This is a genomic window from Chloroflexota bacterium, from assembly GCA_016887485.1.
Taxonomy (GTDB): Bacteria; Chloroflexota; Anaerolineae; order Anaerolineales; family Anaerolineaceae; genus Brevifilum.
The window spans coordinates 1,095,758-1,211,100 of record CP069394.1 but is presented as its reverse complement, the minus strand read 5'-3'; the positions used below and the strand labels follow the sequence as shown (position 1 = coordinate 1,211,100).

Here is a 115,343-nt window from a genome sequence, read left to right as displayed (position 1 = left end):
ACTTCCAGCTGCCGGATCACCGGCGCGGGGAGGTGGTACATAGGGATCATCGGGCGGAGTCCGGTTGAATCGCCAAAGCGGAGGGCGCGGTTGGCATACAGCTCGAATAGATTATTCAGCGCCAGATGAAATGTCACTGGCTCGGGATAATCGGCCATCAGGGCTTCGACCTGAAATCGCAACCGGGTTGGATTAACTGCGGGCATAATCTCTCAACTTGCGTGATTGTGAAACAACAGCCCTCTGGCGGCTATTCACTACGCGGCCAGAGGGCTGGATTAATTCGATTTAGTAAGCTCTGGCAAAATAAGCTTTTTCCGTTGCTTCTTCACCACTGTAAATGCATTTACCTTTACCACCGGGCTGGTCCAAAGGGATGCAGCGGAGGGTGGCTTTGGTATCTTCTTTAATTGCGGCTTCATTCTCTACGCTGGGCTTCCACCAGACATAGCACCAGCCGCCTTTTTCGATGATCTCTTTGAACTCATCGTAATCCTTGGGTTCAAAGATGTTCTCGTCGCGGAATTTGGTGGCTTTTGCCAGCAGATTGGCCTGAATGGTATCAAGCATCTCACGGACCGTATCGCCGATACCGTCCTGGGAGACGAAGGACTTGCCATCACGCCCGGGGATATCCCGCCGGGCAAGGGCAACGCTGTTCTTGGCGACATCTTTCGGACCGATCTCAATCCGCAGCGGCACACCCCGAAGTTCCCATTCGTTGAACTTGAAACCGGGGGTCACTTCCATACGGTCATCGACCTTCACCCTTAAATCGGCCAGTTCAGATTGGACTTTTTCGACAGCAGCCATTACGGCTTCTTTTTCCTCATCCTTGCGGAAGATCGGCACAATCACGACCTGGATGGGGGCCAGCCTTGGCGGCAGGACCAGGCCCTGGTCGTCGCCGTGGGTCATGATGATAGCGCCGACGAAGCGGGTGGAGAGACCCCAGGAGGTGGTCCAACAATATTGAAGGGTGTTGTTCTCATCGAGGTATTGGATCTCGAAGGCTTTGGCGAAATTCTGCCCGAGGTTGTGGCTCGTGCCGGCTTGCAGGGCTTTGGTATCACCCATCATTGCCTCGATGGTATAGGAGCGGACAGCGCCGGCGAACTTCTCGGTTTCGCTCTTGCGGCCGGGGATCACGGGGACAGCTGCTTCATTGACGGCGAAATCGGTGTAGATATCTAACATCTGGCGGGTCTCGATTTCACCCTCTTCGGCTGTGGCATGAGCGGTGTGCCCTTCCTGCCAATAGAATTCCAGAGTCCGCAGGAACATCCGGGTGCGCATTTCCCAGCGGACCACGTTGCCCCACTGGTTAATCAGTACGGGCAGATCACGGTAGGATTGGATCCACTTGGAATACATATAACCGATGATGGTTTCTGAGGTGGGCCGGACGATCAGGGGCTCTTCCAGCTCCGTGCCGCCGCCAATGGTCACCACGGCCAGCTCGGGGGAGAAGCCTTCCACATGTTCCTTTTCTTTTTCAAGGAAGGACATGGGGATGAAGAGGGGAAAGGCCGCGTTGACATGCCCGGTGGCCTTGAAGCGGGAATTGAGAGCATCCTGGATGTTCTCCCACAATGACCAACCATAGGGACGGACCACCATGCAGCCGCGCACGGGGGCATAATCCGCCAATTCGGCGCGGAGGACGAGTTGGTTGTACCACTCGGAGTAATTTTCAGCTCGGGGAGTAAGTTTTTTATCGCTCATGGTTAAATATCTTTCTATATTCTAGATAATGGCGTACATTCGTAAAAAATCAATGGCTGTTTCGGGATTTGGCGCAAAGCTGACATATTCACGGCTCTTAATGCTAATGTACTCATTTAGGCTGGTGAAAAAGGTCTCCATGATGTGATGCCAGCCCTCGCCAACCAGAATCAGCGGCTTGGGGTCAATTGTTTGCAGAATCAGGTGGTTCCAGGTTAGGCTGATCTCAACCATGGTGCCCACACCACCAGGCAGGGCGATCGCTGCATCGCATTCCTCGACCAACCGGTCGAGGCGCTCTTTAAAGGAAGTAACACGCCACTCCTCGGTGATCCAGGCATTGGGAGAGATTGGGCGATAGGACTCGATGTCATCACAGGTCACGCCGATGACTTTTGTGCCTGTCTCATTGGCACCCTTGGAAGCAGCTTCCATCGTGCCGATGTATCCGCCGGTCATCACAGCCAGACCAGCTTCGCCCAGCAGTTTTCCCAGATGGTACGCTTCGAGGTAGGCAGGAGAGCCGACCTGAGGGTTTGCTCCACCGAATACACTAATCTTCTTCATGGTTGTCATCTTGTTTGTCTTCCAAACTTTGATCCCAGGTGCGGGTATAGTTGACGGCTAATTTATCCAAAACAGCTTTTTCAAGGTCAATTCCGGAGACGCTGGCAAGCTGGAGCAGGTAGAGGGTGACATCTGCCAACTCACTTGCCAGCCCATGAGGGTCTGGGGCGGTGTCAGCCCACTGATAAAGTTCCAGAACTTCAGCAGCTTCGATGTTAAGGGAGATCGCCAGGTTTTTTGGCGTCTGGGGCCGGGGACTTTTTGGGTCATACCAGCCTTTTTCCTGCACGAAGCGGTGCATTTTTTCGGTAAGTGTCTTAATATCCATAACTTCAAAATTATACATGATATGGAGGTCTTGATGGGAGTGATAGCAGAAAGAAAGTCTCTGGTTTAGTTCACCTAATCCATGACCAATTCTGACCCCCGCCACTTCGTTTCGGGGGCTGCGATGCTCCGCATCTTGGGGGAAGGGATGGGAATGGGGTCTCTTATTCCTACGAATAAATTAACTTCTTTACTGTATAAAGTTACCAACCCATCTTCTGTGCCAGGACACCAAAGGCCTGGTCACGAGGGGAGACGGTGAAACCTGCTTTGCGCAGCCGGTTCACCACGCCGCGTCCGGTGGTGGCCCCATAGCGGCTTTCCGGGTTGCCAATGTAATGGAAGAGCTTACCGTTCGACTTCAATATCCGGTGGAAAGTGGCATATAGGCTGCCGGAATAGAGGTGCCCGGCCAGGTTAAAGGTCGGCGGGTCATGGACAATGGCGTTGAAGGTGTCATCAGCAAAGGTTGGCGCCAGGTCACCGCTGTCGCCAATTAACTGCTGGATCCTGGGGTTGGAGAACAATTCCTGAGACCAGGGGTTGGCTCGGCAGACCTCAATGACGGTGGGGTCAAATTCGATAGTGATAACTTGTTTGGCGGTCTGGGCGGCCAGGATGGCGGTATAGCCCAGGCCGGTGGTTGTATCCAACACCAATCCATTGGCTCGGCCCAATGCCTTGAGCTTTTGGCGGGTATCTTCCATGGGGTTGGTGCCTTTGATACGATGCATTGGGATGCCGGAGATCAGCATGGTGGGGGCGGATTCGGTGGGCATCAGGCTGTAATAGCGATTGGTGAAGGCTGAGAAGAACTCTACCTTGCGGAGTTTGTTATCTTCAAGGATAAAGCAGCCGTTCTCATCTTCATTGATTTTGAGCACCTGTTCATCGGTGAGCAGTTGGCCGTCGGGCAGTAGATAGCCTTCATTCACCCGCTGCAGGGTGATTTGGCTCATACCCAGATCGAGGGACCCCTGAAATGGCCCGAGTTCTTCAGGTCTGGCAAGCAGACGCGTCTGAAAATGAGAAAAGATCGGTTTTATGGACATGGGGGGTTAATCACCAAAGAAGAGTTCTTGCCAGATTTCCCAGTATTCCACCTTCTCTTCCCCTGCTGTGGATGGAGCCGGGGTGGGTGCCACCCCACCCGCAGGGGGAATCAGGACGATGGGAATATCGCCATTCTGGATCATACCGGCTTCTTCTCGGGCCCATTTTTCGACGACTTCGTCAGAATCAGCGCCGGCAACCTGGGTTTCCAGGGCGAATTTGGTTCCTTCCAGATCGGCATATTCAAGCGTGAGCGTTTTTTCCTGTCCGCGCAGCCGTGACAGCAAAATCATCCGCTGGTTGAAGTTCATAAATAACAGCACCAGGATGGCTATGGCAGCAACAACGATCACACGTCTATCTGTCAGGATTTTTTTCATAGCAGGTCAAATTCCAAGTAGAAATCTGTTTTTCAGGTTACAACTATTGTACCATTTCCGATTCACAAGGAGAAAACAAAAACCCCCCAACAAGGTGGGGGGTTATGCCGAAGGAGGGATTTGAACCCTCATGAGCCCAAAGCTCACTACGCCCTGAACGTAGCGCGTCTGCCAGTTCCGCCACTTCGGCGCAGGAATCTATTTTATCCGAAAATATCATATTGTCAACCTTTGAAACGAATTTAATAACGTTCACTAGCCAAATCCAGGGAGTTTCAACCGATGGCCCCCCTTGATTAATACGTTACAATTAAGCTATGATCGAAATTGCCTATTCCACTTCGTAATCTAAAAAAGGAGAAAAACTTGAAGAAGAGATTCCAAACCATATTTTGGCTTGCCATCTATTTTCTGCTTGTATTCCTCCCCATAGCACTCCTGATGATCCTTCCCCGCCCGCAGGGACGTGAATTTCTGCGTGAGGTGTCGGTCGCATTAGGTTTTATGGGTATGGCCTTGTTGGGACTTCAGACCATCCCAACTTCAAGGCTGAAATTCTTTGTCCTGCATTTCCCAATGGATACGCTCTATCAATTTCATCACAGCCTGTCAATCTTCACCTTCCTCGTTCTGCTGGTGCATCCCATATTGCTTTTCATTAATAATCCGGGAACCCTGCAGTTGTTGAACCTGTTGACGGCTCCCTGGCGGGCCAGAGCCGCGGTGCTCTCGATCCTGGCGATGTTGGTTTTGGTAGTCACGTCTGTCTGGCGGGAGGTAATGAAGCTTAAGTACGACATCTGGCGCTGGATCCACGATGGCTTGGCCTATCTGGCAATTGGCCTGGGGCTTTATCATATGTTCAAGGTCAATTACTATATGTCGTTGACCTATCAAAAAGTGCTCTGGCTGGGACTGACAGGAATTTGGGTATTAATATTAATCGCCATTCGGATTGTACGGCCAATTCGAATGAAACAGACGCCCTATGAGGTCGCCGAAGTGATTCAAGAACGCGGCGAGAGCTGGTCGTTAAATCTCAAGCCTATTGGACACAAAGGCATGCAATTTCAGTCAGGGCAGTTCGCCTGGATCACGGCTGAGTCGCCATTTATTTTCCGCGAGAACCCATTTTCCTTCTCAACGAGTTCGGAAAGGGATGACGGCACCTTCGGCTTTACGATCAAAGAGCTGGGTGATTTCACAGCCAAGGTTAAGGACTTTAAGCCAGGCGATGTGATCTATGTGGATGGCCCCTATGGCAATTTCAGCATTGACGAACATCAGTGTAACAATTTGGTGTTCATTGCCGGTGGAATCGGTGCAGCACCCGTGATGAGCATGCTGCGAACCCTGGCTGACCGCAAGGCTGAGAACAACGTGACCTTTTTCTTTGGCAATCCCACCTGGGATTCGGTGATCTACCGTGAAGAGCTGGAAAGCCTGACTGAGAAAATCAACTTGAATCTGGTGCATGTATTGGAGCGGCCGGATGAGAGCTGGCAGGGTGAAAAGGGGTTTATCACTGTGGATGTGCTCCGCCGTAACCTGCCTGAGGATTATAAGGATTGTACTTATTTCCTTTGCGGCCCCTTGCCTATGATTGATGCTGTTGAAAAGGCTTTGGATGCGCTGGAGATTTCTCCGATGAATGTCCATTCAGAGCAGTATGAGATGGCCTGAGAGGAGATAGATCATGGATATACAACATTTGATCGAACGTTGGTTCGTTGTGATCATAATTACTCTATGTATTGTGCTGGCCTTGGTCTTCGCTTTTATTCAGACTGGTGCGTAATAAAAGAATCACGATCAAGAATATAAAACAGGCTGCCAGCAGTCCGGCAGCCTGTTTCGCATTCAGGTTGGAAAATTTATTCGGGCCGGATCAACCCGGAAGTATCCAGGCTAATCACAGTGGCTAGATCTGAGATGCTGTCGTACATGATCTGGATCAAGTAGGGGGCGTTATGCATGAAGCCGCCTGGGTCCTTCACGACCAAGTGGTAGTTATAGGCGGCCTTGAGCAATCGGGGGGACCAGCTGTGATAACTGTTGCCGTAGGTCAATTCATCTTCGTTGCCTTCACCATCGCTATTGGTATCCACAAACCAGTAGGGATAGGTGGCGCTGCTGTAAACGATTGGCGCATCCAATACCTCGTTGGCATACTGCTGGATAGCTGCATAGAGCAGGTCATGCATGGTGTTTATTTCACCACTCACGCCTTCCTCAGTATCGCCATCGCCATCATAATCGGGGGTTTCCGTGCGGATATCATAGATATCTGCATACCCACTGACCTCTGAGTGACAGACGGCACATTCCTGGGGATCGATTTGCAGTGAGTGGGGGTCATGGCAGTCGGTGCATTGCTGGTAATTGTCGGCATGTTCAAAGAACCCAGCATAGGACTGGCCGGGGTACTCGTAACCAACCAACACATCAGCACCATAACGGACAGCGCCGCCGACTTTGTAATGCACATTGATGAAGCTGAGCTCGGTATTGATCTCATTCTCAGGTAGGTCGGTCACGGCGCTCTCAACATTCACCCCGGACCGCGTTCCCTGGTGACATTCTACACAGTTGGCAGACTGTACGACCACATTCATCTCGATCCCTGAGGGGAACAAGGCGGATTCCTTATCCTGTGATGCTGGGTTGTGACAGGTGTAGCAACTGACGACGGATCCGATCTTCGCGGCACTATCTACCACGTTGACCGTTGTGCCATCCTGGCCCAGGTAGTCCAGATAACCATGGGCGCTGTGGCACTTTGCACAATTAGCGGGCACTTCAGGGGGAACCTCTTCATCCCAGTGGGTGAAGGGCTCAGCAGTGAATTCTGAATGTCCTGAATCGAACCAGTTGGAGCTGATCTTCGTTATTGTTTCTGTTCGGGGTTCAGGGGGCAGGGCAACCTCTCGGATTAAAATGGTAGCCAGACCGCCCAAAATAAAGAATATCACTAGCAGGGGCCATACAACTTTCTTCATAATTGAACTCCTTTTACGCTGGTGATCATTCAACCTCACTTAATAGTCTACAATAAAATCCATGGTTTGTCATGAAAAATAGATACGAAATGATGTTTTCGGTATAATCAATATGATTTGTTGTCAACACAATGGGATATGATGAAATACTCAAAAATATTATTATTACTGCTTTTATTACTGATATCAGCCTGCTCCGAGCATCCGGAAGCCATGGTGGCAGAGACGCAGACTGCTGAGGCTCTGCTCGCGGCAACGGAGACAGTGGCGGTAACACTCACTGCCACGCCAACGGTCACAGCGACCGCCACTCAAACGCCGACTGCAACAGAGATTCCCCCGACACCCACAATCACCCCCACGCCCTGGGCGCTTTCCGCTCCTTCTGCTTCGGGCCTATTGGCTGGTGTGACGCCGATGGAATATATCGAAAATCCCTGTACCTATTTGGAAAATAAGTGGGGCGAGGGCAAAGCGGAACCTGGCACGATTGTTGTACCCATTATGTTTCACAGTATCCTCGAACCTGGGAAGACACCTTCCAAGGCAGAGGAAATTACGACAGAGTACTTTGAGTTTTTTATGGATTACGCCAGACAATTAGGTTTCGAAACGATCACCACAACGGAATTGGTTGATTTTCTTGAAAATAACGCCGCCATTCCGAAATATTCGATGATCCTGATCCTCGATGACCGGCGGCCAGATACGCCTGAACTGTTCATGCCCTATCTGGAAGCCAATGATTGGACCTTGACTCTGGCTTTCCCGACCACGGATACCTCTTCGGATGAACTGTGGGAGAAAATTGAAGCTTATGTAGCAACCGGTTATGTGGAAGTGCAGTCCCATGGGCATAACCATGTTTATCTGCAGGATTACACAGCTACGGATGTGATGGAAGAAGAGATCTATAAACCCATAGAGGTGATCAAAGAACATTTTGGCACCATCGCTCAGGCTTTGATCTGGCCCGGTGGCAATTTCACGGTGGACGCGGTGCAGATGGCCCGTGAGGCAGGTTTTGAGATTGGCTTCACTGTTTATTCCAGGGGACCTCTGATGTTCAATTGGATTCCTCTGGGTGCACCTGAACAGGGGATGGATGACCCCTTGATGGTTCTGCCTCGGGCCTGGTCTTCTGCTGCGGATGTGGCCCTGAATAAAGCGCTACAGATCAGCCAGCATAATGAAGCGCTGGCGGTGGATGCGATGGAACTTGAACTGCTCTATTACGATCTCTATTGCAGCGATACGACAGAGAATTAGCAGCCACAATGAAAAAAGTCTTAGGCATATTCCTACTGATGGCGGTTTTTTTGACCGGCTGTTACCGGCCCGGACCGGGTGCCAAGGTTTGGCAGGCTTCCAGTTCGGAGGGTAGCACTTCGACAGAGGGAATGTTTATCTACGCGACGGAGACTCCCAGCCCGACTGAAATGGCTGCAACCAGCAACGCATATGCCACACCAACCTCAAATAACCCGATCACCCTACCCACCTTGCGCAGTGAAGTGGCCTATTACACCGTTCAGGCAGGAGATACCCTGGCGAAAATTGCCGGTCGTTACCAGGTCTCTGTGAATCAGATTCTGCGGGAGAACACCATAGCCAACCCGGATATTATTGAAGTTGGGATCAATCTGCTCATTCCGATTCCATCCTTTGATCTGCTGGCTTCACCGTTCAAGATCATCCCGGATTCGGAATTGGTCTATAGCCCGGGAAACGCTGCTTTTGATGTGGATGCTTTTGTTTCCAGCCGGAATGGGTATTTGGCTTCGTATTACCAAACCCTGGATGGAGTGGTGACCTCCGGTGCAGGGGTAGTGAGCCGGGTGGCTACGGAATATTCGGTGAATCCCCGTTTATTGCTCGCTGTTTTGGAGTATCAGAGCGGCTGGGTGACCGAAGCAACCCCTGCCAGCGAGACGATGGTCTATCCCATGCGGGTTTATGAGGAATATCGAGAAGGGCTTTATAGCCAGCTCAGTCTGGCAGCCAGTCTTTTAAATGAAGGCTTTTACAAGTGGGGGATTGAAACAATCAGCATTTGGACGCTCACGGATTCCACTGTCGTTGAGGTGGATCCCACGATCAATGCCGGAACCGCTGGCGTACTCAATTTGATGAGCAATTTGACCACAGCAGCGACCTGGGACCAGGCGACCTCTGAGGCAGGTATTTACCAAACCTACGTGTCACTCTTTGGTAACCCATTTTCCTATGCCGTCGATCCGCTGCTGCCGGAAAACCTGACACAACCGACTTTACAACTGCCATTTGAGGTTGGCGATGTCTGGGCCTATACCAGCGGCCCTCATTCCGGCTGGGATGCCGGATCGGCCTGGGCTGCGCTTGATTTTGCACCGCCGGATGATGTGGGCTGCTATGCCAGTGCATTTTGGGTGGCGGCTGTGGCTCCTGGTGAGGTGGTGTATACCGGCAATGGCGTTGTCGTTCAGGAGCTGGCTGGCGATGGCATCTGGCAGGATGGTTGGTCGATCCTCTATATGCATGTCAGCAGCTGGGAACGGGTGGAAGTTGGGACTTATTTGGAGGCCGGAGACCGGGTGGGACATGCCTCGTGCGAGGGCGGGGTTTCCACCGGTGCGCATTTACACATCGCCCGGCGTTATAATGGAGTATGGATTGCCGCAGATGGTGACCTACCATTTGTGATGGATGGTTGGGTGTCTGCAGGGTATGGTGTCGAATACAATGGCTCCCTGATCAAGGGAGCCCGGATTGTGGAGGCTTGGGATGGGCGGTCGGCGTTCAACGCCATCCAGCGCTAGAGAACGTTATTATCGAAGACGGGTCAAGCGGACCGGTGTGATCCTGGGATCAGCGCTGGTTTTGGCTTTGGCCGTCTGCGGTGTGATAGTGTATCCTGCCTTGGCGCCGGTTGTTGAGGTTGAGACCGACCAAATCGCAATCCCGACCCAAACACCAGCTGTGAGCCAGGTTACTGAAACACTCATGACGGAAGTGGCTGTAACCGAAGCACCAGAAGAAACACCGATTGCCGCCATTCCCACTCAAGGACAACTTGTCCCCCCCAGTGATGACCCCCAGATTTTGTATTACACGACGGCCGGTGACAGTCTGGCGGTGGTGAGCGCTCACTTTGGCGTGGGGATGGATGAAATCCTGCCAAACACGCTCAACAGAGAGGGATTCTTGGCCCCCGGCACCTTGTTGATTATTCCCAACGAACTAAATGTCACCAGTTCCTCCAGCAAGCTCCTGCCGGACAGCGAAGTGACTTTCTCTCCTTCCACCGTAGATTTTGATATTGAAGCCTTTATCAATGAAGCGGGGGGATATCTCTCAACCTATCGGGATGACAGCCATTCGATTGTGGTGATGACTGGCGCGCAGATCATCGAACGGATCGCGCTGGAATACTCGATCAATCCCCGATTGGTGCTGGCTTTCTTGGAATATGAATCCGGCTGGGTCTTCGGTCAACCCCAGACGTCCAATGAAGTGAGATATCCGATGGGATATATCAACTCTGCGGAGGAGGGCCTTTATGCCCAGGCGGCCTGGTTCGCCAGCAATGTGATGGATGGTTATTACGGTTGGTGGGAGGGGCGGACCCTGGTGGTGCTTTTTGACGAAGGCGATGTCGTCCGGATTGCCCCCGACCTGAATTCCGGCACGGTGGGCCTGATGCACGCCTTTGCAGCGCTCTATACTTATGAAGATTGGTCCCAGGCGCTCTATGGTGAGCAGAATTTCCTGGACTTTTATGATTCGATGATGGGCAACCCCTGGATCAGGGCTCAGGAAGTGGAACCGCTGATTCCTGTGGATACCGAGCAGCCCGAAATGATCCTGCCTTTTGAGATTGGCCGGCTTTGGGCGTTTACGGGCGGCCCGCATGCTGCCTGGTCGGTGGCGGATATCCGCGCGGCGCTTGATTTTGCGCCTGCCAGTGCAGAATCCGGCTGTGTAGAATCCAATGCCTGGGTCGTGGCATCCATTCAGGGATTGATTACACGCTCAGAAAACGGTGTGGTGGTGATTGATATGGATGGGGATGGCTATGAGCAAACCGGTTGGACCATGCTCTACCTGCATGTGGCCACCAAAGACCGGATTGCGGTGGGTACCTGGGTGGAAGTCGGTGACCGGCTTGGACATCCATCCTGCGAGGGCGGCCGCGCTACCGGTACGCATATTCACATCGCCCGACGTTATAACGGAGAGTGGATTCCTGCTGATGGCCCATTGTCCTTTGTGCTCAGTGGATGGCAGGCGAAGGCGGCCACCCAGTCCTATGAAGGTTGGCTTATCCGGGGCGATGAGGTGATCTATTCCAACACCGCCAGCACGTATGAAAGCCAAATTACCCGGGAGCAATAGCGCTTAACTGGACTTTTTCCTTTAGAGCGAGTATCCTTCTTTCTTGAAAATCCAACGTGGAATTCAAACCTGTGGTCCGAGTGGGTATGGGCCTCGGTTTTTGATAACATAACCCCTTAATGATATGACTCGAAAAATTTTACTGATCTCAATATTTCTGGTTCTTTTTTTGTCTGCCTGCACCTCAAGCATGGCACCGACTTTCATCCTGCCTGCGGCCGATGAAAACCTTATTGAGACAGCTGTTCCCGCAATGACGCCTTTTCCAACCCGGCCCGCTTATGAACCCGGCCAGTTGGTGGAATATATCGCCCAGCCGGGGGATAACCTGCCCGCACTGGCAACTCGGTTCAACACCACTGTGGCGGAGATTCGGGCCGTTAATCCCAATATCCCGAGTGATGCCACGACCATGCCGACTGGCATGCCCATGTCGATCCCGATCTATTATCGGGCGTTGTGGGGCACGCCGTATCAAATCATTCCGGATACCGTGTATGTCAATGGCCCGGATGCTTCTTCATTCAATACAGCGCAGTTTGTCAATCAGCAGGGGGGCTGGCTTTATAAATATGCCGCTTGGGCTTTCAGTGGAACCCGTTCGGCTGCTGAGATTGTGGATTACGTGGCTGCTAGTTATTCCGTCAGCCCCAAGGTGCTGCTGGCGGTGCTGGAGTATCAGACCGGTGCATTTTCAATGGATGTGCCCCCTGAGGATGTGGATGAGAACGTCCTGGGGCTGGAATCGCCCTATTGGCTCACGCTCTACTTGCAGCTCTTGCACGCCGCTGACACGCTGAATGACGGCTATTATCGCTGGCGTGAAGGCGATCTGATCGAATTTGAATTGGACGATGGCACCATCACCCGGCCGGATCCCTGGCAGAATGCCGCGACCGTTGCCCTGCAATATTATTTTGCGCAGGTTCTGGATGTGAATGCTTATCAGGCTGCCATAGGGCCGGATGGCTTTGCAGCAACCTACCAACGGCTGTTTGGCGATCCCTGGGGCGTGGAAGCGCATATTCCAGGCTCGCTTACCCAGCCGGAATTATCTTTGCCCTATGTCAACGATGTCTCCTGGGCTTTCACGGGCGGCCCGCACAGCGGATGGGGCAGTCTGATGCCCTGGAGCGCTTTGGATTTCGCTCCGCCGTCTGACCGGACCGGCTGCTTCATTTCGAATGTTCCTGCAACAGCAGTTGGTGCTGGCGTTGTTGTCCGCGATGGCGATGGATATCTTGTCCTAGACCTGGATGGGGATGGGGATGAACACACCGGTTGGAATATTACCTATCTTCATATTTCCAATGAGGGACGCGTGCCGGTGGGCACTGAGGTCGAGATGGGTGACTTCCTGGGCTATCCCTCCTGTGAGGGCGGCCACTCCACCGGGACGCATATTCACATCGCTCGTAAATATAATGGTGAGTGGATGAGAGCCAGCGGGGTGATCCCGTTTGTGCTCTCCGGATGGCGGCCTTTAGAGGGGGATCAGGCTTATTCAGGATATTTGGTCAAAGGGGATGTTTATATCCTTGCTAACACGAACCCTGATAACCGCAGCGCTATCCCGGTGGATTCGACAGAACAATAAGCGTTAACCAATAATTTCAGGCAACAAAAAAGCCGCCCGTTTGGGCGGCTTTTGATTTGATATATTGGGTTTGTCTATTGCAGGTAGGACCAGGGGTTCACCGCGGCACCGCCCTGACGCATTTCGAAGTGCAGGTGAGGGCCGGTAGAATTGCCGGTGCTGCCCATGTAGGCGATTAGTTCGCCCTTGACCACGTTAGCGCCGCAGCCGACCAGCAGGCCGCCATCCATAATGTGACCATAATAGGTCTGCCAGCCGCCATCGTGGTCGATCACGATCAAGTTGCCGTAACCACGGTCGGACCAACCGGAATAGATGACCACGCCGGAGTCGGCGGCATAAAGCGGGCTGCCCAGGTCACCATCAAAGTCCAGACCGTTATGCACCGGTGGGGTGTAATCATAGCCGGAGAGCCAGTGATTATCGGTCGGCCAGGTGAAAGTGCCGGTGCCGATATTGCCATAAAGGATGCCGCTGCAAGCGCCAGGGCCAAGATAGGCATTGCCGGATAATTCTTCACCCCGAGCCGGAACCCAGGATACATTGGGCCGGGTGCCGCCCGGCACAAAGAGCATTGTCCCAGCTGCGATGTTTGGAAGAGACCAATCACCGATAGAATCGGGGTCCAGATTGTTGAGGGGGTAGTTTATGATGTCCTCAGGGGTAACGCCGAAATAACTTGAGACACCATTCAGTCCGTCGCCATCATACCATTTATACATAGCGCCGTTAGTTGGGGGAATAATCACTTCATTGCCGGGATAGATGGCATCCGGCATTTCACCCAGGACGTACCAGTTGGTCCAGAGGATGGTTTCTGCTGCCAGGCCGTATCTATCCGCGATATCAAAGATGGTATCGCCTTCCTGGACGATGTAGATTTCGTAGTCAGTTCGGTCTTTAACTTCGACGGTAGTTACTGCTTCCACTGTAGTCTGTACTTCCGGTTCCCGAACAACGCCATCCTGCTCATTTTCAGTCGTGAAATTGGGTGCCGCCAGATTTTCCGGTGTGGGAACGAAGGTGGCGGTGGGAATAGCTGTCGGTTCCAAGGGTTCCGCAGTGGCATGAACGATCAGGGAGCCAATGCCCCAGATGCCAAGCAGTCCTACAATCAGGATAATCGTCCAGAAGCCAATCCAGAGGGTCTTTTGGTTTTTCATAAAGCCCAATGCGGTTGATCCTTCACTGGTTGGGGGTTCTTTGTCCTCCGGGAGGATCACTTCGATATCCAGAGGCTCGTTTATTTTATCATTTTTGGAGTTTTTGTTTTCATTAGCCATAAATTTTCTCCTGAGGCATCATAGCATTAAATGACTGAATGTCAAGCGCGACAAATCTTCTTCTCTAATTGGCAAAAGTGTCGTTAATCTGAGCTAATGGGTTGAGTTAGGTTAATGGTGTCCCGAAATATTCGTCATGGAGTCTGGTCAAATCCAGGTCTGTGTAGGATTGCAGGAAAGTCCAGAATTCTCTGGTTGTGACGATGGTGTACTGATAGGTTCGGACGTAATCGTGCAGGAAGGCGAAAAATGTATCTTCTCCCAGGGTTTCTCGAAGGGCCTGGAGGAAACGAGCGCCTCTAAGGTAGACGATCTTTCGATATTCAGAATCATCTCCACCAAAATAAATGGAAATATCTACATCGCCTTGCGCATTATAGGCGAGGACATAGTTATCCCACATCCAGGCGGCGTCATCCGGATAGAAGCGGTCATAGAATAGCTTCTGGGCGTAGGTGGCAAAGGCCTCATCCAGCCAGGGTTCCATCGCCTGGTCATTGCCAACCATTGCGAAGAACCACTGGTGGGCAATTTCATGGGCGGTGTAAACATAGATGTTCGATCGAGGGCTGCCGGGATAGAGGTTATAGAATGCCGGACTGAGAAAAACCAGACCATCAAATTCCATACCGATGGTGGCATTGAACTCTACAATTGAAAGCACATCCCGGTTGTATTCGCCAAATAGTTCCGTAAAGAGGTCAATAGATTGGACTGCCACATCGGCGACATCTTCCCCAACCCAGGCATGTTCATTTAAGGTATAAGCGAGGATTTTAACCCCCTGAGCTTCCCGTTCCGTTATGGTATATTGATCACTGATCGAAAAGGTCAGGGTACGCGCCAAATCCACCTGGTAATGAATGACACCATCAGCCTCCTGGGGCAGGGCCGGGGCGGCAATGGTGAAATTATCTCGGCGGTCAGCGAATTGAATGTTCACACTGAAATCCGAGGGTTCCAGAACGATGAATTCGCCAACAATCTTGCTGTTGACGACCTGAGCATCGTTCATGACCCAGCCGCCATCTGGATTGAAATAGGGGATCATTGGGATGAAATAGGAAAGGTTCAGCTCTTTGCCGTTATAACTGAAGATGCCCTCACGGGTCGGCATGTTCAGTTCGAAATCAAAGGAGACCGCAACCTGTTCCCCGGGCTGTAATGGCGCGCTCAATGGGATCACGAGGTAGAGCGCATCCCAGTCGTAATCTGTGATCGTTGTTTCGTTCACCCGAATGGATTTGATGTAGATCGCTTGGAATCTGGCAGGATAGACGATGAAGACCATTTCGTGGATCAAAAGATCGGTTTTATTGGTATAAAGGGCCCGGCTGCTGCCAGAGATGTATTGATTGTAGTAATCGATGGTCAAATCGATGTCGTATTGGGTTTCCTGCCCATTCAAGGGGAGAGGCGTGGGGCTGGGGGTTGGGTTGGGTGTTGCAGTGAGCGCTTCAGTTTCTGTGACCACACTCTCAGTATTTGCAGAGGGCACCTGTTCTGTGGCCAGAGGATTGGCGGTACAGGCTGATAGCAGGATGACGACCAGCGTCAGAATCAGGGTGATTTTCCGTGTATGGATTTTCATCGGTTTTTTTCTCAGAATTGGATACATTTTTGGATTCTACCAGATTTATTTCAAGCTGTCTCTAAGGGAAAAAAGGGGTTCAGGTTCAAAAATAACCAATTCTGGAGCCCGGTTCGCATCGCAATCAATGGTATACTGTGTATCTGCTTGGGGTCTTGGGGCTTATTGAAGAGGCACTTTCTTGCCTAAGAAAGACAAGTGCCCAGCCATAGAATTGCATTGAGATAATTGATGAGAGAGACTGGAAAATCATCCAACTTAAATGAAAAGCGTCCAAAAAATCTGACTGCTTTCATAATCATCTGGCTGGGGCAGTTTGTTTCCGTCGCCGGATCGTTTATGACGAGTTTTGCCTTGGGCATTTGGGCCTGGGAAAAGACCGGGTCCGCTCAGGCATTGGCACTAGTGGGTGTATTTACTTATGCACCATTAATTATTGTCACCCCTTTGGTTGGGGTATTGGTGGATCGTTGGAATCGGAAACTGGTGATGATGCTCAGCGATCTGGGCGCAGTCCTGGCTTCGGTGGTTGTTTTCCTGCTCTTCATTTCCGGTCGGCTGGAAATTTGGCATATTTATGCTACGACAGCGTTTGCCAGCACCTTCCAGGCCTTCCAGTGGCCGGCTTATTCCGCCACAGTGACGCTGATGGTACCGAAGAAGCACTACAGCCGCGCCAGCGGAATGATCAGTATGGTGGAAAGCGCCTCGAACATCATCGGCCCGGTTTTGGCAGGCTCTCTGATCGGCGTGATCGGCATTCGCGGCATTCTGTTGGTTGATATTATGACCTTTTTTGTGGCGATCATCACTTTGTTAATCGTTATCGTCCCTCAACCGGTTGTCGAAAAGACCAAGATAACATTTAAGAAATTTATCAAGGATATGACCTTCGGGTTTAAATATATCTTTGAACGACGTGGTCTGTTGGAACTCCAATTGGTATTCTTCGCCGCCAACTTCATGACGGTGATTGGTTGGGCGGTTCTTAATCCGATGGTGCTTGCCAGAACGGGAGATGCTCAGATTTTAGGCTTTGTGCAATCCTTTTCCGCTGTTGGGGCCTTGGTTGGGGGAGTGTTCCTGGCGATCTGGGGCGGTCCCAAACAAATGGCTGCCGGGATATTACTTGGCTGGATTTTGAATGGCATTCTAGGCCGATTCTTGATGGGGATAAGTGAACAACCCTGGATCTGGATGGCGTCGGTTTTCCTGCTGGCATTCTTTATGCCCACCATCAATGGCTGCAATCAGGCCATTTGGCAAAAGAAAGTTCCACCGGACCAGCAGGGGCGGGTCTTTGCCGTGCGGCGTTTCATCGCGCAAATTACCATTCCCATTTCAATGGCCTTATCCGGTTGGCTGGCAGATGCTGTCTTTGAACCGGCTTTTCTAACGTCAGATGGGTGGGGGACGCGTTTATTTCGCGGCCTGGTTGGCAGCGGCCCTGGCGCAGGCATGTCTTTGATGATTGCGATGAGCGGTATTTTAGTGGCTGCAGTGGGGATCACAGGCACATTCTTTAAGTCGATTCGGGACGTGGAAATAGATTTACCGGATTATGACGCTGAGGAACAGGCCTAATCCGGTAATATAGTTTCCAAGCTGGAATGATAATTTAATCTTCTTGTGTGATTGTGATTTTATATGTAATTTCTGCAGTTTCGCGCAGCATAGCCTGGGCACCGCAATATTTTGTTTCTGAGAGTTCCACCGCGTGCTCAATGGCCTGCGGGTCCAGATTTTTCCCCGAAAACTTATATTCCAATACGATCTTTGTGAACACTTTGGGGTGTTCTGCGGCTCGTTCAACTTCCGCGTTCACCTCGAATTGGGTGACTTCCTGGCGTTTCTTTTTGAGAATAGAGATCACGTCCATCCCGGTGCAGCCGGCCAAACCGATTGCCAATAGTTCCAAAGGGCGGAATCCCATATCATGACCGCCGACCTGTTTCTTTGCGTCCATTGGGACCAGGAAACCATCCTGATTGGCGCCGGTGAATCCCATATCCCCATTCCAAACTGCTTTTGCGTACATATTGATTTCCTTTCTGGCCTCACACGGAGGCCGCTTCAGTATTATCAGGTGCAGGCACCGACTTCTTTCAAGCCGCAATTGGGACAAACCAATTGCAGAAGGCCGTCATAGTCGATCACAGCTTGCCCACAACGCGGGCATATCATCCCTGCCTGGAGGCTTATACTGGACTGAATGGCACAGCTGGCGGCAGAATCGGTTGTTGAGGTGTTTTCACTGGTGTGGGTTGAAGGGTTACTCTTTGCGTTCAACATCTTCATCCAGGTCCAGGGCCTTGAAAAGTCGGTGACGGGCATCCAATGGCAAAGTGACGCTTTCACCATCATCCTGGTAGAGCTGGATGGTTTTCTTTAAGGTGTTTACCACCACCTTGCAGTTTGGGCAGGATTCGATATGGGCTTCAATTTTCCCGCAAAGGGTATCATCCAATTCACCATCAATGTAATCATTGAGGTGGTGGATCAAATCTTCGCATTCAAGCCCGTGTTGGTGGGTCATAGGTCTTCCTCTGCCATTCGATGGGCAAAATATTCACTCAATTCTTCTCGAAGCTGCATTCTGGCCCGCATCAGCCTGACTTTCAAAGCTGATTCACTGATATCCAGAGCGGCTGCGGCATCCTGGGTAGACAGGCCCTCGACATCCCGTAGGAGGAAGGCTGCCCGGTTGGCATCGGAGAGCTGCATAGCCGCTTTCTTGAGCATCTGCCGGGACTCATCACTCATGATCTCTCTTTCCGGCAGACAGCACCAGTCAACAATCTGGATGGGCATGGTTTCGCCCTCATCGGTTTCTATGCCTTCATCAATATGGGTGATCCCATCCTTGCGCTTGCGGAGCATCATCAGCGCCTCATTGGTGGCGATCCGATAAAGCCAGGTGGAGACCTTTGAGCGGCCTTCGAATTTGTCGAGATTCTTATAGGCTTTGATAAAGGTTTCCTGGACCACGTCTTCGGCATCCTGAGTGTTCCCCGTCAGCCGGAGGGCAAGCCGGTAGATGTGGTCGGAGTTTTGATCGACCAGCAGGGCAAAAGCTCGTTTGTCCTTTTTGCGAAGCGCTTCGAGATTGAGCGTCTCTTGATTGTTTGTTTCACTCATTGGATGACTTTCAGCGGCCATTCGTTACATTAGGTCAGGGCTGGCTAGGAGAGCGGCCAGGTCGGGAGGACATCGAAATTGAGCGGGGTGAAATCGTTTTGGATGTAATGGTAGTAGCCCGCGCCGGCGATCATGGCTGCATTATCGGTGCAGAGAGAGAGCGGGGGAATGTGAACGGGGTGTTTGCTCTCCGCCAACATCCTTTCGCGCAAGCGCTTGTTGGCGGAAACGCCACCGGCTACGATAATCTCGTTGACATCAAATTCTTCCGCCGCCATCAGGGTTTTTTCTACCAGAACATCCACCACCGCGGCCTGGAAGCTGGCTGCCAGATCTTCAATGGGCAGGGAGCGTCCCTGTTCCTGCAGTGTTTCCGTCATCCGCAGCACTGAGGTCTTGACCCCGCTAAAGGAGAAATCCCAGGTGTCTTCAAGCATGGCCCGCGGGAAAGCGAAGGCTGTGGTGCTGCCGGTGTGGCTGGCCTTTTGGATGGAGGGACCTCCAGGGTATGAGAGCCCCAATAGCCGGGCAACTTTATCAAAAGCCTCACCGGCTGCATCATCAAGGGTACCGCCCAGGCGCTGATATTGGAGGTGATCCTTGATTAAAACCAGCTCGCTGTGACCGCCGGAGACCAATAACGCCAACAGGGGGAAGCGCGGCGCCTGGTGGGGGGAGGTGTTCGCCAGGTAGAGCCAGGCGGAATAGATGTGCCCTTCGAGGTGATTGACGCCGATGATGGGTTTCTGGGCCGCCAGAGCCAGGCTTTTGGCCATATTCACGCCCACCACCAATGACCCGGCCAGGCCGGGGCCGCGGGTGACGGCGATAGCGTCAATATCTTTGATGTCCAGATGCGCCTGCTGGAGGGCCTGTTCCACGATGGCATAAATTGCCTTGACGTGTTCGCGCGAGGCCAGCTCCGGGAACACCCCGCCATATTGAGCGTGCAGGTCAATCTGGCTGGCAACAACACTGGATTGGATCACGCGGCCATCGGTGACGATGGCTGCTGCGGTCTCATCACAGGAGGATTCAATGCCGAGGATTCGTGCACTGGGAAGAGTCATATTTTTCACTACCTTTCTGCCATTGGCAGAACAAGCTGCTTGGGATAGTCCACAAAGCATTCAAACCTGCCATCCGGTGTGACATAGTAGGTGTCTTCCAGCCGGACGCCCATCCCCTTTTCGGGATAGTAGAGCCCGGGTTCAACGGTGAATACCGAACCGGGGACCAAAGCGTTGGTTGGGTCATCCGGGCGGCTGAACCACGGTTTCTCATGGATGTTCAGCCCTACGCCGTGGCCCAAAGAATGGACATAGCCGCTTTCGGTGGCCGGATTCTGGCGGATGGTGGGATGTCCCTGTTCTTCAAACAGGTCACAGGTCCGGCTTTGGAAATGGGCGGCATTCACGCCAGCCTTCAGTTCCGAGACGACCTGGTTATAAACCGATTTGACCTGGTCATATACTGCCTGGGTTTCTGCGGGAGCATAACCGAGGCACCAGGTTCGGGTGAAGTCATAGAAATATCCGCCGCCTTTTTCGCATGGGAAAATATCAAAGACAATGGTCTTGCCAAGTTGGATCGGGTCACTGGGGGTGCCATTGCTGTGGGGGATGCCCGCATCGCGCCCAATGGCGAAGATGGTGTCTTCGGGGTTTTCAGCACCCAGTTCAGCCAGCCAGAGGTTGATCAACCCTTTGACCTCACCAATGGTGAGCGGAGAGCCGTCTTCTTTGACCAGGGTTTCATCTTCGACCTGGTGATGGGTGAGAAATTCCGCCACCCTTGAGACCACTGTGCGTACGACCACAGCCATAGCTCGGATTCGTTCAATCTCGGCTGTGTCTTTGGTCGCCATAGCCTGCAGCAGGACTGCGTCCTCCAGGTCACCCTTGAAGGTCAGACCGGGGAGCAATTCCTGAAGCTTGCTGACGAGAGTGTAGTGCTTGCCAACCTCGGAGCGGCCGTAGAGCAGCACAGTGCCCTCCGTGAGGCCGACCTGTTCAAAAATGGCTTTATAGAGCAGCGCTTGAGCTAAAATTCGGTCGCCCTTGGCGGCTTCCAGCCGTTCCTTGAGCGGGAATTGAGTGTAGTTAACGGTCTGCAGCCCGGTACGGGCGGCTTCTTCACGTTCCATGGGGGCATGACACAGCACCATCGGTTTGCCGACCGGTTTGATCACATCTGCCATGGTCATATGGCCGCCGCCTGTCAGGTAGACCATCGCGGGGTTATGCTGTGCGGGCCCGGTCACCCAAAGGCCGGCTGCTTTATTATCGATGAGGAGTTGGTCGATCTTAGATTTCATGTGATAGGTTCCAATTCATGATAGTTTATGGCCTGGTGTTGTCCCAGATTTGTTTTAGATTTTGCAGGAAGGTCTTTTCCTGTTCGACGAGTACTGTGCGTGGGTCAAAAAGCACCTGGTCGTTCTCGATCCGGGCGATGATCGGTGGCTGCACATCACGCAAGGCACGCAGGAAAACATCCGGTTTGGCGGGGGTGAGAGTCAGCGTGTAGGTTGGCATTTCCTCAGTGGGGAGGCTGCCGCCGCCCACGGTGGACTTGCCGGGCCGCACTTCACCAAAGCCCAGTGTTTTTTGCCATTGCTCCGCTCGAGCCTGAATGATGCTGAGCGGCATGGCGACCATTTGCCAGATCGGCACTTCACTCAACGCTTCGTTCTTGAGATAATGCAGCAAATTGGCACTGACACCCGTGAGGGTCAGCTTGCCCGCCCGCAAAGCCCGGGCAAAGGGATGGGTCTTGACCGGGGCGAGCAGTTCCTGCTTGCCGATGATGATGCCAGCTTGCGGACCGCCTATTAATTTATCACCGGAGAAGCAGACCAGGTCACAGCCCGCCGCCAGCGATTCCTGTACGGTGGGCTCATGGGCCAGCCCGAATTCGGCGGTATCCAGCAGTGCGCCCGATCCGATATCGTGCACCACGGGGACGCCATGCTGGTGGGCAACTTCCACAATTTCAGCCAGTTCCGGCTCGCTGTGGAAGCCGATAAGTTTGAAGTTGGAGTGGTGGGCAATCAGGATCAGGGCAATATTGCCCTCATTCAGGGATTGCTCGAAATCTCGCAGGTGAACCCGGTTAGTTGTACCGATTTCCACCAGATTCGCGCCGGATTGGCGCATCACATCAGGGATGCGGAAACCGCCGCCAATTTCCACTAATTGGGTGCGTGAAACAAGCACGTTCTTCCCGTTTGCCAGAGCCGCGAGCGTCAGCAGGACGGCACCAGCGTTGTTATTGACCACGAAACCGTCTTCCGCACCGGTGAGCAGGCTCAGGATGCGCCCGGCATGGACGGACCGCTTGCCGCGTTTGCCGGTGGTCAGATTGAATTCAAGGTTGGAATAACCGGTCCCGATATCTGAGATGGCCTGCCGGGTGGCCTGGCTGAGCGGCGCTCGACCCAGGTTGGTATGTAGGATAACGCCGCTGGCGTTGATCACCGGGACCAGGGTGGGCGCGATCCAGTCTTCCAGCTGCTCACGGATCAGATCGAGAATTTCGGGGTTGGTGGGAATGGGCTGCTCTTCATTAATCGCCGCTTGACGCAGCTCTTCCAGCACCGTGCGAACGCTGGTCAGCGTGAGCGGACGGCCAAAGGACTGGATGATTTCCAGAACTTCAGGCTGACGTAGAAGACGATCAATCGAAGGTAATTGGCTCAGATCGGGCATATCGGTGTTTTTGGACTTGATTTATTTTGTTAGTTAGCGGCTCGGGTTCCAGCGGCTGCGCTCAAAGAGGCGGAGCAGGAACTCGATCAGGACGAAAACCCCCGCCAGGATCAAGGCCATGCCGGTGGTCAGCACCCGTCCCAACTGGAGCCAGGCAACCGTGCTGCCAAAGACACCGACCCAAAGCGACTGGCGCAGGATGACCATATCATCCACCGGGGGATCGGCAGGGAAACGTTTATGAAGAAAATAAACGATCGGGATGGCCGGACCGGTCAGCGCGAGCACGCCGAGGAAAAAGAAAGCCCAGCGTGGTCCCAAAGTGGGGACGGTGCCGCGGATGACGAGCAGGAGCCCAAGCCAGCCGATGACGGTCAGGATGATCGAGAGAGGTAAGAAGCTGCGGAGGAATTTGAATAAGCCGTTTTTCATATTGTTTTCCTTAATTTCTAATTGTAACGCATTAATCTCTCCAAATAAACTGTAACAGTTCGTATATCCGATTAATTTAAGCGTAAAGAAGGGTGATGAGGTAAAATCGTTCAAATAACGGAAATAATGGAGAAATTAATGACGGATATGATCCTGGCAGCAGACATCGGCATGACTAATATTGACCTGGCCCACCAAACCGCATCAGGGGTGACGCATAAAATGCTGGCAAACCCCCGATTGGACGCAGAGGGGCAGCTTAGGCTAGCGATTCAAGAGGCTGGTGAGCTGGCTGCGGGAACGCGAATTGGCGTGACAGGTGGGCGCTATCGTGACTTGCCTGAGAGCCTGGATGGATTCGCCATTCATAAGGTGGATGAGATGCTGGCTGTAGGGCTGGGTGGGCTGGCATTGGCCGGTCGCAAGCAGGGATTGGTGGTCAGTGCGGGTACCGGCACAGCGATGGTAGCAGCCCGCGGACGAGAAGTGCACCATGTCACTGGTTCGGCTGTCGGGGGTGGAACACTTTTGGGCTTATCCAAATTATTGCTGGGAACGGATGCCCCCCGCGAGATTGACGAGTTGGCACTGGCAGGAGATGCGGCCGCCGTGGATATTATGCTGCGGGAAGCTGTCGGCGGTCAGGTGGGGCGGCTGCCGGAAGAGGCCAATGCGGTGAACCTGGGCAAGCTGGACCGCGAAGAGACCATCACGCGAGAAAATCTGGCGGCCGGGCTGGTACGCCTGGTGGCGCAAGTGATTGCTGTGATCGCGATCAACGCTGCTAATGCGGAAGGGTTGGATGAAATCATCCTGATCGGACACCTGATGGATCTTGAAGCAATTCGGCATGAGATCGCTCTGGTGGGGACCTTTTATGATAAGGAATTTATCGTTCCTGAGAACCCGGGTTTCGGCACCGTGACCGGTGTGCTGGAAGCGGTCGGCAGAGAGTAATCATCAATTAATCAAAATAATGAGCTAATTCCAACACCTATTCTCATTGCCGATTCTTGCCAAATTGACTTTCGTATCCTATTGTGATAGACTTTGTCTGATTGAAAACTCATCCAGAGAGGTGGAGGGACCGGCCCGTTGAAGCCTCGGCAACCAGGATCTGGGATCACAGGTGCCAATTCCGGCAGCCCCCGAAGAGGGTGGATCTGGAAGATGAGGTGTATGAACCATTTGTTCATTTCCGCCTCTCATCTTGTTTTGAGAGGCGATTGATTTAATTTTGAAAGCTGCATGGCGCAGGCTGGGAGGATTGAAGCATGACCTCAGAAAATAATAAGAGATTCACCAACCGACGTTACCTTGATGCCATCGACCGGGGTGTTGTTCTTTTTGATGGCGCTATGGGCACCAACCTGGACCGGCAGCACCTGACCGTTGAAGATTTTGGCGGAGAACGCACCGCCGGTTGTAACGATTATCTGGTCATTACCAAACCGAGGGCCGTTGAAACGGTGCACCGCAGCTTCATGGAAGCCGGTTCGGATGTGATCGAGACGGATTCCTTCCGCTCCAATCGCCTGACCCTGGCGGAATTTGGCCTGGGTGACCGCGTTAATGAGATTAACCGCGCGGCAGCCAGTCTGGCGCGAAGGGTGGCGGATGAATTTAGCACACTGGATAAACCCCGCTTTGTGGCCGGTTCAATGGGCCCCAGCGGTAAATTGATCTCCACTGAAGACCCCGAAATGTCGAATATCAGCTTTGAGGAACTGGCGGATGTCTTCCGCGAGCAGGCTGTGGGCTTGATTGAGGGCGGGGTGGACCTGCTCTTGATCGAAACTTCGCAGGATATCCTCGAAGTCAAGGCTGTGATCCAGGGGATTCACGCGGCTTTTGAAGAGACAGGTGAAGTTCTGCCCATTCAGGCGCAGGTGACACTGGATACCACCGGCCGGATGCTGCTGGGCACGGACATCGCCGCTGCCCGGGCTATCCTGGAAGAGATGGGCATTGATGTGATCGGTCTTAACTGCTCGACCGGCCCGGATTATATGCGGGAACCGATCCGTTTCCTGACCGAAAATTCCCGGCTGCCGGTTTCCTGTATTCCCAATGCCGGCTTGCCTTTGAACGTGGACGGCGAAGCCGTTTACCCGATGAAACCCCAGCCTTTTGCTGACCTGATGCTCGAATTCGTCAATGATTATGGCGTTCGGGTGGTGGGGGGCTGCTGCGGTACCAGTGAAGATCATATTGGCCGGCTCAATGAAGGGCTGGACCGCGGACACGCCAAACCGCCCGCACTACCGGCGGAGCCGATGCTGGCTTCCCCAGTGCAGGCCGTGCCGATGCACCAGGAACCTGCACCTTTCCTGATCGGTGAGCGGCTTAATTCGCAGGGCTCCCGCAAGTTCAAACGGCTGATCATGGAAGAGGATTATGACGGCATCGTGGAAATGGCCCGTGCCCAGGTGGATAAGGGCGCGCATGGTCTGGATGTCTGTGTGGCGCTGACGGAACGCTCCGACGAGGATCAATTGATGCGCAAGGTGGTCAAACGGCTGGCGAATGCCGTGCCGGTGCCGCTGGTGATTGACACAACTGAGGTTGATGTGCTCGAAGCAGCCCTGGAATCCAACCCCGGGCGCAGTTTGATCAACTCCACGCATCTCGAATCCGGCCCGGAGAAAGCCGGTAAGATCTTCACCCTCGCCAAACGGTTCAATGCGGCTGTGATCGTGCTCACGATTGATGAGGACGGCATGGCGAAAAGCGCTGACCGTAAGGTTGAAGTGGCGGAGCGGATTTATAACCTGGCGGTGAATGAATACGGCTTGCAAGCCGAAGATCTGGTCTATGATGACCTGACCTTTACGCTGGCGACCGGTGATCCCGAACTGCGAGATTCGGCCATCCAGACGTTGGAAGGCATCCGTCGGATCAAGGAAGCTTTCCCCGGCGTGCTGACCTCGCTGGGTGTGAGCAATGTCTCTTTTGGCCTTTCACGACCAGCGCGTGCGGTGTTGAACAGTGTGATGCTCTATCACTGTGTGGTGGCTGGCCTGGATATGGCCATTGTGAACCCGGCTCATATCAAGCCCTATGCGGAAATCGCTGAGGATGAACGCAAGCTGGCTGAAGATTTGATCTTCAACCGGGATGACCAGGCGTTGGCCCGGCTGATCACTTATTTCGAATCGGTGGAAGACAGCGGCGAACAGGACAGCGGCGATTCCGATCTTGCTGAAATGACGCCTGAGGAACGGCTGCACTGGCGGATCTTGCGCCGGCATAAGGCAAATGTTGAAACGGATATTGATATCCTCCTGAACCGCGACCCTGACCGCCCCAAGGGTGAAACAGCCGTGGAAATCCTCAACACGGTGCTGTTACCCGCTATGAAAGATGTCGGCGATAAATTTGGTGCAGGTGAATTGATTCTGCCTTTCGTGCTGCAAAGCGCGGAAGTCATGAAGGTGGCTGTTAATTATTTGGAGAACTTCCTCGATAAGCAGGAAGGCACGACCAAAGGCAAGATGGTGTTGGCAACGGTTTATGGCGATGTTCATGACATCGGCAAGAACCTGGTCAAGACGATCCTCTCCAATAACGGCTACACCGTGGTGGACCTGGGTAAACAGGTGCCCGCGGAGACGATCATTTCCCAGGCTGTTGAAGAAAAAGCCGATGCGATTGGATTGAGCGCATTGTTAGTTTCTACCAGCAAGCAGATGCCCCTGATCATTAATGAGCTTGACCGGCGCGGGTTGAACTTCCCGGTGCTGGTTGGCGGTGCAGCGATTAACCCTCGCTTTGGAAAACGAATTCTGTTGACTGAAGCCGGTCATTACTATGAGCCGGGCGTGTTCTACTGCAAGGATGCCTTTGAAGGGCTATCCACCATGGATGCGCTGATGACCCCGGATAAACGGGAAGTGCTGGTGGATGAAATTCAAAAATCCGCCGATTACGAATTAGGCAAGGATCTGCACAGCACACGAAGTGTGCCTCGTTCCGTGCGCAAGAACGTTGTCACGGTTCTAGATAAACTGCCTGAGCCACCATATTGGGGGGCAAGGGTAGTCCGTGATATGCCCTTGGAAATCGTTGGCGAGCATCTTTCATTAAATGAACTCTACCGCCTTTCCTGGGGTGCCAAGAACGCCCACGGTGCGGAATGGAAGAGCCTCAAGGCTGAGTTTGAAGAGCGCCTGGTGCGGATGCGCAAGGCCGCGGAAAAAGAAGGCTGGCTGCAGCCGCAGGCAGTCTATGGCTATTGGCCCTGTCAATCGGTGGGCGATGAGCTGCTGGTTTACGATCCAGACACACTGCAGGAGGCTGAGCCGGTCGTGATTGAGCGCTTTGCCTTCCCACGACAGGAGGGCGGCGAAGGGCTGAGCCTGGCGGATTATTTCGCTTCAAAGAAATCGGGTAAGATGGACGTGGTCGCTTTCCAGGTAGTCACGGTGGGAAAGAATGCCACGAAACGCTTTGAGGAATTGGAAGCCGCTGGTGAGTATGCTGAGGGCTATTACCTGCACGGGTTGGCCGTCCAGATGGCGGAAGCCACAGCAAATTATATGCATGAACATATCCGCCGGGAGCTGGGCCTGGAGCCCAACCGGGGCAAGCGATATTCCTGGGGCTACCCTGCGATTCCCGAACTGGAAGACCATGTCAAGGTCTTTGAATTGCTTCCCGCCGAGTCGGCTCTGGGAATGACCCTGACGGCGGCCTATCAATTGGTCCCTGAACAATCCACCGCTGCGATTATTGTCCACCATCCGGATGCCAAATATTTCAATGTTGGCACCAGCCGGGTGGAACAATTGCTGGGTGATTAATCCAAATTGAAGGTTATTATGAAAAAAGAAGAGAGAAAATTTATCCGACGTTTGACCCAATCTGACAAGCCGATCATTTTTGATGGCGCAATGGGGACGCTTCTGCATGAACACGGCGTGGATATTGATGAGTGCTTTGACGAACTAAACCTGCTAGACCCGGCTGCGGTAGGTGAAATCCACCGTAATTATATTGCTGCAGGTGCCGAAGTGATCAAGACCAACACCTTTGGCGCAAACCGGACCAAGCTCGAGCGGCATGGCATGGATGACCAGGTGGATGTGGTGAACACCGCCGGGGTCAAGCTGGCCCGCAGGGTGGTGGAGGCCTCCTTCAAGGACGTGATGATCGCCGGGGATATTGGCCCTTTGGGACTGCCCCTGGCGCCCTTTGGACACATCCAACCGGAAGATGCTTTTGAGATCTATCAGGAACAGGCCCGAGCCTTGATTGAGGCTGGTGTGGATGTGATCCTGATTGAAACGATGGTGGACCTTTACGCGGTACGTGAAGCAGTGCGGGCAGTGCATTCCATAGATGAGACAATGCCGGTGATCGGATCGATGACCTTCACCCGTGACCGGCGAACTCTCCTGGGTGACACCCCGCAGGAAGTGGCTGAACAAATGGACAGCTTCGGCGTGGACGTGATTGGCGTGAACTGCTCCGGCGGCCCTGCTCAACTGCTGCGGATTTTAAAACAGATGAAAGGCGCAGTGCCGGATGGACGTTTCTGCGTGATGCCTAACGCTGGCTTCCCGGAACGGGTTGGCGGCCGGATCATGTATCCTGCCGGGCCGGATTATTTTAAGGATTATGCCCTGGCCTTTTGGCAGGCCGGCGCGAATGTGATCGGCGGCTGCTGCGGCACCACGCCGGCGCATGTCAAGGTGATTGCTGAAGCGATCTCCGGGGCACCGGAGGACTTTGCCGTGGTGCAGCTGGCTGAGCTGGAAGGTGTGCGGTCCACCGAGATGGAACCGGCTGAGGGACCTTCCGGATTGGCGCAGAAGCTGACAAAGGGTGAATTTGTGATAGCTGTGGAAATGGACCCACCTCGAGGACTATCCACTCATAAGCTGATCGCCGGTGCTTCTTTGCTGGCGGATGCAGGCGCGGATGTGATTGATGTGGCCGATAGTCCGCGTGCCCGGATGCGGATGAGCCCCTGGGCGGTCTGTAACCTGATTCAGAAACAATTCGGCATTGAAACCACCCTCCACTTTCCCACCCGTGGGCGCAATTTATTGCGGGTGCAGGGTGACCTTCTGGCGGCGCATGCGATCAATATTCGCAATGTGTTCGTGGTGATGGGTGACCCAACAGCGATTGGCGATTATCCCGATGCGAACGATTCCTATGACATGGTACCGACCGGCCTGATCCGGCTGATCAAAGAAGGTTTCAACACCGGAGTGGACCATGCCGGTGGTGAGATTGGTCAGCCGACGAACTTCTTTGTGGGCGCCGCGCTGAACCTCTGCCCCAGTGACCCTGACCGGGAAATTCGGATCCTGCGGAAGAAGCTGGCTGCCGGTGCGGATTTCTTCCTGACCCAGCCGGTCTTTGAAGTGGATAAAGCCCGCGAATTCCTGGCTTATTATGCTGAGCGCCATGGTGAACTGACCACACCGCTGCTGGCGGGTGTGCTGCCATTGGTGACAGACCGCCACGCGCGCTTCCTGCATAACGAGGTGCCAGGGATTGTGATTCCCCAGGAGATTCAGGACCGGATGGCCAATGCGGGCGAGGATATGATTGGAGAAGGGAAGCGGATCGCCGTGGAATTGATCCAGGAGATCCGGAAGACCTTCCAGGGTGTGTATATCATCCCCTCGTTCAACCGCTTTGATATGATTGCAGAGATCATTGAGACAGCGAAAAAATAAAATCTCTTGGCAAGTTCCGAATTAATCGGAAAAAATGCCAATTGACGCAACTTCTGGGTGTTGGGGTAAAATTGTGCCCAGAGGTGAACCTATGAATCGAAACAAACGTTATACGCTTTGGTTAGTTTTGGCACTCCTGACCACGATCCTCACGGCTTGTGGTCAGACTGGTTTATCGGAAGTAGAAATGGCAGGCACCTATGCCGCGCAGACGATTGCTGCGATGCCTTCCGCTACCGAAAAGGTTGTGCCAACCGAAACCGCCACTCCAGAACCGACAGCAACTTCTACGCCCACTCAGGTACCAACGGTTGGTGCCGTGGGCCCAGCAGATTTTCCCGAGGGGGTTAATCCTTTGACCGGATTGATGGTTGATAATCCAGAGAATTTGAACCGGCGGCCAGTATTCGTCAAGGTGGCGAACTACCCGGCAACCGGTCGGCCACATGCCGGCCTTTCATCGGCTGATATCGTCTTTGAATACTATATCGGCTATGGCAGCAACCGGTTTATTGGTGTTTTTTATGGCGAGAATGCCGACCAGATCGGGCCGGTGCGGTCCGGGCGGTTGGTGGACCCGCAGTTGGTGAATATGTATCAGGGCATCCTGGGTTTTCAGGGTGCGTATGAGACGATTTTGACCAAGATCGTTGATTCGCTGGGTGTTCGCGCCATCAGCGGCACGGGCAATGCCTGCCCTGCGATTTGTGATAACGGTGATAGCACGGTTATCAGTATTTTTGCCAACTCCGCTGAACTGACGGCACTGGCCTCACGACGCGGTGTGGATAACCATCAGTACACGTTGGATGGCATGGCTTTTGATCCTGTGGCGCCTGCCGGCGGCTCGGAAGGGACGGATGTCCTGGTGCAGTATTCCAACCTGGACCGGGGCGAATGGGTCTTCGATATTCCCACAGGCAAGTACCTGCGATTAATTGAGGATACAACCGGCTCTGAACTCCAAATGGTCCCCCTGACGGATCGTAATACAGGTGAACAGCTGGCTTTCTCTAATGTGGTTGTGCTTAATGCCTATTACACGGAATATACCGCCGCGATGCATGATATTGATATTTGGGGGAACACGACCGGGCGCCCAGCTGTGATCTTCCGCGATGGTCAGGCTTATGAGGTGACCTGGAAAGCCACCAGCAATAACCAACCCATCCAATTCTTCGATGAAAATGGCGATCCATTCCCATTGAAGCCGGGGAATACCTGGATGGCCATCATGGGCATTTATTCCAACGCTACCCAGACGGAAGGCGATTGGAAATTCATTTTCAATCTGCCATAAAATGCGAACCCTGATCCTTTCGGACGTTCATTCGAACCTGACGGCGCTGCAAGCCGTGCTTGATGATGCAGCGCCTTTTGATCGTGTGTTTTGTCTGGGGGATGTGGTGGGGTATGGGCCGGATCCGAATGAGTGCATTGACGCTCTGCGGGAATTGGCTGAACTGGCCTGCGTCAAGGGGAATCATGACGCGGCAATCCTGGGTGAAATTGATATTCACGCTTTCAATAATGATGCTCGGGTTTCTCTGGAATGGCTGGTTTCCCAGCTCACCCCCGAGAACTACCGCTGGCTGCGTGAACGCCCTGAGAAACTTGAAATCGATGCGTTCACGCTGGCACACGGCAGCCCGCGCAACCCAGTTTGGGAATATGTGATGGAGCTCAGCATCGCCAGGAGGAATATGGATATGTTTGATACCCAATTCTGTCTGGTTGGGCATACGCATATCCCCTGTATTTTCAAGATGGATGACGAGACTGCGGATTCCACGAATCTCTACCTGATCGGCCCCGATCAGCCGTTTAAATTGAATTTGAAGTCCATTGTGAACCCCGGATCGGTGGGGCAGCCCCGAGACCATAACCCGCTGTCATCATATATGATCTACGATGACCAGGAAGAACTGCCCTGGGTTTATCACCGGGTGCCCTATGACGTCGAAGCGGTACAGGAGCGAATTTTGGCGGCTGGTTTGCCAGTGCGGCATGCGGCCCGGTTGAGCGAGGGCTGGTGAGATAGACGGATTTCAGTGATAATAAATGTTCCCTGGATGGGTAATTATCCCATCAGGGAACTTTTTTTATACCTAGAGCGTCAAAAAAAGTATAAAATAGTATGGATAAGCTCGTTCTGAAGAAAAGGAGAAAATGATGAAGAAGAGAAATATCTTACTGGTCAGCATGATCCTGATAGTCGCCTTATTTGCCTCTGCATGCGCAGCCGCGCAATCCACTGCAGAAGATAAAGTGGGTTTTATGCCTGAGGCTGGCCTCGAAAATGAGTATGTCGTGATGGAAGAAGCGATGGAAATGGATGGCATGACGGCAGAGTCCCCTCGCAGTTATGACGCTGGAATGGGCGAATCAGCAGCAGCCACAGAGCGGATGGTGATCTACAATGCGAATTTGCGGATTGCCGTCGAAAATCCAACCACGTCACTTGATTCGATCATTGCAATGGCTGAGAGTGCGGGTGGGTTCGTGGTCTATTCAAATATCTACCAGTCCACCACCTCCAGCGGCAACACGGTGCCTTATGCCAATGTGACCATCCGGGTGCCTGCCGGGCAGTTGGATCCGATTATGACCGCTATCAAAGGGCTCACGCCGGAGCCTGAAGATGATGTCCTTTTTGAGAATGTGTCCGGCCAGGATGTTACTTCGGAATATACAGATCTCGAATCCCAGCTGCGTAACCTGGAAGCGGCCGAAGAAGCCCTGACCGCCATTATGGAAAAGGCGCAGGATACGGAAGACGTGTTGGATGTGTTTGATGAATTGACCTACTATCGGGGACAGATCGAATCGGTCAAGGGCCGGATGCAGTACCTGTCAGAATCCGCTGCCATGTCCGCCATTTCGGTGGAGATTGTTGCCAAAGAATCCCTGCAGCCCATTGTGATTGCCGGATGGGAACCGCAGGGGACGGTCAAGAATGCTGTGGAAGCCCTGGTGAAGGCCGGGCAGAAGCTCGTTGATATCCTGATTTGGTTCGTGATTTCCTGGCTGCCCTTCCTGGCCTTATTCGGCGCAATAATCTACTTCGTGGTCAGGATGATGAAGAAAGGCAAGGCCAAGCGTCAGGCCAAGAAACGGAAAGCACTGGAACAAATCCCGGATAGTAAACCTGAAAAGTAATCCAAACTAGAAGATCCTTTGAAGCGCTTCAGCAATGGAGCGCTTTTTGATTCCTTTAGGCATTGACAAATATTTCTGATCGCTGTAAACTAGTTTTGACGTTAAAAATAATTTTAACGACAAAGGAGATTTTTATGGGCGAAAAATATGAACAACAGCCATTATTCATCATCAAAGACCTTGAGACGCTTAAGGTGATGACAGACCCTCTGCGGATTCAGATCATTGAGATTTTGGGAGAACAACCGCAGACTGTTAAGTTTGTAGCAGACCAATTGGGTATGACCAGCAACCGGCTTTATTACCATTTCAACATGTTGGAGTCCACCGGGTTGATCAAAGTGGTTCGAACCCAGACTATCAATAACATTATCGAGAAATACTACTGGACTACAGCCAAAGAAATCATGGTCGATCAGGATATTGTCAACACAAATCCCGGCATTATCGCTGAAGACATTAATCGTATGATCGTCGCTGCTCTGGAAGCGACAAAAGAGGATATCGTTCGAAGCCTACAAGCATTGGATTTCTCATCTGATAAAGAGGAAGGTGGAAAATCAAGCGAGATCTCAATTATCCGGAAAAAGAGGCGGCTCAAAGATGAAGACTTTAAGAAAATGAGTCAGCGGTTCAAGGATCTTCTGGAAGAATTTGAAGCTTTACCAGAGGCAAAGCCCTCCGATCCAGATGCCAGAGTTTATAGTGCAGCTTATTTCCTTTACCCAAGTTTCTACTATGAGAATGATGAAAAAGATGAAGAAAATAAATAAGAAAAATAACTCTTTGAAAAGTATGCGGACCTTCCTCATCGTCCTGGTGGGGCAGGTCACCTCACTGATCGGCTCCGGGTTGATCGGCTTTGCCCTCGCAGTCTGGATCTATGACCAAACAGGGCAAGCCACGCCTTTTGCCATGACGGCTCTGTTCAGTGTGCTGCCTCGAATCTTGCTATCTCCCATAGCCGGTGCGGTGAGTGACCGCTGGAACCGCAAGATGATCATGCTGGTCTCGGATTCGCTGGCCGGATTGGTCACACTGGCAACGGCTGCACTGTTGTTGACCGGAACCATGGAAGTCTGGATGATCTACCTGATTAGCTGTTTGGAAGCGGTCTTTGGTGCCTTCCAGCAGCCGGCCTATTCCGCTTCGATTGTGATGATGGTGCCTAAGGAGCAACTCACCCGTGCCAACAGTCTGATCCAGATGGGAGATGCCATTCAAACCATTCTGACCCCCATCCTGGCGGGAGCGCTGTTGACCACAATTGGAATGGCGGGGATCATTATTATTGATATCGGTACTTTTCTGTTTGCCCTGATAACGCTGATTTTGGTTCATATTCCCCAGCCGGAGAATACGATGGAGATCTCCAAGGAAAAGCATTCCGTCTGGAAGGATGTGGCATTTGGATGGGGTTACCTGAAGGACCGCCCCGGCTTGATGGGTCTCCTGTGGTATTTTGCCCTGGTCAATTTCTTCCTGAACATTTCGGCAGTGATGATCGGTCCTCTGGTTCTGGCGATCGGTTCCGCCACCAGCCTTGGTGTCGTGCAGACCTTCCTCGGGGTGGGGATGTTGGCGGGCAGCCTGGTGATGAGCGTCTGGGGTGGCGTTAAGAAGAATCGGGTCGTATTCATCATGGTGTTCATCTTGCTCTCAACGCTTGGATTTTTCCTCGCTGGCAGCCAACCTTCAGTAGCCCTGATCGGCGCGGGTTTGTTTGTGGTGATGTTTTTCTCGCCCTTCGGAAGCAGCGCCAGTTCAGCCATGTTTGCAACCAAGGTCGCCCCGGAAATCCAGGGTCGGGTGATGGCCACCCGCAGTATGATCAGCATGTCTATGATGCCAATCGCTTTCCTGCTCAGTGGTTTTTTGGCGGATCATGTCTTCAACCCCTTGCTGGTTGAAGGCGGGAAGCTGGCGAGTACTTTTGTGGGTCGCTGGATTGGGGTCGGACCAACCCGAGGGATCGGGTTAATGCTGATCACCAGCGGGATCATCCTGTTCTTTGTCACCGGTCTGGCCTATGCCAATCCGAGAGTCCGCAAACTGGAAACGGAAATCCCGGACGCCGTCCCAGACCAGCCACAATCGTCTCCAGGAGAGGGATTACCGCAAGAGGTGGATGTCCCTGTCCCAGCCAGTAATTAATCAAAAAAAGAGATCTCCAACCGGAGGTCTCTTTTTATTTATTTAAGCAAACACTTCTTGCAAAAGAGAGAAGTTCAATGTAGCATGAAAGTCTCCAGCTTAATTTTCCACCTCAAGCTCTGCTTTTCTGGCTGTTTTGCTAAGTCGTCCACGCTCCCGAGCGTCAAGCAATTGTTTACGGATACGATATGCAAGCGGGGTAACTTCTAAAAGTTCATCCTTGCCCAGATACTCGATGGCTTCTTCAAGGCTCAAGTGTGTGGGGGTCGTTAATCGGATTTCTTTATCTGCATTGGCTGCTCGCATATTGGTGAGCTCTTTCTTCTTGCAGACATTAATATCCAGATCACCGGGACGCTGATATTTTCCAACCACCATACCGGCATAAACTGCCGTACCGGCTCCGTAGAACAAAATTCCCCGTTCTTCAGCATTCTTTAGGCCAAAGGTGGTTGTCATACCTGTCTCGAAGGCAACCAGGGAGCCGGATGCGCGCTCGCTGATTTCCCCGGCATGCGGTAAATAGCCATGAAAGAGTGTATGGATGACACCTTCGCCGCGAGTGGCTGATAGAAAGTGAGATCGAAAGCCCAGCAGACCGCGGGTTGGCACCAGGAATTCCAGACGTACGGTGCCGGTCGTGGTGTTAACCATATTTTTCATGACGCCACGCCGTGTTCCCAACATCTCAACGACCACGCCAACTGTATCCGGACTGGTCTCGATAAATACATCTTCGAAAGGCTCCAGTGTTCTGCCTTCGCCATCCTGCTTCAGGATTACATCAGGCTTCGACACCTGGAATTCGTACCCTTCCCGACGCAAGGTTTCAATCAGAATGGCGAGATGAAGCTCGCCTCTTCCGGAAACCAGGAAAGTATCTGGACTTTCGCCTTCGGCCACTTTCAGGGCCACATTAGTGCGCAGTTCATCAAAAAGACGCTGGCGCAATTTTCGGGAGGTGCCCCATTGGCCCTCACGTCCGGTAAAAGGTGACGTGTTGACTCCAAAGGTCATATGCACAGTAGGTTCTTCAACCTGAATAGGCGGCAAGGGTTCAGGGTGCTCCGGGTCGGTCAGGGTTTCACCAATGGCAATCCCTTCCAACCCAGCCAGGACAACGATATCTCCCGCTTGAGCGGAATCAACGGCGACCTGAGCCAATCCTTCATAGGTGTTTAAATAGCGAACACTTTCAGGCAGGATCTCACCATTTACCCGGACACGGGCCAAAGGCATGTTAACTCGCATCTGACCGGCATGAATTCGACCGATAGCCGTAACGCCGCGGTATTGATCGTAACCCAGATTGGTAACCAACATTTTCAGAGGCGCTTCGAGATCCACCTTTGGGCAGGGGATTTGGGTTAAGATGGCATCAAAGAGGGGTTGTAAGTTGGGGCCCAAATCCGGGGTAAGACCGGCCTGGGCGGTGACGGCATTGGCGTAAATCACCGGAAAATATGCCTGCTCCTCACTGGCACCCAATTCAATGAATAGATCAAAGGTTTGATTGAGCACCCGCTCTGTATCGGCATCTTTGCGATCCACTTTATTGATGACGACGATCGCGCGGCGGTCCAATTCGAGGGCTTTCTTAAGCACGAAACGTGTCTGTGGCATGGGCCCTTCAGCTGCATCCACCAGGAGCAGCACACCATCAACCATGTTCATGACCCGTTCCACTTCTCCGCCAAAATCGGCATGCCCGGGTGTATCAACGATGTTGATTTTGACATTTTGATTTGTTTTTTGATCCCAAATTTCGATAGCGGTGTTCTTGGCCAAAATGGTTATACCGCGTTCGCGTTCTAAATCATTAGAATCCATCACACGTTCGGCCACTTGTTGATTCGCGCGGAAAACATTGGCCTGTTTCAGCAAGCCATCCACAAGTGTGGTTTTGCCATGGTCAACATGGGCAATGATGGCGATATTTCTTAGATCAGTTCGTTCTGTAAGCATAAATCAATAAATCTCACTTAATAAAAGATAGGTTTGTTCCATAAAAAACATCGGCCAACCAGGCCGACGTTATCCGGCAAGCATATAATCCTATCCGATTGGGACGATTTTGGATAGTGGCAAATTGAAATTTGGGTACAATTTACATGGAAAAATTTTGATTTAGTGACACATGGACATGTAAAAAGATCACATTATCCCTGAAAACAACCAAACGAAAGGAATTTCTGCCCTTTTTTAATGAAGGAGGTTCAGCTTGCACTGATCGGCATCAGTCAGGTGGAGGGTGTAGATTCCGTCGCCCAAGTCCTCAATGGTGCATGGATTTCCATTGCAATGGGCAGAAGTGGGCTGCCAGGGCAGAGACAGGACGACATCTCCGGAGGCGTTCCTTTCCAATCTAAATGCGATAGACAATTCCTTTTCCCCATCCTGCCAGTCGGAAATTTCAACCCCTTGGGCGAGGTGCAGGCTGCTGCCCAAATAGGTCGGTCTATGGGGGGCAAAGGCACGGGCAGCCACAACGGCCACGCCATGAGCTGGGATTTTGGCAAATGTCAGTGGGCGATCAGGTCTGAGCAGCCCAATCTGACCGGTCCAGAATTCCCTCAGCCAATAGGATTGATTAATATCCAATTGATATTCTTCGCATGTGAAGGTCAGGTCTTTGGGAGATGCTTCCCAGTTGAACTTCGCCAGCAGGTGCCAGGGGCCTTCCGGTCCTTCCAGGTCCACTCGCAGCATACTGGGGAAATCCGTCTCGAAGAGGTCCAAAACCCGAGCACGCTTACCGATCACCGGAAGCAGAGCCTGGGCAATCGCCAGGCGGTCTTTTGGCAGGGCAGGCAGGTCATCCGATACCAACAGTGATCCCCCGGTCAGGCCAATCGCGGTCGTGAGGGTCTGCACTTCTGCCAGTGAAAGCCGGGTATCCGGTCGCACCAGCAGGCAGTCCGGGTCATTGACCCACCAGCGGCGGTGGAGCGGGGCGCGGGTGAGGATGTTATTAATGGCGTTGCGGGCGGAGGGCATGTGGGGTTCATTCTTTAGGATAATGCTGGCTGGTGGAAAATGCGGTTTCCAAAAGCCGCTGACATCGGCGCTGATCCGCATGGCTTCAAAAATGCCCAGCCCAGAGCCAAGGGGACAGCCGCAGCCCAACATGGTGATCTCCGGCCCGGCGGCTTCACGCAGTGCCTCCAATCCCATCCGCAGCACCTGGGCCCTGGAAAGGGTTGGGTCCTGATAGATACCTTCCAATGCCGCTGCATAAAGGAAGTCCAGTTTGAGATAGGTGAATCCCCAATCCTGCACAGCCGTGCGGATTACTTCCTGGGTATAAGCCAGGGCTTTTGGGTTGGTCAGGTCAAGGGCAAGGGTGAAGCTGTTCCAGACAAAGCCCGCGGTTACAGTCTTGCCATCGGCATCACGCAGCAGCCAATCCGGGTGTTCCGTCACCAGCCGTGCTTTGGGGTGAACGATGAAGGGGGCCAGCCAAACACCAGGGATCAGCCCCGCTTTTTTAGTCTTTTCAACCAGGGGTTTCAATCCCTTGGGGAAACCGGAGACAAAATCGTACCAATCACCGGGATAGGTCTCAAAGCCGTCATCAATCTGGAAGAGTTCCAGCGGCAATTCGGGTTTTAAGGCAATTACGGTATCGAGGTTGGCATCCAGCACCTTTTCGTCAATGTCCTGATAGAAGTGATACCAGGAGCACCAGCCCACGGGCACGGATTCGTCCTGCAACACGCCATGCAGCCGTCCAACCGTTGTCAGGTAGGGTCCCATTGGATCAGGATCGGCCAGATTGACAAAACTGAGCGCCAGCCAGTCGGTTTGGACGTTTGAGCCAGGTTTAATGTGGATATAGTCACCATTCGCCCAGGCTTTCAAGGAAGGTGTTGGGCTGAAAGTGGCTTCCAGGCTGCCGAACTGCGCCTTTTGGGAGAGGAAACCCGCCACCAGGCCGATTTTGTTCTGCTTGTCACCAACCAGGCCGTACATATCACCGGTGAAGGTGTTGCGTTTCTTGGGTTGTGGTGTGCCTGGGTTGACGACCATTGGATTTTGGAATCGCTTCAACATGGATTTGTTCTGTTGGTCACCCAGGCCAAAGGAACCTGTGCTGGACCAGGACTGCCAGCCGTTACTATAGAAGAACGGATCACTTGGGTTGATCTTTCCCAGATGCAGCTGCCCAGCCGGGATATCCAGCAGGTCCATTCGTATGAGCACGAGTTCTTTATCGCTGCTATTGACCAGTTCCAGCTGCAAAAAGGCCATTGGTTCCGCTATGGAAAGACCGCAGCGGACGATGAGCTGTACTTCTTTGAGCGTTGTCGCCAACCGGAAGGTGATCAGCCGCATGGGGCCGGCAGGGGCTTCCAGTATGGTGGGTTCTTCGGTTTCAAGGATGGACAAGGATTTTTCCAACAGTGGTTGTTCTTTGCCAAGAAAATCGATGATGGCGTTCACCCGGGTTTGGAAGGACGTCTCAGGGAAGTTACGAGACCGCAGGGTGAGAATACCTGAAAGGGAGGAGATGGATAGGCTGAAATCCTTGGTTTCGAATTCCATGATTAGTCCTGTCTGCTGAGATTTTGGAGGTCAGATAAGGAAATGGGGCCTTCCCTTAAGATTTTGTAATGAGGTGAGGAAACATCGGCTACGGTGGAGGCAGTGGGCCCAGGTGTGGGGCCTCCATCCAGGATAAGATCAACTCGACCACCCAGTTGTTTCAGAACATCCTGCGCATTGGTCGGGTTTGGGCCACCGGAGATATTTGCCGAGGTGGTCGCCAGCGGTCCGGTTTGATGCAGCAAGGCCAGGGTGAAAGGGTGATCCGGCATACGCACACCAACAGTTGGGAAAGCGGAAAGTTCCGGAGGTAGATTGGGGTGTTTGGGCAGCACGAGGGTGAGTGGCCCTGGCCAGAAGGTTCTGGTGATGGCTTCAACCTCTGCGGAGAGAGCTGAGACTAAAAGGGTAAACTGTTCCAGTGAGCCGATCAGTACGGGCAGCGCTTTTTCATCCGGCCGTTCTTTTGCCTGATAAATCTTTTTAAGCGCATCCGGATTGAAGGGATCTCCGGCCAGACCGTAGATGGTGTCTGTGGGAAAGGCGATCAGACCGCCCTCAGCGATGATCTGAGATGCTGTGGGTATTGCCTGGGGGTCACTTGCTGCAAGAATGGCTGTTTCGATCATGAGGTCATCCTTATAAACGCTATCAATGACCAATTCTAAACCATATTTGAGATAATCTAGGGGAATTCTATCTCAACCAGTCGGTCATTACCGGTCAGGTCTTGGTGGAGGTGGATTTCAGCAATGGGAAAAACGGATTTTGCCAGGGATAGGGTTTCAGCGCCCAGGCTGGATTCGATTTCAAGCAGGATGCAGCCCGACGGAGCTATGCGGCTGAGAGCCTGGTGGAGGAGTGCCTCGATCAGGTCCAACCCGGATGGACCGCCATCCAGCGCCAGTACGGGTTCCCACTGCGCCACGGGAAGGTCTTGCAGGGTGCGGGTCGGGATATAGGGCAGGTTGGCACAGATCAGGTCGAAAGGTCCGGACAGGGGCTGCAGCAGGTTGCCCTGAACGAGGGGGAAAGGTTTGTTAAAATGCTTTTGAGCATTTTGACGGGCTATACGCAGGGTAGGCCGGGAGATATCGATGGCGATCACTTTCGCCTGGGGCAATTCTGCTGCCAGGGTGAGGGCGATGGCGCCGGAACCGGTGCCGACATCGACGATTCGAGGGTGGTCCATTTCCGCTGCCAATGTGAGGGCTCGTTCGACCAGCAGTTCCGTCTCCGGGCGGGGGATCAGTACATTTGGTGAGACGATGAAGGACCGACCGAAGAATTCCCACTCACCCAGCAAGTGGGGTAAAGGAACACCCTGCAGGAGCTGATCTAAAGCTGCTTGCAGGGCGTGATGTTCATCTGTAGTAATTTCAAATTCAGGATGGGCGAGGACCCAGGCCTTGGGTTTATTCAGCAGATGGCTGAACAGGAGCAGGCTGATGTTACCCGGCGTTTCAAAATCATTTTCCGCCAGGGAAGTCTGGATGTCCGCCCGAATCTGCTTCAGGTTGATGAGTTTACTCCTCGACCAGGGCTAGTTTTTCCGCTTCGTCCACCAGCGTCAGTTCGTCGATAAATTCATCAATGTCGCCATCGAGGACGCCGCTCAGGTTATAGGATGAGAGGTTCACCCGGTGATCGGTGACGCGGCTCTGGGGGAAGTTGTAGGTGCGGATTTTTTCGGAGCGTTCTCCGGTGCCGATCTGGGAACGGCGGGTGGCTGATTCCTCGGCCTGGCGTTTGGATTCTTCAATCTCATAGAGACGGGCTTTGAGGACACTCATTGCGCGCATCTTGTTCTGCAACTGGGAGCGTTCATCCTGGCAGGCCACGACCAGCCCGGTGGGAATATGGGTGATCCGCACCGCAGTGGCGTTCTTCTGAACGTTCTGGCCGCCAGCCCCCGCGGATTTATAGACATCAATGGAGATATCCGAATCCGGGATGTTGATTTCAACATCATCCACCTCAGCCAGAACGGCCACGGTGACGGTGGAGGTGTGGATGCGCCCCTGGGATTCCGTCTCAGGTACGCGCTGCACCCGGTGGACGCCGGATTCATATTTCAGGCGGGAATAAGCGCCCTTACCTTTAATAATGAAGTTGGCTTCCTTGATACCGCCAATGCCGGTCTCGTGCAGGGTGATGATTTCAGTCTTCCAACCCTGGCGTTCAGCATAGCGGGAGTACATCCGGTAGAGTTCCGCGGCAAACAAGCCGGCTTCGTCACCGCCGGTGCCTGCGCGGATTTCCATAATGACGTTGCGCTGATCACGGGGGTCTTTGGGGACCAACATGCTCTTCAGCTCGTCTTCGAGGGTGGCCTGGTGTTCCTGGAGTTCTTCCATCTCCATTTCCGCCAGAGAGCGCATTTCTTCATCCTCTGCGGTTAGCAGGGATTGGGTTTCTTTGATCTTATCAAGCGTGCTTTGATAATCGCGCGCCTTGGTGACCAGGGGTTCGAGCTCCGAGCGTTCCTTGGAAAGCTCGATCGCGGCGTTATAGTCGTCGCCGACCTCGGTCAACTGCTGTTCGATTTCTTCGTATCGGTCAATGATACCTTGTAGTTTTTCAAGCATATTTGGTTCAATCTCGTTCAGGATAATGAAATTAACGTAGGGATTATACCACTTTCAGCGGCGAAGTGGCTTTCGTATAGGCAATTTAAAGTGTTCTTGGGATTATCAATAGTCCTGATGACCCAACCTGGTCAGGCCAGATGCGGTATACTATTGACTGCAACGAAATGATGGACGAAAAACAAAACCAAGTCTTCTATACTTATCAGGCAGCGCCGGAACATTCTTACCCCGGCCATCCCGAATCCCCTGAACGTTTCAGGGTTTTTGAGGATTGGCTGAGGGATTCATCCTTCCCAGGCATGCAACAATTGAATTATCAACCTGCGACCCTGGGCGACCTCGTCCTGGGACATACCCAGCGCATGCTTGAGGCTTTGCAGGAAGAATGCCGGTTTGGTGCACACGAGATTGAGCATGCGCCAACATATGTGACGCCTGCCAGTTTTCAGGCGGCGCTTGGTGCCGCAGGAGCGACCTTGGCCGTCAGCCGCAAAGTGATTAATGAGGATGGTGGTATGGGATTTGCCATCGTGCGCCCGCCAGGCCACCATGCTGCGCGGGAGCAGGCGATGGGGTTTTGCTTGTTCAATAACCTCGCGATCGCTGCGGCAGACGCTGTGATCAGCGGGGTGGGCAAGGTGGCGATCTTTGACTTTGATGCCCATCATGGGAATGGCATTGAGGATATCTTTTGGAATACTGAACAAGTGGGATACTGCTCAATCCATGAACAGGGGCTTTATCCGGGCACAGGGGAAATTGAAGCTGCTCCCCATGCCCCTGGACGGCTGATCAACCTTCCCGTCCCGGCTTTTTCCGGCACAAAGGTCTTTGAGCAGCTTTTTGATCAGGTGGTGACCCCCTGGCTGGAAGCATTTCAGCCTGATATGCTGTTCGTTGCCGCCGGATATGACGCTCATTTTTCGGACCCGCTCACAAGCCTCACCATGAATACCCAGGGCTTTTTCAACATCACACAAAAGCTGGTTGATTTGGCGGACAGGTTGACAGGCGGCAAAATGGTGCTTGCACTGGAGGGAGGCTATGATGCCCTCGCCCTGAGTGATAACCTCCAGGCTTCTCTGGCCGCGCTGTGTGGTGAGGATGAATATTCAGATCATTATGGTAAGGGGCCGGACCAATCCAGGACGATTGCGCCTTTGATTGAGACGGTTCGGAAAAACCATAACTTATAGGAGTTTATTTTGCTGCAATTTTATTTTATTCGTCATGGACAATCTCAAAATAACCTTACGATGGATACGGTGGATCGCAAGGATTACCTCTTCCAACGGGTGGAAGATCCCAAACTGACTGACATCGGAAAATGCCAGGCTGAGTTGGTGGCGAAATATTTAAACCGGCCGGAGCCCGAGGGTGGTAATGACCTGCAAAACCGTAAAGGCTTTGGGCTGACCCATCTCTACTGCTCGCTGATGACAAGGGCGATCCAAACCGCACTGCCCATTTCGCAGGAGACCGGCCTGCCGCTGGTGGCTTGGCCGGAAGTGCATGAAAACGGCGGCGTGTTCCTGGCCGAACGAAAAGGCGAAGAAATTTTGTGGATGGGATTGCCCGGTAAGGGGCGTTCCTACTTTGAAACCAATTTCCCTGAGCTAATCATCCCCGAAGATCTTCCGGAAGAAGGTTGGTGGAACAAGGACAAGGAACCGCGTGAGGAATATAGCGTCAGGGCGCGGTCAATTGTGGAAAAACTGCTTGAAGAACATGCCGGCACGAATCACCGGGTGGGCATTGTAATGCATGGCGGCATTTTCAGCCGGATCATAGGTGCATTCTTTGAGGTCACCTCGCAGTCCTATTGGATTCACATGAATAACACCGCCATCAGCCGGATTGATGTCCGAGATGATGGCCGGGCGATGTTGGCCTATCAGAATAAAGTTGATCATCTGCCAGATGATCTGATCACATAATCACGCGAAGTAAGGCTCAAATGGCAAAAAAACCTATTCAACCCGACGAGATCAGCTTTCGACCGGCAACAGAAGCGGATGCCAAAGTCGCTAGCTCTCTGATTTATGCGACCTTCCCACAGGTGGCCACCTTTACGATTGGTTTGGGCAGCGAAGACCGTGCCAAGGCAATTCTGGAAAAGGTTTTCACTATTCCCGGTCACCTATTGAGTTACGAAGAAATGACTTTAGCTGTCGTCCAGGGCCGCGTTGTGGGAGGTTTAGTGGCCTATTCAGCAAAAAGGCTGCCTAGGCTGGACCGGGTGACTGACCGCTTGCTCCTCAAGCAGTACAAGTTCCGGGGAAGGCTGGCCATGATCGTTCGCACCTGGCCGCTGGTCTTTATGAAGGATGCCAAAAGGGGGGATTATGTCATCGGTAATTTGGCCGTCAGGCCACAATATCGCGGGCGGGGTATTGGCGATCAGCTCCTGAAATATGCTGAAAAGCAGGCGAAGGAAGCCGGATCGCGTCGCCTGGCACTTCGGGTTGCCATTGAGAACAAGACGGCGAAAAAACTTTATAACGATTTTGGCTTCAAGACCACAGCGATGTACCTGGAAACAAACCGACGGGTGAAGGTGGCTGGGGCGGGGTATCGCTGGATGGTTAAAGAGCTTTCCCAATGATGCCATCTTCTGACGACCCTGTTCCTCCCCCTATACAGTCATTATTTCAGCTCCTAAATGCGTTGGAAATTCCCTGTCAGGTGAAGTTTGTTAAGAAACTGACGCCGCCCTTATACTCCCGAAACAACAGACCCAATGAAATCAACGGTAAAATAAGAGCAGTTGATTGAAAGGAAAGTCGTAGTATCAATGCCTATTTACGTCAATATCATTCTTATTTTTGTCCTCTTTTTCTTCAACGCGATTTTTGCAATGTATGAGATCGCGATGGTAGCTTCCCGGAAGACACGCCTGCAGCAGCGGGTGGAAGCCGGCAGTGTGGGTGCGAAACGCACACTGACATTATTAGCCGATCCTAACCAGCAGTACCTGTCCACGGTTCAGATCATGATCACGCTGATCGACACGCTGGCAGGCGGTATTGGTGGTGCCACTTTAGCTAATCCGTTAGCGCGGCAGCTGGAGCATATCTCCTTCCTGGCGCCGCAAGCTGAGTTGATCGCACTGATCCTGGTTGTGACGGTGATCACTTATTTCTCCATTGTGATGGGCGAGCTGATCCCCAAGCGACTGGCGGTGAGTAAACCAGAAGCCGTTGTCGTTCGGCTCTCGCCGGTCATATTTGTGATGACCAAGATCTTCCGGCCGCTCACCAAACTGCTTAGCATTTCGACCAACGTCGGCCTGAAAATCCTTCATATCAACACGGATAAGGGCCCATCCATCACCGAGGAAGAGATCAAGGGCTTTATTGATGAAGGCCGTGAGATTGGTGTGATTGAGGATGCTGAGCGGGATATGTTCTCAGGTATCTTCCGTCTGGGGGACCGGCGGGTGGAAGCATTGATGACCCCCCGCATGGAAATGGCCTGGATTGATGTGAATGCCCCCAAAGAGGAAATCTGGCAGCAGATCAAGGAAGTGTCGCACTCCCGGGTGCCTGTCGCTGAGGGCAATATGGATAATGTCCTTGGCTATATCCAGACCCGGGACCTGTTGGGGCATGACATGAACGATTCGGATTTTAACCTGCGGGATTACATTCTGGAACCGATTTACGTTCCGGAGAATATGCCCGCCTTGAAAGCGCTGGAGAACATCCAGACTAGCGGTGTGCATCTCGCGATGGTTGTGGATGAATTTGGCGGCATCACCGGCATGGTGACGGATTATGATATTTTAGAAGCAATTGTGGGTGAAATCCCCGAGGACGGCGCTGACAGAGATTACATGGCCGTTCAGCGTGAGGATGGCTCCTGGTTATTCGATGGGTTACTCGTCGTGGATGAACTCAAGGAACTTTTAAATATCCACGAAATGGTCGATGAGGATCGTGCAGGCTATCAGACCCTCAGCGGTTTTGTGATGAGCCAGCTGGGGCGAATCCCGAAGACTGGTGCGAAATTCACCTATGATAATTACGAGTTTGAAGTGGTGGATATGGACGGCCGCCGGGTGGACCGGGTATTGGTCACACCCATCGCCGAGGAAGCCTGATCAGCACCAATTAATCAGATAAATTGATATTGAATCTGTCCAACAGCTCCTGCAGGTTACGTCTGTAAACTTGCAGGGGCTTTATAGTTGTATCAATGGGCCCTTCTTGGATTATTTTCCAGGCTTCATCAACAATTCTGAACGCCGCTTCGGGTTTGCCGATTTTCTTGGCATTTTCTGCAATCTGTTTGAGGACTTCTTCATGGTTGGCAAACCAGCGAGTGATGCAGTCCTGGACGTCTTCTGGGGTAGTATGATATTCGCCAGCTCCATGGGCAACCACAAATTCCATATTGCCAATTTCCTGACCCGGCAGCGCATCCACCAGCAGCAGGGGCAATCCGGATGCCAGTGATTCGGTTACGATCAGTCCGCCTGCCTTGCATACATTCATCCCTGAAGCACGCATCATTTTGGGTAAATCATCGACGAAATTGTAAATATGGGTTGGATGCTTCCATTCTGTTTCCAGCAGTTGATTATGGAAGTCTTCATTGCCACCTGCCACAAGCACTAATTGGAAGGGGGCTTCGCATTGATCCAATGCTGGCAGCAGATCACCGAGGTTATACATCCGGGGACTGCCCACCACCAGAATGGGGGTCAGATTCTCATCCCAACCCAATTCTCGGCGTAGTTCATTTGGGTCAGCTTGCTGTAATTGGCTGATCCTGGGGTTGACAGGAATCCCTGTCATGATGATTTGAGATTCTTTCAGACCAGCTTTGAGGGCCAATTGCTTCACCTCTTCCGTGGGAACAGCGAGACGGGTGATGTTGCGATCAAACCAAAGCTGGTGTACGGATACCAGATCAGTAATTGTGGTGAAGAGAGGGCTCCGGGGCTGGTTGTTCATCGCCAGCACAGCTTCCAAAGGGGCTTGATAGAGGGGAAAGGTTGATATGACCAGATCAGGTTGATTCTTAAGGAGGATATCCCGCAAGGGGAGGTAGAGGGCAGCGATCAGGCCGCCTTCAATGAAAGTCACCGGAAGGGAGCTATCACTAATTTGATAGCCTACTTTATAGAGATCGGGCAGATGTTTGATGATCGAATCATAATCCGTCTGGCTTCTGTGTAAGGCTTTGGGAGTTTTTGGATGGTCAAGGGGATTATTTATGACCACTTCGCAATCTTCGCCAAACATAAGTTGGAAGGTGTCCCGAAGCGCATTTGAGGCAGAGCGGTGGCCCATTCCGGCATCGCTCATTAGGATCAGGATTTTCTTCTTTCTTTCTTCCTCAGCCTTTTCCTGTACCATTTCCAATGTTTTTTTCAACAGTGTACGGGCTGTTTCTTCTTTGACATTTTCGCGGCTGCCCTTGAAATTACATTTGATGGCAAACGTCTTTTCTGCAGTGCTGATCCCGATATAGACCAGACCGACAGGTTTTTCCAGTGTGCCGCCGGTTGGTCCGGCGATCCCGGTAGTGGAGATGCCAATATCACTGCCGATCCGCTCACGGGTCCCGGCTGCCATTTCCTTGGCGGTTTGTTCGCTCACGGCGCCATATTTAACCAGGGTCTCATGCCGGACTCCCAGGAAGGCTTCCTTGACGGCATTGCTGTAGGCGATCACGCCACCAAGATAGTAGGCGGAGGAACCTGAGACACTGGTCAGCAGATGTCCCAAAAGGCCGCCAGTACATGATTCTGCGGTGGCTATTGTGAGGCTACTGGCGATTAATGCTTCACCGAGTTTTTCTGAAATGTCAAATATTTTTTCTTGCATAGTTGCAACCTTAGATTTTTTCAGGGTCCTGGTGTTTTTGCCCTTTACCGAGTTCCTGCGACCGGGTAAAGGCAGCCCAAATGGCTCGGGAGATGGCTGTGCGGAAACCCATCTTCTCCAGATAGTAGAGCGCTGTGGCGGAAGTGCCGCCGGGTGAGGTCACCCGGTTGCGCAGGCGGGCGGGGTGAGATTGGTTCTGGGTGTAATAGGACATAGATCCCTGAATGGTTTGCACAACCATTTCTTCCGCAATTCGGCGGGGGAGTCCCAGGTGAACACCGGCGTCAATCATTGCTTCCAGAAAGAGGAAGACATAGGCTGGTCCGGTTCCGGAGACGGCAGTCGCCATGTCGATATAACTCTCCTCTTCCACAAAGATCTCATGCCCGAGGGCTGCGAGGATTTGTTGGGCAAGCGCATGCTGGTTTTCGGAAGTAGCTTCGGTTTGGGTCCAAACGGTCATTCCCTCGCCGACCTGAGCAGGAGTGTTGGGCATGGAGCGGACCACGCAATCATGATCGAGTCCGGCTTTTAGTTGCTGACAGGTTGCGCCGGCCACAATGGAGATCACCAAAGTCTTTAGGGGGATTTGACTTTTAAGGTCAGTCAACACTTCGGTTAGCTTCTGGGGTTTGACGCAGATAATCACAACATCGGCTTCTTTGGTCGCTTTGGCGTTGTCGAGGTTGGTTTGGATGCTATAGCGTTGCATCAGTTCATCCAGGCGTTCCTGGCGTGGGCCTGCAGCGATGATCTTGCCAGCAGGGATTACGCTCTCACGGATCAGCCCTTCAATAATTGCTTCCGCCATCACACCGGGGCCGATCAGGGCAAATTTCTTGTCACTTTTCATAATAATTCCTTCGTCTGCTTAATCGGATGTCCAACGGGAATAGAGGGAATGGGAAAGGATTCTCCCTTTGCTTTTTTCAACGGTGACCAACTCGCCGCTGGTCACGTGACCGTTAAATGAGCTGATCATCTCTTCCAGCGCCTGATGGGGGACCAGGGCGGAAGCCTGAATGGCATAGGAGGTCAGGCAGATGAAGCGGGGCTGGCGGGTGAGCACTTTACGGCAAAGATCGAGCAGATCGGCAATGTCTTCAAAGTAGCTCCAGACCCTGCCATCTGGACCGCGGCCAAACTTGGGTGGGTCGAGGATGATGCCGTCATAATAGGATTGCCGTTTAGCTTCCCGGTGCAGGTATTTGCGAGCATCCTCCACCAGCCAGCGGACGGGCGCCTTTGCCAACCCGGAGTGCTCGATGTTGCGGCTGGCCCAGGAGACGGCATGTTTGGAAGCATCCACGTGGGTCACCTCTGCGCCTGCTCTGGCGGCGGCTGCGGTAGCCATGCCGGTATAACCAAAGAGGTTGATCACTTTGAGTGGTCGGCCAGCGGTTCGGATCTGATCTTCGATCCAGTCCCATTGGCTGGCTTGTTCCGGAAATACGCCGATATGGCGCGATTTGGCAAGCCGGATTTCAGCCTGTAACCCATGATAATCGATCCACCAGGGCTGTTTGATTTCGTGACGGAAATTCCAATAACCGCCTGCTTCACCCCCGGTTGTGATCATTTCAGCATCCGCTTTTTTCCATTCGGATTGTGGCAGCGCTTTTGACCAAATGGCTTGCGGTTCAGAGCGGATTAAAGTGTAAGTACCCACACGTTCCAGGGCGAGCCCTTCTCCGGAATCGAGCAGTTCGTAATCTTGCCAGCGGGTAGGCGCCGCTAAATTTAGCTGGGGGAGGGTTGGGTTGTTCTTCATAATTTTTCCTTGCATTGATGATTTCTATTTGAATATACCCAGGTCCACAAGTTGGTTCAACCAGGGCAGGATGTATTGTAATAATAACGCAATAGCTGCGGCTCGTTCCACCGGCTTCAGGAGTGAATTTTGAATGGTTGAGCGGGTCTCCCGATTCCGAGATTTGATGATCAGTGGGATGAGGAATAGCGCCGTGAGTACGAGCAGGATCATGATGGCCCAGAACGGAATCAAGTTGAGGGTGATAAAGGAGACGAAGCCTGAAAAAAGCCCGATTAACAATACCGCCAGCATCAGGGCATGGCTGGTTCTGCTTTCAGGTGAATTCGCTGCCCGATCTGAGTTTGTCTTTATTTTAAATGTGCCATATCGCAGTTCAGCATAGATGGAGATGGTCAGGACGAAAATGAACGGCCAGTACCATTGCCGGGTGAGGACCGTCTGAAAACTGAAATACCCGGTGAGGAATTGCAGGCCGGCCAGCATCAGGCATTGTGCGATGAGATTGACAAAAACGATGCGTTTCAACTGGAAGGCTTTGGCAGAGTAGAAGTAACCCAGGAGCAGGCTCAGCAGCCCAATTATCAAAGGAATCCATCCCAGAAGGGCAAAGAGCAGGCCTGCAAGGAGGGCAGCTGCGAAAGCGCCCAAACGCGCAGCTTTGGGGGTTAGCCAGCCTGAGGCGATTGGATTTTGGCTCACACCAGCAGGTGAGAGGGCATCATCCGGGGCGTTCTCAATATCATTGACCATAAAGGCGAAACCTACAGTCAGGAGATTTGCAGCCAGGACGGCCGCAAATTGCCAGGTGAGTTGGCCCTTGGCGGAGGTGATGCCTAAAATGGTGGTGATGACCACAAACCAGGCGTATTCATTGAAATGGGTCAGTCGCAGCAGACCCTTGAAGGTGTTTTTCAATTATCACTCCGCAATTCTTTCTTGCGTTTGAGTATACCATTCTTGATTATCGGAGGTGAGATGCCCTGAGATTTGGGGGATTTGGACTATAATTTGAGCGCTAAGAAAAAGGAGAAAGAATGGATTTTGATCGAGTAATAGATCGCCGGAACACAGAGTGCATCAAATGGAATTGGTTTGATGAGGATGTGCTGCCGATGTGGGTTGCCGACATGGATTTCCGCTCACCTGAGCCTGTAATTGAGGCGCTGCGCACCAGAATTGAACATGGTGTTTTTGGCTACGGATGGCCGCCCGAGGATTTGAAGGACGCCATTCAGGCCCATTTGCTCAAGCGGCACGCCTGGAAGGTGGCCCAGGAGGAAATTGATTTCATCTCAGGCGTTGTCACCGGATTTAACCATGCCATCTACAGCCTGACGGAGCCGGGTGATAAGGTGTTGATCCAGACCCCGGTTTACCCGCCATTCCTGGCGGCCCCGGAGCAGGCTGGCCGTGAACGGGTGGTCAATCCCCTGATTCGCCAGCCGGATGGTAAATATGAGATTGATTTTGAGGATTTTGAGGCCAAGGCTGCCTCTGGGGTCAAATTGTTTATCCTCTGTAGCCCGCATAACCCCGTAGGGCGGGTTTTTACACGGGAGGAATTGACCCGAATGGCTGAGATCTGCCTGGCGCATGACATTCTGATCTGTTCGGATGAGATCCATGCTGATCTGGTCTTCAGCGGTGCGAAGCATATTCCGATTGCCAGCCTCTCACCGGAGATTGCTGCCAAGACGGTCACCTATTTTGCCCCAAGCAAGACCTTCAATGTCGCCGGGCTCTCCACTTCAGTCTATGTGGCCCAAAGTGAAGCGCTTCGGGATAAATTGCAGCACTCGATGACTATGCTGCTGGGACATCCCAATATCTTAGGTACTCGGGCTGCTTTGGCTGCTTATCGAGATAGTCAAGACTGGCTGGATGAGTTATTGGTTTATCTTGAGGCCAATCGGGATTACCTGGTGGATTATGCCCGCTCGGAACTGCCTGGCATCTCCATTTGGAAGCCTGAAGGGACATTCCTGGCCTGGCTGGATTGCCGGGAATTAGACTTACCAGTTTCACCACAGCAATTCTTCCTGGAAAACGCCAAAGTGGGCTTAAACAAGGGTACGGACTTTGGCGATAAGGGCGAAGGGTTTGTCAGATTGAACTTTGGCTGCCCGCGGACACTTTTGACAGAAGGCCTGGAGCGAATGAAGAAAGCGCTGGCAAACCGCGAAAAGTAGAGAATAGATAATTGGTTTAAACACGAAATCGGGTCGCAATTTGCGACCCGATTTTTTACTTAGATGATTTGATCTTTCAGTAATTTACTGAACGGTTATTGGTGATTATTCCCGTTCAGGCTTCAGATTCTACTTCTTCACCATTGACCAGGGTGACATTCGCTGCCTGGAGCCCCTTGGGGCCATCTTCAACGGAAAATTCAACTTCCTGACCTTCTTTTAACCTTTTGTATCCCTCCATTTGGATTGCCGAGAAATGTACGAAGACATCGTCTTCACCATCATTCCGACCAATGAACCCATACCCTTTTGGGGCACTGAACCATTTGACGGTACCGACATAACGTTCTGACATGCTAATTCTCCATCTTTCTAGGATTTTTTAATGTTCCAAGCATCAACATTTTTTAAGATGCTTGCTTAATATAATCCCTTTAAAAGTCAGTGTCAAGTTGAGGGGGCGGCGTAAAGGCGGGAAGGCGTAGTTCTTCAGTGGATATTATTTCTTTTGGTGCGCAGAAATGAGCTGCGCACCCTGCAAAGGCCAAAGGCTTGATCTATGGTCCAAATGAAGTAGTAAGTAGGGTGCGCTCTGTTTGTGAGCGCACCAATCTGGTTTGTATATTTGATTTATCGATATCATCATGGAGTAAATGTTTCAATGTTAGAATTAACCCACGGGTGGTAAGTGATCATTGGACTGGATTGAACTCCTGGAGGCCGGATGAGTAAATTCACCGATCAAGACTATTTGAAGGATGACCAGTATCATTCACCGGATAACCTGAATTTCAGAATTGCCCTGCATGAACTATACAGCACAGCCAAAGTGCCCTGGACAACCTGGATCTATGAACATTTGGGCATGGCAGAGGATCAAAATGTACTGGCTGTGGGCTGTGGCAATGCAACCCAGTGGCGGGATAATGCCTCCCGTTTCCCGGATTCCAGCCGTTTCTTCCTGATGGACTTATCGATTGGGATGCTTCGAGGGGCGCGGCGGGAGATTGGTGAAGATGACCCGCGCTTTAACTACTTCAGTGGGGATGCGCAATATCTGCCATTCGATGATGCGCTGTTTGACCGCGTGACAGCCAATCATATGCTTTATCACGTCCCGACAATTGAGCTGGCTGTGGCGGAATGCGCACGGGTGCTCAAACCCGATGGTCTGTTCATGGCAGCTACCAATGGTGCCACGCATATGGTGGACCTCTACCATTTGTTTGAGGAATTCTCGCCAGGCTTCAGAATTCCCGACAGTGACCGCAGGCGGTTTGGCCTGCAGAATGGTCAGGAATACTTGGCATCCCAGTTTGCGGAGGTGCGGCTGGATTGTTACCAATCGGATTTATGGGTGACAGACGGGCAGGCCCTGGTGAATTATGCCTTCTCGATGTGGGATGTGGAGGATGACATCACCAACCAGAAAGCGGCTGAGATGCTGGCGTTTTTTAATCAGAAGATTGAAAAGGATGGGGGAATCAAGATCAGGAAAGAGACCGGCGTTTTCCTTGCCAGTCACCAGCCCGGAGTTATCGACTCACTGAATATCTTGCAGGCAGAGCAGAAGCTGTCTTAGCCCGTTCTCCGGCTCAACGGCTGTCACGGCCAGGACATAGAAGCTGGGGTCCTGCTCCAGTCCGGTGATCACAAGGGTGCGGAACCCGGTTGGCGACTGGCTGGCCAGGGTGTATCCCAGGCCGTAAGGGTTCGCCGTGAGCAACGCAGCCAGTCCTTCCGAAGAGGAATAGCGCTGAGAGTAACCTGTGATTGTTTTACCGTCCAGATAAGCTTGGCTGAACAGATTCGCCAATTCATCACCATTGGGATAGCTAAAAACCGTGATCGGGTGGTTTGCGGCAGCGGTTTTATCCACTTCCGGCACCTCAGACCAAAGCGTGACATCCCCGGCAAAGATGGAGTGCAGGGATTCCAAAGAGAGGACATCCAGCGGCACCTGATCTCCTGCGACCAGTACCAGGCTTTCCGTTCCCATGACGGCTGTATAGGGATCATCCGCCTGGCGGGGGCCAAGACGTAAGATCAGATCAGCATTATCCGGATCGAGAACAGTAGGGCTGACGATCTCACTGGCGACACCCAGGTAGGGAATAACGTCAGCGCAGGTCGCAACCCGCGGCAGCCAATGCGCCAGGGCAGGAGTGGTCTGCAAATGCACCACTTCCAACTCGGTGTCGGACTGCGCGGTGCCATTACAGGCTGTCAACGCACCCAGCAGCAGGAAAACCAATCCAATCCAAACGAGCTTTTTCATCTGATTACCGCAGCCATCCCATCAGGAGAATGAAGCTGCCTAAAGCCGCACAATAGATGGAGAAATAGACCAGCGAATGGTTGACCAGGAATTTCAGCAGCCAGCGAATGGAGACATAGCCCACAACCATCGCTGTTAGAAAGCCAGCGATCATAAAGGGCAGGAACGAGCCCAGGTCGGGCACTTCTGTGATCATCTGATAGGTGGAAAGGCCGCCTGCCGCCAGCATGATCGGGATGGACATCAGGAAGGAGAACTTCCCGGCCGCTTCACGTTTGAGGTTGCGGTACATCCCGCCGGAAATGGTGGACCCTGAACGGGAAACACCAGGGAGCAGGGCAAGGACCTGCATCAGGCCCATCACCAGAGCCGTGCCGAAATTCATATCTTTCAGGTCACCGACTTGCCGGCTGACTTTTTCGGCAATAAGCATCAGGACAGCAGTCGCCAGCAGAGCGAATCCTGTTACCAGTGGGGTGGAAAAAGCCTGTTCAATCAGGTCGTTCAGAAAAAGCCCTGCCAGGCCACCGGGTATGGTGGCGACGATTAGCAGCCAGCCCATGCGGGCTTCATGGGTGCTGAAAGGTTTCCCGGCGAAGAGCGCCTGGAAGAAGCCCTTAAGGATGGCGACCAGGTCTTTCCAGAAATAGATAATTACCGCTGCAAGGGTCCCCAATTGCACAAGGATGTTGAAAATGAACATCTCTTTGGCGGGCAGGTCCCAGTTGAGTATATAGGGGAGGGCAACCAGATGACCGGAGCTGGAAATGGGGAGGAATTCGGTCAACCCCTGGATGATCCCGAGGATGATGGCTTGGATAAGGGTCATGGGTGACTCCTGTGATTAATTAAAATTGGCTAGATATTGGGTTGCAAATTCATCAAACTGCCCATTCTGGATCGCCTGACGCATCCGGCGGACGAGAGAGAGCAGTGTGTGGATATTGTGGATCGAGATCAGCGTCCCGGCCAGCATTTCCTTAGTCTGGATCAGATGCCGAATATAAGCACGGGAATAATTTTGGCAGGTATAGCAGTCGCAATGCTCGCTGATGGGGCGTTCATCCTTGGCGAACTTGGCATTCATCATGTTCAACCGGCCGGAATCCGTCATCGCGGCGCTATGGCGTGCCAGCCGGGTGGGGAGGACGCAGTCGAAGATATCTACACCTCGCCGCACGCCTTCCACCAGGTCTTGCGGGGTGCCTACACCCATCAGGTAGCGGGGTTTATTTTCAGGCAGGATCTGGTCCACGATCTCCAGCATGGCGTGCATTTCAGGCTTGGTCTCTCCAACAGAAAGGCCGCCGATGGCGTTGCCCGGGAGATTGAGGGAGGAAATGAATTCGGCCGATTGCTCGCGTAATTCCGGGAAGATACCGCCCTGGACGATGCCAAAAAGAGCCTGGTCATCCCGGGTTTGAGCGGCCTGGCAGCGTTCGGCCCAGCGGTGGGTGCGGTGCATAGCGCTTTCGATGTAATCCCGGTCATATGGGTCGGCGCATTCATCAAACGCCATGATGATATCTGAGCCAAGGTTCTCCTGAATGGCAATGGAACGTTCCGGAGTAAAGCGGTGGGTTGCGCCATCCAGATGGCTCTTAAAGGTAACGCCATCTTCGTCTACCTTGCGCATGTCGGAAAGCGAGAAGACCTGAAAGCCGCCTGAATCGGTTAGAATTGGTCCGTCCCAGGACATGAACTTATGCAAGCCGCCCATCTCTGCGATCAGCTCATCGCCGGGACGCAGGAAGAGGTGGTAGGTGTTCGAAAGGATCAGTTTAGCATCCAGTTCCTTTAAATGGCGCTGGGTGAGAGATTTTACTGTCGCCTGGGTGCCCACCGGGGCAAAGATCGGGGTGGGAATGTCGCCGTGGGGAGTATGGAACACACCAGCCCTGGCGCGGCCATCCTGGGCGATCAGATCATAGTGAAACTTGGGTTTATCCGTCATTTTTCGTTCAATTTCTTTTCTAAACTGTCAAATTGATTGTTTTGATTGTAGATTATACCGTAGGTGACCGATTTCAGAATTGGGCGGGAACCTTGAAAGGTTGGGCAAGGGGGGCTATACTACACCCCATGGAAACGCAAGTATATTCAACCTGGCTTGAAATTGATCTGGATGCTATCCGGAATAATGTCCGCGCCGTTATGCGGCGGACGAATACGAATGTCATGGCCGTGATCAAGGCCAATGGCTATGGACATGGTGCGCTGCAGGTTGCCCGGGCAGTGACTGAGGCTGGTGCCACCTGGTGCGGCGTGGCTCGTATGGAAGAAGCGTTGACACTGCGACACCAGGGTGTCACATCTGAGTTGATGGTACTGGGCTATACACCACCCGCACTGATACCGGATGCCATCACCCAGAATATCCACGTGGCTGTTTATGACCCCCAAATGGCTGAGGCTTATCTCGAATATGCCAAAAAGGCTGCCGGGCAGTTGAAGGTCCATCTGAAGGTCGAAACCGGGATGGGGAGGCTGGGCATGGTACCCGAGAAGGCCGCTGAATTCCTGGCGGCTTATCATAACAATGAATACCTGGACTTTGATGGGATCTTTACCCATTTTGCAAAAGCGGATGAACCTGATGAAGAAACGACTCAGATCCAGCTCTCACGCTTCATCGAACTTTTGGAGAAGCTCCGTAAGGATGGTCTCCTGCCCAAGATTGTTCACACTGGTAACTCTGCAGCAGTCATCAATTTTCCCCAGGCCTATTTTGACCTGGTGCGGCCGGGCATCGCCATTTATGGCTTGAACCCCTCCCCGGATTCCCAGCTCACGGAAGATTTCCGGCCTGCATTGACCTGGAAAGCCAGGCTCACCTCCCTGCGGATATTGCCACCGGGGCATGGTGTGAGCTATGGACATAAGTATGTGACCAGCGGCAATGAATGGATCGGGGTGATCCCTGTGGGCTATGGCGATGGTTTTCGTCGCGTGGCAGGGCAACAAGCGCTTGTGCGCGGCCATCGGGTGAATGTTGTTGGATCCGTCTGTATGGATCAATGTATGCTCCAGCTGGATTCAGTTCCCGAGGCGCAGGTTGGCGATGAGGTAGTGCTGCTGGGTTCCCAGGGCAAACACCAGATCACCGCTGATGACCTGGCGCAAAAATGGGGCACGATTAACTATGAGGTGGTCTGCGGGCTCGCAGACCGATTACCAAGGATTTATCTGAACGAATGATGTCATCACAATCTACTTTGCAAGTTGAATTGCATCTTCACTCCTGTTATTCACCAGACAGCCTAATGCCGATCGAGAAGATGATTGAACGGGCGCGGGAAATTGGTCTGGATCGTTTGGCTGTGACCGATCACAATGTCATTGAGGGCGCTTTCACAGCCCAGAAGCTTGCCCCTGATTTGATCATTGTGGGTGAGGAAATCAAAACGACCGCCGGTGAAATCTTGGGCTATTTCATGACCGAGGAAGTTCCGGCTTATCTCAGCCCTAAAGAAGCCGTTCAGCGCTTGAAGGATCAGGGCGCGGTGATCAGTATTGCCCATCCCTTTGACCGGCGCGGGAATGCGCCTTGGGAATGGGAGGAGCTGGTTGAATTGGCACCGATGCTGGACGCCGTGGAAGTGTTCAATGCCCGTGTGCTAACCCCGGAGATTAACAATAAAGCGAAAGCCTTTGCTGATGAGTATGGCCTTGCTAACGCTGCCGGTTCGGATGCTCATTCACTGGGTGAGATCGGTGCAGCAACCCTTACAATTCCGATATTTACAACAGCGGATGAGTTCCGTGAGGCATTGAAGTCGGCAGAGATTAACGGGCATTTGTCTTCTCCCTATGTCCGGCTGATCTCCCGTCATGCCAATATGGCAAAGAAGCGTCAGAAAGCGCTTCATCCGAACGAAAACTAGTAGACCAATCCAGCCTCATTTCATTTAGAGGATATGTTTCTTCTTCAAAAAGCCTTCCCCTCAAGGAGCATTGCGACGCAGTCCCTTTGGGAGAGGGGAAGGTGGCACGAAGTGCCGGATGAGGTGTGTTAATCCCAATCTCCACCTCATCAGTCTGCTATGCAGACAGCTTCTCCTTGAGGAGAAGCCTGAATAAGATCTACATAAAAATCTGCAACTTTGATGGATATTTCATAACTTCACAGTAAATAAAATTTATTTTCGTGTATTTTGCCTTTCCCCCTGGGGGGAAGGTGGCACGTAGTGCCGGATGAGGGGAAAATCTATCTCCACCTCATCAGTCTGCTGCGCAGCCAGCTTCTCCTTGAGGAGAAGCCTTAAGACTCTGATTTTTCATTTCGGGCATCAAGTATTTGGAATATTCCGAAGCCCCTTTGAAAAAGCTCTCTTTGTTTCAAGAATAATTCTTGTAAAACAAAAACCAGCCAAATCGGCTGGTTTTTAGTTTGCTTAATAATGAAGGCTAGGGGATTTCAGTGATGTCTTTGCCTTCATCAATGTCCGCGATCAGGTTCACGCGGATGGCATGGCGGCCACCCTCAAATTCATGGTCGAGGAAGGCGTCCACAATGTCCTCAGCCAGGCCGGGGCCGACTACCCGAGCACCGAAGGAGAGCACGTTGGCGTTGTTGTGCTGGCGTGCCATCCGGGCGGAGTAGGTGTCGCTGACGATCGCGGCTCGGATGCCCTTGACCTTACCGGCGGACATACCGATGCCGATGCCGGTGCCGCAAATGGTGATTCCCAGATCCGCTTCACCGTTTGCCACAGCTTTGCCAACCCGTTGACCATAGATTGGGTAGTGGGTTCGTTCTGAGGAGTTTGTCCCGAGGTCCAGAACCTCAATGTCCCGATCTTTGAGGTGTTGGATGACGAGTTTCTTCATTTCAAATGCAGCATGATCACTGCCAATTGCAATTTTCATTTTTGCTCCTTTGGATTGTCTTTGTGTCGTTTAAATCATAGCATTAAAAAACCACTTTGAGAGGCAACTCAAAGCGGTTTTTATTATGGAATGGTTAATAATGTATCTACAGGATTTTGCTGAGGAATTCTTTGGTGCGGTCCTGGGTGGGATTACTGAAAAGCACCTCAGGGGGGGCTTCTTCAACGATCAGCCCGTCATCCATGAGCACGGCCCGGTCCGCTGCCGCCCGCGCAAAGCCCATCTCGTGGGAGACGACAACCATTGTCATCCCTTCTTTGGCAAGCTGGAGCATGACATCCAACACTTCCTGGATCATTTCCGGGTCCAGCGCGCTGGTGGGTTCATCAAAGAGGATGATCTTGGGGTTCATCGCCAAGGCTCGGGCAATGGCGACTCGCTGCTGCTGGCCGCCGGAAAGCTGCCCGGGGAAGTCACTTTCCTTTTCAGGGATGCCGACTTTCGCCAGAAGTGCCCGTCCAATTTCATCCGCTTCTTCGGGGCTGCGTTTCCGCACGACCTTTTGGGCGATAGTCACGTTTTCCAGCACCGTCAGGTGGGGAAAGAGGTTGAAGGATTGGAAAACCATACCGACTTCAGTGCGTATGGCGTTGATATTTTCGGCAGTGGTCAGGGGGATGTCGTCAACGATCACGGAGCCGGCCTGAAATTCTTCCAGACGGTTCAAACAGCGCAGCAGCGTTGATTTTCCGGAACCGGAGGGGCCGATGATCAGCACAACTTCGCCGGGGTAGACATCCAGGCTAACGCCGTTCAGAGCGGCGGTTTCTCCGAAGTGTTTATGCAGGTTTTCGACTTGAATGATAGGGGTGGGGGTTGGGGTGAGAGAGGTCATTTTAACGTTCCTCCGTTTGCGTTTTGCGTTCGATCCAGGCAACGATTCGGGCGGAGATCAGGGTCATGATCAGGTAGATCAGGGCAATCATCAGCCAGGTCTCAACCGGGAGGAAGCTGGAAGCCATGAATTCTCGGCCTCGGCGAGTGATATCCGCCACAGAGACAACGCTGACCAGGGATGAATCTTTCAATAATGAAATGAATTCATTCCCACCCGGCGGCAGGATGGTCCGAAAAGCCTGGGGGAGGATCACATAGCGCATAGCCTGATTACGGGTCATGCCTAAACTGCGGGCAGCCTCGTTTTGACCTTTGGGGACACTCTGGATGCCTGCCCGGTAGATTTCACTCATATAAGCACTATAGCAGAAGGTTAGGCCTAATATGGCCATAGCAAAGGGGTTGGCGTGGTAGTGCTCAAAGGGTTCGTAGTGGATCAGTTCGCCAAAGCCTTGAATAATGGAAGGAAATGCAAAATACCAGAACAATAATTGAACAAGGAGCGGAATACCGCGGGCTACTTCCACATAAATGGTGGTGATCCAGCGGATGATGCCGTTCTTTGAGAGGCGGCCTAAAGCGGTGAGCAGACCCAATAGTAAGGTCAGGATAAATGAAACAACAGTGACGCCAATGGACACCAGTAAGCCATCACTGACAAACTTGATGATTCGCCAATATGGATCGGGTTCGAGCCCAGCCAGAAGCGCTACAATGGCGACGACCGCAGCCACCAGCCACCACCAGCTGTCGATTCGGTGATTGGCTACTTCAAAGCCAGGAACTTTTTCCAAGGATTTTCGGATTCGCATAAGAACTCTTTCTCAATCCTCTCGCCAGGATAAATCCCTGGCGAGAGGGTGAACCAAGAAGATGGGATTACCTAAAAATTGCTAGTTGTACCATTCAAGAACTAATTCATCGATGAAGCCTTCAGCCTGAAGTTCAGCGATGGCAGCATTGACCTGTGCAATTAATTCGTCATTGCCAAGACAGAAAGCGACGCCGTAACCCTCATCGGTGAAGATATCACCAACCGTCTTGAGGTCTGAACCATTCTTTGAAACAAATGCAACCGTTGTGGGATAATCGGCAATGACAGCGTCCACCTGCCCATTTTCTAGATCAAGGAAAGCCAATTCGTAAGTATCGTAAACTTTGAGGGTCGTACCCTCGATGGCTTCAGCTTCCATTCCACCCGTGGTGCCGATCTGAGCGCCAATTGTCAAACCAACCAGGTCCTCAGGACCATTGATGGTGGTGTTGTCTGCTTGAACTGTGACGATCTGGCCTGCATTTATGTATGGAATTGAGAAACTGAACTGCTCAGCCCTTTCGGGTGTAATAGTCATTCCGGAAATCGCCATATCATATTGACAGTCGGCCATACCCGCCAGCAGCGGATCCCAAGCAACATTCTGGAATACGATATCCAGGCCAGCTTTTTCAGCGATGGCATTCATCAGGTCAATATCAAATCCGATGACCTCTTTGCTCTCTTCGTCAACCATTTCAAATGGTGGGAAGGCGGGATCGGTGGCAACAACCAGCGCATCAGATTGACCGGTGCAGGAGGCCAATAGACCCAGGGCAAATATGGCAACAAGTGTGATCACAATTTTCTGCTTCATTTTTTCTCCTCAAAAATAGTTTTTACTTTGAAATTCAATAGGTTAGGTTGAACGGTTTCTAGTATCAAAAAGGTCGCATCATCTTCTCCTCAAGTAACAAAAAAGACCTTCCATTGGAGGAAGGTCTTCGGTGTACGCTAGTAGACTGCGTTCAATTAAGCGCCAAGCGCCGCTCCTCCGGTTGAAGGTCGGTTATGATGGTGATTTCGCTTGAGTTCTTGAACGTATGTCTTTATCATAATTGGTTCGATTTTAGCAAATATCCACGATTTTACTTCATCAGGTTGTTAACGAGCCGTTAAGTTATGTTTATCTGAGCTGGTATTTAAGTCAGAAGACCAAAAAGATGGAGAATATTCAAATGGATATATTGGATGATCCGCATGGGAACCCTTGGAGAGATTAGTTGAGGGGAATTGCTTTATGCAATAATTCCCTGGAAAAAAGGCAAGGATGGGCTTCTTCAGAGTGTAATAGAATATCAGATTGTGTAGTTTCACCGAATAAAGCGCATATCATGTACACCATAAAACAATCAAAACATTTAAGAAAAATTCTCAGACGATGAATTTCATAAAAATGGTATCCTTTAACCTATGAAATTCTCCATTTTCGTATAAAATATAGGGTATAAGTCTGACAATTGAAGGAGGGATGGACTATCTGGCTATTTGAATGTAAACGATTAGTTAAGATGTATAGACAACCAATTCTCACGATAATTAATGATAAAATCTGTCTATTGACTGACCATTACCGAATGGGTTGAGGTTATGTTTGCAAGGAAAACTTCTTGCGTTAGGAACCACCAAATTATCAAGACAACACAGGTCGTTTCTTGGGGGATGTGTGCAATCCAAAAATCCATTCCGGATTTATCTTTTCTGGCGAAGGATCAATTGCTGTATTTATTATTTCACTACCATGTGATCGAATGATGGACATGAAATGTTTTCATCTCTTGGTCTATATGGTTATTAGGAAAGGAGAAAATGGCGAAGAACTAGGCAATTCTGTCAATTCTATCCAACCAAGAATTTAGACAATGAAGGATGAGAGATGAGAAAACACATTTTTTGGCTTTTCACGATCTTAGTTGTTGCAGTGTTTGCCCTTTCAGCTTGTGGTCAAACCGAAGCAACCGAAGAAACCGTTGCAGGCTTCCAAATCCCTGCCCCTGAAGAAGGTAAATATAACGTTGCTTTTGTCTATGTTGGCCCACACGACGACGGCGGTTGGTCACAATCGCATGATGTCGGCCGGATGTATGTAGAAGAGAATGTCGCTGATGTTCACACCGCTTACATTGAAAACGTGCCGGAGGGTGCAGATGCCGAACAGGTGATCCGCTCACTGGCTCGCAAAGGTTTTGATGTAATCTTCACAACTTCCTTTGGTTTTATGGATGCATCTGAAATTGTTGCAGATGAATTCCCGGATGTGGATATCATCCATGTCAGCGGTTACAAAGCCAATGGCGAAAACTTTGGCAACCTGATGGGTGCCATGGAAGATATAAAATACTTGGCTGGTATGCTGGCCGGTTCCCGGGCAAAGATGGATGGTAATCCGAAACTTGGTTATATGGCCACCTTCCCGATCCCGGAAGAACTCCGCCTGGGTAACGCTTTTGCCCTCGGTGCTCAAAAGACCTGCCCTGATTGCACCATTGATGTCCGTTTCATCAACACCTGGCACGATCCCATCCTCGAACAGGAGGGCGCTGAATCCCTGTTCTCGGCTGGCGCTCAGGTCGTTATGACCGGTGCGGACACACCTGCTCCCGCCATTGCTGCTCCTGAAGGAAAATGGGGCATCACCTATGACTATTATGGAAACTGCACAGTCGATGCCTGCCTCACCTCCATGTACTGGAACTGGGGTGTGGAATACGCTCGAATCGTTGAAGCTTCTCGCGAAGGCACCTGGAAGGGTGGCTGGGAATACTTCGATGCTGATTCCGGCGGCTTAGGCTTGTACGGCTTCATGGAGGGTGAGGAATTACAGCCCGGTTTGGCTGACCTCCCCGCAGAGGATTTGGCGATGGTTCGCGAGATCCTTGCCCAGATGCTGGCTGGCGAATTCACTCGTTTCGATGTTTTCAAAGGCCCCATCACCGACAACCAGGGTAATGAAATTCTGGCTGATGGTGTGAGCCTCGAACAGCTCGACCTGGACGGTTTCGCTCAATTCGGCAGTGACTGCACCACCTGTATGTACTGGTGGAATGAGAACATCACTGCAGAATTACCCTCACTTGATTAATTGAACTAAATAACCACAACCAGGAAACTTGCTTCGGCAGTTTCCTGGTTGTGTCATATGGCCCTCATCACGCATCATTTTTGGTGCATTTATCGATTAAGTTGGATCTATGACACATATACCTGATGATAATGAATACGCAGTTGATATGCGGGATATTGTCATCCGTTTCCCAGGCGTTTTAGCAAATGATCATGTGAATTTCACCTTGAAGAAGGGCGAAATTCATGCGCTTTTAGGTGAAAATGGCGCTGGTAAGAGCACTTTGATGAATGTCCTTTCGGGGATGTATCGACCCGAATCGGGTGTCATCAAGGTTAAAGGAAAACCAGTCTCCTTCCGTTCACCAAAAGATGCCATCGCGGCTGGGATTGGGATGGTGCATCAGCACTTCATGCTTGTACCTACCCTGACAGTGACGGAAAATATCCTGTTGGGTCTCAACGAACCAAAATTCTTCATGAATCTATCAACCTATGATAAGAAGATTGAGAAATTACAGGCGACTTTTGGTTTGAAGGTAGAACCTACTGCCAAGATCTGGCAGCTCTCCGTGGGAGAGCAGCAAAGGGTGGAAATTCTAAAGACGCTCTATCGAGGAGCGGATATCCTGATCCTCGATGAGCCCACCGCTGTTTTGGCTCCCCAGGAGATTGACGAATTAATGGAGACTATGCGGACCCTGGTCGATCAGGGGAAGTCCATCATCTTTATCAGCCATAAATTGAACGAAGTCCAGGCAGTGGCCGACCGGTTGACAGTCCTCCGTAAAGGCAAGGCCACAGCAGAAGGGATTGACCCGCAAGGGCTGACCCGAACGCAGCTGGCAGAGTTGATGGTTGGGCGCAAGGTCATCTTCCAGGTGGATAAACAGGAAAGAGAGCCGGGAAAGGTTGTGTTGGAAGTGGAAGACCTTTCCGCCGATAACAACCGGGGATTGCCGGCTGTGAGAGGCGTGTCCTTCCAGATTCGGGAAGGTGAGATCTTTGGGGTTGCCGGGATTGCCGGCAATGGCCAGAGTGAATTGGTGGAAGCCTTAACCGGATTGCGTTCGAGCGAGGGTTCGATCAGGATCAATGGCACGGAAGTGGGCAATTGTTCCCCACGGAAATCCATTCGCTGTGGATTGGCGCATATCCCCGAAGATCGTACCGGGGTTGGCACAGCGCCTAATCTATCCATCACCAAAAACGCCATCATGAAGAGTTACATTCAGGATCCGATCAGCAATGGCTGGCGGATCAACTATGTCGCTGCTCATGATCATGCAAGTGGTTTGAAAGAGAATTATGATATTCAAGCGCCAACCGTGGATACGATGGCGCGCAAGCTCTCAGGTGGGAACCTGCAAAAGCTGATCCTGGCCCGTGAGATTTCCGGCGCACCGCAATTGATCGTTGCCATGCAACCAACGCGCGGCCTTGATGTGGGCGCGATTGAGGGCATCCAGAAGTTATTGCTGGAGCAGCGCCAGAAAGGCGCCGCGATCATGCTCATTTCAGAAGAGCTGGATGAGCTGCTGATGCTGAGCGACCGGATTACCGTCATTTTTGATGGTGAGCTGGTGGGGCAGATGGACGCCAAAGATGCGGATCTCAATCAGATTGGTATGATGATGACCGGGACACTGAGGAGAGATGAATGAGACTGCCATATAGAATCAAATTTGAACCTCGAACAAAAGATGTCCCGAAGTGGCTGCCCTTTGCAACCTCGATGGGTGCGATCATCGTGGCATTCATCATCAGCGGGATTGTTTTATGGGCTATTGGCGGGAATCCCTTCCGAGTTTACAGATATTTCTTCAGTGCCGCTTTTGGCAGCTGGGGAGCGTTTTCTGATATTTTAGTGAAGGCCACCCCCCTGATTATGATCGGTCTTGGGTGTGCTGTTGCCTTTAAGATGAACATCCTCAACATTGGCGCTGAAGGCCAATTTTATATGGGCGCTTTCTTTGCCAGCATGGTTGTGCTGGTGCCGATCATCCCTCTGGATAGCCCCAAATGGATGGTGCTGACTTTGATGGCGGTGATGGGTATCCTGGGCGGCGCACTTTATGGGTTTATCCCCGGCTTTTTGAAAGCCATGTTCAATGTCAATGAGATCATTACGACCTTGATGTTGAACTATGTGGCTGTCTATTGGAATAACTACTGGATCTTTGGTAAATACAGTGACGCAGGCTTTCAGATGACACCGACCTTCGACAAGGTCGCCTGGCTGCCTCGTTTAGCAGATCTGGCCCGGGAGCACCCCTTCTTCTCGGGGATCACCCTCCACCTTGGGGTGGTGTTTGGGCTGGTAGCGGCTGTTCTGATCTGGGTCATCTTGAAGCACAGCCGCTGGGGCTATGAAATCACTTTGATCGGTGATAACCCCAAAGCCGCGAATTATGCCGGGATCAACATCAAGAAGAACATCATCCTGGTGATGATGCTCTCCGGCGCTTTGGCCGGGTTGGCAGGGATGTCTGAAGTGACCGGTGTGGTTCACCGCCTGCAGGAACGGATCTCGACCAATTATGGCTTTTCCGGTGTGATCGTGGCCTGGCTGGCAAAATTGAACCCCTTTGCGGTCATTCCGGTGGCGATCCTCTTTGGGGCACTGATTGTGGCCGGACGTGAAATTCAACCCTCAGGCCTTTCATTTATGATCCAGGGAACCATTCTTTTCCTGGTCATCAGCAGTGATGTCTTCCTGCGCTATAAAGTCAGCATCGTTCGCAGGCATCAGGAGGAGGCAGCATGAACTTATTGGTCATATTTCGGGCAGGGCTTTCCACCGGAACAATCCTGCTGATTGCAGCTATCGGCGAAATTCTGGCGGAGCGTTCCGGTGTGATGAACCTTGGTGTGGAAGGGATGATGCTGATTGGCGCTATGGCGGCATTCAAAGTTGCGCATGTCACTCAAAACGCCTGGTTAGGGTTGATGGCGGGGATCCTGGCTGGCGGCATCTTGAGCCTGATGCACGGGCTGGTGGTGATTTCATTACAAGCTGATCAGACGGTTAGCGGCTTGTCGCTGACCTTTTTAGGCACAGGGTTGGCCCTGGTATTGGGTGAGGGACTGACCGGACTGAACACCCCCACGATTCCTAGCTTCTCAATTCCTTTGCTTTCAAAAATTCCCTATATCGGCCCGATTATCTTTACTGATTTCAACTTGCTGGTCTATGTGGGTTATCTGCTGATCCCGATTGCCTGGTACTTCATTTATAAAACCCGGCCAGGGATGCATATGCGGGCTGTGGGTGAGAAACCCTCGGCAGCGGATAGCCTGGGGATCAGTGTGTATGGCACGCGTTATCTCTACACTTTCGTTGGCGGTTGTCTGGCTGGTTTGGCTGGAGCAACCATCAGCATTGCGATCTCTCCCGGTTGGTATAGCAGCCTGACGACTTCCGGGCAAGGCTGGATTGCGATTGCTCTGGTGATCTTTGCCCGTTGGAATCCGATTACGGCTGCCCTGGGTGGTTATTTCTTCGGTATGCTCCGAAGGTTCACTCTGGACCTGCAGGGACCGGCGATGCTGCTTGGTTTCCGCAATCCCTTCTTCTATAACCACAACCTGGTTTTCTTCCTTCAAATGGTGCCCTTCCTTTTGACGATTGTGGCGTTGGTTTGGGGTTCCGGCGCGGCCAGAAGGAAACGGAAGGGTACTCCAGCAGCCTTAGGCATTCCCTATATCCGAGGTGAGCGCGGCCTCTAGCGGTTATACTAAATTCATATGAACCAAATCATCCACATCACTGTCAATGGACAGGCGTATTCTATATCCATTGAACCTGGCGAAAAACTTGTTGATATCTTACGCAATCGACTGCACCTGACCGGTACCAAGGTCGGGTGCGGAGAGGGGCAATGCGGTACGTGTACGGTCCTCCTGGATGGGCGGCCGGTCAAGTCCTGTTTGTTCCCGGCTGAACGGGCGGATGGCAAAGCGATTCTGACCATTGAGGGGCTGGCCGAGGTGGTGAATGGCGTCCGACGTCTGCACCCCTTGCAAAGAGCCTTTGTTGATTATGGTGCGGTGCAATGCGGCTTCTGTACACCAGGCCAGATTATGGCTTCCTTTGCCTTGCTGGAGAACAATCAAAATCCATCATCAGAAGACATTCATAAAGCTCTGAAACGTAATCTTTGCCGCTGCGGCAGTTATCCATCCATTGAGAAGGCCATCCTCGCTGCGGCTGAATCGCTGCGGACCGGTGAGGCGGTGAAGCCCCCAGAAGTGACAAATTCCGTCCGCCCCGGTAAAGTTGTGGGTCGAATGGAAGTGCGCCCGGATGCAGTTGACAAAGTGACCGGGGAAGCTGTGTTTACCGATGACCTCGTTTTTGATGGGATGCTCTTCGCCAGGGTGAAAAGGGCATTGGTGCCGCACGGTATTCTGACCAAGCTGGATGTGACCCGAGCACGCGCGTTTCCTGGTGTGGTTGCAGTTCTGACAGCGGAGGAAATTCCTGGATCGCATGTCCATGGTCTGGTCTTCCCGGATTGGCCGGTGATGGTTGGGGTGGGGGAACAGGTCAGCTATGAAGGAGACGCTATTGCCATCCTCGCAGCTGAGACCCAGGCGATCGTGGATCAGGCGATTGAATTAATCGAGGTAGAGATAGACCCCTTGCCGGTGGTTTCATCCCCGGTGCAGGCTTGTGAGGATGACGCGCCCAAGGTGCGTGAAACTGGTAACCTGATGGAACATATCAAGGTCCGCAAAGGCGATCTGGCCCAGGGCTTTGCTGACGCGGATTTGGTGATTGAAGAGACCTTTACCACACCCACGATGGACCATGCCTTTATGGAGCCGGAATGCAGTGTGGCTGTGCCCACTGAGGATGGCCGGATGACGGTTTACGTTGCGTCGCAGATCCCATATGAGGATCGGCGGCAGGTGGCGGAGGTCTTGAATTGGCCTTTGGAACAAGTTCACATTGCCGGTCAGACGATGGGCGGCGGTTTTGGCGGCAAGGAGGATATCGCCGGCCAGATCCATGCTGCATTACTGGCGAATGCCACCGGAAGACCTGTGAAGCTGCTCTTTGACCGGCGTGAATCTCTGCTGGTGCATCCTAAACGGCATGCCACGCAGATCACGGTGAAATTGGGCGTGGAGCAGGATGGGCATCTGACGGCAGCCAAGACTTTGCTCTATGGCGATACGGGTGCTTACGCCTCGCTGGGGGATAAGGTGATGACCCGCGCCACAACCCATTCCGCGGGCTGTTATGTCATTCCGCATACCAAGGCGGATTGCTACGCCATGTTTACCAATAACCCACCTTCGGGAGCTTTCCGCGGGTTTGGTGTGATTCAGGCGACCTTTGCTATTGAAAGCATGATGGATATGCTGGCCCGGGAGTTAGGCCTGGATCCCTTTGAATTCCGCCGGATGAATGCCCTGCGAACAGGCACTCGGACCAACACCAACCAGCTGCTGGTCGATAGCGTTGGCCTGGTGGAATGTATCGATAAAGTTGAAGCGAAACTGCATGAGGTCGCTGGCGAATTGCCCTTCGAGCCAGAGCGGATCACCCGTGATGGTGATGAATTTGTGCGCACCTGGGGCGTGGCAGCGGCTTTCAAAAATACCGGCCTGGGCAGCGGAGCGGATGACAGTTCCGGCGCGGTTGTGGAATTGCTGCCAAACGGCCAGTATGATGTACGCTCTTCGGCCGCAGAGTTAGGCCAGGGGTTGGTCACCGTACTGCGGATGATCGTGGCTGAGGAACTGGATGCTGATCCCGCAGATGTGCAGGTGCATGTCATGGATACCGATAATGCACCGGATGGCGGCCCGACCACAGCCTCCCGGCAGACCTATGTCACCGGGAATGCCTCAAAATTTGCGGCTCGAGCTTTTCGCCGGAAAGTCGCGCAGTTCCTCGCTGACCATTATGAGGTGGATGAAGCGGATATCAGCTTTATAGACAGCCGGGTGACCGTTGGCGAGAAATCATTGGACCTGCAGGCTCTTTATCAATTGTTGGTTAGCGAAGGGGTGACGCCCGAAGAAACCTATCGCTACTCCGCCCCGGCAACCGAACCGCTGGGAACGGATGGCGATATCCATTTTGCATTTTCCTTTGCTGTCCAGGCGGTCCAGATTGAGATCAATCTGGGCACAGGAGAAATCAAGGTGCTGCATGTCATCACGGCCAATGATGCCGGGGAAGTGATCAATCCCCTCGGCTTCAACGCACAGATCGAAGGCGGCACGGTGATGGGAGTGGGACATGCGCTGATGGAGGAGGTCCTGCTCGAAGAGGGCCATAACCTCTCGGAGGGTTTCAGGCAATATCACATCCCCGGGATCATGGATACACCAAAAATTGATACCTTCCCTGTGGAAGTTCCGACCAATGACGGACCGTATGGCGCCAAGGGGATTGGCGAGATCGTCAGCATCCCCACGCCGCCGGCCATTGCCAATGCGCTTTATAACGCGATTGGCTTGCGGGTGCACAGTTTGCCGATTAAGGCCGAGACGGTGCAAGAATTCTTGAAGCACTCCAAAGACTAAGCAGATTTACTAACTCAGCCTAATTTTGTCATTACCCCCGGGCTATTTTATGGTGGGCCCGAACATCGTGGGTATTGGTGATGCTTTCCGGACTAAATGGTTTCCATCTTTCTTCAATGGTTTTATTTTGTAAAATAGTTTGTAGACCAGATGCATTACAAAGGCTATAGCACTTTTTAATAATATCTGACCTGATATCAAAAATCTTCATGTTTTAAGGATCAGCCCAATCATCATTTGACAGGGTAGCTTTGATTAATGAATAAAATGTGACAAATTTGTTTATTTGATATAAAATATTATAAGAATATATTCTATTGATTGCTAATTACTGGCGTTAACATTGCCGAAACCCAATATACCCCGCATGATGGATCACAAAAATCCCAGGAAATAATTAATCGGAATTAAACAACAGAACATTTCCTACAGTGCAATAATTGATATGGAGGAAAGATATGAATAGCTCCGCGAGCACAGCCATAATCAGGGGGCTGCTAGTATTTCTATTATTGTCAGGTTCTGGGTGCAATAAAGGCAATGTATACTCTCCAGATAGCGGAGAAATAAATACGGAAGAAGTTCAAGCAAACGAGGAGTCAGTCAATATCCAAGAAGAAACATGGGATCTGCTCTGGATATCTGATTCGAGTGGGTGGGGTGTTGCAGAAATCTATGGCCAATTTATTGCAGAGGACAATGGCGTGGAAGTAAATGTGATTGATAGTTGGGTTTCGAACCTATCAGCCGGCAAAATCCTTCAAGGCTTGAAAACTCAGGATACCCATAACGCTTCGCTGGATAAGCTGCGTGACACAATCGCAGAGGCTGAAGTCATTGTCATTTATGGTAACCCCGAATCCTCAGTGAATCCGGAAAACCCGGGTGATTGGTTATGTGGGCAGCCTGGGGGAGGGAAGTGTTATGTAAATAATTGTGATATGGATACCTTTTCACAATATATTGCCGATCTTAAGGAGATTTACGAAATTATATTCACTATCCGTGAGGGGAAGCCAACGATTATCAGAGCAATAGATGCCATAAATCCGGGGTTAGTCCGTTCTTGTGATTCGGAAATTCGTAATACATGTACTGTTTGTTGGGAGACCTATAATGAGGCAGTTCATCAGGCTGCTGATGAAATGGGAGTACCTATTGCAAATGCGTTTGATGCCTGGAATGGGATTGACCACAATGAAGATCCTGTTGAGAAGGGCTTTACACAAGAAGATAATATCCATCCGAATGAATTAGGTGCGACGGTCATTGCCCAATTGTTGCGTGAGCTTGGATATGATCCGATCGTGCCATAGTTTTGAGGACGCAAAGAAAACAAAATCAATCCTGCTCTTTGAATTTCGGCTAAGGCAGGATTGATTTATTATGGTACTAAACACTGGATTCATAGAGCAACTTTGTCTTAGAGACATTCTCCCAAATCGCAGAGCCCGTTGCCATTGGCATCGGTATAGCGCCGGCAGTGACTGGGGTAGGAGCATCCGCGGGCACACTGTACCGTGCAGTTGCTTTCCGTCACGGCTGTGGCGGTGGGTAGAATGGGTGTGGCCGTAACCGTGGGGGTTTGAGCCACCGATTCTACGGTTGCAGTCGATTCGGCGGTCGCTTCAGTGGTAGCGGTTGCTTGCGGGGTAGCGGTTTCGGTGCTTGTGGCTGCCTGAGTGGATTCAGTTGCCAGGTCAGGTATATCGTCGTTGTTCAACGATTCCGTCAGCCTCGATGGGCTGTGGAGCCAGCTTCTTCGCTGGAAAAGTAAAAACGCCCGCCAGTATCTTTCGGGTGGTTTGCTCAATCCAGTGCATGTGCAGACCAATCTTGATTATGATCAGCACCAAAGTGGCCACGGAGCCTGTGATATGCACTTGCTGCCAAATATCATAAGCAGGCAAGGGCAGGTTCAGCCAAGTGGACATCACCACACCTGTCAACCCGATCACGGCAAAACCGACTAGGATCGTCAGGTCGATGACAAAATTTTGACGGGCTTTCCCAAAGCGTTTTTGGAAGAACCGATTGAAGATTGTTTTCACCCAGTCCTTATGAAGCAAGGGGTGGAAGGCTGTAATGGCGATGCTGACAATCCCGATCCATTGATGGACGATCAGCCCGGTGAACTGTAGGAAAAAGGTGGTTAGAAAACTGATGAACAGGAGTAAATCAATCCACCAGTTGGTTTTCTGTTTCTTATTCATATGTTCCTCAATTACTAGTAAATTCATCGAATAGGGTTAGCAGTAATAGGTTGTATTATTTCTATTGTGAAGAAGTTAAGATTTAATACTAAATTGGACTTCATTTATTTCGCGTAGGCATTATTTATAAGTAGATTTACCTTGTTTGAAGGGAATAATAAAGTAAGTTCTACCTGATTTTCGGGTTTTCTATGCTAGAATTTCTTTACTAACACGATTGCTCTTTCACTGAAAAGGGGTGAAATCTATGTTGGCCAGAGTAAATTCTTGTGCGGTCATCGGCCTGGATGGCGTCATCGTTGAAGTGGAAGTGGATACCGGGGGCGGGCTGCCGAAGATGGTCATTGTTGGTTTACCCGATGCGGCCGTACAGGAAAGCCGCGAACGGGTCCAATCGGCGGTGAAGAATGCTGGCTTTTACTATCCCCGTAAGAAATTAACTGTAAATCTCGCACCAGCCTCAGTGCGCAAGGAAGGCCCTGCTTATGACTTGCCGATTGCCGTGGGGGTGCTGATTGCTACTAACCAGCTGGACCCCGAGTCTGTGGAAGATGCCCTGATCATTGGTGAGCTGTCCTTGGATGGCGGCGTGCGGCATGTGAAGGGTGTTCTGCCAATGGCCGCACTGGCCCGTCAGGAAGGGTATAAGACGGTGATCGTGCCGGAAGTGGATGCTGCTGAGGCTGCCCTCATCCCGGATATCACGGTCATCCCTGCACCAACCTTAAATGCCCTCTATGACCATCTGAGCGGCATGGCGCTGCTGACACCGGCTGAACCACCTGACCATCACCCCGAGAATATCCTCGTCGAAACGGATTTCAGTGAGATCAAGGGGCAGGAGCACGTCAAGCGCGCTCTGGAAGTTGCCGCCGCTGGGGGCCATAACCTGCTGATGATTGGTCCACCTGGCGCAGGAAAAACCCTGATGGCCCGGGCCCTGCCTTCCATTCTGCCGGCGATGACGATTGACGAAGCGCTGGACGTGACCCGAATCTACAGTGTGGCGGATCTGCTGCCATCGGATGTACCCCTGGTGCGGGCCCGGCCTTTCCGGGCGCCGCATCACACCATCAGCCATGCCGGACTGGTGGGCGGGGGCAATTGGCCGCATCCCGGCGAGATCAGCCTGGCACACCGCGGGGTGCTGTTTCTGGATGAGCTGCCCGAGTTCAGTTCGAAGGTGCTGGAGGTGTTACGGCAGCCGCTGGAGGACAAGGTCGTGACGATCAGCCGTGCGCAAGGGTCGCTGACCTTTCCAGCTAATTTCCAACTGGCCGCAGCGATGAATCCCTGCCCCTGTGGTTATTATGGCGATCCGACTCGTCCCTGTACCTGTTCCTCCACCGCCGTGACCCGCTATCAGAAGCGGATCTCAGGCCCTTTAATGGACCGGATCGATATCCATATTCAGGTGCCAAGAGTGGAATATCAAAAGCTGCGGGAACTCAAGCCTGGCGAAAGTTCAGCAGAAGTTCGTGCCAGGGTGGAAGCAGCCCGAGAAAGGCAGCGAACCCGTTTTGAGGGGACGGATATCGCCAGTAACGCGGACATGCGCCCAGCGCAGATCAGACAGTATTGCGCCCTGGATGAAGAATGCCAAACGTTGATGAAAACGGCGATGCGCCAGCTGCAGCTGACCGCGCGAGCCTATCACCGGGTGTTGAAGCTAGCCCGGACGATTGCCGACCTGGCAGGAGCGGAGACGATCAGCCAGGTGCATTTGGCTGAGGCGCTGCAGTACCGGCCAAAGTTAGAATTGATGTGATTAGACAGAAGATGATCAGTCGCTGGTCCTTACAGGAGGCTTCCCAATGAGGACACCAGCGAAATCAAGATCAAGCCCCTTGTTCGGTTTTGCACCACTCCATTTCGTTTCAGGAAAAACAAAGATCGGCAAGAACTGAGAACCTTAAAAAATACTATCGACGAAATGAGATTTACGCAGGAGGTGTAGAATGACTGGATCACTCTTGATTAAAAGACCACCAAGTGAGCTACTCGGTTGTATCGCAAAGCTACTAATCATCACATGTCGTCTGGGTCTGGGGGGTATTGGATGAACACATAATCTTTCAAAATCTTATAGGTCGTAAATCCGGCACTGCACACCAATCGGTGGTGAGAGTAGTGAGCAATGACGCAGACTCCGATACTTACTTTGCTTCCTCGTGGGGATATAAGTCAGAGTGCCCCCGAAATTTGCTCTCGCATCCTCAAATAGACGTACAGATCGGTAAACTGAAACTGTTAGTCGATGTGAGGTCTCTCGCCCCTGAGCAGGGTGCTAATGTATTGCTTGATTACCGGCAGCGCCAAACAGAAACCGACAGACAGGGGCAGGGCCCTATTTGGGGAATCAACCTTATGGAAGAAGATTTTACTACCTTGCAGGTAATTGTGCGTGATAAAGTGCCAATGTTTGACCTTTTGGTTCAGCAAACGGCGTGTGGTTAGGAGGAAGACCTTAACCTTTTAGTAAATCTCTACAGGAAATTATCCAACGAATGCCCATACTACACTAAATGGAGTCGTAAATTTGATTTCTTAAGTTCTACTCCAAGCATTGGTGTTAAATCGGAGGTAATCTGCTCTTCCTGTGATCAAATATTGTAATCTGCGCTTTTTATCTATCTTCTATTCGGTTTTACAGAAGCATTTTTTTGTTTAATATTAGAAACGTATTTGATGTTATAATCTCATGTGGGAATTTGGAGAAGGTATATGAAAAACAATTTACTTTCAGTTGTCGTTCCAATCTATAACGAGGAAGAGGCTTTACGGCAGTTTTTGCCTCCCCTAATTGCATATTGCCGGGATATGAAGTGGACTTTAGTATTGATCAACGATGGATCAACAGATGGAACAAAATCGATACTTGAAGAATATGAACCGAACCCTGATGTAGTTATTTTCCATCATGGTATTAATCATGGTTATGGGGGTGCGTTGAAAACGGGTATATCAAAAGCTACAACCGAGTACATAGTTACAATGGACGCTGATGGGCAACACAATCCGGAAGATGTCGTACCCCTGTTACAACTAGCAATAAATAAACAGGCTGATCTAGTTGTGGGTTCTCGCCCTCCTGAATTTTTATCCAGCTCTTTTCGATCAATTGGAAAATGGCTCATCCATTGTTTTGCTCGTTTTCTTATGCCCCTTCCTATCAAGGACTTAAATTCCGGTTTCAAACTATATAGAACAGATCTTGTGCAGAAGTATATCGAGTTATGCCCAGATTCTATGGCTTTTAGCGATATCATAACCCTCATTTTCATTAATCAACGTCATCTTGTTTTGGAGCATCCGATTTCAATCAATAAAAGAATTGCGGGAAAAAGCACTATTAGCGTCCATACCGCTTTTGACACCGTTGTTAATATCCTCAATATTGCTATGATGTTCAAACCTTTAAGGTTTTTCTTGCCTCTATCTTTTATCTTTATTCTTTTGGGTATTAGTTGGGGGCTCCCCATTATTATTATGGGTAGAGGATTAAGCGTAGGTTCGACATTAGCTATTTTCACTGGCTTATTGTTTTTTGTGATTGGCTTGATCGCAAACCAATTATCTGCAATGCGATTGCAGTTAATCAATTCAAAATCATAACAAAAGGAATCCTAGTGTCAGATCAACAATCACCCGAAAACATGGAAATCCCAAAAGCAAAAACCAATGAGTTAATCTCAAATTTTTTGAAAAAATTCCATATCAGCTGGACCTTGGAAGTCATACTCGCGGTTTTTGCTTCGATTGTGATTGCCTGGCTCTTCGCTATGTTTGCTCGCGGCGGCCCTAATTCTTCAGACATCACTCTCTATATGAACGTTGGGCTCAATAACATCAGGACGACCTGGATCCTTAATCGGTATTTTCATGTCTTTCTGCAGAAGCTGTTCCTCGAAATTGCCCCACATCCCCTGGAAGGCTATCATTATTTTTGGGGTTTCTTAATTGGTATGAACATTTTCTTGATTTATATTTCTGCCAGGAAAGTTCTCAAGAACAGCAGTTTTATCAATGGCTTTCTGGCAGTGGGGTTGTTCTTTGCCATACCAGTGGTTGCTGATTTTTCTGGTGTGATCGTCGTTGATATCACCGCCATGACCATGATCTCAGCCATGATCGCCGTTTACATCATTTCTGTCAACAAAAACCATCGAAGTCCGTGGATGATAGCCTTATTCGGCTTGCTGTTATTCCTCTCCTTTAAAACCAAAGAAACCACCTTACCGTCTGTTGTTCTTTTGATTGGGTTTGGCTGGACAGAAAATGAAGAATTCAACTTAAAATTTCTACTTAAAAATATAATTTGGGTATTAACCGGTGTTTTTGCAGCGGTAATCTTATTTGTGATTCTCAATGGTATCGTCTTAAACGATCCGTTATTCGGATTGAGACCGACCGACTGGCGGGATTTTTTTGGCACCTATGTCGCCCACGCTGCCGATTCAGTCTGGGATGCTTATAATTATGATTGGTACCAAGGTTACTGGTTTGAACATACATTAATCCCCTTTGTATTATTCATTATCAGCGGTGTGATGATCAACCGGAAATCACCCATAACTCGAAAGATGGTATGGAGTGTACCCTTGGCCTTTATCGCCTTTTTAATTCTGACAATCAATATCCATTTTGGCTATGCTCCACGCTTTGGTCTGCCCATCCTCCCAGTCCTAAGCGTTTTAGGGGCACAATTTATCAACCTGAGGTGGTCAGAATCTGGAAAAAATCGGAAAACAATTCTACTTTATGGCTCTCTCGGCGTGGCAGCCTTGGTCGGAGTCAGATTTTTATTGCGTTTTGCAGCGCCCATCCTAGATTGGAATTTGCAATCCGTTGTGACCCTTTATTATTACCCAATCTTACTGACCCTGTTGTTCGCATCGCTCTTTCTCTTGCCGGATAAAATGACCCGCAATATTATCAACCTGGTAATTGTTCTTTCTCTTCTGCTCACTCCAATAAAAACCAATCTGCGTTCCATGTTTATCACACGCATGAATGAACGGAAATTTTCCCAGGCGGTTTCACCTCTATCAGAATTTGAGGACGAAATAAACTTTTCCTCCGATATGCGCTTGTACGCGATCAATTCTGTCTTTGAAACCGGATCAATTCGTATTGGCAAGGATATTAATGAACTGATTGCGCTCTTCAACGTTTACTTTGACGCAAGCGCAACCTGGGAGAACTTCTCCTTTGTATATGCACCCCATGACGTCTCCACGGATATCATTGAAGAAGTCTATGATTACATCCTCATAACAAATGCCGAATGGCAGGTCATTGAAAATAACCCACAGTTGTTCGAAGTAGTGACGAGCCTGTATGATGCCTTTTACAGCACCAGCAACCGTTTGGTACTACTGAAACCCCAAAACTAACTTAGAAGACTTAAGGTCCAATTCCGACTTTCAACTACAGATTAACCATTACCTAATATTCATTTTTACATTATTTAGCACGGGGCACTTCTCATGACCTGACCCCCAATAACTGATCCAAATATTGTGATGGTTTTTGGAGAAATTGGAGGTCAGGCGTGGTAAGAAGGCGAAGTTACACGGCAGAACAAAACGCCACCAAAGTTTGAGAGGCCAAGATTTAAATCGGTCAAGGAAAGACAGTGAAATAAATAAGCGAATTGACAGTACTCGCCAACAACGCTAATAGACGCCAGTTGCAGCTGACCGCGCGAGCCTATCACCGGGTGTTGAAGCTATCCCGGACGATTGTCGACTTGGCAGGAGCGGAGACGATCAGCCAGGTGCATTTGGCTGAGGCGCTGCAGTACCGGCCGAAGGTGGATGTGTTCTGAGTAGTTTGTTTCTGGATGAGCTGATGAAATTCAGATAATTATCGGTGTCCCTCTTTTTACAAATCCATTCATAAAATTGAAGGCAAGTCATTTAAAGTGAGAATCGGTCCTTTAATGCCAGAAGTTGACCCATTATTCGCCTAATTTCCTGATTTGATATTGGAAAAATCCCGACTTGTATGGGGCTTATTGATCACCACAAGCGGCATCGATATAATTAAATCCAGTTAGTCGTTCTTGATGAATTCGTAATATTAGCAATTGAAGGAGATTCGTATGAAATCGACATTGCTTCCCAAGTATCCAGACGCTAAATCGCCTGCTGGGGCAGATATTCGTTACTTGATGGATGGGAAAACAGGCAACATGATTCATAGTACGGTTCCACCTCGTCAAATCAATCGAGCAACGGTCCATGCAACGGTTAGTGAATTTTGGTATGTGTTAGAGGGGCGCGGTGAGATTTGGAGAGATGATGGCGTAGAAAGTTGCATTACTGACCTGCTACCCGGAACATCCATTGATATTCCTGTTGGCACGGCCTTTCAATACCGGAATGTTTCAGATGAAGACTTGAAATTCATTTGTGTTTCCATGCCACGCTGGCCGGGTGACAAGGAAGCAACGTTTATTGAAGGGAAGTGGCAGCCGACAGCTCATTTGTTGGGCGGGATCATATGATGATCTTTGCTCCAACACCCAGTGACCAAATGACCCATTTGGCTATCGCCTTCTTTAGCTATCACCTCAAGGGGATGGAAGAATATGCGCCCGATTTTCCGAAGATTTTATCCCCTCTATAGAAGGTCTGGCCTGGGGATGGTATGAGGAAGAATAGGCTGTCTGTAGGTTATTAGTGGCCTACAATTAAGGAGAAGTTTATTAGAAACTTCAGAACATTGCCATTTCTGATAAACTTACACAATACAAGAACTGCATTGAGTGATTTTGGGAGGGATTTTCTTATGGCGATTCCGGGGTGGTTGATCTTCTTACTTGCCTGTGTGCTTGTTTCAGTTGTATTAATTCTCATTTTTAAGTATGACCTGCGCTTTGACCCAACAATAGATCCAACATATTATGCGGATTTTCCGGCAATCAATAAAACCATCTCCATTGTGAAGTTGATCCCGCGATTCATCGCCATTTCAACCTTACTGGCCTGGATGGTTTCACTGATCTATAACGCCGCTGCAGGCAAGTTGGGTTGGACAACTTTTCCCAATTTGACCATGGCAAGCTTTAAGAAGTTCGCATTCATCCAGCAGGATGTCTTCTGGACTGTCGCTGCCGGCGCAGCCGGTTTTATCGGTGTATGGGATATGATCCTCTGCGCCCGGGTGCCCATCCAGCACAAACTGAAGAAATCGTCCGCTTCCAAGCGTACGAGGCGGGTGGCAGATGATACGCCCCGTGACGATCAGAACCGCTGGGATGTCTTTATCAGCTATAAGAGTGAAGATGTTCATCTTGCAAGGCGCATCGCCAACCAGCTGGTTGCTTCGGGCCTGCAGGTTTGGTTCAATGAATATCGTGTATTGCTGCAAAACTTCGATCAATTTCAGGATGCGATTGATTTCGGTATTGCTCATTCGGACTGGGCTATCTGTCTGACGAACAATCGCTATATTGGCTCCCCATATTGCCGGATAGAGATGGAACAACTTCTCGATAAGCTTCCTTCCGATAATATTTTAGAGATCATGATCCCCAAGGAAGATTTGCCCCATCAAAAATATCAGGCGCTGGATAATTGCCCGGCTTTTGTGGGCAGCGACCTCCGTGATATATTGTCGTTTATTCAATATCAAACCGGTTGGGCGGTCAAATCTCTGATTCCTGAGGTTGTCGAAACCGATCATCGCACGCACGTTTCAGCCTGTATGCTGCGGGACGTCATTTTGGATATCACTGATTGGCGGGTCACGGAGCCAGGTAAAGAGATGATGGGAACAACAGACCTGTTGGCTATGGAGTACCTTCCCCGGAAAGAAAAATACAGCTTACATGTCAATTTGGTGTGCGGTCAGGAATATGCTCGTCAGGGCAATCGCCTGGGGCAGGCCATTGACGATCGGCAAATGTTCAATTTGTTGCGGCAGCATGCTGAGAAGCATACCAGCCGTTTGAAAGCGAAAGTCCACGGGCTGCACCTCATTTTCCATGAAGGGTTGAGCCAGTTTGCCATTACCTATCGCATGTTTGGTTACTGGACTCGGAAGTATTCGATTGTCTTCCCAAATCCCGTTACCAATCAGAACGCTGAATTTGTTTTCACCTTTGGCTTCAATGGGTCTTACAAAGAATATTGTGAGAACGTCTTTGTTATGGATCGCCTGGTGGAATCCCTGCAGTGGAAGTGAGAGTGGAATCCTTTTTACTCTTATAAGCCTAAAAAACCTCAATATCTAGGAACTTATAGACCAGGCATTAGTTTAGATGTCTGGTCTTTCTTGTAGAGTGAATAGTTGACCTGATTTGCCTAAATAATTTTCCATATTTATAATAAGAATGTAATGAACCCCCATAGCAGAGACATCTAAATAAAAACTATCTCGAGTTGAGGAGGAAAAGTGAACCGCAAACGAATGTGTTTGGTGATCGTTGGTTTAATTCTACAAGTATCCTTACTTGCCAGTTGTCAAACGGTAGTTCAGCCAACTACGCCCAGTCCACGCCAGAGTCAGACAACAGAAGTCCCGCAGGTGACCGTAACCGAAGCCCTGCAGGTGACCCTAACCGAAGAGATCTTACCTACTTCGGATTGGCCTACTTCCTGGTCAGAAAACTTCGAGGATGAAAATTTTGATGGGTGGGATACGTGGAGTGCAGATGGTGGGTTCTTTATTGAAAACGGTATATTAACATCTTCGCAAAGAGGTGATCTGTCTCACCCTAGCCCAACTTTGTTTGGAACCTGGAGTTTTGATCTATATATAAGTGCAAATGATAAAGGAAGCACCCATGAGTTTCGTTTCACAGAAGGGATAATTAATTTTCAGAATTTAGAAGTAAAACAGTTCGATAACACTCAGATATGGGTCACCACGCAAAAAGATGATGATGGGATCTTTCGTTCTTTTGTGGATTTAGGGGAGAAAATTGATGGCTGGCACCATTTTGATATTACGAAAAGTGAAAATGGTTTGATAAAGGTTTATCTGGACGGCGAATTTCTACTTGGACATTTCGATGACAGGTCATTTGATTCACAATCTTTAGTGCTTATGTATTGCTGTAAGGGCCCTGTATTGGACAATTTAGAAGTTCAAGACCAGGTCATTGAGGTTCCATAAACCACACTAGAAAATAGCAAGATTATATTTCGTTTGGGACGGGCTAATTCTGGCTTACTGCCTTGGGCGGGGATGAATAACTCGTCGTTTAGCGTGGGGCGATTTCGATATTGGGTACAAGAATCCGGGGGATTCATGGGTCAAAAGGTTATTGTTAGGTATAATTACTTTCAGATGCACTAGAGGTGCAATAATGAAAGTACTAAATTTAATTTCAGGGTGGACAAGAAAGGCCGGTTTCACTCATATAGAAAGCAAGTTATTGATGATATCTAAGAAAGGGATCTGAATTGACGCTGCTATTAAATCCTGATATTGCGTTTATCGTTCTGGGTTTCGCATTATTAATCACGATCTTTGCCTTATTGGCACCCGGCTCCGGCGTTTTGGAGGTGCTTGCCCTGATATTCCTGATCGGCGTGGGTTATGCCGTCTCAAATCTGCCGGTTAATCTCTGGGCACTCTTTGTGCTGCTGGCCGGCATTGTGACCGTGATTATCGCGTTCCGGAAAACCAAGAAGTGGTACTTTATTGCCGGACCGATCGCTCTGCTGATCGTTGGGATGGTCTTCCTCTTTTTGGGTGTCAATCCCTTGTTGGCAGGGTTCGGCGCGGTCGGCATTGCTGCGTTCATCTGGGTCATCGGTCATAATATCTCCGCTACATTTCACCAGCAACCCTACTCTGACCTGGACCGCATGGTTGGCAAGATCGGCACAGCAAACACTGACATCTTGAAAGAGGGCAGTGTGCGCGTGGATGGGGAAGGTTGGACTGCGGTGAGTGACACGCTCATCCCCGCGGGGAGTTCGGTTAGGATACTACAACGAAACGGATTGGTTCTGAAAGTTGAACTTGCAGAAAACAACAAAGATATTCAAGATTCATAATTCTGTTTGGAGGTTCTATGTTCAGTAATTTTTCACTTGTCCCGATTTTGATCGCCATTTTGGTGATCATAGTCATTTTTCTTTTAGCGAGTTCCATCCACGTCATCCCTGAATATCAGCGGTTGATCGTGTTTCGACTGGGTCGCAGCATTGGTGAACGCGGCCCTGGTTTTGTGATGCTTATCCCGGTGGTGGATAAGGCAGTCAATGTGGACCTGCGTGAGCAAGTGCGTGAGATCCCTGTCCAGACCTCCATTACAAAAGACAACGCACCAATCTCAATTGACTTCCTGTGGTTCTATAAAGTTATTGAACCCATCAAGACCGTTTTGCAGGTCGGCAATTTTGAGTTGGCTGCTCAGGGTATCGCCACAACAACCCTGCGTTCAGTGATCGGCAGCATTATGCTCGACAGCGTCCTTTCGGAACGGGAGCAGATCAACAACGCCTTGCGTACCCGTCTGGACGAGGTGACGGAGCGCTGGGGCGTCAAGGTGACGAATGTTGAAATCCGTGAGATTATCCCACCCCGAGAGGTGCAGGAATCGATGAACCGCCAGCTCGCTGCAGAACGCGTCCGCAGAGCAGCTGTAACAGAATCCTTAGGTCACCGTGAAGCTGCGGTCAACGTGGCTGACGGGCAGAAACAGGCCGCGATCCTGGAAGCTGAAGGCCATAAGCAGGCCCAAATCCTAAAAGCTGAAGGCTATGCTCAGGCTCTGGATAGCATCTATAAGGTGGCGCAGGCTGTGGATTCCAAAACCATGACCCTGAAGTATTTCGATACTTTGAAGGACATGGGCGCTAATCCTTCCACCAAGTACATTTTCCCGATGGAATTTACTTCCATGCTGGAGGATTTCGTCAAGGGCCGTAAAAACGAAGCTTAATCGTCAAATTGTTTAAAATAAATAATGCCTCGACCAGGGAGATTGGGTCGAGGCATTTTGTTACCTTCAACGTTGAGATTCTGTGATGATGTTGTTAGTTAATCAGGTTAGGCCAGGGCTTTTAGGGCTTCCAGCACAAGGAATACGGGCCAGACAATGGCTTTGAGAAAGCCGAGGACGCCCATCCAGAAGGTCGTGGCCTGGCCGATATAAAAGATGGCTGCGCCAATCATGCCCAAGCCATAGACGGCATTTCCGCCGTTGCTGTGATGATAAGTTTTACGACAATGTCCGTTGTGATACTCTACTCGTTCTGTTTCCATGATATTTAATTCTCCTTTTTCTTCTTACTAATTTGTCTCTTAATTATAGTAGGAATAAAAATCCAGGAGCATAGATAATATTAGGTATTTTTGAAAACATCGAAAAAATAATATACAATAGGGGGAAATAGGGAACAGGAATTGTCTGACCTTTCCGCTCACCTCAGCACCCTATAGTGTAAGTACCGTTTCTTTTGATTTTAATTGACCTACTCACCTTAACCTCTATCCAAAGGGAACTATGACGCTACAACAATTTATCCAACAAATGCCCAAGGTGGAACTTCACCTTCATATCGAAGGGACGCTGGAGCCGGAGTTGATGGTTGCTTTGGCGCAGCGCAACCAAATCGAACTGCCCTTTAAGTCCGTACAGGAAGTGCGCGAAGCCTATCACTTCACGAACCTGCAATCCTTCCTGGATATTTATTACCAGGGCGCGCAGGTTTTGGTCCATGAGCAGGATTTTTATGACCTGATGTGGGCTTACATGAAAAAGGCCAGCGAACAAAACGTGCGTCATGCGGAAATTTTCTTTGACCCGCAGACTCACACCGACCGCGGTATTCCTTTTAAGACTGTGATTGGCGGCCTTACCCACGCGATGGAAGATGCTGAGCAACAATTGGGGATCACCTCAGAATTGATCCTTTGTTTTCTGCGCCATCTCAGCCCGGAAGCAGCCATGAAAACTCTTGAAGATGCTTATCCCTATCGAGATCGGATTTTGGGGGTGGGGCTGGACTCATCTGAGAAGGGCCGACCGCCGGAACTCTTCACCGAAGTGTTTGAGAAGGCTAAAGAACAAGGCTACCTGACTGTGGCACACGCAGGCGAAGAAGGTCCTGCGGAATATGTCTGGGAAGCGATCAACCTGCTGGATGTGAAACGCATTGACCACGGCGTTCGCTCAATCGAGGACCCCAAGCTGATCGATTACCTGGTGGTACATAAAATTCCGCTGACAGTCTGTCCGCTTTCTAATATCAAACTGTGTGTGTTTGATGAGATGGGGCAGCATAATATCAAGCAGCTGCTGGATCTGGGTGTGCGGGTGACGGTCAATTCCGATGACCCGGCCTATTTCGGCGGGTATATGAACGAGAACTTCCTGGCCACGCAGGCCGGGCTGGACCTCTCCAAGAAAGACCTTTACCAGATCAGCAGGAATGCCATCGAAGCCGCTTTTGTGGATGAGGACAGAAAACAGGCGCTGCTGGATGAGCTGTCAGATTTCCATCAACAAAACCTGACCTGACAGATAGCTTGACGTTAACAGTCTCTTGGGGTGAAACGTTAGGGAGCCTATGAAAAGCATTAACTTCCTTTCACGTCTGGGTTTGGCGCTGGCCTGCCTGTTGATATTTTCAGCTTGCCAATCTGCTTTAGATGAAGCGAGCCAGGTCACCAGTGAGGAGCCAACCCCTTCGCCAACACTGACCGCAACCCTCGAAGTGACTGAAATGCAGCCAACTGCCACTGTGGGTAGCCGCCCTCAATTTGAGGGGACGATTGCCTTTTATTCTGATATGGCTGGGAATCCTGACATCTATATTATTCAGGCGGATGGCACCGGTTTGACCCAGTTGACCGATGACGCGGCCTTTGACGATAGCCCTGATCTGTCCCCGAGTGGCACACGGGTGGTTTTTCTTTCCGCCCGGAATGATCCTGACCCTCAGTTCCCCGATTTTAAATATGACATCTATGTGGTCAATTGTGACGGTACTGGCCTCACGCAATTAACTGCTACGGAAGCCGGTGAAGACCACCCATCATGGTCGCCGGATGAATCCCGGATCCTATTCGATGCTGATTACGATGGGGATAGGTTTTATGAAATGTACTCGATGGCAGCCGATGGGACGGATTTGGTGCGGCTGACCACCGGGGCGCATAACGACCAATTCGGTGAATATTCACCGGATGGCAGCCAGATTGCCTTCAGTTCCGACCGTAATGGCGATTGGGATATATTCACAATGGATGCGGATGGGAGCAACCAGGCGATCTTGGAAGTTGACCAGACCTGGCAGATCTTCCCAACCTGGTCACCGGATGGGGAATGGATTGCGTTTGTACAGATGGTCCCAGGCTCAGGAGAGACCAATGTCTTTTCCGTGAGCAGCGACGGGACTAATCTCAGACAGGAAACCTGGGGCTCCGGCTATAACGAGAATCCGACCTTTTCATCGGACGGGCAATGGATTGCCTATCAGACCAATATGGATGGTGACTTTGAAATATACGTGAAGGCTTTTCACAGTAACGATCCAGCCTTTCATTTTTTTACATTCCCTTCTGATGAACTCTGGCCATCCTGGGGGCCGATCTCTATTAGCTCAGATTAAGGCAGTATTATGACGTACACTTTCCAAACCTACTCGCATAGCCAGAAAGAATTTCAAGAGATCTGTGACCTGCTGAATGAGACTTACCTGCAGGATCACCGCCCGCGCAATTGGCGGTTGGCATTGATTGAAAACTGGAATATGGCATCCCGCTTCCTGGAGCCCAGGGAGTATTTCATTGATCGGGTGCGACTCTGGCGGGATCCGGATGATCGCCTGGCAGGTTTTGTGATTAAAGGGATTAAATTGGTCCATCCTCAGACGCGTTCGAACGATCCGGCGCTGCTGGGGGAAATTCTGGCTTGGGTTGTGGAACATTGGGCATCGCCGGACAGAACCACCTCGGTGATGGCGTATGATTGGGATACCCGGCGGCAGGTTGTGCTGTTGCAGAACGGTTATGAACCGGTGCGGGTGATTGAGGAGGTGCGAATTTATGACCTCAATGAGGCTTATCCAGAACCTTACCTGCCGGAAGGGTTTCGTTTCAGCTCTGTGGCGGATGAGAGGAACCCGCAGGCGCGGGTGGCGCTGGAAAATGCCATCTGGGAGGCGCAATTGGATGAAGCCTGGTATCGGGGCAAGAGCTCATCCCCCCATTATTTCCCCAACCTTGATCTATTGGTGATATCGCCGGAGGGGCAGTCAGCTGCGGCCGCTTTGGTCTGGCCATATCCAGAGACGGGCGCTGGTGAGATCGATCCCTTGGGGACGCATCCTGATTTCCGCCGGTTGGGCCTAGCACGGGCTATTGTGTTGCACAGTTTCAAACAAATGCAGGCTTTAGGGTTGCACCTGGCATATATCGCCTCTGACGTGGAAAATCAGGTGGTGAATACGTTGTATGATTCTCTGAATCCTGCTGAGGTTTACCAGGGGATTTTGTGGTCAAAGGTGATTTGATAACACTCTGATAATTGGGTTGAAATATAGACGAGCAGTCGCAATGACTGTTCGTGTCTTTTTAATCAAATAAGGAGCTATTGTTTCGCGCCGCAGGATTCGCGGATCACCAACTCCGTGGGCACATAAATGGATTCGGCTTCATTTTTGCGACCATCTTGTAAGGTCAACAGGAGCTGCATGGCCTGAGAAGCAATCTCTCGATAGGGGACATTGACCGTGGTCAGACTGGGGCGGATGATACCGGCCAGTTTAGTATTGCCGATGGAAGAGAAAGAAATATCCCGTGGAATGGAAAGGCTGTGGTCGTGAATGGCTGCCATTGCGCTGATCGCAATCTCATCGCAGGCGATAAAGAGCGCTGTCGGGCGGGGATTGACCTGTAGAAGTTTTTCGGTGAGTTGGTAAGAAGAAACGGACATAGTGGTGAGGGCGGGGAGCTCAACCAGGTTTTCTTCATAGGCCAGCCCATGCTTTTTCAGCGTCTGTTTGTAACCGGTCAGACGGCCGTCACTAACGCCCAGATAGGCGATGCGTTGATGGCCCAGATGGATCAGGTGCTCCACTGCTTGTTGAGCAGCCAGCGCATGATCATAATTTACAGAAGGCCAGCCCTTGATGGGTTCACCCAGGCAGACCACATTTTTTATCCGTTCTGCAATTTGACTGAGGAGCTTTTGATGGTCAGGCATAGAGGTAATGATTTGGGGAAGGATCAGGACCAGTGAGGATACTTCATCGGGGTGAATGTTTTTGTTGAAAAAGACGGGGTCGGTTAGTGACTCAAAACAACTGAAGAGACGGATTTCCTGGTGAACTTTATGAGCTTCTTCAAACAACCCAGAGAGGATTGAATTGTAACTGGCATGTTCCAAAAAACCAAAGCTGCGGCCGCTGACGATGATGCCCATACAGCGCTTGGCGGAGCACGATCCCAACTTGAGCCGCTGGGCATATTTATTGGGGTGATAACCCAACGCCTCGATGGCTTCCAGAACGCGCCTTCTTGTCTCGGGAGCCACACTGCGCGGGCCACCATTGAGCACATATGAGACCACGCTGCGCGACACACCTGCCAGAGTGGCGACATCCTTTTGCGTGACAATTTTTGATACTTGGGTCATAATTCTATTTGTAAGCGGTCGTTGGATTATTTGATGTTTTTCGGCAGCGTAAAAATTTGATTGGGTAGTGAGTGCCGCCACAATCGGCCTAACTTTGATAAAGTTGACAAATCGTCTTATTGGTAGTTTAATCTCTAATAAGGACGCCCATTGAGGTTTACCATTTAGCTGCTTGACTTTGATTGACGGACTATTTATAATCTTGAACATGCTCACAGTCAACACGAGTTGACAAATTACCATTCAATTTTCGAAAATTTATAGAAGGGGTTTCTCGATCGGTCTAGGTATTATTAAAAACTCGGAAGGTTTTTGATTTTATCAATGGTTCTATCTATATCAAAAGGAGAAAAAAGAATGAAGAAACTATTGTATACAACCTTTGCGTTGGCTCTCATCCTTGTTATGGGACTGACAGCCTGCCAAGGTACCACACCCACTGAGGTCGTTGAGGAAACTGAACCCCCTGCGACTGAAGAGGTTGTTGCGACCGAAGAACCCACCGAAGAGGTTGTGGAACCTGTTGCAACCTTGAGGATTTGGGCTGACGAACAACGTGCTCCAGTTCTGAACGATTTGGCCGCTGATTTCCTGGCTGAATACAACGTGGAACTGGTCGTCGAGAACATCTCCGGTATTCGTGACCAATTCCTGGTTGCGGCTCCCGCCGGTGAAGGTCCCGACATCATCGTTGTGGCGCATGACCAGGCTGCTGCCATCGTGGCCAGCGGTTTGGCTGCACCCGTTGACCTGGGTGACAAGGTTGGGGATTTCACTCCTGAAGCCCTCAAAGCTTTTACCTATGAAGGACAACTCTACGGTATGCCCTATGCCACAGAGAACCTTGGCTTCTTCTATAACACCGATCTCGTTGAGACCGTTCCCACAACCTGGCAGGAAGTTTATGACATGAGCCAGCAGTTGATTGATGAAGGTCTTGTCGAATACGGTATCGCCCTGGCCGGCACCTCCTACGATGCTTATCCCTGGATGACATCGCAGGGTGGTTACATCTTTGGCCTGGATGCAAATGGCGACTACAACCCACAGGATGTTGGCGTTGGCGGCGAAGGCATGATTGCTTTCGGCAATATGGCCAAACAATGGGCAGATGACGGGATCCTCTCATCAAATACAGACAACACCACTTCCAAATCACTGTTCCTGAATGGGCAAATTCCCTTCTTCATGAACGGACCGTGGGAGCTGAATAACCTGCGTGAAGCTGGCACACCCTTCAGCATTGCAAAATTCCCCGATGGCGGCGTTCCCTTCCTGGGCGTTCAGGGCTTCATGATCAATGCCTTCAGTGAGAACATCCTCCTGGCCGAAGCCTTCCTGACCGAATATGTTGCAACCGAAGAAACCATGCTGAAATTCGTGGAATCCGACCCCCGTGTTCCTGCTTATGTTCCTGCTCTCTCCCAGATGACCGATGCCGACCTGGCTTTGATTGCTGAAGCTGGTGTAGGCGCCCAACCCATGCCCGCTATCCCTGAAATGGGTAAGGTGTGGGGTGACTGGGGCAATGCTTTGACCTTCGTTTTGAATGGCGAAAAGACCCCCGAAGAAGCCTATACATTTGCTCAGGAAGCCATCGTGGCTGCCATCGCTGCGGATACGACCGGTATGGTCAATATCCCAGGTTCATGGCAAGTCCAGGTTGACCCCGAGTGTGAATGGAATCCTGCTTGTGCGACTACCGCTCTGACAATGGGCGATGATGGTCTTTACACCGGCACATTCACCATTCCTGCTGGCGACTACGAAGTTAAAGTTGCCCTGGATGGTGGCTGGGATACCAACTACGGTGTTGACGGCGTCGCTGGTGGTGACAACTATATGTTCACCGTTGCGGCCGATGGGGATGTCACATTTATCTATGACCCTGAGACCCACCTGCTTGAGATCGTACTCCCGTAACAAATAACTTACAAACAATGAGAGGAGACCAGATTATTCTGGTCTCCTCGCTTCATATTGAAAGGAGAAGCAGGGAATGGAAAATCGTAAGAGTACTTCATCATCGATAAAGAAGATGATTTCCAGTGTTTCTTCCATTTTCATCTACATCATCATTGTTGCAGTTGATCTCGTTCTCGGATATTTGACCTATCAATTAATCGTGCTGGATTACATCCCTCTTGCTATTGTATTCTGTTTGATTATCCTGCTTATAACGGTATCCTTTCTTATCCCCAAGTTACGGCATTTGAAATGGATGTCCATTGGTTTGTCGGCTTGGTTGCTGTTTTCGATATTCCCCATCCTTTTTACAATCTATAATGGCTTTACCAACTATGGCGATGGTCATTTGATTTCAAAAGCCTTGGCGATCCAGCAGATCAACAAACAGAAATATCTCCCGGAATCAGGAAAATCTTACGAATGGATAGCATATCGGTCTGAAACAAATGATTATTTACTTTGGTTAAAAGATACCGATGGGCAAACCAGTATTGCCCGGACGACAGAGTCAGGGGCAGATGATCTTATCTTTGAAGTAGTCCCTGGTGAGAATGGCATTGGTGAATTAGATGATGATGGTGCACCTAAAACGATCGAAGGATATACTCGGTTAAATAAAATTACTGCCAGTACAGATGAAAATCTGACGAACATCCTATTTGGTGAGGCGGATCAAACAATTCAGGTCCGCTCGCCTTCTGAAGCTGCAGAACTGGTTCCTCTCTATGAATTTGATCCTGAAACGGATGTCTTCACCGATGTCAGAAATGGGAAGGAGTATTTTGATATCGAAGGCACCTGGACGTCTGTGGATGGCAAAGAATTAATCCCGGGGTATTCTGATGTAATCGGTTTCAGGAACTTTGTAGACTTTGCGACCAGCCCTGGTTTACGCGGTCCATTAGTGACGATTGTTTCCTGGAACTTTATGTTTGCGACCTTCAGCCTTTTTTTGACCTTTTCTATGGGGTTGTTAATTTCAGTAATCTATAACGACCCAGGGTTTAAGGGTAAGAAGATCCTGCAATCGCTGCTGTTGATTCCCTATACGATCCCAAGCCTGATTACAATCTTGATCTGGCGAGGTATGTTGAACCCCAATCTTGGTATTGTGAACCGTGTGCTTGAAGCCGTTATTGGCATCTCACCGGATTGGTTCAATAATCGTTACCTGGCGCAAATTGCAATCCTAATCGTCAATATGTGGCTGGGTTATCCCTACTGGATGCTCGTGACGAGTGGAGCTTTGCAGTCCATTCCTCAGGACATTTACGAAGCAGCCGAAGTGGATGGGGCGACGGGATGGCAGCGTTTCTGGCGGATTACGCTACCCTTACTGCTGGTTTCAGTTGGCCCATTGATGATATCGTCGTTCATTTTCAATTTCAACAACTTCAACTTGATCTATGCCTTTATCAATGGTGGCCCGCCAATTCCGACAGCAATGACTCAGGCTGGGTATACAGACATCATCATCAGCTATGTCTATAACCTTGCCTTTGCCAGCGGTCGAGGCATCCAATATGGGTATGCTTCAGCGATTTCGGTTGTCCTCTTTATCCTGATTGCGATCATGGCCTTGATCCAATTCCGATTCACGAACATGTGGGAGGAGGTAGGTGAGAATGCCTAACACAGAGAAAAAGAAAAAGATACAGACAGTATCGCAGAAGAAGCGCATTGGCTTGATCCTGCGATGGATTTTGGCTGTTTTTCTGATCGCTTTCAGCATCTTCCCCGTCATCTGGATCATATCGGCGGCGTTCAACCCGGTCAATGACCTGGCGACCCAGCAGCTCATCCCTGAAAATGCTGGTTTTGATAATTTCGTTGCCTTGGTTAATACGGATATTTTTCCGTTCTTTGCATGGCTGTGGAATTCGATCAAGATTTCTGTCCTGACGACAGTTCTGACGTTGTCCCTGACAACTATGGCAGCCTTCGCTTTTTCAAGGTTCCGTTTCAAAGGCCGGCAGGGATTGCTTAAAGTGATTCTGCTGGTTCAGAGCTTCCCGAACCTGTTGGCGATTGTCGCGCTGTTCTCCATCAATAAGCAGATTGGTGATGTCTTTGCCAGCCTGGGTCTAAACACCCATGCAGGTCTGATTATGGTGTATCTGGGCGGCGCAATGGGAATGAATATCTGGTTGATGAAAGGCTATATGGATACTATCCCCCGGGATATTGACGAATCCGCTCATGTGGATGGCGCGAATGACTGGCAAGTTTTTTCAAAGTTGATTCTGCCACTCCTACGTCCAATCCTGGTCGTGATTGGCATCCTGAGCTTCATAGGCACCTATGGCGAATTTATTATCGCCAGAACTTTGTTGACCAAGCGTGAACTACAAACCGTGATGGTAGGTCTCCAAATCTATACCTCGGGCCAATATACCCAGAACTGGGGCGTATTTGCAGCCGGTGCATTGATTGCGGCATTACCGATTATGATCATTTATCTGGTTTTGCAGGATCAGATTGTCGGTGGGTTGACACGCGGCGCTGTCAAAGGCTAATCTGTATCGCTGTACGATGATAGGAGAGAACAACGATGACTGAAAACATAGAAGCTCCGCGCGATTATATCTTTGGCGAATTAGATCAGCCTGGAAATGCGGCAGTATGGATGAAAGAACGCCTTACCGGCGTGCGCCATTACTCACAAAAGGTACCAAGAGCGCCTAAGCCCGGGGATGCGGTCATTTTGAAAGTGACCACTGATTCCGGGCATGCCGTTGATGAGATTATTGTTTGGTTCACGATGGATGAATGGCAAACCACCCACGAGATGCCGTTTGAAAAAGCGGATCTCAAGTGGAACAGTATTACCTGGTCCTATATCCAGGAATGGCAAGTTACATTACCCCCTCGGCTTGAGGGGGTAATGTTGCGTTACAAAATTGGCGCAAAAACAGATAACTCTGAAATAGTGACCTTTACGGATAATCAGGCTCATTCTTTTGACGAAGCCACGCATTATTCGATTTGGTATGGCGGCAGTTGCAACCCGGAATGGTCAAAACAGGCCATTGTTTACCAGGTCTTTGTGGACCGTTTCAATCGCGGAGACGGAAAAGACTGGAAGCAGACATCTGATGTTTGCCAGCCCTTTGGGGGAACGATCGTTGGTGTAACTGAAAGACTTCCTTTTATCAAGGATATGGGGTTCAATGCCATCTGGCTGACACCGATCTTCGCTTCACCCTCGCATCATGGCTATGATGCATCGGATTATTTCCGGATTAATCCCGAGTTTGGGACACTGGAAGAATTTAACCAAATGGTGTCAGAAGCCCATCAGCTTGGAATCAGGATCATCCTGGACTTTGTTGCCAATCACTGCTCGAATAAACACCCGTATTTTCAGGATGCTTTGAAAAATAATAATAGCAGCTATCATGATTGGTTTGTCTGGAAGAAGTGGCCAGCCTATGATAGCTTTTTTGATGTCGGGACGATGCCCAAAATCAACCTGGCTTATGGCAGCCCTGCGAGAGATCACTTACTCTCGGTGGCAAAATATTGGCTTGAGTTGGGTGTGGATGCTTACCGACTGGATTATGCCTACGGGCCTGAACATGATTTTTGGGTAGACTTCCGAAAGACTTGCCTGGCCGTTAACCCTGATGTGTGGACGTTTGGTGAATTGGTCCTGCCTGCGGATATCCAGGCCAGTTACGCGGACAGCCTGGGCGGCAGTTTGGACTTCCTGCTCTGTCAGGCCCTTCGTTCCACATTCGCGACAGAGATCTGGTCATTATCCCAATTTGCAGGTTTTCTTAACAGCCATTACCACTATTTTCCTGTGGGTCATAGCCTACCAAGTTTTATTGACAATCACGACATGGATCGTTTCTTCACCATTGCCAAGGACAATATTCAGCGGCTCAGGTTAGCGCTCCTCGTTCTCTATGTCCTTCCGGGGCCACCGATCATTTATTATGGTTCGGAAATACCCCTATCTCAGAATCACCTGCTGCATGAAGGCGGCGGTTTGGGTTTTGATGAAGCCCGTTTGGAGATGGATTGGGCTGAGGAAAGGGGCTTTAAGCTGAATGATTACTTGAAGAAATTAGCTGACATCCGGTTGCAGGAAGCCTTTTATGCCACCGAGTCATGGAAAGTGCTTGTCTTGGATGAACAAGAGCAAGTTCTGGTTTTAGCAACTGTGAAAACCAAGTCGTTACTTGTGATGAATCGCTCAGATCAGCCGAAGTCAGTGGATATCCCCGTGGCATATGACGAAGCTGTGTATCTGGATCTGCTCACAGGTGAAAGATATCCCTACTCGGATCACCAGGTGCGGGTCTTAATACCTCCTATGACAGGGATGGTCCTATCTGCAGAATAACACCACGGAGGAATTTCGTTGATAATCAAGGTGTTCTGGAACAGATCAATTTGAAACATAGTTAAGGCTATGAAGAAATCCATAGCCTTTTTTTTATAGTTAATCAGTGGGTGTTCCAGATGTATAATGGGTTAGGTCATTGTTGCTATCATCACAGAAATTCCTCGAAACCAATAATAACTTTCAATATCCACAAATTAAGCGTGCAGCATATAGCTTATTAGGAAAGGATGAGATTAATATGACTTCAACATCTACTGGATGGGTTGGTCCGATGATCGCTGTTGGCATTGGCGGGGTATTAGGGATCATCGGTATTGTTCTGATCATTTTATACTTTCGCAATAAAGCCAAATCAAAAGCCAGCCAATCCTGGCCTTCGGTGATGGGGCAGATTGTGGAACGAAAGGTCAAAGTGGACACCAGCTATGATGAGGATGGGATCTCGAGCACCTCTTACCTGCCGCAGGTCACTTATTCCTATACGGCCAATGGAGCTGTCTACGAATCGCACCGCGTTGCTTTTGGCAGCACACCCAGCTTCAACTCAAATCGGAAAGCCGAGGAGTTCCTCACGCCATATATCGAAGGCGCGAGCGTTACAGTCTTTTATAACCCTGAAAAACCGGAAGAATCGGTGCTGACCCAAACCATGCGCAGCATGACCGCCGGGTTGGTTGTGGGCATCATCTTTGTGGTGGTGATGGCTTGTCTGTTCTGTGTGGCTGGGGTGGGCGTCGTCAGGCTTTTACAATAGGCTGGCTCATGTTACTAGGAAATTTACTACAATAAAGGGCGGAAATTTTTCCGCCCTTTTATACTAATAGAAAGGTTAATTTTGACAGTATTCGGGGGATAGATGCTATTTTTATTCCTGATGTTCTTTTCTACATTCCGGGCAGTATCCAAACAAAACCAGATGATTGGTGGTCATTTCATACCCGGTTTGGCCAGTCACCCGATCAAACATCGGCTGGATCAGATCATTTTCGAGAGTGAGTATCTTGTGACAATCTTGGCAAACAATGTGATGATGCGGCTTCGCAGATACGATCTCATAAACGGACGCACCCAATCCCATGTCTGATACAGAGACCTCTCCAGCCAGGGTGAGTTGTTCAAGCGCGCGGTAAACCGTAGATGGAACCAGTTTAGGCTGCCGGAAATGAAGCTTCTCAAAGACTTCCTTCGCAGTTAGATGGGCGTGTTCTTCTTCCAAGAGCTGAAGAATGTAATGTTGAATAATGCTTTTTCTCATATGAATTATGTATTTATAACGCAAATTTTTGCGTTATAATCCTAGCTTAGTTAACCACTGATCTACCCCATTGTACTGCGATTTCCCTTTTGCGGGCTGGATCATGAGCGTAATTATTTGATATTAAGGAAATTCAATGACATTGACATCGAATGAGATTAAATTAACAACAATTGGCATTATTCACAGTCCATATAAACAGCGGGGTGACGCTCCCCGGCAGGGCAGGCTGGCAGAAGCGCTCAGTGAGATTGAGGTCTATCCGGAATTTGGCGATGCGCTAATTTCAGTGGAACACCTCTCGCATTTGATTGTGCTCTACTGGCAGGATCGCTCGGATCGAACTATGCTTAAATCGTGTACGCCATTTAGTGAAGATATGGTTGGTATTTTTGCCAGCCGTTCACCCAACCGACCCAATCCGATTGCGTTTTGTGTGGCCGAAATTGTTGAAATCAAAGGGAATATAATCACTGTTCGGGGCCTGGATGCTCTGGATAACAGCCCTTTGCTGGATATGAAAGTATATTCTACACAGATTGACTGCGTTCCAGATGTACGAACGGATCTTATTCCCCCGGCATATTTAGCCTCTTCCCATGAGCATTAAGAACGAAATGTCGCCTTCGGACAGCCTGAACACTGTCGATAATTTTCTGCGCCACTCGCGTCGGAAGATCGCCATCATCATGGGCTTATTGGCATTGACCCTGGCCATGATTGGGGTGGCGATTAACGCGGGGGCGGCGAACACCAGCCCGATGGATGTTCTTCGGGCTTTACTCGGTCTGGCAGAAGATAATTCTGGGATTGTGATCTGGAATATCCGCTTGCCGCGGGTGATCACAGCCCTGGTGGCCGGGATGGGCCTGGCGGTGGCAGGCACGGTGATGCAAACCAGCCTGCGGAACCCTTTGGCCTCTCCTTTCACCTTATCCATCGCCAACGCGGCTGCGTTTGGGGCCAATCTGGCGATTGTGTTCTTCGGTGCCGGCACCCTGCACAGCTCAACTCACGACGCCGTGTTTATCGCCAATCCCTATTCAGTGAGTTTCAGCGCTTTCTCTTTTGCGATCCTGGCTATGTTATTAATTCTCCTGCTGGCAAAGTTGCGGGGGTTCACCCCTGAATCGGTCGTGCTGGCTGGGGTTGCCCTGGGATCACTATTTACCGCTGGGACCACCCTGATCCAATATTTCGCTGATGATGTGCAGGTGGCATCCATGGTCTTCTGGACCTTTGGCGATCTGGGCCGGGTCTCCTGGCGAGAAGTGGGAATCCTGGCGCTGGTGACCGTGGTGGCGATCGTATACTTCTTTTTTCACCGGTGGGATTACAACGCAATGGATGGCGGTGAGGACACAGCTCGGGGTTTAGGTGTGGATGTCTCCCGGGTTCGGTTTTGGACCTTGCTGATCTCTGCCCTGGTGACGGCTGTTGCCGTGTCTTTTATGGGTATCATCGGCTTCATTGGGTTGATCGCCCCGCACATGATGCGTCGGATTTTGGGTATTGACCATCGGTACCTCCTGCCGGCCTCTGCGCTGGCCGGGTCGGCTTTACTCCTGATTGCTGACACAGTGGCACGGACAGTTGTCTCACCGGTTGTGCTCCCAGTTGGGGCGATCACATCTTTCTTTGGTGCCCCTCTTTTCCTGTTCGTGCTTTCCAGAGGGAGGAAATTAAAATGATCCTCTCAGTGGAAAAGGTTGATTTCGCTTATCCCAGCCGACCGGTTCTGCAGGATATCACCTTCAATGTGCAGCGAGGAGAATTTGTAGCCCTGCTGGGGACAAATGGCACAGGCAAGACATCCCTGCTGAAGTGTATTAACCACATCCTGGAACCGCAATCCGGTGGGGTGTTGATTGAGAGCCAACCTGTATTGGAACTGACCAGGCGGATATTGGCCCAAAAAATCGGCTATGTGGAGCAGCAGCGCCAGGGGAACCGGATGACGGTGTTTGATGCTGTCCTGATGGGACGAAAACCCTATATCAATTGGGATGCCACCCGGAAAGATCTGGAAATTGTTAGTCAGGTTCTGAATAGGATGAATCTGACCGATTATTCTCTGCGATATCTGGATGAACTAAGTGGTGGCGAGCTTCAAAAGATCTTTATCGCACGCGCTTTGGCCCAACAGCCGGAAGTGCTGTTGATGGATGAGCCCACCAGCAGCCTTGACCTGCGTAACCAAATTGAAGTGTTGAAAATTGCCCGTCAAATTTGTCATTCGGAAGGGATTGCTGTCATCGCAGCCATGCATGATATTAATCAGGCGCTGCGTTATGCAGATCGGTATATCCTGCTTAAAGACGGGCAGATTTTTACAGCAGGTGATAAGACAATAATGACACCGGAGAATTTACAGGCCGTTTATGGGGTTGAAGTTGCCGTGGAAGAGTATAACGGTGACAAGGTCGTTATCCCTTTGGGCGATTAGGATGGCCAATTACTTACCTTGATAAAGTTACTGATCAAGTTATATTAACCGGTTTGAGAAAAAACCGGATCTTCATGGAGGAAGAATGAAAAATAAAAAAGTGATGTGGCTTATTGTGGGGATATTAATAAGCACAATGGTATTGAGCGCTTGCAGCACACCTGTTTCAAGGTCGGGGGGTACCATTACCGTTACAGACCTGATTGGCCGGGAAGTAGAAGTGCCTGCTGAGGTCGACAGTGTCGTGGCGATTGGACCCGGTGCCCTGCGCCTGGTGATCTATGCGGGGGGCGCACCATCCGTTGTAGGGGTGGAACAATTTGAACTGAACTCCGTTGTTGGCCGCCCGTATTGGCTTGCCAACCCGGATCTGGCAAACCTTCCAGCAATTGGACAGGGTGGCTCTAATAACGCTCCTGACCCGGAAAAATTGCTCTCTGTCAATCCCGATGTGATTTTCAGCACCTATGCTACAGATGCGGCTTCTGCGGATGAATTGCAGGAAAAGACCGGCATTCCGGTAGTTGTTGTCAGCTATGGCTCAATCGGCTTTGGGATCACGGCTATCTTTGGCGAACCTATCCAGAATTCGCTTGCCCTGATTGGGCAGACCTTGGGAACCGAGGATAAAGCTCAGGAGACCATTGATTTCATCCTGGGGGCCAAGGCGGATTTGGAAAAACGCACAGCTTCAATTCCTGATGAGGGTAAGCTGTCCATCTATGTTGGCGCGCTTGGTTCGAAAGGCACTCATGGGATTGAGAGCACCCAAGGTCAGTATGCCCTTCTGGATGTGATCAGTGCTGTGAACGTGGTGGATGTGACGGGTGAGGCAGGCTCTATCATGGTTGATAAGGAAGCCCTATTGGATTGGGACCCGGACGTGATTGTAATTGATGAGGGCGGGATGGCTTCTGTTCTAGAGGATGTCGAGAAGAACCCGATTTTCTATGAGACCCTTTCGGCTTTACAAAATGGTCAGGTTTATGGCCAACTCCCATATAATTATTACAGCACGAATCTGGACACTGCCATTGCGGATGCTTACTATCTGGGGACAATTCTCTATCCGGAGGCCTTTGCAGATATTGACCCGATGGCGAAAGCGGATGAGATCTATATGGCAATGGTGGGAATTGCCGTTTATGACCAGATGGCTGCGGACTTTGGAGGCTATGGTCCGGTAACTTTCGATTTGTCCGATTAGTCAGCTAATTGACATATAAAAATAACTCCCGAGGTATTTATTTCGGGAGTTATTAATTTAATCATTTATTTATCACTTTAGGGGATGGTCAAATCCATCAGGAGGATATAGCCGATTGCTGAGGCATCTTCCGTCCGATATTCAACCAGGACGCATTCCCGGTTGAGAGTATCAAAGACCCGCTCGGGGATGGAAATCAGGGTCACAACTGCACCCTCCGGGATCCGGCTCTTGGCGACCTGATTTTCATAGCAGCCCTCACGGACCCAAACGGTTCGAAGCAGCGTGCCGGTGATGACCGGGGTGCTGGTCGGCGTGAAGTTCGGTGTCGGCGTATAGTCCGGTGTCGGAGTGGGTGTGATGGTGGGCGTGGGTGTAATCGTGGGCGTCTGGGTGATCGTCGCTGTCATGGTGGGGGAAGGGGTCAGTGCTAACTGGCGGGTACGTACCGCACCTACGATTCCACGTCCACCGAACCACAGAGCCAGGATCACGATGATACCGGCAATGCCGCCGCCGCCATAGAGGGTGACATAATACCAACGCAGACGGCGTTTGAGTTCCAACACTTCCGGATCGTGGGGGAAGCGGGTTCGGACGTCTTTGCTGATCAGATAGGCGTTGCGCGGGAAGAACCGGCTTTCAGTGTTGAGTGCCTGAACAGCCCGTTTGAGGCTGTCTTCCAGGTTGCCCATCACATGCTGGGATTCCTGGGATTCGGCTTGCAGCGTTTTCCCTTGAGCATTATCGGGAGTGAGGATCTGGAGCGTTTCCAGGGCTTCAACCGCTTCATCATAAGACGATTTGGCTGATTTGAGCGTTGTGGCGGCATCTCCCTGGCGCTTCATCCGGTTGATCTTATCCAGGAGAGAAGCAGTGACGGCGGGGAGGACGATATCCATCCGGTTCCGTAGACGGGAGATTTGGGGCACCTCGCCATATTTAACCGACAGGCGGTCAATCCGGGTGCGTGCTTCCGCCAATTTGTCCGGCGGAATGTTGCCGCTGAGGTTCATCACATCGGCAATTTCATCGAGTGCAGAGATATCACTGCGGATTTCAGCCGCTTTATCAACATATTCTGGCAAAGCCACGGCACTGGCCGCTGTCTGTACTTTAGCGAGCCCGCCTTGAAGATCGCCCTGAAGGAGCAGTGCCAGCCCTTCTTCAAAGACGTCATGGGCCTGCATCTGGTTTTCAAGGTCCTGACGCAGGTCTTCACCCTCACGCCAGCGGTTGATGCCGGCTTCCTGAAGGCTGGTAAAAGCTTCATCGAGGTAATCCAGGGCGGTTTGATAACGGAACACACGAGCAGCGGATTGGGCCTTCCCATAAGCCTTACCGGCTTCTGGTGGCAGCGCTACCGAGGGGATGTTCCCGGTCCGCAGGAATTCTTCAGCTTCGTCACGGTGTTCTTTGGCACGGGACCAGCCGGGTTCAACCTGGAGCACATTCTCATAGAGCGGGATGGCTTTTTGGTAATTGCCGGCATAAAAAGCCTCTTCAGCCGAGTCCATGATCGCTTCAGCTTCCGGATCGTGGCTCGAGCTGAGGAATTTCCGCAAAGGATCGTAGGTATCGTCGTCGTTGAATTGAGGTGACACGTTTACGGATGTTTGCGGCTGGCCGTTAGGGATGCTTTGAGGTTGGATAGGCTTCGCGGCCTGGTCCTGATATTGCATTTCTGCCAGCCGACGAGAGCGTTCCCGGCGGACTTCCCGCAGCAAGCGGTTGGCATGTTCGAGTTCGGTGAAATCCACGGGTTCGGCAATGCGTTCAGTGGCCAGCGCTTCCAGAAAGGCACTGAGCGCGTTTTCAACCTCCACCAATTCCTGTTCTGATGGATGGGGCTCGTCTAAAACTGTCTTTGCCCGTAGGATGAGGTTTTTCAGCATAACGTTCCTTTCACCGCAAAGTTAACTTTGGGATTGACGTTGATTATACAGGGATTGCAGGTCTTCCGCCAATGCGCCAGGGGTCTGGTATTTCCCTTGAATGGCATCGCCCAGAACGTTGAGTTCGTCTTCCGTCAAGCGTTTCTGGTCATCATAGGTCCAAATCGGGTCATATTTTTCCGGTGCGTTCTGGATATCCTCGGGCCGGTTAGGGCCAACCTTGACTGAGCCAGGCGCCTGACGGCCCGTGAGCAGGTGGTGCAGGGCACGGGCGCTGAATTGCAGGACGTCAAAGGCATAGACCTCTTCGGAGTTGCCATTAGTGATCAGGCGGCCGATGTTCCAGTCGAGTGCATAAACCTGTTTGCGCGGCTCGTTCCAATAATAGTGAAGCACCTTATGATCCAGGTAGATGACATTGTTTTCATGGGCGGCTGCCATGATCCCGCAAATCTGGATGGATGCTTGCAGCGCGTCAATCAGCGGGTAGCTGCGGTGGAAGTCACCACGAGTGTAACCGGCGTCGGCGCGCATATAGAGGTTATCTTCCCAGCGGCGGGGTAAGATGATCGCGGCCAGCCAGCCCTCAGCCGTGCGCTCTTCCAACTCAGCCAGCACAGCCTCAGTTTCCTCCGGTCCATAAAGGTCGAAGGCGCCGGTTAAATTACTGGCGGAGGCGGCCTGTTCGAGGGAGGTTGTCAATGGGGCGATCTCGTCCGGCCAGTGGAATTCGGTGGGTTTGAGGAACCCCATACCCAGCATCGGGGTGATGCCGGGGATGTCTTTGAGCCGATCCAGAATCTGGATCTCGGTTCGGAATAGGGGCAGGGCATATTGAAGCTTATCCGGCCGCATCACCTTGATGGCCGGCGAATTCGCGTAGTCACCCGAGAGCGGGGCATAGGAAAGACTAAATACCCGCGCAGAGGAACCTACGGCTTCCGGCACGGCGAAATCCCTAAGGCCGGCGGAAAGCCAGGTGTCCAGAGGTTCAGTAAATTGCATTTTTTCATTGGGTCCAACGGAGAGTGTTTCCATGGTCCTTCTTTCAATTCGTTTTTGGTCTAATGCTCAGATCCAAGCGTTGATTGTACCAGCCAGGCATAGAGGGGGTGGGAACGATCCATTTCCAGGATCGTATCCCGCTGTTCGGCGATGGGACCCAGGCTGGCAATGGTTTGAAAGGCATCATGCCAGGCTGGGAAGCGGTGGGCAGCCTCGTCTCTGATCAAGATGGCCTCAATGGCGGCAAGGTGATCCAAAAGGTTCACACCTGCCTGTAACTGCCGCATGTAGGGTAGGGCATTATCTTCTTCCAGGCTGGCGTAACTCAGGCGGGCCTGGCGGCTGTGCTGGGCTAATTTCAGGAAGCTGTCTGAAATGGCCCGGACCTGACGCAATTGGGCATGATAGATCAGCCGGAAGGTTTCATCCGAGACGTGATCCATGTCTTTGCGCCAGGCTAAATATTCAGATTGGAGTGTATCGCTGCTGGTCTCCAGATATTCCAGGAGAACCTGATGAGGGCTGGTTGTATAGATCTGTTCCCATTTGTCCTTCATTTCATTCAGGACTGTAAGTAATCTCTGGAGATGAGATTCGGCCAGGGGGCATTCTGCAGTCTCCAGATTGGAGATGGCCTTCAGGCAGGGCTGGGTTTGCACCGTCCACTGTGAGGTGGTATGCCGGGTGTGTTCAAGAATCCGCCAACCGGGATAGGCTTCGGTTTCCAGGCAGCCCAGGGCTTTGTTCAGGTCTTGTGCTTCCAAAGCCTCACGCCAGGCGATTAAATGTTCGAGAACGGCACAGCACTCTTCCAAAGCGGGCTGACCGGAGACCTGACAGTCAGTTTTCAGTTCAGCGAGGTCCAGATTGAGGTGGAAAATGCTTTGGAAGCCTTCCGAGAGCCGTTTGCATGGCAGGTAGAAGGCTGGGGCAATGCTTTTAACGCTTGCCAGACCGGCATCCAGATCGGACCAGGTCTTGATATGCTGGCTGAAATTCGTCAGCACTCTGGCGATGGTCTCATCATCAGGTGAGGCCAGCTTGGGTTCGGTGTCATGAATGGTCTCATAGCCTAACAGCCACGGACACCAGCTCTCAATGCCTACCTGCAAATCAGCCAGGTAGTCGCCGGCGTGGATTTGTTCCAGCATGGATAGTAAAGCCTCAAGCCAGGGTGGCGCACCCATCAGACGTTCCAGTTGAGGGCGTGAATTTAATTGTGACTCGATAAACCTAGCCGATTCGTTGCGGGTGGCTGGGCCGGCGGATAGTACTTCAAGCCATTTCTGGAAAGAGCTCACTTCATCCGCCAGATGGAGAATGCCCCAGCGGTCAGGGTCCCAGGCGAGCGCCTGGCGGAAAGCCTTTGGCAGGTTTTCCCAGTCCATATTGACCCAGGATTGCAGCAGGGTTCGGATGGCATCTTCACCACCGGCGAAACCAACTTTTAATTCTGTTCGCAGTCTTCGGGGGAGGTTAGCCCGGGTGCGAACCATATCCAATAAAGTGTATTCAAAGGGGCTTTCCGCCAGGTCAGCGCCTTTGTCTCGCCAGTGATTGATGGTCGATTGCAGTTCAGCAACTTCCACGGGATCGGCGGAAGGTCCGGATTGAACCCATTCCAGCAGACTTTGGCCAATCTGACGGGGGAGAGCTGTGGCGGTACCCAGCGCTTTTTGCCGGATAACCGGGATGAGCTGGTTCCACCAGGAATTGGGCTCATTATCACGCGCAATTTGGGCCAGATGCCAAAGGGCTCGGTTCCAATTGTCATGGAGGGTAGCTATGACCAGGTCTTTCAACGCCGGATGGGTGAGGATATCCGAATTACGGAAATATTCACGAAGCAGGTGCCAACCGAGGTCCAGCCTTTCACCGCAAAGGTCCCAAATGATGGTGGTGGCCCGGATGGCGGATTGGAAGTCACTGGTGGCCAGGGAGGCTTCAACCAGTTGCTGACCATATACCAGCACTCGGTCAGCTTCCCAGGGTGCACCGATCTGCAGCAGGACCTTTTGATAGGTCTGGATTTTCTGCAGGCCGTCAATTGTGGGGTCGCTGTTGAGGATGACCCGGATCAGGGATTGATATTCCATCACGCGCAGGGCGATCACCTCATGTTGGTAGGCGATCCGGCGGGCCAGAACTGAAATCCGCGGCCGGTCCAGTTCCGTGCTTTGAAATTCAGACCAGCCCAGGTCATCATAGAGCTCGGGGGCTGTTTGTTGAAGGAATAACCCCAGAGTATCCACCAGCTGGCGATAGTCCTCCCAACGGGGCAGGGCGCGTGGCTGGCCGTTGGTTTGGTTCAGGAATTGGGCATTACCCCAGTCAATCACGGCTACACCGCCTGAGGCGTTATCCCAATAGATGTGTTCAAGTTTGACGTCATTCCACAACACGCCGGAGCGGTGAGCCCGGGCGAAAAGATCAAAGAGGGAATCGAGCACGGTCAGGATCACCCGGCGCGGGAAGGGGATACCTTCCTGACGGGTGCGGACCAGTATGGATGCCATATCTTCACCTGAGGCGGTCTCGCTGACGATGAAGAAGTTGGCGGTACCCACCGTGAACTCAGGCGCACGATCCAGCACTTGTGGGGGGTGGGCCTTGCATTCCGGCAGGCCTTCCAGTTGGACCAGAGCCAGCCCTTCCTGCGCGATCTGCCCGGCCTGGCGCTGGATGGTTCCACCGGTGGCAATCCGGGAGGGCTTCTTCAGGACGCCGCTCAATTCCGGCTGCTCAACGCATACCACGGCATACACCTCACCCGCATCACCGCTGCCGATGGGTGTGTCGCCCAGTCTCCATTGATAGGTCTTGCCTTGAACAGTCTTTGCCAAAATGTCTCCAATATTTTATGGTCAATAATCGCCTAATTTTACCCAGCCTAGATTAAAATTTGAGCAAGATGGCTCTTAGAATTTTAACCTAATACGTCCAGGTAACATTAAAACACAACATCGAACATTTATCTGTCAACCCGGCGTGGATTTGGACAGATTCGATGCTAGAACTCAGACACTCTTCAGGATTCTACTTCCAGGATAAACAAGTAACGGATAATGCCAAAGATTGGATGATTTTACCCCATTTTAGCTAAAGAATTGCAAGGCTTTCCGTAACCGTTCTTCGACATCCGGGTTTTCTTCCCGGCTAATGGATTGCAGTGCGGCCTGAGCTTCAACGACGGAATATCCCAGGGCAGTGAGGGCTTCCAGCACTTCGGTGTCGACATCGTCCAGCCGGAAGGCGGCTTCCAGCGGCTCCAGAGGCTGAATCTTGCCCTGCAGGTCGAGGATGATCTTCTGAGCGGTCTTTTTCCCGATTCCGGGGACCCTGGCAAAGATTTCCGGCTGGTCTGCGGTGATGGCCCGGCGGACAGCTTCCGGTGTGAGGGTAGAAAGGGCAGCCAAACCGGTTTTCGGCCCAATGCCGGCCACGCCGATCAGATGCACGAAGAGATCTCGCTCCTCTGCGGTGGCAAAGCCATAGAGTGCCAATTGATCTTCCCGCACCACCAGATAGGTGTGGAAGGTCTGCGGCATGCCGAGATGGCAATTGAGGCAGGTGTTTTCGGTCACATTGATCAGCAAACCTAAGCCGCTCAGGCTGACAACAACCTGACCATCCAGAATTTGGCTGATTTCTCCACTGACGCTTGCAATCATGGTTCTATTTTAACAGCATTTCGGGATTGATTGTAAATCTCATACAACATTACCGCTGTGGCAATCGCCAGGTTGAGTGAGTCACTGCGGCCGGCCATTGGTATCCGGGCCAGGTGGTTACAGGCAGCCATCATCTCATCCGGCAGACCGTGGCGTTCGCTGCCCATCAGAAGGATCAAAGGGCGTTGATATTCGATCTGCTGGTAATCGGTTGCACCATGATCGGAGGTGCCTACCAGTTGTGCTTTTTGTTGTTTTTGCCAGGAATGGAAATCTTCCCAGGACGCGCTGGCAAGGGCCAGTGAAAAGATCGCGCCCATGCTGGCTTTGACGGCTGCGGGGTCATAGGGGTCAGTGGAATGCTCCAGCAGGATGATTCCCCGCGCTCCGACGGAATCGGCAGTCCGCATGATTGTGCCAAGGTTGCCGGGGTCTGCAACGGCATCCAATGCCACCCAGAGGTCATCGGGCGCCAGTTGAAGCGCTATCAGGTCCTGCCAGGATTGTTGCACAATCGCGCCAATCCCCTGTGGGCCTTGCTTATGGGCCAGCTTTTCATAGATCTCCGCGCTGACCTCAATCCGCTCCACATCCCTCAGGTGGGGTTCGGTGAGCAGCGATTGGCCGAAATCGCTCACGAGCAGGTCCGGTGCAACCACCAGCGCTTTGATCGGCGCTTGGGTTTGAACCGCTTCACCCACAGTCCGCAGGCCTTCAATGAAGTAGGTGCCGCTCTGTTGACGGTATTTTTTCTGTTCGAGTTTTCGGATTTCTTTGACGGTTGCGTTGGCAAAGCTGGTGATCATGGTGTTTACCCGATTAGTGGGGAGGATTGGTGGTGGATATGACAGATGGCGACAGCCAGGGCATCGGCGGCATCGTCCGGCTTGGGGAGTTCATCCAGGCTGAGCAGGGCCTGGACCATTCGCTGCACCTGGCTCTTTCCGGCGCTGCCATACCCGCAGACGGTCTGTTTGACCTCATTGGGGGTGTATTCAGCGATTGGCAGCCCGGCCTGGGCCAGGGTTAACATGGTAACGCCGCGCGCCTGACCGACGGAAATGGCGGTCTTGACATTCTTCTGGAAAAACAACTTCTCCACCGCGCTGACATCAGGTCGGTGGAGAAGGATTAATTGCGTTAATTCGTCAAAAAGGATATTCAGCCGTTCGGCATCCGGGAGACCTGCCTGGGTCGTGATGACGCCATAAGTCACGCATTCATAGTCATTGCGCTGGTCGGTTTGGACCAGACCGTATCCGGTGATGGCAATGCCGGGATCAATGCCGAGGACAAGCATGTCCGGTCTATTCGTTCTCCATGGCTTGGACGGCTTCGTCGGAGATATCCAGATTTGAATAGATGTTCTGAACGTCGTCCAGCTCTTCGAGGTTCTCAATGGTTTTCATGACCTTGAGGGTCTGTTCCACATTGAGACTGATTTCCTGCTTGGGCATGAATCGCACGCCGGATTCCTCAGGAACGATGTTGGCCTTGCTGAAGTGATCGGCAATGGCCTGGAAGCTGGATGGCGCACCGATGACCTCAATCAGATCATCATCTTCGCGGACATCATCCGCACCGGCTTCAACAGCCATCTCGAAGATCGTGTCGAAATCATTCCCCTCAGCGGGAAACGAGAAATAGGTCATCCGATCAAATTGCCAGTTCACCGAACCAGGGTCGCCTAACCCGCCGCCGCCTTTGGTGAGGAGGTGACGAAGCTCTGCAACGGTTCGATTTCGATTTTCAGTGACGCATTCGATCATCAAAGCAACACCATTTGCGGCATAACCTTCATAAAGGATCTCTTCGTAGGTTTCACCTTCTTTATCGTCGCCAGTGCCCCGTTTGATTGCGCGTTCAATGCTGTCTTTCGGCATGTTGGCTGCTTTGGCCTTTTCAATTGCCAAGCCAAGCCGAACATTCATGCCTGGATCACCACCGCCTTCGCGGGCAGCAATGACGATTTCCCGAGCTAACCGGGTAAAGATCTTACCCTTCTTAGCATCGGCTGCACCTTTCTTACGTTTAATTGTCGCCCAATGCGAATGTCCTGACATATATTGATTCTCCTTCAAAACCTAGGTTGTCTAGATTTCTGCCTGGTTTATAGTACGATTATACCATTTTACAAGAACGATTAATAATATAGTAAAGTTGGATGAAACGCAAGGATTAGTCTGGATTTTCCCGGGCTAATCGTGTTTCTAGTCGCTCAAGGCGGTGGGAGAGGCTCTCCTGCCAGAAGCGGTATTGATAGGCAGGGAAGTGGCGGCTGTTGAGGACAGTGATTCCGCCGACTGTCCAGCGATGGGCTTCCTCAATGTCCTTTACCCGGTGTTCGTAATATTTGGCAATCTCTACGAAAGCGTAGAGGTGTTCATTCTCTGCGGCTTGCTTCCAGAGAGCAATTGCGGCTTGCCAGTCACCTTTGCGCTTGACGAGGAATGAGAGCCGCTGAACAGTGTCCCAGTGGATTTCTTCTGAGAGGTCCACCGTCAGGGACTTGTTGTAGAGTGCTTCGGCTTCAGAGATTTCTCCCATCGATTCAAAGAACCTCGCCAGGGCTACGATATCTTCCCCGTGACGGATTCGGTCTGAATGCGGGTCATCCAGCAAAAAGGCCATGTGACCAAAAAGTCCCGCCAGACTGAGGATGTCGATGGCGTTGTGATAGAAGATCCCCGCCATGGGGCGCGCATCCTGAGTCCGCAAAAAATCGAAATACATCTGCGGGATCATATAACCGGGGACTTCCTCTTCACCGCGTGCCACGCCCAGGATCTGTTGTTCCACGTTTCCCAGCGTGCGGCTTTCCAGGCGGATCTTCCATAAACGCCGTGCGAGGGGTAACAAGTCAAAATGGTCAATCCCGGTGAAGGGGGTATCCATGCCCATCATCGTGTAGCGGGTGTTCAAAAGGGGAATGTCGAAGGATTTGCCGTTATAGGTTACCACGGCCTTCATCCCGTCCATAAAGGCGTTCAATCCAGCCAGGAGGGTGGGTTCCTCGCCGGGGTGCCGCATGAAGAACTGTGCCAGCCGGAAGCCTTCCGGTGTGAAGCGTCCTAGGCCCACCTCGAAGGCATAAGTGCCCGTGCCGCCGGCCAGTCCACTCGTCTCTGTATCCAGAAAGACGAAATCCTGCAGGTCACCTAAAGAAAGTTGCTGCGCACCAGCCCAATGGCAAAGGACTTCGATCGGCTCGCTGGGGGTGAGGGGCTTGCTGCCGTGGATGTAATCCATTGGATAGAATTCTTCGTGACAGAAGACTTCCCCGGTGACCATTTGCCAGTATTCGCCTGAAACCACCTTTTCGATGGGATACCTTTTGGCGCGTTTATTGGTCAGGCGTTTATCTTTCCCCATTTGCACGCCCAGGGCTTTCAATTGATCTTCCAGAGAATTCCAATCAGCCATGACCGATCAACGCTTTCAATAGGGCCAGGGTCTCCGTTTTGCCGCCGGAGCCTTCTTCACCCACCGGTCCCACACAGGAGGGACAGCCATCCTCACATTCACATGAGGCAATGGTCTCATAGGCCTGCATGAGGAGCTCATGATGCAGCTCATAGAGGTTCTCGCTCAGTCCCAGTCCACCGGGGATGTTATCGAATAAAACCACCGTGGGCAGACCGCCGCCCAGGGTTGAATTTGGGTCGTAATGTACGTCAATATCCTCGCCATCGCACATGATCAGCAGCGGGGCAAGGTTCGCCAGCGCGTAACTGAAGCCAGCCATCCCGCTGCGGATACGGACCCTGGTCTCAGCCAGGCGGTGACAGGTGGGGCAGAGGGTGATCAGGTTTTGGAGCTGATTGGCCGCTTCCCGGCTGGTGAAATTGCGGAAGGGTTGGATGTGATGGACATGCAGCGGTTGGTGAGTACCGCCTGCACCGCAGACCTGACAGCGTTCGCCATCCCGGTTCAGCACCTTTTGGCGGATATCATCCCAGCCCGGACCGTAGTCGTTCGGTTCTCCGTTCCAGAGCATCTGGTCTTTCAGTTTTGCGATGGTTTCTTCATTGATGGTGATCCAGTAGCCCACCGTATTCAGGAAACTGGGAGGCAAATCCACCTTGCCGTTTCCCAGAGTCTCATGGGTGAACCAGCGGACTCGCCGGTAGCCGATCACTTTGCTGGTCACGAGGATCTCACCCAGGTTCTTTTGGGCACCGGTAACCGGCTCGGATTTGAGCAGCGATTTCTCTTCGACCTTGGTTTCTTCCTGAGCCTGGGTGTAATAATCGACATAGGCGGGTTTCAGATAAGCCACGCCCGCTTCCAGATCCAGATTTTCCACCAGATAGGACGCGCCTTCGTGGAGGTAAATGGCATCGGGGTGCACCATCCAATAGGCGCTGTTCAGGTCCACCTGACCGATAGTTTCCTGGTTGTATTCACCCTTTAGCAAGAGGCTGACTTGCTGTGGGGTGGCATTGCGCAGCGAAATATCTGCGGCCGGGTATTGGTCCGCCATCCAGAAGAAGCGGTCGGCCTGTTGGTGCAATTCGCCGTTGTTGCTCAGGAGTTCCAGAAAAGCCTGAAGGCGATTGGCCGGGATAGCGCCGAAACCTTCATTGGTACGGAAAGGCAGCTCAAAGGCAGCGCAACGGATATGCTGCAGGAGGATCAGGAGGTTATCGGGGGCGATCAGAGCACGCTCCGGCGAACGGCCAAAGAAGTAATCGGGGTGACGGGCAAGGTATTGGTCCATGGCCCTGGCTGAGGCGACCAGCACGGAGAGCGAGGGGGCCAGCTTACGTCCCGCCCGGCCTGCCTGCTGGCGCGTACCGGCGATGCTGCCGGGATAGCCGATCAGGACGGCGGCGTCCATGCCACCGATGTCGATGCCCAGTTCGAGCGCTGAGGTGGCGACCACCCCTTTGACCTCTCCCCGTCGCAAGCCCTCTTCAATGGCGCGGCGTTCACGCGGCAGGTAACCACTGCGGTAGCCTCGGATTTGGTTGGGGTTGCCGTTCGGGTCTCGCTGACGCAGGTAGGTCAGGAGCAGCTCAATCCCGCGCCGGGTTTGACCGAAGATGATCGTTTGGATATCCTCAGCCAGCAGTTCTCCTGCCAACATTGAACCTTCCAGGAGGGAGCTTTGCCGGATGCCTGTTTTCTTGTCCAGAATGGGTGGGTTATAGATTAGGAAGTGCTTTTCACCGTGGGGTGAGCCATCCTGATCAATTACAGTTACGGGTTTCTCGATCAGCTTTTCAGCTAGCTGTTTGGGATTGCTGATCGTGGCGGATGTGAGGATGAATTGGGGCTGGCTGCCATAGAAGAGGCTGATCCGCTTGAGCCGGCGGATCACATTGGCGACATGTGAGCCGAAGACTCCCCGATAGGCGTGCATTTCATCAATCACAATGAAGCGCAGCGCGGTGAAGAAATCCTTCCAGCTTGTGTGATGGGGCAGGATGCCGGTGTGGAGCATATCGGGGTTGGTGAGCACGATTGAGGATTCCTGGCGAACCGTGGAGCGGATATGCTGCGGGGTGTCGCCATCGTAAATGTTGGCCCGGTTGACGTCCGGGCGGTTCAACTGGTGCAAAATGGACCGTAGCCCTGAAAGCTGGTCCTGCGCCAGGGCCTTGGTGGGGAAAAGATAGAGCGCTTTGCCTTCCGAGTGTTTGAGCAGGCTGTCAATGACCGGGAGGTTATAGCAGAAAGTTTTTCCGCTGGCCGTTCCTGAGATCACCGCGAGATTTTCGCCATTTGTGACCTTTTCATAGGCGAGAGCCTGGTGGGTATATAAGGAAGCGATGCCCTGCACTCTGAGGATATCTGCCAATTCATGGGAGAGTTGGGGGGGATAATCCATCAAATCAGCGGGCTTCTGGGCCAGGACGCGCCATTCCACTACATTTTCTGCGATAGTTGGGTGGGTCCGCCAGCGGCTGAGGATGGATTTTACTTTATCGGTCATCGGAATTCTTCGAATATTTGTTTCACTAATGATAATCTGAATTCCGGACGATTGCAATATCTCCTGTTGTGGCGGTCCTCTATGTCTGCCAAGATTGGGTGCCCACGGAGAGGCACCCCTACGACTTGAACATTACAACCAATATCCCCGTATTGGCAGTCCTCTGTGTCTGCGAAGATTGGGTGCCCATGGAGAGGCACCTCTACGACTTGAAGATAACAATAAATATCCCCCGTAGTGGCAGCTCTCTGTGGCCGCCTATAAGGTATAGTTTTGGGAGAGAAAAAAAGCAGCCTCCGGCTGCTTTTTTGTTATCTTATTTTCCTTCTTTTGCTTTTTTCTTCTGGGCGATATTCACCAGAATATCTATTATGGTGTAGGTGATGTTCCCCAGGAGATTGATCAGATGGTAGAAAAATCTGCCATCAAAGCCAGGGATGATAATGTATTTTCCTCTATTCATCGCTCTGAGGATATCTCCAGCTACATCATCCGCGGATTTCACTTTGGTCGCGCCGGCAATGAAACGGGTCTCATAAGGCTTGAGTGGCTCTTCAAAGGCCAACTGGGGCGTTTCTGTATCCGGCGGGAAAGCAACTGAAACTTGAATACCCAGCGGCTTGAGCTCGGAGCGGATCACGTCGCTGAAGCCGCGCACGGCATATTTGGAGGCACTGTAGCCCGAATAGCCGAAGATACCGGCAAAACCAGCCTGGGATGAAATGTTCAAAATCGTGCCGGAACCACGTTCGATCATCCCGGGTACCAGGATTTTCAGGACATGCACCGTTCCGTAATAATTGATGTTCATCAGCCAGTGGAAGATTTCCACATCAAGTTCCTGGAAATAACCAGGATAAGTAACGCCAGCAGAATTGACCACCAGGTCTGGCTGACCATGTTCGTCAACATATGCTGTCAGTTTTGTTTTGAGACAAACATAGTCCGTGACGTCACATTGAAGGATGTCGATGGTTTGATTTTCGTCTATCTTATATTGGGATAGTTCGGCTTTTGCCGTTTCCAGCTTTTCTTCGTGGCGGGCAAGCAGACAGACACTGGTTCCTTCTCGAACGAGTTGCCTGGCGATTGCCAGGCCGATACCGCTAGATCCCCCTGTGATGATTGCGAGTTGATAGCGTTTTACCATTATTAACCTCCACAGGAGCTGCAGGATCCACCGGAACAACCGCTGCATCCGCCGCCGGATGTCAGCGATTGGCCGCCGCTGGATGCGTTGAATAGGGATAGCTGTCGTTTGATCTGTTCACTCTGGCAATGAGGACAACTGAGATTGGCGTCCGCGTCCTTTATGGAACGGATAAGTTCAAAGGTATGTGTACAATCCTGGCAGCGGTATTCATAGATCGGCATAGGCACCATTTCTTGATAAAATGACACTAATCGTTCCATTGTATCGCAAGCAATGGGGCTGGTCAATTTGATCGGTTACCTAATGAAGAAAACACAATTGTTGGATAAAAGGTGCGTCTGAAAAACAATAGGCAGGGCGATATACCAATATATGTTTTTTATCTTGCTGTTTTAAAAAGTAAAACCGGAGCATTTGCTCCGGTTTTGGTTTCTTTATGTTATTTCTGATACCGACCTCGGATCGCGGGGATCAGGTACTCATTGAAAGCCCGGTCGCAGTCATAGTCCGGTTTCCAATTCCAATCTCGACAGGCGGCGGAATCATCCACCACTTCCGGCCAGGTGTCCACGATCTTCTGGCGGCAGGTATCCACATTGAAGTCAATTTGGGCCTCGGGGAAGGATTTCAGAACGATCTTATAAATATCCTCAGCCGAGAGGGAGAACGAGGTCACATTGTACACAATTTGGGAGATTCGTTCCCGCGGCGCTTCGGCCAGTTTCACCAGGGCCTTGACGGCATCCGGCATGACCATAAAGGGTATTGTCGTGTCGGGTCTGACAAAGCAGGAATAGGGTTCACCTTGGGCTGCGGCATGCAGCATTTCAGGGCCGTAGTCGCTGGTACCACCGGTGGGGATTGTCTCAGCGCTGATCAGCCCGGGGAAACGCAGGGAGCGGAAATCAACCGTCTCAGATGTGCCACAGTCTGCTGCCAGCTGGCGATAGAAGGCTCCATAATAATGACCTAAGTTTTCGCAGTAGAGCTTATTGCAGCCATACATCGTGGTAGGGTGGTGCCATTCATCTTCTTTCGCTGCACCGGCTTTTTTCTTCTCTTCCAAGGTGGGGATGCCATAGGCGGCAATCGAGCTGGGATAGATGAATTTAACCGATGTTCCCTGCCATTGGGATTGTTCCACTGCCAGACGCAGCAGGTTCAGTGTCCCCTCGACGTTGATTCGATGCGCTGTCTCCGGGTTGTATTCAGCTTTGGTGGATAAGATGGAAGCAAGATGGAAAATGGTGGAAATTTCATGCTCAACGACCATTCGACCCAGCAGCATTTGGTCGAGGATATCTCCTACGATATAAGCACTGCAAAACGGACGCAGGGATTTATCCAAAGGGACGACATCGAGAGCAACAATATTTACATCGGTATTTTCGGCAAGATACCGGATCAGTCCATGCCCAATTTCACCGTTCGCACCGGTGACAAGCACGACCTTTTGACGCATAGGTTCCTCCTAAGGTGATGGTGAGAGTACGTCAATTGACGATGAGACTATTTTATCGTAAGTTTTTAGATATTTGTGAAATTAGGGCAGGACAAATGTTAAACAGTCATGGTGACGTTCATCCGCCGAATTTGGTCCGGGGATTGGTGGGAAACTGCCATCACCAACACGCTCATATCATCCACCGGCCGGCTGTTATCCATCCGGATCGCCTGGTTGAGTAGAAAGTCGGCGATTTCCTGGGCGGTGGGTTCCTGTTCATCCAGGAAGGATTCCAGGGTGGTGGATATCTCGAAGGTCTGCTGTGATTGATGCCCAGCGTTATAGATGCCATCTGAGAAGGCTACGACAATCAGGCCGGCCCGGATGGGTAATTCCACGATGGCTGGCGTGCCGTCAGGTTGAAGCCCGATAGGTTCGCATTCCGTGGTAAGACAATCCACCTGGCCTTCGCTGACAATGAAGGCCGGGACTGGGTTATTGCGGGAGATCAGAATTGTGTTGGATTGCATATCGGCGCTGATCACGGTTAGGTCGGCCTGGACCATTCCGTTGTGTTCTGCATAAATTCGGCTGGAGACGGCCCGAATCGCGGAGCCATCCCGAACGCCTTCACTGATATTGCCGATC

General features: G+C 51.2%; 102 protein-coding genes, 1 tRNA gene and 1 riboswitch (2 of these 104 running past the window's edge). Of the genes, 50 read left to right on the top strand and 53 right to left on the bottom strand.

What is annotated here, in order from left to right; genetic code table 11:
• From JR338_05505 to JR338_05475, 7 genes are all read right to left on the bottom strand, one after another.
• Positions 1-206, bottom strand: partial view of a DNA alkylation repair protein gene (locus JR338_05505; GenBank protein ID QRN84196.1) — the beginning only. 598 nt of this gene lie to the left of the window's left edge; only the first 206 of its 804 coding nucleotides appear in the window; its start codon is at positions 204-206; its stop codon lies off the left edge, out of view.
• 82 nt (positions 207-288) lie between these two features.
• The gene (locus JR338_05500) at positions 289-1,725 is read right to left on the bottom strand and encodes a proline--tRNA ligase (protein ID QRN84195.1); all 1,437 of its coding nucleotides are present in this window, start codon (positions 1,723-1,725) and stop codon (positions 289-291) included.
• Positions 1,726-1,746: 21 nt separating this feature from the next.
• Positions 1,747-2,292 (bottom strand): LOG family protein, encoded by a 546-nt coding sequence (locus tag JR338_05495; protein QRN84194.1) that lies wholly within the window; start codon positions 2,290-2,292, stop codon positions 1,747-1,749.
• Positions 2,279-2,620: a nucleotide pyrophosphohydrolase gene (locus JR338_05490; protein ID QRN84193.1), complete on the bottom strand. Its 342-nt coding sequence runs from the start codon at positions 2,618-2,620 to the stop codon at positions 2,279-2,281. Before JR338_05490 ends, JR338_05495 begins: the two co-directional genes overlap by 14 nt.
• A 202-nt stretch (positions 2,621-2,822) precedes the next feature.
• On the bottom strand, positions 2,823-3,671 hold the full coding sequence (locus JR338_05485; protein QRN84192.1) for a methyltransferase domain-containing protein: 849 nt from the start codon (positions 3,669-3,671) through the stop codon (positions 2,823-2,825).
• A 6-nt stretch (positions 3,672-3,677) separates the two neighbouring features.
• A complete protein-coding gene (locus tag JR338_05480) occupies positions 3,678-4,052 on the bottom strand; it encodes a septum formation initiator family protein (GenBank protein QRN84191.1) in 375 nt (124 codons plus the stop codon).
• 105 nt (positions 4,053-4,157) lie between these two features.
• Positions 4,158-4,242: transfer RNA gene (locus tag JR338_05475), tRNA-Leu, on the bottom strand.
• Between the two features lie 176 nt (positions 4,243-4,418).
• Between JR338_05475 and JR338_05470 the strand changes: the two genes are divergently transcribed.
• Positions 4,419-5,735 carry a ferric reductase-like transmembrane domain-containing protein gene (locus JR338_05470; protein QRN84190.1) on the top strand — a complete coding sequence of 439 codons (1,317 nt, stop codon included), beginning with the start codon at positions 4,419-4,421 and terminating at the stop codon, positions 5,733-5,735.
• Between the two features lie 191 nt (positions 5,736-5,926).
• Here the strand turns inward: JR338_05470 and JR338_05465 are convergent, their stop codons facing one another.
• Positions 5,927-7,051 (bottom strand): polyheme membrane-associated cytochrome C, encoded by a 1,125-nt coding sequence (locus JR338_05465; GenBank protein ID QRN84189.1) that lies wholly within the window; start codon positions 7,049-7,051, stop codon positions 5,927-5,929.
• Between the two features lie 138 nt (positions 7,052-7,189).
• Between JR338_05465 and JR338_05460 the strand changes: the two genes are divergently transcribed.
• The 4 genes from JR338_05460 (at position 7,190) to JR338_05445 (ending at position 13,022) form a co-directional block, all read left to right on the top strand.
• Positions 7,190-8,320, top strand: coding sequence for a polysaccharide deacetylase family protein (locus JR338_05460; GenBank protein QRN84188.1), 1,131 nt, complete (start codon positions 7,190-7,192; stop codon positions 8,318-8,320).
• Positions 8,321-8,328: 8 nt separating this feature from the next.
• The gene (locus JR338_05455; protein ID QRN84187.1) at positions 8,329-9,849 is read left to right on the top strand and encodes a LysM peptidoglycan-binding domain-containing protein; all 1,521 of its coding nucleotides are present in this window, start codon (positions 8,329-8,331) and stop codon (positions 9,847-9,849) included.
• Positions 9,815-11,425 carry a hypothetical protein gene (locus tag JR338_05450; GenBank protein QRN84186.1) on the top strand — a complete coding sequence of 537 codons (1,611 nt, stop codon included), beginning with the start codon at positions 9,815-9,817 and terminating at the stop codon, positions 11,423-11,425. The genes JR338_05455 and JR338_05450 overlap by 35 nt, the downstream gene beginning before the upstream one ends.
• A gap of 190 nt (positions 11,426-11,615) precedes the next feature.
• Positions 11,616-13,022, top strand: coding sequence for a LysM peptidoglycan-binding domain-containing protein (locus tag JR338_05445; protein QRN84185.1), 1,407 nt, complete (start codon positions 11,616-11,618; stop codon positions 13,020-13,022).
• Between the two features lie 74 nt (positions 13,023-13,096).
• Here the strand turns inward: JR338_05445 and JR338_05440 are convergent, their stop codons facing one another.
• Together JR338_05440 and JR338_05435 are read right to left on the bottom strand one after the other, a co-directional pair.
• Positions 13,097-14,305 (bottom strand): peptidoglycan DD-metalloendopeptidase family protein, encoded by a 1,209-nt coding sequence (locus JR338_05440; protein ID QRN84184.1) that lies wholly within the window; start codon positions 14,303-14,305, stop codon positions 13,097-13,099.
• A gap of 106 nt (positions 14,306-14,411) precedes the next feature.
• On the bottom strand, positions 14,412-15,896 hold the full coding sequence (locus tag JR338_05435) for a M1 family metallopeptidase (GenBank protein ID QRN84183.1): 1,485 nt from the start codon (positions 15,894-15,896) through the stop codon (positions 14,412-14,414).
• 231 nt (positions 15,897-16,127) lie between these two features.
• Between JR338_05435 and JR338_05430 the strand changes: the two genes are divergently transcribed.
• Complete coding sequence (locus tag JR338_05430; GenBank protein QRN84182.1) at positions 16,128-17,480, top strand: MFS transporter; 1,353 nt, start codon at positions 16,128-16,130, stop codon at positions 17,478-17,480.
• A 34-nt stretch (positions 17,481-17,514) separates the two neighbouring features.
• On the opposite strand, the gene JR338_05425 is transcribed toward JR338_05430, so the two are convergent.
• The 8 genes from JR338_05425 to JR338_05390 are packed head-to-tail and all read right to left on the bottom strand — an operon-like array spanning position 17,515 to position 23,176.
• Positions 17,515-17,934 (bottom strand): OsmC family protein, encoded by a 420-nt coding sequence (locus tag JR338_05425; GenBank protein ID QRN84181.1) that lies wholly within the window; start codon positions 17,932-17,934, stop codon positions 17,515-17,517.
• 44 nt (positions 17,935-17,978) lie between these two features.
• Positions 17,979-18,188 (bottom strand): hypothetical protein, encoded by a 210-nt coding sequence (locus JR338_05420; GenBank protein QRN84180.1) that lies wholly within the window; start codon positions 18,186-18,188, stop codon positions 17,979-17,981.
• Positions 18,169-18,432 carry a zf-HC2 domain-containing protein gene (locus JR338_05415; protein QRN84179.1) on the bottom strand — a complete coding sequence of 88 codons (264 nt, stop codon included), beginning with the start codon at positions 18,430-18,432 and terminating at the stop codon, positions 18,169-18,171. The genes JR338_05420 and JR338_05415 overlap by 20 nt, the downstream gene beginning before the upstream one ends.
• Positions 18,429-19,034, bottom strand: coding sequence for a sigma-70 family RNA polymerase sigma factor (locus tag JR338_05410; GenBank protein QRN84178.1), 606 nt, complete (start codon positions 19,032-19,034; stop codon positions 18,429-18,431). Before JR338_05410 ends, JR338_05415 begins: the two co-directional genes overlap by 4 nt.
• Before the next feature lie 44 nt (positions 19,035-19,078).
• A complete protein-coding gene (gene tsaD / locus JR338_05405; protein QRN84177.1) occupies positions 19,079-20,104 on the bottom strand; it encodes a tRNA (adenosine(37)-N6)-threonylcarbamoyltransferase complex transferase subunit TsaD in 1,026 nt (341 codons plus the stop codon).
• 8 nt (positions 20,105-20,112) lie between these two features.
• Complete coding sequence (locus tag JR338_05400; GenBank protein QRN84176.1) at positions 20,113-21,351, bottom strand: aminopeptidase P family protein; 1,239 nt, start codon at positions 21,349-21,351, stop codon at positions 20,113-20,115.
• 25 nt (positions 21,352-21,376) lie between these two features.
• A complete protein-coding gene (locus JR338_05395) occupies positions 21,377-22,744 on the bottom strand; it encodes an L-seryl-tRNA(Sec) selenium transferase (GenBank protein QRN84175.1) in 1,368 nt (455 codons plus the stop codon).
• Positions 22,745-22,777: 33 nt separating this feature from the next.
• A complete protein-coding gene (locus JR338_05390) occupies positions 22,778-23,176 on the bottom strand; it encodes a hypothetical protein (GenBank protein QRN84174.1) in 399 nt (132 codons plus the stop codon).
• Between the two features lie 138 nt (positions 23,177-23,314).
• On the opposite strand from JR338_05390, the gene JR338_05385 reads away from it, so the two are divergent.
• The 8 genes from JR338_05385 (at position 23,315) to JR338_05350 (ending at position 35,181) form a co-directional block, all read left to right on the top strand.
• Positions 23,315-24,133, top strand: a complete 819-nt coding sequence (locus JR338_05385) for a Fumble domain-containing protein (protein ID QRN84173.1) — start codon at positions 23,315-23,317, stop codon at positions 24,131-24,133.
• A 106-nt stretch (positions 24,134-24,239) separates the two neighbouring features.
• Positions 24,240-24,353, top strand: a riboswitch (SAM riboswitch).
• Positions 24,354-24,450: 97 nt separating this feature from the next.
• Complete coding sequence (gene metH / locus JR338_05380; GenBank protein QRN84172.1) at positions 24,451-27,978, top strand: methionine synthase; 3,528 nt, start codon at positions 24,451-24,453, stop codon at positions 27,976-27,978.
• A gap of 18 nt (positions 27,979-27,996) precedes the next feature.
• The gene (locus tag JR338_05375) at positions 27,997-29,868 is read left to right on the top strand and encodes a bifunctional homocysteine S-methyltransferase/methylenetetrahydrofolate reductase (GenBank protein QRN84171.1); all 1,872 of its coding nucleotides are present in this window, start codon (positions 27,997-27,999) and stop codon (positions 29,866-29,868) included.
• A 91-nt stretch (positions 29,869-29,959) separates the two neighbouring features.
• Positions 29,960-31,168: a DUF3048 domain-containing protein gene (locus JR338_05370; GenBank protein QRN84170.1), complete on the top strand. Its 1,209-nt coding sequence runs from the start codon at positions 29,960-29,962 to the stop codon at positions 31,166-31,168.
• A gap of 1 nt (position 31,169) precedes the next feature.
• A complete protein-coding gene (locus JR338_05365; GenBank protein QRN84169.1) occupies positions 31,170-31,904 on the top strand; it encodes a metallophosphoesterase family protein in 735 nt (244 codons plus the stop codon).
• 133 nt (positions 31,905-32,037) lie between these two features.
• Positions 32,038-33,027, top strand: a complete 990-nt coding sequence (locus JR338_05360) for a DUF4349 domain-containing protein (protein ID QRN84168.1) — start codon at positions 32,038-32,040, stop codon at positions 33,025-33,027.
• Positions 33,028-33,161: 134 nt separating this feature from the next.
• A complete protein-coding gene (locus JR338_05355) occupies positions 33,162-33,800 on the top strand; it encodes a helix-turn-helix transcriptional regulator (GenBank protein QRN84167.1) in 639 nt (212 codons plus the stop codon).
• Complete coding sequence (locus JR338_05350) at positions 33,784-35,181, top strand: MFS transporter (protein QRN84166.1); 1,398 nt, start codon at positions 33,784-33,786, stop codon at positions 35,179-35,181. The genes JR338_05355 and JR338_05350 overlap by 17 nt, the downstream gene beginning before the upstream one ends.
• A 99-nt stretch (positions 35,182-35,280) precedes the next feature.
• Here JR338_05350 and typA read toward each other — a convergent pair whose 3' ends face one another.
• From typA to prfA, 5 genes are all read right to left on the bottom strand, one after another.
• Positions 35,281-37,146: a translational GTPase TypA gene (gene typA, locus JR338_05345; protein ID QRN84165.1), complete on the bottom strand. Its 1,866-nt coding sequence runs from the start codon at positions 37,144-37,146 to the stop codon at positions 35,281-35,283.
• Positions 37,147-37,383: 237 nt separating this feature from the next.
• The gene (locus JR338_05340; GenBank protein ID QRN84164.1) at positions 37,384-39,726 is read right to left on the bottom strand and encodes an alpha-galactosidase; all 2,343 of its coding nucleotides are present in this window, start codon (positions 39,724-39,726) and stop codon (positions 37,384-37,386) included.
• A gap of 2 nt (positions 39,727-39,728) precedes the next feature.
• Positions 39,729-40,355, bottom strand: a complete 627-nt coding sequence (locus JR338_05335; protein QRN84163.1) for a threonylcarbamoyl-AMP synthase — start codon at positions 40,353-40,355, stop codon at positions 39,729-39,731.
• A gap of 56 nt (positions 40,356-40,411) precedes the next feature.
• Positions 40,412-41,248 carry a peptide chain release factor N(5)-glutamine methyltransferase gene (gene prmC / locus JR338_05330; GenBank protein ID QRN84367.1) on the bottom strand — a complete coding sequence of 279 codons (837 nt, stop codon included), beginning with the start codon at positions 41,246-41,248 and terminating at the stop codon, positions 40,412-40,414.
• Between the two features lie 4 nt (positions 41,249-41,252).
• Positions 41,253-42,314, bottom strand: a complete 1,062-nt coding sequence (prfA, locus tag JR338_05325) for a peptide chain release factor 1 (GenBank protein QRN84162.1) — start codon at positions 42,312-42,314, stop codon at positions 41,253-41,255.
• 167 nt (positions 42,315-42,481) lie between these two features.
• Between prfA and JR338_05320 the strand changes: the two genes are divergently transcribed.
• From JR338_05320 to JR338_05305, 4 genes are all read left to right on the top strand, one after another.
• Positions 42,482-43,513 carry a histone deacetylase gene (locus tag JR338_05320; protein ID QRN84161.1) on the top strand — a complete coding sequence of 344 codons (1,032 nt, stop codon included), beginning with the start codon at positions 42,482-42,484 and terminating at the stop codon, positions 43,511-43,513.
• Between the two features lie 9 nt (positions 43,514-43,522).
• Positions 43,523-44,254 (top strand): histidine phosphatase family protein, encoded by a 732-nt coding sequence (locus JR338_05315; protein QRN84160.1) that lies wholly within the window; start codon positions 43,523-43,525, stop codon positions 44,252-44,254.
• 20 nt (positions 44,255-44,274) lie between these two features.
• Complete coding sequence (locus JR338_05310; protein ID QRN84159.1) at positions 44,275-44,922, top strand: GNAT family N-acetyltransferase; 648 nt, start codon at positions 44,275-44,277, stop codon at positions 44,920-44,922.
• A 189-nt stretch (positions 44,923-45,111) separates the two neighbouring features.
• Entirely contained in the window at positions 45,112-46,419 is a 1,308-nt protein-coding gene (locus JR338_05305; GenBank protein ID QRN84158.1) for an HlyC/CorC family transporter, read from the top strand.
• 10 nt (positions 46,420-46,429) lie between these two features.
• Here the strand turns inward: JR338_05305 and JR338_05300 are convergent, their stop codons facing one another.
• The 4 genes from JR338_05300 to JR338_05285 are packed head-to-tail and all read right to left on the bottom strand — an operon-like array spanning position 46,430 to position 50,840.
• Complete coding sequence (locus tag JR338_05300) at positions 46,430-48,151, bottom strand: nicotinamide-nucleotide amidohydrolase family protein (GenBank protein QRN84157.1); 1,722 nt, start codon at positions 48,149-48,151, stop codon at positions 46,430-46,432.
• A gap of 10 nt (positions 48,152-48,161) precedes the next feature.
• Positions 48,162-49,004, bottom strand: a complete 843-nt coding sequence (locus JR338_05295; GenBank protein ID QRN84156.1) for a pyrroline-5-carboxylate reductase — start codon at positions 49,002-49,004, stop codon at positions 48,162-48,164.
• 18 nt (positions 49,005-49,022) lie between these two features.
• Positions 49,023-49,922, bottom strand: coding sequence for a class I SAM-dependent methyltransferase (locus tag JR338_05290; protein QRN84155.1), 900 nt, complete (start codon positions 49,920-49,922; stop codon positions 49,023-49,025).
• A 24-nt stretch (positions 49,923-49,946) separates the two neighbouring features.
• Positions 49,947-50,840 carry a UbiA family prenyltransferase gene (locus JR338_05285; protein ID QRN84154.1) on the bottom strand — a complete coding sequence of 298 codons (894 nt, stop codon included), beginning with the start codon at positions 50,838-50,840 and terminating at the stop codon, positions 49,947-49,949.
• A 119-nt stretch (positions 50,841-50,959) separates the two neighbouring features.
• Between JR338_05285 and JR338_05280 the strand changes: the two genes are divergently transcribed.
• Positions 50,960-52,114 (top strand): pyridoxal phosphate-dependent aminotransferase, encoded by a 1,155-nt coding sequence (locus JR338_05280; protein ID QRN84153.1) that lies wholly within the window; start codon positions 50,960-50,962, stop codon positions 52,112-52,114.
• A gap of 115 nt (positions 52,115-52,229) precedes the next feature.
• Here the strand turns inward: JR338_05280 and JR338_05275 are convergent, their stop codons facing one another.
• On the bottom strand, positions 52,230-52,469 hold the full coding sequence (locus JR338_05275; GenBank protein QRN84152.1) for a cold-shock protein: 240 nt from the start codon (positions 52,467-52,469) through the stop codon (positions 52,230-52,232).
• A gap of 369 nt (positions 52,470-52,838) precedes the next feature.
• Between JR338_05275 and JR338_05270 the strand changes: the two genes are divergently transcribed.
• Positions 52,839-53,696 (top strand): class I SAM-dependent methyltransferase, encoded by an 858-nt coding sequence (locus JR338_05270; GenBank protein ID QRN84151.1) that lies wholly within the window; start codon positions 52,839-52,841, stop codon positions 53,694-53,696.
• Here the strand turns inward: JR338_05270 and JR338_05265 are convergent.
• Genes JR338_05265 through tgt form a run of 3 tightly spaced genes read right to left on the bottom strand, consistent with a single transcriptional unit; the run spans position 53,658 to position 56,346 of the window.
• Positions 53,658-54,392, bottom strand: a complete 735-nt coding sequence (locus JR338_05265; protein ID QRN84150.1) for a substrate-binding domain-containing protein — start codon at positions 54,390-54,392, stop codon at positions 53,658-53,660. The two genes, JR338_05270 and JR338_05265, sit on opposite strands and share 39 nt — an antisense overlap.
• Before the next feature lie 4 nt (positions 54,393-54,396).
• Positions 54,397-55,221, bottom strand: a complete 825-nt coding sequence (gene uppP, locus JR338_05260) for an undecaprenyl-diphosphatase UppP (protein ID QRN84149.1) — start codon at positions 55,219-55,221, stop codon at positions 54,397-54,399.
• 15 nt (positions 55,222-55,236) lie between these two features.
• Positions 55,237-56,346: a tRNA guanosine(34) transglycosylase Tgt gene (gene tgt, locus JR338_05255; GenBank protein ID QRN84148.1), complete on the bottom strand. Its 1,110-nt coding sequence runs from the start codon at positions 56,344-56,346 to the stop codon at positions 55,237-55,239.
• 128 nt (positions 56,347-56,474) lie between these two features.
• On the opposite strand from tgt, the gene alr reads away from it, so the two are divergent.
• Positions 56,475-57,590, top strand: a complete 1,116-nt coding sequence (gene alr / locus JR338_05250; GenBank protein QRN84147.1) for an alanine racemase — start codon at positions 56,475-56,477, stop codon at positions 57,588-57,590.
• Positions 57,591-57,655: 65 nt separating this feature from the next.
• Positions 57,656-58,276 carry a PHP domain-containing protein gene (locus tag JR338_05245; protein QRN84146.1) on the top strand — a complete coding sequence of 207 codons (621 nt, stop codon included), beginning with the start codon at positions 57,656-57,658 and terminating at the stop codon, positions 58,274-58,276.
• Positions 58,277-58,799: 523 nt separating this feature from the next.
• On the opposite strand, the gene rpiB is transcribed toward JR338_05245, so the two are convergent.
• The 4 genes from rpiB to JR338_05225 all read right to left on the bottom strand — a co-directional run bounded on the left by rpiB (position 58,800) and on the right by JR338_05225 (position 61,750).
• Entirely contained in the window at positions 58,800-59,261 is a 462-nt protein-coding gene (rpiB, locus tag JR338_05240; protein ID QRN84145.1) for a ribose 5-phosphate isomerase B, read from the bottom strand.
• 106 nt (positions 59,262-59,367) lie between these two features.
• On the bottom strand, positions 59,368-60,087 hold the full coding sequence (locus JR338_05235; GenBank protein ID QRN84366.1) for an amino acid ABC transporter ATP-binding protein: 720 nt from the start codon (positions 60,085-60,087) through the stop codon (positions 59,368-59,370).
• Between the two features lie 31 nt (positions 60,088-60,118).
• Positions 60,119-60,931 (bottom strand): amino acid ABC transporter permease, encoded by an 813-nt coding sequence (locus JR338_05230; protein QRN84144.1) that lies wholly within the window; start codon positions 60,929-60,931, stop codon positions 60,119-60,121.
• Positions 60,932-61,012: 81 nt separating this feature from the next.
• Positions 61,013-61,750: a basic amino acid ABC transporter substrate-binding protein gene (locus JR338_05225; protein QRN84143.1), complete on the bottom strand. Its 738-nt coding sequence runs from the start codon at positions 61,748-61,750 to the stop codon at positions 61,013-61,015.
• Positions 61,751-62,809: 1,059 nt separating this feature from the next.
• Between JR338_05225 and JR338_05220 the strand changes: the two genes are divergently transcribed.
• From JR338_05220 to JR338_05195, 6 genes are all read left to right on the top strand, one after another.
• Positions 62,810-64,015, top strand: a complete 1,206-nt coding sequence (locus JR338_05220; GenBank protein QRN84142.1) for a BMP family ABC transporter substrate-binding protein — start codon at positions 62,810-62,812, stop codon at positions 64,013-64,015.
• Between the two features lie 109 nt (positions 64,016-64,124).
• Positions 64,125-65,660 carry an ABC transporter ATP-binding protein gene (locus JR338_05215; protein ID QRN84141.1) on the top strand — a complete coding sequence of 512 codons (1,536 nt, stop codon included), beginning with the start codon at positions 64,125-64,127 and terminating at the stop codon, positions 65,658-65,660.
• Positions 65,657-66,763 carry an ABC transporter permease gene (locus JR338_05210; GenBank protein QRN84140.1) on the top strand — a complete coding sequence of 369 codons (1,107 nt, stop codon included), beginning with the start codon at positions 65,657-65,659 and terminating at the stop codon, positions 66,761-66,763. The genes JR338_05215 and JR338_05210 overlap by 4 nt, the downstream gene beginning before the upstream one ends.
• Positions 66,760-67,725 (top strand): ABC transporter permease, encoded by a 966-nt coding sequence (locus tag JR338_05205; protein ID QRN84139.1) that lies wholly within the window; start codon positions 66,760-66,762, stop codon positions 67,723-67,725. The genes JR338_05210 and JR338_05205 overlap by 4 nt, the downstream gene beginning before the upstream one ends.
• 18 nt (positions 67,726-67,743) lie before the next feature.
• Positions 67,744-70,539, top strand: a complete 2,796-nt coding sequence (locus JR338_05200; GenBank protein QRN84138.1) for a molybdopterin-dependent oxidoreductase — start codon at positions 67,744-67,746, stop codon at positions 70,537-70,539.
• A 458-nt stretch (positions 70,540-70,997) separates the two neighbouring features.
• The gene (locus JR338_05195; GenBank protein ID QRN84137.1) at positions 70,998-71,855 is read left to right on the top strand and encodes a hypothetical protein; all 858 of its coding nucleotides are present in this window, start codon (positions 70,998-71,000) and stop codon (positions 71,853-71,855) included.
• Between the two features lie 107 nt (positions 71,856-71,962).
• Here JR338_05195 and JR338_05190 read toward each other — a convergent pair whose 3' ends face one another.
• On the bottom strand, positions 71,963-72,262 hold the full coding sequence (locus JR338_05190; GenBank protein QRN84136.1) for a hypothetical protein: 300 nt from the start codon (positions 72,260-72,262) through the stop codon (positions 71,963-71,965).
• Positions 72,240-72,752, bottom strand: a complete 513-nt coding sequence (locus JR338_05185) for a DUF4405 domain-containing protein (GenBank protein ID QRN84135.1) — start codon at positions 72,750-72,752, stop codon at positions 72,240-72,242. Before JR338_05185 ends, JR338_05190 begins: the two co-directional genes overlap by 23 nt.
• A gap of 247 nt (positions 72,753-72,999) precedes the next feature.
• Here JR338_05185 and JR338_05180 point away from each other — a divergent pair, with 247 nt between their 5' ends.
• From JR338_05180 to JR338_05135, 10 genes are all read left to right on the top strand, one after another.
• Positions 73,000-74,520 (top strand): YifB family Mg chelatase-like AAA ATPase, encoded by a 1,521-nt coding sequence (locus JR338_05180; protein QRN84134.1) that lies wholly within the window; start codon positions 73,000-73,002, stop codon positions 74,518-74,520.
• A gap of 287 nt (positions 74,521-74,807) precedes the next feature.
• The gene (locus tag JR338_05175) at positions 74,808-75,209 is read left to right on the top strand and encodes a hypothetical protein (protein ID QRN84133.1); all 402 of its coding nucleotides are present in this window, start codon (positions 74,808-74,810) and stop codon (positions 75,207-75,209) included.
• Positions 75,210-75,476: 267 nt separating this feature from the next.
• Positions 75,477-76,367, top strand: coding sequence for a glycosyltransferase family 2 protein (locus JR338_05170; protein ID QRN84132.1), 891 nt, complete (start codon positions 75,477-75,479; stop codon positions 76,365-76,367).
• Positions 76,368-76,381: 14 nt separating this feature from the next.
• On the top strand, positions 76,382-78,148 hold the full coding sequence (locus tag JR338_05165) for a hypothetical protein (protein ID QRN84131.1): 1,767 nt from the start codon (positions 76,382-76,384) through the stop codon (positions 78,146-78,148).
• A gap of 251 nt (positions 78,149-78,399) precedes the next feature.
• Positions 78,400-78,582 carry a hypothetical protein gene (locus JR338_05160; protein QRN84365.1) on the top strand — a complete coding sequence of 61 codons (183 nt, stop codon included), beginning with the start codon at positions 78,400-78,402 and terminating at the stop codon, positions 78,580-78,582.
• Positions 78,583-78,858: 276 nt separating this feature from the next.
• Entirely contained in the window at positions 78,859-79,263 is a 405-nt protein-coding gene (locus JR338_05155; protein ID QRN84130.1) for a cupin domain-containing protein, read from the top strand.
• A gap of 284 nt (positions 79,264-79,547) precedes the next feature.
• Positions 79,548-80,945 carry a TIR domain-containing protein gene (locus JR338_05150; GenBank protein ID QRN84129.1) on the top strand — a complete coding sequence of 466 codons (1,398 nt, stop codon included), beginning with the start codon at positions 79,548-79,550 and terminating at the stop codon, positions 80,943-80,945.
• A gap of 210 nt (positions 80,946-81,155) precedes the next feature.
• Positions 81,156-81,878: a hypothetical protein gene (locus tag JR338_05145; protein QRN84128.1), complete on the top strand. Its 723-nt coding sequence runs from the start codon at positions 81,156-81,158 to the stop codon at positions 81,876-81,878.
• A gap of 290 nt (positions 81,879-82,168) precedes the next feature.
• On the top strand, positions 82,169-82,768 hold the full coding sequence (locus JR338_05140; GenBank protein ID QRN84127.1) for a hypothetical protein: 600 nt from the start codon (positions 82,169-82,171) through the stop codon (positions 82,766-82,768).
• Between the two features lie 17 nt (positions 82,769-82,785).
• A complete protein-coding gene (locus tag JR338_05135; GenBank protein ID QRN84126.1) occupies positions 82,786-83,658 on the top strand; it encodes an SPFH/Band 7/PHB domain protein in 873 nt (290 codons plus the stop codon).
• 107 nt (positions 83,659-83,765) lie between these two features.
• Here JR338_05135 and JR338_05130 read toward each other — a convergent pair whose 3' ends face one another.
• Positions 83,766-83,981 (bottom strand): hypothetical protein, encoded by a 216-nt coding sequence (locus tag JR338_05130; protein QRN84440.1) that lies wholly within the window; start codon positions 83,979-83,981, stop codon positions 83,766-83,768.
• 241 nt (positions 83,982-84,222) lie between these two features.
• Here JR338_05130 and JR338_05125 point away from each other — a divergent pair, with 241 nt between their 5' ends.
• From JR338_05125 to JR338_05115, 3 genes are read left to right on the top strand one after another with little or no spacing between them, the layout of a single operon-like run.
• Positions 84,223-85,239, top strand: a complete 1,017-nt coding sequence (locus JR338_05125; GenBank protein ID QRN84125.1) for an adenosine deaminase — start codon at positions 84,223-84,225, stop codon at positions 85,237-85,239.
• A gap of 49 nt (positions 85,240-85,288) precedes the next feature.
• Entirely contained in the window at positions 85,289-86,332 is a 1,044-nt protein-coding gene (locus JR338_05120; GenBank protein ID QRN84124.1) for a PD40 domain-containing protein, read from the top strand.
• Between the two features lie 9 nt (positions 86,333-86,341).
• Positions 86,342-87,235 (top strand): GNAT family N-acetyltransferase, encoded by an 894-nt coding sequence (locus tag JR338_05115; protein QRN84123.1) that lies wholly within the window; start codon positions 86,342-86,344, stop codon positions 87,233-87,235.
• Positions 87,236-87,312: 77 nt separating this feature from the next.
• Here the strand turns inward: JR338_05115 and JR338_05110 are convergent, their stop codons facing one another.
• A complete protein-coding gene (locus tag JR338_05110) occupies positions 87,313-88,359 on the bottom strand; it encodes a LacI family DNA-binding transcriptional regulator (protein QRN84122.1) in 1,047 nt (348 codons plus the stop codon).
• A gap of 357 nt (positions 88,360-88,716) precedes the next feature.
• On the opposite strand from JR338_05110, the gene JR338_05105 reads away from it, so the two are divergent.
• The 5 genes from JR338_05105 (at position 88,717) to JR338_05085 (ending at position 95,435) form a co-directional block, all read left to right on the top strand.
• Entirely contained in the window at positions 88,717-90,282 is a 1,566-nt protein-coding gene (locus JR338_05105; protein QRN84121.1) for an extracellular solute-binding protein, read from the top strand.
• A 76-nt stretch (positions 90,283-90,358) separates the two neighbouring features.
• Positions 90,359-91,960, top strand: a complete 1,602-nt coding sequence (locus JR338_05100; GenBank protein ID QRN84120.1) for an ABC transporter permease subunit — start codon at positions 90,359-90,361, stop codon at positions 91,958-91,960.
• Entirely contained in the window at positions 91,953-92,843 is an 891-nt protein-coding gene (locus tag JR338_05095; GenBank protein QRN84119.1) for a sugar ABC transporter permease, read from the top strand. The genes JR338_05100 and JR338_05095 overlap by 8 nt, the downstream gene beginning before the upstream one ends.
• Positions 92,844-92,878: 35 nt before the next feature.
• On the top strand, positions 92,879-94,678 hold the full coding sequence (locus tag JR338_05090) for a hypothetical protein (protein QRN84118.1): 1,800 nt from the start codon (positions 92,879-92,881) through the stop codon (positions 94,676-94,678).
• A 241-nt stretch (positions 94,679-94,919) separates the two neighbouring features.
• Positions 94,920-95,435: a DUF3592 domain-containing protein gene (locus tag JR338_05085; GenBank protein QRN84117.1), complete on the top strand. Its 516-nt coding sequence runs from the start codon at positions 94,920-94,922 to the stop codon at positions 95,433-95,435.
• 111 nt (positions 95,436-95,546) lie between these two features.
• On the opposite strand, the gene JR338_05080 is transcribed toward JR338_05085, so the two are convergent.
• Complete coding sequence (locus JR338_05080; GenBank protein QRN84116.1) at positions 95,547-95,936, bottom strand: transcriptional repressor; 390 nt, start codon at positions 95,934-95,936, stop codon at positions 95,547-95,549.
• 157 nt (positions 95,937-96,093) lie between these two features.
• Here JR338_05080 and tsaA point away from each other — a divergent pair, with 157 nt between their 5' ends.
• The 4 genes from tsaA to JR338_05060 all read left to right on the top strand — a co-directional run bounded on the left by tsaA (position 96,094) and on the right by JR338_05060 (position 99,589).
• On the top strand, positions 96,094-96,546 hold the full coding sequence (gene tsaA, locus JR338_05075) for a tRNA (N6-threonylcarbamoyladenosine(37)-N6)-methyltransferase TrmO (GenBank protein QRN84364.1): 453 nt from the start codon (positions 96,094-96,096) through the stop codon (positions 96,544-96,546).
• 7 nt (positions 96,547-96,553) lie between these two features.
• Positions 96,554-97,627, top strand: coding sequence for an iron ABC transporter permease (locus tag JR338_05070; GenBank protein QRN84363.1), 1,074 nt, complete (start codon positions 96,554-96,556; stop codon positions 97,625-97,627).
• Positions 97,624-98,382: an ABC transporter ATP-binding protein gene (locus JR338_05065; protein ID QRN84115.1), complete on the top strand. Its 759-nt coding sequence runs from the start codon at positions 97,624-97,626 to the stop codon at positions 98,380-98,382. Before JR338_05070 ends, JR338_05065 begins: the two co-directional genes overlap by 4 nt.
• A gap of 85 nt (positions 98,383-98,467) precedes the next feature.
• A complete protein-coding gene (locus JR338_05060; GenBank protein ID QRN84114.1) occupies positions 98,468-99,589 on the top strand; it encodes an iron ABC transporter substrate-binding protein in 1,122 nt (373 codons plus the stop codon).
• Positions 99,590-99,666: 77 nt separating this feature from the next.
• Here the strand turns inward: JR338_05060 and JR338_05055 are convergent, their stop codons facing one another.
• The 13 genes from JR338_05055 to JR338_04995 form a co-directional block, all read right to left on the bottom strand.
• Positions 99,667-101,484 (bottom strand): hypothetical protein, encoded by a 1,818-nt coding sequence (locus JR338_05055; protein QRN84113.1) that lies wholly within the window; start codon positions 101,482-101,484, stop codon positions 99,667-99,669.
• A 21-nt stretch (positions 101,485-101,505) separates the two neighbouring features.
• Positions 101,506-102,522 (bottom strand): hypothetical protein, encoded by a 1,017-nt coding sequence (locus tag JR338_05050; protein QRN84112.1) that lies wholly within the window; start codon positions 102,520-102,522, stop codon positions 101,506-101,508.
• A gap of 26 nt (positions 102,523-102,548) precedes the next feature.
• The gene (locus JR338_05045; GenBank protein ID QRN84111.1) at positions 102,549-105,332 is read right to left on the bottom strand and encodes a serine/threonine protein kinase; all 2,784 of its coding nucleotides are present in this window, start codon (positions 105,330-105,332) and stop codon (positions 102,549-102,551) included.
• Between the two features lie 252 nt (positions 105,333-105,584).
• A complete protein-coding gene (gene ruvA / locus JR338_05040; protein QRN84110.1) occupies positions 105,585-106,160 on the bottom strand; it encodes a Holliday junction branch migration protein RuvA in 576 nt (191 codons plus the stop codon).
• Positions 106,157-106,966, bottom strand: a complete 810-nt coding sequence (locus JR338_05035; GenBank protein ID QRN84109.1) for an RNA methyltransferase — start codon at positions 106,964-106,966, stop codon at positions 106,157-106,159. Before JR338_05035 ends, ruvA begins: the two co-directional genes overlap by 4 nt.
• Positions 106,967-106,971: 5 nt before the next feature.
• Positions 106,972-107,460, bottom strand: coding sequence for a crossover junction endodeoxyribonuclease RuvC (gene ruvC / locus JR338_05030; protein QRN84108.1), 489 nt, complete (start codon positions 107,458-107,460; stop codon positions 106,972-106,974).
• A gap of 7 nt (positions 107,461-107,467) precedes the next feature.
• Complete coding sequence (locus JR338_05025) at positions 107,468-108,223, bottom strand: YebC/PmpR family DNA-binding transcriptional regulator (GenBank protein QRN84107.1); 756 nt, start codon at positions 108,221-108,223, stop codon at positions 107,468-107,470.
• A 115-nt stretch (positions 108,224-108,338) separates the two neighbouring features.
• Positions 108,339-109,583, bottom strand: coding sequence for a ribonuclease H-like domain-containing protein (locus tag JR338_05020; GenBank protein ID QRN84106.1), 1,245 nt, complete (start codon positions 109,581-109,583; stop codon positions 108,339-108,341).
• Positions 109,576-112,098: a DEAD/DEAH box helicase gene (locus tag JR338_05015; protein ID QRN84105.1), complete on the bottom strand. Its 2,523-nt coding sequence runs from the start codon at positions 112,096-112,098 to the stop codon at positions 109,576-109,578. Before JR338_05015 ends, JR338_05020 begins: the two co-directional genes overlap by 8 nt.
• Positions 112,099-112,414: 316 nt before the next feature.
• A complete protein-coding gene (locus JR338_05010) occupies positions 112,415-113,248 on the bottom strand; it encodes an SDR family oxidoreductase (GenBank protein ID QRN84104.1) in 834 nt (277 codons plus the stop codon).
• Positions 113,249-113,250: 2 nt separating this feature from the next.
• On the bottom strand, positions 113,251-113,472 hold the full coding sequence (locus JR338_05005) for a zinc ribbon domain-containing protein (protein ID QRN84362.1): 222 nt from the start codon (positions 113,470-113,472) through the stop codon (positions 113,251-113,253).
• Positions 113,473-113,690: 218 nt separating this feature from the next.
• Complete coding sequence (locus tag JR338_05000) at positions 113,691-114,713, bottom strand: NAD-dependent epimerase/dehydratase family protein (GenBank protein ID QRN84103.1); 1,023 nt, start codon at positions 114,711-114,713, stop codon at positions 113,691-113,693.
• 98 nt (positions 114,714-114,811) lie between these two features.
• A protein-coding gene (locus tag JR338_04995) for a SpoIIE family protein phosphatase (protein ID QRN84102.1) crosses the window boundary here: on the bottom strand, positions 114,812-115,343 show its 3' portion. 170 nt of this gene lie beyond the right edge of the window; only the last 532 of its 702 coding nucleotides appear in the window; the start codon falls outside the window, past its right edge — the gene reads right to left on this strand; it ends in the stop codon at positions 114,812-114,814.

Excerpts from the sequence above, each read along its gene's own strand:
- JR338_05085 (QRN84117.1), top strand. The coding sequence starts at position 94,920 with ATGACTTCAACATCTACTGGATGGGTTGGTCCGATGATCGCTGTTGGC.
- JR338_05125 (QRN84125.1), top strand. The coding sequence starts at position 84,223 with ATGACGCTACAACAATTTATCCAACAAATGCCCAAGGTGGAACTTCAC.
- JR338_05300 (QRN84157.1), bottom strand. The coding sequence starts at position 48,151 with ATGCAAGAAAAAATATTTGACATTTCAGAAAAACTCGGTGAAGCATTA.
- prfA (QRN84162.1), bottom strand. The coding sequence starts at position 42,314 with ATGCTTGAAAAACTACAAGGTATCATTGACCGATACGAAGAAATCGAA.
- JR338_05215 (QRN84141.1), top strand. The coding sequence starts at position 64,125 with ATGACACATATACCTGATGATAATGAATACGCAGTTGATATGCGGGAT.
- JR338_05105 (QRN84121.1), top strand. The coding sequence starts at position 88,717 with ATGAAGAAACTATTGTATACAACCTTTGCGTTGGCTCTCATCCTTGTT.
- JR338_05435 (QRN84183.1), bottom strand. The coding sequence starts at position 15,896 with ATGAAAATCCATACACGGAAAATCACCCTGATTCTGACGCTGGTCGTC.
- JR338_05500 (QRN84195.1), bottom strand. The coding sequence starts at position 1,725 with ATGAGCGATAAAAAACTTACTCCCCGAGCTGAAAATTACTCCGAGTGG.
- JR338_05460 (QRN84188.1), top strand. The coding sequence starts at position 7,190 with ATGATGAAATACTCAAAAATATTATTATTACTGCTTTTATTACTGATA.
- JR338_05480 (QRN84191.1), bottom strand. The coding sequence starts at position 4,052 with ATGAAAAAAATCCTGACAGATAGACGTGTGATCGTTGTTGCTGCCATA.
- JR338_05100 (QRN84120.1), top strand. The coding sequence starts at position 90,359 with ATGGAAAATCGTAAGAGTACTTCATCATCGATAAAGAAGATGATTTCC.
- JR338_05465 (QRN84189.1), bottom strand. The coding sequence starts at position 7,051 with ATGAAGAAAGTTGTATGGCCCCTGCTAGTGATATTCTTTATTTTGGGC.
- JR338_05350 (QRN84166.1), top strand. The coding sequence starts at position 33,784 with ATGAAGAAAATAAATAAGAAAAATAACTCTTTGAAAAGTATGCGGACC.
- JR338_05135 (QRN84126.1), top strand. The coding sequence starts at position 82,786 with ATGTTCAGTAATTTTTCACTTGTCCCGATTTTGATCGCCATTTTGGTG.
- JR338_05115 (QRN84123.1), top strand. The coding sequence starts at position 86,342 with ATGACGTACACTTTCCAAACCTACTCGCATAGCCAGAAAGAATTTCAA.
- JR338_05355 (QRN84167.1), top strand. The coding sequence starts at position 33,162 with ATGGGCGAAAAATATGAACAACAGCCATTATTCATCATCAAAGACCTT.
- JR338_05430 (QRN84182.1), top strand. The coding sequence starts at position 16,128 with ATGAGAGAGACTGGAAAATCATCCAACTTAAATGAAAAGCGTCCAAAA.
- JR338_05455 (QRN84187.1), top strand. The coding sequence starts at position 8,329 with ATGAAAAAAGTCTTAGGCATATTCCTACTGATGGCGGTTTTTTTGACC.
- JR338_05180 (QRN84134.1), top strand. The coding sequence starts at position 73,000 with ATGTTGGCCAGAGTAAATTCTTGTGCGGTCATCGGCCTGGATGGCGTC.
- tgt (QRN84148.1), bottom strand. The coding sequence starts at position 56,346 with ATGACGGATAAACCCAAGTTTCACTATGATCTGATCGCCCAGGATGGC.
- JR338_05130 (QRN84440.1), bottom strand. The coding sequence starts at position 83,981 with ATGGAAACAGAACGAGTAGAGTATCACAACGGACATTGTCGTAAAACT.
- metH (QRN84172.1), top strand. The coding sequence starts at position 24,451 with ATGACCTCAGAAAATAATAAGAGATTCACCAACCGACGTTACCTTGAT.
- JR338_05365 (QRN84169.1), top strand. The coding sequence starts at position 31,170 with ATGCGAACCCTGATCCTTTCGGACGTTCATTCGAACCTGACGGCGCTG.
- JR338_05065 (QRN84115.1), top strand. The coding sequence starts at position 97,624 with ATGATCCTCTCAGTGGAAAAGGTTGATTTCGCTTATCCCAGCCGACCG.
- JR338_05280 (QRN84153.1), top strand. The coding sequence starts at position 50,960 with ATGGATTTTGATCGAGTAATAGATCGCCGGAACACAGAGTGCATCAAA.
- JR338_05225 (QRN84143.1), bottom strand. The coding sequence starts at position 61,750 with ATGAAGCAGAAAATTGTGATCACACTTGTTGCCATATTTGCCCTGGGT.
- JR338_05400 (QRN84176.1), bottom strand. The coding sequence starts at position 21,351 with ATGAAATCTAAGATCGACCAACTCCTCATCGATAATAAAGCAGCCGGC.
- JR338_05320 (QRN84161.1), top strand. The coding sequence starts at position 42,482 with ATGATGGACGAAAAACAAAACCAAGTCTTCTATACTTATCAGGCAGCG.
- JR338_05420 (QRN84180.1), bottom strand. The coding sequence starts at position 18,188 with ATGTTGAACGCAAAGAGTAACCCTTCAACCCACACCAGTGAAAACACC.
- JR338_05070 (QRN84363.1), top strand. The coding sequence starts at position 96,554 with ATGTCGCCTTCGGACAGCCTGAACACTGTCGATAATTTTCTGCGCCAC.
- JR338_05360 (QRN84168.1), top strand. The coding sequence starts at position 32,038 with ATGATGAAGAAGAGAAATATCTTACTGGTCAGCATGATCCTGATAGTC.
- JR338_05490 (QRN84193.1), bottom strand. The coding sequence starts at position 2,620 with ATGGATATTAAGACACTTACCGAAAAAATGCACCGCTTCGTGCAGGAA.
- JR338_05410 (QRN84178.1), bottom strand. The coding sequence starts at position 19,034 with ATGAGTGAAACAAACAATCAAGAGACGCTCAATCTCGAAGCGCTTCGC.
- JR338_05375 (QRN84171.1), top strand. The coding sequence starts at position 27,997 with ATGAAAAAAGAAGAGAGAAAATTTATCCGACGTTTGACCCAATCTGAC.
- uppP (QRN84149.1), bottom strand. The coding sequence starts at position 55,221 with ATGACCCTTATCCAAGCCATCATCCTCGGGATCATCCAGGGGTTGACC.
- JR338_05310 (QRN84159.1), top strand. The coding sequence starts at position 44,275 with ATGGCAAAAAAACCTATTCAACCCGACGAGATCAGCTTTCGACCGGCA.
- JR338_05450 (QRN84186.1), top strand. The coding sequence starts at position 9,815 with ATGGGCGGTCGGCGTTCAACGCCATCCAGCGCTAGAGAACGTTATTAT.
- JR338_05425 (QRN84181.1), bottom strand. The coding sequence starts at position 17,934 with ATGTACGCAAAAGCAGTTTGGAATGGGGATATGGGATTCACCGGCGCC.
- JR338_05295 (QRN84156.1), bottom strand. The coding sequence starts at position 49,004 with ATGAAAAGTGACAAGAAATTTGCCCTGATCGGCCCCGGTGTGATGGCG.
- JR338_05205 (QRN84139.1), top strand. The coding sequence starts at position 66,760 with ATGAACTTATTGGTCATATTTCGGGCAGGGCTTTCCACCGGAACAATC.
- JR338_05195 (QRN84137.1), top strand. The coding sequence starts at position 70,998 with ATGAATAGCTCCGCGAGCACAGCCATAATCAGGGGGCTGCTAGTATTT.
- JR338_05305 (QRN84158.1), top strand. The coding sequence starts at position 45,112 with ATGCCTATTTACGTCAATATCATTCTTATTTTTGTCCTCTTTTTCTTC.
- JR338_05170 (QRN84132.1), top strand. The coding sequence starts at position 75,477 with ATGAAAAACAATTTACTTTCAGTTGTCGTTCCAATCTATAACGAGGAA.
- JR338_05445 (QRN84185.1), top strand. The coding sequence starts at position 11,616 with ATGGCACCGACTTTCATCCTGCCTGCGGCCGATGAAAACCTTATTGAG.
- JR338_05335 (QRN84163.1), bottom strand. The coding sequence starts at position 40,355 with ATGATCGAAACAGCCATTCTTGCAGCAAGTGACCCCCAGGCAATACCC.
- JR338_05370 (QRN84170.1), top strand. The coding sequence starts at position 29,960 with ATGAATCGAAACAAACGTTATACGCTTTGGTTAGTTTTGGCACTCCTG.
- JR338_05340 (QRN84164.1), bottom strand. The coding sequence starts at position 39,726 with ATGGAATTCGAAACCAAGGATTTCAGCCTATCCATCTCCTCCCTTTCA.
- JR338_05025 (QRN84107.1), bottom strand. The coding sequence starts at position 108,223 with ATGTCAGGACATTCGCATTGGGCGACAATTAAACGTAAGAAAGGTGCA.
- JR338_05395 (QRN84175.1), bottom strand. The coding sequence starts at position 22,744 with ATGCCCGATCTGAGCCAATTACCTTCGATTGATCGTCTTCTACGTCAG.
- JR338_05270 (QRN84151.1), top strand. The coding sequence starts at position 52,839 with ATGAGTAAATTCACCGATCAAGACTATTTGAAGGATGACCAGTATCAT.
- JR338_05485 (QRN84192.1), bottom strand. The coding sequence starts at position 3,671 with ATGTCCATAAAACCGATCTTTTCTCATTTTCAGACGCGTCTGCTTGCC.
- JR338_05265 (QRN84150.1), bottom strand. The coding sequence starts at position 54,392 with ATGAAAAAGCTCGTTTGGATTGGATTGGTTTTCCTGCTGCTGGGTGCG.
- JR338_05020 (QRN84106.1), bottom strand. The coding sequence starts at position 109,583 with ATGGCTGATTGGAATTCTCTGGAAGATCAATTGAAAGCCCTGGGCGTG.
- JR338_05210 (QRN84140.1), top strand. The coding sequence starts at position 65,657 with ATGAGACTGCCATATAGAATCAAATTTGAACCTCGAACAAAAGATGTC.
- alr (QRN84147.1), top strand. The coding sequence starts at position 56,475 with ATGGAAACGCAAGTATATTCAACCTGGCTTGAAATTGATCTGGATGCT.
- JR338_05185 (QRN84135.1), bottom strand. The coding sequence starts at position 72,752 with ATGAATAAGAAACAGAAAACCAACTGGTGGATTGATTTACTCCTGTTC.
- rpiB (QRN84145.1), bottom strand. The coding sequence starts at position 59,261 with ATGAAAATTGCAATTGGCAGTGATCATGCTGCATTTGAAATGAAGAAA.
- JR338_05005 (QRN84362.1), bottom strand. The coding sequence starts at position 113,472 with ATGCCGATCTATGAATACCGCTGCCAGGATTGTACACATACCTTTGAA.
- JR338_05015 (QRN84105.1), bottom strand. The coding sequence starts at position 112,098 with ATGACCGATAAAGTAAAATCCATCCTCAGCCGCTGGCGGACCCACCCA.
- JR338_05035 (QRN84109.1), bottom strand. The coding sequence starts at position 106,966 with ATGATCACCAGCTTTGCCAACGCAACCGTCAAAGAAATCCGAAAACTC.
- JR338_05275 (QRN84152.1), bottom strand. The coding sequence starts at position 52,469 with ATGTCAGAACGTTATGTCGGTACCGTCAAATGGTTCAGTGCCCCAAAA.
- JR338_05200 (QRN84138.1), top strand. The coding sequence starts at position 67,744 with ATGAACCAAATCATCCACATCACTGTCAATGGACAGGCGTATTCTATA.
- ruvC (QRN84108.1), bottom strand. The coding sequence starts at position 107,460 with ATGCTTGTCCTCGGCATTGATCCCGGCATTGCCATCACCGGATACGGT.
- JR338_05055 (QRN84113.1), bottom strand. The coding sequence starts at position 101,484 with ATGCTGAAAAACCTCATCCTACGGGCAAAGACAGTTTTAGACGAGCCC.
- JR338_05095 (QRN84119.1), top strand. The coding sequence starts at position 91,953 with ATGCCTAACACAGAGAAAAAGAAAAAGATACAGACAGTATCGCAGAAG.
- JR338_05290 (QRN84155.1), bottom strand. The coding sequence starts at position 49,922 with ATGAAGAACAACCCAACCCTCCCCCAGCTAAATTTAGCGGCGCCTACC.
- JR338_05110 (QRN84122.1), bottom strand. The coding sequence starts at position 88,359 with ATGACCCAAGTATCAAAAATTGTCACGCAAAAGGATGTCGCCACTCTG.
- JR338_05415 (QRN84179.1), bottom strand. The coding sequence starts at position 18,432 with ATGACCCACCAACACGGGCTTGAATGCGAAGATTTGATCCACCACCTC.
- JR338_05150 (QRN84129.1), top strand. The coding sequence starts at position 79,548 with ATGGCGATTCCGGGGTGGTTGATCTTCTTACTTGCCTGTGTGCTTGTT.
- ruvA (QRN84110.1), bottom strand. The coding sequence starts at position 106,160 with ATGATTGCAAGCGTCAGTGGAGAAATCAGCCAAATTCTGGATGGTCAG.
- JR338_05230 (QRN84144.1), bottom strand. The coding sequence starts at position 60,931 with ATGCGAATCCGAAAATCCTTGGAAAAAGTTCCTGGCTTTGAAGTAGCC.
- JR338_05120 (QRN84124.1), top strand. The coding sequence starts at position 85,289 with ATGAAAAGCATTAACTTCCTTTCACGTCTGGGTTTGGCGCTGGCCTGC.
- tsaD (QRN84177.1), bottom strand. The coding sequence starts at position 20,104 with ATGACTCTTCCCAGTGCACGAATCCTCGGCATTGAATCCTCCTGTGAT.
- JR338_05010 (QRN84104.1), bottom strand. The coding sequence starts at position 113,248 with ATGGTAAAACGCTATCAACTCGCAATCATCACAGGGGGATCTAGCGGT.
- JR338_05155 (QRN84130.1), top strand. The coding sequence starts at position 78,859 with ATGAAATCGACATTGCTTCCCAAGTATCCAGACGCTAAATCGCCTGCT.
- JR338_05060 (QRN84114.1), top strand. The coding sequence starts at position 98,468 with ATGAAAAATAAAAAAGTGATGTGGCTTATTGTGGGGATATTAATAAGC.
- JR338_05390 (QRN84174.1), bottom strand. The coding sequence starts at position 23,176 with ATGAAAAACGGCTTATTCAAATTCCTCCGCAGCTTCTTACCTCTCTCG.
- JR338_05245 (QRN84146.1), top strand. The coding sequence starts at position 57,656 with ATGCCGATCGAGAAGATGATTGAACGGGCGCGGGAAATTGGTCTGGAT.
- JR338_05495 (QRN84194.1), bottom strand. The coding sequence starts at position 2,292 with ATGAAGAAGATTAGTGTATTCGGTGGAGCAAACCCTCAGGTCGGCTCT.
- JR338_05090 (QRN84118.1), top strand. The coding sequence starts at position 92,879 with ATGACTGAAAACATAGAAGCTCCGCGCGATTATATCTTTGGCGAATTA.
- JR338_05220 (QRN84142.1), top strand. The coding sequence starts at position 62,810 with ATGAGAAAACACATTTTTTGGCTTTTCACGATCTTAGTTGTTGCAGTG.
- JR338_05050 (QRN84112.1), bottom strand. The coding sequence starts at position 102,522 with ATGGAAACACTCTCCGTTGGACCCAATGAAAAAATGCAATTTACTGAA.
- JR338_05000 (QRN84103.1), bottom strand. The coding sequence starts at position 114,713 with ATGCGTCAAAAGGTCGTGCTTGTCACCGGTGCGAACGGTGAAATTGGG.
- JR338_05385 (QRN84173.1), top strand. The coding sequence starts at position 23,315 with ATGACGGATATGATCCTGGCAGCAGACATCGGCATGACTAATATTGAC.
- JR338_05440 (QRN84184.1), bottom strand. The coding sequence starts at position 14,305 with ATGGCTAATGAAAACAAAAACTCCAAAAATGATAAAATAAACGAGCCT.
- typA (QRN84165.1), bottom strand. The coding sequence starts at position 37,146 with ATGCTTACAGAACGAACTGATCTAAGAAATATCGCCATCATTGCCCAT.
- JR338_05080 (QRN84116.1), bottom strand. The coding sequence starts at position 95,936 with ATGAGAAAAAGCATTATTCAACATTACATTCTTCAGCTCTTGGAAGAA.